The sequence below is a fragment of the Lysinibacillus macroides genome, assembly GCF_001281525.1.
In the GTDB taxonomy this organism is placed as follows: Bacteria; Bacillota; Bacilli; order Bacillales_A; family Planococcaceae; genus Lysinibacillus; species Lysinibacillus macroides.
In genome coordinates this window covers 938,240-1,053,582 of the sequence record NZ_LGCI01000005.1, presented here as the reverse complement: position 1 = coordinate 1,053,582, position 115,343 = coordinate 938,240, and the positions used below count along the sequence as shown (strand labels likewise).

108 protein-coding genes, 8 pseudogenes and 2 riboswitches (2 of these 118 running past the window's edge) are annotated in these 115,343 nt (G+C 37.8%); of the genes and pseudogenes, 24 read left to right on the top strand and 92 right to left on the bottom strand.

Going from position 1 to position 115,343, the window contains the following annotated elements:
• Positions 1 to 271, bottom strand: partial view of a Leu/Phe/Val dehydrogenase gene (locus ADM90_RS08025; protein WP_053994462.1) — the 5' end (the start) only. Its footprint begins 806 nt before the window's first position; 271 of the gene's 1,077 nt are visible here — the first part of the coding sequence; it begins with the start codon at positions 269 to 271; its stop codon lies beyond the left edge, outside the window.
• A 400-nt stretch (positions 272 to 671) separates the two neighbouring features.
• Between ADM90_RS08025 and ADM90_RS08020 the strand changes: the two genes are divergently transcribed.
• Complete coding sequence (locus tag ADM90_RS08020) at positions 672 to 908, top strand: DUF2627 domain-containing protein (protein ID WP_004231186.1); 237 nt, start codon at positions 672 to 674, stop codon at positions 906 to 908.
• A 47-nt stretch (positions 909 to 955) separates the two neighbouring features.
• Here the strand turns inward: ADM90_RS08020 and ADM90_RS08015 are convergent, their stop codons facing one another.
• From ADM90_RS08015 to ADM90_RS08005, 3 genes are all read right to left on the bottom strand, one after another.
• Complete coding sequence (locus tag ADM90_RS08015) at positions 956 to 1,675, bottom strand: glycerophosphodiester phosphodiesterase (protein WP_053994461.1); 720 nt, start codon at positions 1,673 to 1,675, stop codon at positions 956 to 958.
• Positions 1,668 to 3,239 carry a DUF342 domain-containing protein gene (locus tag ADM90_RS08010; protein ID WP_053994460.1) on the bottom strand — a complete coding sequence of 524 codons (1,572 nt, stop codon included), beginning with the start codon at positions 3,237 to 3,239 and terminating at the stop codon, positions 1,668 to 1,670. The genes ADM90_RS08015 and ADM90_RS08010 overlap by 8 nt, the downstream gene beginning before the upstream one ends.
• Positions 3,240 to 3,562: 323 nt before the next feature.
• The gene (locus ADM90_RS08005; RefSeq protein ID WP_053994459.1) at positions 3,563 to 3,754 is read right to left on the bottom strand and encodes a hypothetical protein; all 192 of its coding nucleotides are present in this window, start codon (positions 3,752 to 3,754) and stop codon (positions 3,563 to 3,565) included.
• A gap of 280 nt (positions 3,755 to 4,034) precedes the next feature.
• On the opposite strand from ADM90_RS08005, the gene ADM90_RS08000 reads away from it, so the two are divergent.
• Positions 4,035 to 4,922: a glycine betaine ABC transporter substrate-binding protein gene (locus ADM90_RS08000; RefSeq protein WP_053994458.1), complete on the top strand. Its 888-nt coding sequence runs from the start codon at positions 4,035 to 4,037 to the stop codon at positions 4,920 to 4,922.
• A gap of 411 nt (positions 4,923 to 5,333) precedes the next feature.
• Here the strand turns inward: ADM90_RS08000 and ADM90_RS07995 are convergent, their stop codons facing one another.
• Positions 5,334 to 5,684, bottom strand: a complete 351-nt coding sequence (locus ADM90_RS07995; protein ID WP_053994457.1) for a hypothetical protein — start codon at positions 5,682 to 5,684, stop codon at positions 5,334 to 5,336.
• A 476-nt stretch (positions 5,685 to 6,160) separates the two neighbouring features.
• Positions 6,161 to 6,793, bottom strand: a complete 633-nt coding sequence (locus ADM90_RS07990; RefSeq protein WP_053994456.1) for a hypothetical protein — start codon at positions 6,791 to 6,793, stop codon at positions 6,161 to 6,163.
• A 761-nt stretch (positions 6,794 to 7,554) separates the two neighbouring features.
• Between ADM90_RS07990 and ADM90_RS07975 the strand changes: the two genes are divergently transcribed.
• Positions 7,555 to 8,696 (top strand): IS3 family transposase gene (locus ADM90_RS07975; protein WP_152927953.1). Its coding sequence is split into 2 segments (ribosomal slippage): positions 7,555 to 7,828 and positions 7,828 to 8,696, totalling 1,143 coding nucleotides; the frame shifts between segments, so codons are not numbered across the junction.
• Between the two features lie 199 nt (positions 8,697 to 8,895).
• On the opposite strand, the gene spo0A is transcribed toward ADM90_RS07975, so the two are convergent.
• From spo0A to nusB, 12 genes and pseudogenes are all read right to left on the bottom strand, one after another.
• Complete coding sequence (gene spo0A / locus ADM90_RS07970; RefSeq protein WP_053994454.1) at positions 8,896 to 9,687, bottom strand: sporulation transcription factor Spo0A; 792 nt, start codon at positions 9,685 to 9,687, stop codon at positions 8,896 to 8,898.
• 419 nt (positions 9,688 to 10,106) lie between these two features.
• The gene (locus ADM90_RS07965) at positions 10,107 to 11,054 is read right to left on the bottom strand and encodes a SpoIVB peptidase S55 domain-containing protein (RefSeq protein ID WP_053994453.1); all 948 of its coding nucleotides are present in this window, start codon (positions 11,052 to 11,054) and stop codon (positions 10,107 to 10,109) included.
• A gap of 122 nt (positions 11,055 to 11,176) precedes the next feature.
• Positions 11,177 to 12,868: a DNA repair protein RecN gene (gene recN / locus ADM90_RS07960; RefSeq protein ID WP_053994452.1), complete on the bottom strand. Its 1,692-nt coding sequence runs from the start codon at positions 12,866 to 12,868 to the stop codon at positions 11,177 to 11,179.
• A gap of 34 nt (positions 12,869 to 12,902) precedes the next feature.
• Positions 12,903 to 13,352, bottom strand: coding sequence for a transcriptional regulator AhrC/ArgR (ahrC, locus tag ADM90_RS07955; RefSeq protein ID WP_053994451.1), 450 nt, complete (start codon positions 13,350 to 13,352; stop codon positions 12,903 to 12,905).
• Positions 13,353 to 13,452: 100 nt separating this feature from the next.
• Positions 13,453 to 14,271, bottom strand: a complete 819-nt coding sequence (locus ADM90_RS07950; RefSeq protein ID WP_053994450.1) for a TlyA family RNA methyltransferase — start codon at positions 14,269 to 14,271, stop codon at positions 13,453 to 13,455.
• Positions 14,271 to 16,172 carry a 1-deoxy-D-xylulose-5-phosphate synthase gene (dxs, locus tag ADM90_RS07945; RefSeq protein ID WP_053994449.1) on the bottom strand — a complete coding sequence of 634 codons (1,902 nt, stop codon included), beginning with the start codon at positions 16,170 to 16,172 and terminating at the stop codon, positions 14,271 to 14,273. The genes ADM90_RS07950 and dxs overlap by 1 nt, the downstream gene beginning before the upstream one ends.
• A 164-nt stretch (positions 16,173 to 16,336) precedes the next feature.
• The gene (locus ADM90_RS07940; protein WP_053994448.1) at positions 16,337 to 17,218 is read right to left on the bottom strand and encodes a polyprenyl synthetase family protein; all 882 of its coding nucleotides are present in this window, start codon (positions 17,216 to 17,218) and stop codon (positions 16,337 to 16,339) included.
• A 3-nt stretch (positions 17,219 to 17,221) separates the two neighbouring features.
• Complete coding sequence (locus ADM90_RS07935) at positions 17,222 to 17,455, bottom strand: exodeoxyribonuclease VII small subunit (protein ID WP_053994447.1); 234 nt, start codon at positions 17,453 to 17,455, stop codon at positions 17,222 to 17,224.
• Positions 17,452 to 18,810: an exodeoxyribonuclease VII large subunit gene (gene xseA, locus ADM90_RS07930; RefSeq protein ID WP_053994446.1), complete on the bottom strand. Its 1,359-nt coding sequence runs from the start codon at positions 18,808 to 18,810 to the stop codon at positions 17,452 to 17,454. The genes ADM90_RS07935 and xseA overlap by 4 nt, the downstream gene beginning before the upstream one ends.
• 212 nt (positions 18,811 to 19,022) lie before the next feature.
• A pseudogene (locus tag ADM90_RS07925) lies at positions 19,023 to 19,836 on the bottom strand (undecaprenyl-diphosphate phosphatase).
• A gap of 242 nt (positions 19,837 to 20,078) precedes the next feature.
• Positions 20,079 to 20,933, bottom strand: coding sequence for a bifunctional methylenetetrahydrofolate dehydrogenase/methenyltetrahydrofolate cyclohydrolase FolD (folD, locus tag ADM90_RS07920; protein ID WP_053994445.1), 855 nt, complete (start codon positions 20,931 to 20,933; stop codon positions 20,079 to 20,081).
• A 31-nt stretch (positions 20,934 to 20,964) separates the two neighbouring features.
• The gene (gene nusB / locus ADM90_RS07915; RefSeq protein WP_053994444.1) at positions 20,965 to 21,348 is read right to left on the bottom strand and encodes a transcription antitermination factor NusB; all 384 of its coding nucleotides are present in this window, start codon (positions 21,346 to 21,348) and stop codon (positions 20,965 to 20,967) included.
• Positions 21,349 to 21,850: 502 nt separating this feature from the next.
• On the opposite strand from nusB, the pseudogene ADM90_RS07910 reads away from it, so the two are divergent.
• Positions 21,851 to 23,006 (top strand): annotated as a pseudogene (locus ADM90_RS07910) (MFS transporter).
• Between the two features lie 49 nt (positions 23,007 to 23,055).
• On the opposite strand, the gene ADM90_RS07905 reads toward ADM90_RS07910, so the two are convergent.
• Positions 23,056 to 23,469 carry an Asp23/Gls24 family envelope stress response protein gene (locus ADM90_RS07905; protein WP_053994443.1) on the bottom strand — a complete coding sequence of 138 codons (414 nt, stop codon included), beginning with the start codon at positions 23,467 to 23,469 and terminating at the stop codon, positions 23,056 to 23,058.
• Between the two features lie 278 nt (positions 23,470 to 23,747).
• On the opposite strand from ADM90_RS07905, the gene ADM90_RS07900 reads away from it, so the two are divergent.
• Both ADM90_RS07900 and ADM90_RS07895 read left to right on the top strand, forming a co-directional pair.
• Complete coding sequence (locus ADM90_RS07900; protein WP_053994442.1) at positions 23,748 to 25,952, top strand: hypothetical protein; 2,205 nt, start codon at positions 23,748 to 23,750, stop codon at positions 25,950 to 25,952.
• 11 nt (positions 25,953 to 25,963) lie between these two features.
• Positions 25,964 to 26,578, top strand: a complete 615-nt coding sequence (locus tag ADM90_RS07895; RefSeq protein WP_053994441.1) for a hypothetical protein — start codon at positions 25,964 to 25,966, stop codon at positions 26,576 to 26,578.
• A 166-nt stretch (positions 26,579 to 26,744) separates the two neighbouring features.
• Here ADM90_RS07895 and ADM90_RS25315 read toward each other — a convergent pair whose 3' ends face one another.
• From ADM90_RS25315 to ADM90_RS07825, 16 genes are all read right to left on the bottom strand, one after another.
• The gene (locus tag ADM90_RS25315) at positions 26,745 to 26,876 is read right to left on the bottom strand and encodes a hypothetical protein (protein WP_268766607.1); all 132 of its coding nucleotides are present in this window, start codon (positions 26,874 to 26,876) and stop codon (positions 26,745 to 26,747) included.
• Between the two features lie 588 nt (positions 26,877 to 27,464).
• Entirely contained in the window at positions 27,465 to 28,979 is a 1,515-nt protein-coding gene (locus ADM90_RS07890) for an SH3 domain-containing protein (RefSeq protein ID WP_053994440.1), read from the bottom strand.
• A gap of 157 nt (positions 28,980 to 29,136) precedes the next feature.
• A complete protein-coding gene (locus tag ADM90_RS07885; RefSeq protein ID WP_053994439.1) occupies positions 29,137 to 29,826 on the bottom strand; it encodes a hypothetical protein in 690 nt (229 codons plus the stop codon).
• A 79-nt stretch (positions 29,827 to 29,905) separates the two neighbouring features.
• Entirely contained in the window at positions 29,906 to 31,273 is a 1,368-nt protein-coding gene (accC, locus tag ADM90_RS07880) for an acetyl-CoA carboxylase biotin carboxylase subunit (RefSeq protein WP_053994438.1), read from the bottom strand.
• A gap of 14 nt (positions 31,274 to 31,287) precedes the next feature.
• Positions 31,288 to 31,788 (bottom strand): acetyl-CoA carboxylase biotin carboxyl carrier protein, encoded by a 501-nt coding sequence (gene accB / locus ADM90_RS07875; RefSeq protein WP_053994437.1) that lies wholly within the window; start codon positions 31,786 to 31,788, stop codon positions 31,288 to 31,290.
• 208 nt (positions 31,789 to 31,996) lie between these two features.
• Positions 31,997 to 32,551, bottom strand: a complete 555-nt coding sequence (locus tag ADM90_RS07870; protein WP_053994436.1) for a SpoIIIAH-like family protein — start codon at positions 32,549 to 32,551, stop codon at positions 31,997 to 31,999.
• Positions 32,552 to 32,971: a hypothetical protein gene (locus tag ADM90_RS07865; protein WP_053994435.1), complete on the bottom strand. Its 420-nt coding sequence runs from the start codon at positions 32,969 to 32,971 to the stop codon at positions 32,552 to 32,554.
• A gap of 62 nt (positions 32,972 to 33,033) precedes the next feature.
• Positions 33,034 to 33,177, bottom strand: coding sequence for a hypothetical protein (locus ADM90_RS24675; RefSeq protein ID WP_162838598.1), 144 nt, complete (start codon positions 33,175 to 33,177; stop codon positions 33,034 to 33,036).
• Position 33,178: 1 nt separating this feature from the next.
• Positions 33,179 to 34,090, bottom strand: coding sequence for a stage III sporulation protein AE (locus tag ADM90_RS07860; protein WP_053994434.1), 912 nt, complete (start codon positions 34,088 to 34,090; stop codon positions 33,179 to 33,181).
• 12 nt (positions 34,091 to 34,102) lie between these two features.
• Positions 34,103 to 34,480, bottom strand: coding sequence for a hypothetical protein (locus ADM90_RS07855; protein WP_053994433.1), 378 nt, complete (start codon positions 34,478 to 34,480; stop codon positions 34,103 to 34,105).
• A gap of 5 nt (positions 34,481 to 34,485) precedes the next feature.
• Positions 34,486 to 34,695 carry a hypothetical protein gene (locus tag ADM90_RS07850; protein WP_012295089.1) on the bottom strand — a complete coding sequence of 70 codons (210 nt, stop codon included), beginning with the start codon at positions 34,693 to 34,695 and terminating at the stop codon, positions 34,486 to 34,488.
• Positions 34,696 to 34,931: 236 nt separating this feature from the next.
• The gene (locus ADM90_RS07845) at positions 34,932 to 35,939 is read right to left on the bottom strand and encodes an NAD(P)H-dependent flavin oxidoreductase (RefSeq protein ID WP_053994432.1); all 1,008 of its coding nucleotides are present in this window, start codon (positions 35,937 to 35,939) and stop codon (positions 34,932 to 34,934) included.
• Between the two features lie 207 nt (positions 35,940 to 36,146).
• The gene (gene efp / locus ADM90_RS07840) at positions 36,147 to 36,704 is read right to left on the bottom strand and encodes an elongation factor P (RefSeq protein WP_053994431.1); all 558 of its coding nucleotides are present in this window, start codon (positions 36,702 to 36,704) and stop codon (positions 36,147 to 36,149) included.
• A 17-nt stretch (positions 36,705 to 36,721) separates the two neighbouring features.
• Positions 36,722 to 37,783, bottom strand: coding sequence for a M24 family metallopeptidase (locus ADM90_RS07835; RefSeq protein ID WP_053994430.1), 1,062 nt, complete (start codon positions 37,781 to 37,783; stop codon positions 36,722 to 36,724).
• Between the two features lie 2 nt (positions 37,784 to 37,785).
• Positions 37,786 to 38,220 carry a type II 3-dehydroquinate dehydratase gene (aroQ, locus tag ADM90_RS07830; RefSeq protein WP_053994429.1) on the bottom strand — a complete coding sequence of 145 codons (435 nt, stop codon included), beginning with the start codon at positions 38,218 to 38,220 and terminating at the stop codon, positions 37,786 to 37,788.
• A gap of 64 nt (positions 38,221 to 38,284) precedes the next feature.
• Complete coding sequence (locus ADM90_RS07825) at positions 38,285 to 38,710, bottom strand: hypothetical protein (RefSeq protein ID WP_053994428.1); 426 nt, start codon at positions 38,708 to 38,710, stop codon at positions 38,285 to 38,287.
• Positions 38,711 to 38,822: 112 nt separating this feature from the next.
• Between ADM90_RS07825 and ADM90_RS07820 the strand changes: the two genes are divergently transcribed.
• Positions 38,823 to 39,794 (top strand): DUF1385 domain-containing protein, encoded by a 972-nt coding sequence (locus ADM90_RS07820; protein ID WP_053994427.1) that lies wholly within the window; start codon positions 38,823 to 38,825, stop codon positions 39,792 to 39,794.
• A 59-nt stretch (positions 39,795 to 39,853) separates the two neighbouring features.
• Here the strand turns inward: ADM90_RS07820 and ADM90_RS07815 are convergent, their stop codons facing one another.
• Genes ADM90_RS07815 through ADM90_RS07785 form a run of 7 tightly spaced genes read right to left on the bottom strand, consistent with a single transcriptional unit; the run spans position 39,854 to position 47,243 of the window.
• Entirely contained in the window at positions 39,854 to 40,951 is a 1,098-nt protein-coding gene (locus ADM90_RS07815) for an acyl-CoA dehydrogenase family protein (RefSeq protein WP_053994426.1), read from the bottom strand.
• A gap of 27 nt (positions 40,952 to 40,978) precedes the next feature.
• Positions 40,979 to 41,821, bottom strand: coding sequence for a 3-hydroxyacyl-CoA dehydrogenase family protein (locus ADM90_RS07810; RefSeq protein WP_053994425.1), 843 nt, complete (start codon positions 41,819 to 41,821; stop codon positions 40,979 to 40,981).
• 11 nt (positions 41,822 to 41,832) lie between these two features.
• Positions 41,833 to 43,026: a thiolase family protein gene (locus ADM90_RS07805; RefSeq protein WP_083448486.1), complete on the bottom strand. Its 1,194-nt coding sequence runs from the start codon at positions 43,024 to 43,026 to the stop codon at positions 41,833 to 41,835.
• On the bottom strand, positions 43,023 to 43,433 hold the full coding sequence (locus ADM90_RS07800) for an acyl-CoA thioesterase (RefSeq protein ID WP_053994424.1): 411 nt from the start codon (positions 43,431 to 43,433) through the stop codon (positions 43,023 to 43,025). Before ADM90_RS07800 ends, ADM90_RS07805 begins: the two co-directional genes overlap by 4 nt.
• 45 nt (positions 43,434 to 43,478) lie before the next feature.
• Entirely contained in the window at positions 43,479 to 44,777 is a 1,299-nt protein-coding gene (locus tag ADM90_RS07795) for a GntP family permease (RefSeq protein ID WP_053994423.1), read from the bottom strand.
• A gap of 35 nt (positions 44,778 to 44,812) precedes the next feature.
• Positions 44,813 to 45,625, bottom strand: a complete 813-nt coding sequence (locus tag ADM90_RS07790) for an enoyl-CoA hydratase/isomerase family protein (protein WP_412176977.1) — start codon at positions 45,623 to 45,625, stop codon at positions 44,813 to 44,815.
• On the bottom strand, positions 45,609 to 47,243 hold the full coding sequence (locus ADM90_RS07785) for an AMP-binding protein (protein ID WP_053994422.1): 1,635 nt from the start codon (positions 47,241 to 47,243) through the stop codon (positions 45,609 to 45,611). Before ADM90_RS07785 ends, ADM90_RS07790 begins: the two co-directional genes overlap by 17 nt.
• Positions 47,244 to 47,516: 273 nt before the next feature.
• Here ADM90_RS07785 and ADM90_RS07780 point away from each other — a divergent pair, with 273 nt between their 5' ends.
• From ADM90_RS07780 to ADM90_RS07770, 3 genes are all read left to right on the top strand, one after another.
• Complete coding sequence (locus tag ADM90_RS07780) at positions 47,517 to 48,524, top strand: LacI family DNA-binding transcriptional regulator (protein ID WP_053994421.1); 1,008 nt, start codon at positions 47,517 to 47,519, stop codon at positions 48,522 to 48,524.
• A 123-nt stretch (positions 48,525 to 48,647) separates the two neighbouring features.
• A complete protein-coding gene (locus ADM90_RS07775; RefSeq protein ID WP_053994420.1) occupies positions 48,648 to 50,069 on the top strand; it encodes an aldehyde dehydrogenase family protein in 1,422 nt (473 codons plus the stop codon).
• Between the two features lie 13 nt (positions 50,070 to 50,082).
• Positions 50,083 to 51,261 (top strand): iron-containing alcohol dehydrogenase, encoded by a 1,179-nt coding sequence (locus tag ADM90_RS07770; RefSeq protein ID WP_053994419.1) that lies wholly within the window; start codon positions 50,083 to 50,085, stop codon positions 51,259 to 51,261.
• A 461-nt stretch (positions 51,262 to 51,722) separates the two neighbouring features.
• Here ADM90_RS07770 and ADM90_RS07765 read toward each other — a convergent pair whose 3' ends face one another.
• The 4 genes and pseudogenes from ADM90_RS07765 to ADM90_RS07750 all read right to left on the bottom strand — a co-directional run bounded on the left by ADM90_RS07765 (position 51,723) and on the right by ADM90_RS07750 (position 55,415).
• The gene (locus ADM90_RS07765) at positions 51,723 to 51,986 is read right to left on the bottom strand and encodes a DUF4362 domain-containing protein (protein WP_053994418.1); all 264 of its coding nucleotides are present in this window, start codon (positions 51,984 to 51,986) and stop codon (positions 51,723 to 51,725) included.
• A gap of 537 nt (positions 51,987 to 52,523) precedes the next feature.
• Positions 52,524 to 53,195 carry a serine/threonine protein kinase gene (locus tag ADM90_RS07760; protein ID WP_053994417.1) on the bottom strand — a complete coding sequence of 224 codons (672 nt, stop codon included), beginning with the start codon at positions 53,193 to 53,195 and terminating at the stop codon, positions 52,524 to 52,526.
• A 595-nt stretch (positions 53,196 to 53,790) separates the two neighbouring features.
• The gene (locus ADM90_RS07755; RefSeq protein WP_053994416.1) at positions 53,791 to 54,447 is read right to left on the bottom strand and encodes an MBL fold metallo-hydrolase; all 657 of its coding nucleotides are present in this window, start codon (positions 54,445 to 54,447) and stop codon (positions 53,791 to 53,793) included.
• A 45-nt stretch (positions 54,448 to 54,492) separates the two neighbouring features.
• Positions 54,493 to 55,415: pseudogene (locus ADM90_RS07750) on the bottom strand (DMT family transporter).
• Between the two features lie 113 nt (positions 55,416 to 55,528).
• On the opposite strand from ADM90_RS07750, the gene ADM90_RS07745 reads away from it, so the two are divergent.
• The 3 genes and pseudogenes from ADM90_RS07745 to ADM90_RS07740 all read left to right on the top strand — a co-directional run bounded on the left by ADM90_RS07745 (position 55,529) and on the right by ADM90_RS07740 (position 58,343).
• Positions 55,529 to 56,947, top strand: coding sequence for an aminotransferase-like domain-containing protein (locus ADM90_RS07745; RefSeq protein ID WP_053994415.1), 1,419 nt, complete (start codon positions 55,529 to 55,531; stop codon positions 56,945 to 56,947).
• Between the two features lie 544 nt (positions 56,948 to 57,491).
• Positions 57,492 to 57,602, top strand: a pseudogene (locus tag ADM90_RS25310) (HTH domain-containing protein); the annotation flags it as partial.
• 18 nt (positions 57,603 to 57,620) lie between these two features.
• A complete protein-coding gene (locus ADM90_RS07740) occupies positions 57,621 to 58,343 on the top strand; it encodes a helix-turn-helix transcriptional regulator (RefSeq protein WP_327037014.1) in 723 nt (240 codons plus the stop codon).
• Positions 58,344 to 58,407: 64 nt separating this feature from the next.
• Here the strand turns inward: ADM90_RS07740 and ADM90_RS25435 are convergent.
• From ADM90_RS25435 to ADM90_RS07700, 7 genes and pseudogenes are all read right to left on the bottom strand, one after another.
• Positions 58,408 to 58,838: pseudogene (locus ADM90_RS25435) on the bottom strand (YdeI/OmpD-associated family protein); the annotation flags it as partial.
• Between the two features lie 55 nt (positions 58,839 to 58,893).
• Positions 58,894 to 59,932 (bottom strand): IS630 family transposase gene (locus tag ADM90_RS23755; RefSeq protein WP_152927960.1). Its coding sequence is split into 2 segments (ribosomal slippage): positions 58,894 to 59,433 and positions 59,435 to 59,932, totalling 1,038 coding nucleotides; the frame shifts between segments, so codons are not numbered across the junction.
• A gap of 510 nt (positions 59,933 to 60,442) precedes the next feature.
• Positions 60,443 to 61,570: pseudogene (locus tag ADM90_RS07720) on the bottom strand (vitamin B12-dependent ribonucleotide reductase); the annotation flags it as partial.
• Positions 61,571 to 61,814: 244 nt separating this feature from the next.
• A pseudogene (locus tag ADM90_RS07715) lies at positions 61,815 to 62,459 on the bottom strand (hypothetical protein); the annotation flags it as partial.
• Between the two features lie 238 nt (positions 62,460 to 62,697).
• On the bottom strand, positions 62,698 to 63,579 hold the full coding sequence (locus tag ADM90_RS07710; protein WP_053994414.1) for an endonuclease domain-containing protein: 882 nt from the start codon (positions 63,577 to 63,579) through the stop codon (positions 62,698 to 62,700).
• Positions 63,580 to 63,671: 92 nt separating this feature from the next.
• Positions 63,672 to 64,469, bottom strand: a pseudogene (locus tag ADM90_RS07705) (ribonucleotide reductase N-terminal alpha domain-containing protein); the annotation flags it as partial.
• Between the two features lie 186 nt (positions 64,470 to 64,655).
• Positions 64,656 to 65,486, bottom strand: coding sequence for a lipoate--protein ligase family protein (locus tag ADM90_RS07700; RefSeq protein ID WP_053994413.1), 831 nt, complete (start codon positions 65,484 to 65,486; stop codon positions 64,656 to 64,658).
• Positions 65,487 to 65,656: 170 nt separating this feature from the next.
• Between ADM90_RS07700 and ADM90_RS07695 the strand changes: the two genes are divergently transcribed.
• Positions 65,657 to 66,043 (top strand): rhodanese-like domain-containing protein, encoded by a 387-nt coding sequence (locus tag ADM90_RS07695; RefSeq protein WP_053994412.1) that lies wholly within the window; start codon positions 65,657 to 65,659, stop codon positions 66,041 to 66,043.
• A gap of 96 nt (positions 66,044 to 66,139) precedes the next feature.
• Here ADM90_RS07695 and ADM90_RS07690 read toward each other — a convergent pair whose 3' ends face one another.
• Positions 66,140 to 67,054: a tetratricopeptide repeat protein gene (locus tag ADM90_RS07690; RefSeq protein WP_053994411.1), complete on the bottom strand. Its 915-nt coding sequence runs from the start codon at positions 67,052 to 67,054 to the stop codon at positions 66,140 to 66,142.
• A gap of 273 nt (positions 67,055 to 67,327) precedes the next feature.
• Positions 67,328 to 67,404, top strand: a riboswitch (glycine riboswitch).
• A gap of 153 nt (positions 67,405 to 67,557) precedes the next feature.
• Here ADM90_RS07690 and ADM90_RS07685 point away from each other — a divergent pair.
• Together ADM90_RS07685 and ADM90_RS07680 are read left to right on the top strand one after the other, a co-directional pair.
• The gene (locus ADM90_RS07685) at positions 67,558 to 68,898 is read left to right on the top strand and encodes an amino acid permease (RefSeq protein WP_053994410.1); all 1,341 of its coding nucleotides are present in this window, start codon (positions 67,558 to 67,560) and stop codon (positions 68,896 to 68,898) included.
• A 115-nt stretch (positions 68,899 to 69,013) separates the two neighbouring features.
• Positions 69,014 to 69,739 (top strand): MerR family transcriptional regulator, encoded by a 726-nt coding sequence (locus tag ADM90_RS07680; protein ID WP_053994409.1) that lies wholly within the window; start codon positions 69,014 to 69,016, stop codon positions 69,737 to 69,739.
• Positions 69,740 to 69,801: 62 nt separating this feature from the next.
• Here the strand turns inward: ADM90_RS07680 and ADM90_RS07675 are convergent, their stop codons facing one another.
• From ADM90_RS07675 to ADM90_RS07600, 16 genes are all read right to left on the bottom strand, one after another.
• Positions 69,802 to 72,675 (bottom strand): hypothetical protein, encoded by a 2,874-nt coding sequence (locus ADM90_RS07675; RefSeq protein ID WP_053994408.1) that lies wholly within the window; start codon positions 72,673 to 72,675, stop codon positions 69,802 to 69,804.
• Between the two features lie 253 nt (positions 72,676 to 72,928).
• Positions 72,929 to 75,268: an ATP-binding protein gene (locus ADM90_RS07670; RefSeq protein WP_235473432.1), complete on the bottom strand. Its 2,340-nt coding sequence runs from the start codon at positions 75,266 to 75,268 to the stop codon at positions 72,929 to 72,931.
• Entirely contained in the window at positions 75,255 to 75,413 is a 159-nt protein-coding gene (gene comX / locus ADM90_RS07665) for a competence pheromone ComX (protein WP_053994407.1), read from the bottom strand. Before comX ends, ADM90_RS07670 begins: the two co-directional genes overlap by 14 nt.
• Before the next feature lie 407 nt (positions 75,414 to 75,820).
• A complete protein-coding gene (locus tag ADM90_RS07660; protein WP_053994406.1) occupies positions 75,821 to 76,777 on the bottom strand; it encodes an ADP-ribosylglycohydrolase family protein in 957 nt (318 codons plus the stop codon).
• Between the two features lie 215 nt (positions 76,778 to 76,992).
• Complete coding sequence (gcvPB, locus tag ADM90_RS07655) at positions 76,993 to 78,456, bottom strand: aminomethyl-transferring glycine dehydrogenase subunit GcvPB (RefSeq protein ID WP_053994405.1); 1,464 nt, start codon at positions 78,454 to 78,456, stop codon at positions 76,993 to 76,995.
• Positions 78,449 to 79,795 carry an aminomethyl-transferring glycine dehydrogenase subunit GcvPA gene (gcvPA, locus tag ADM90_RS07650; protein ID WP_053994404.1) on the bottom strand — a complete coding sequence of 449 codons (1,347 nt, stop codon included), beginning with the start codon at positions 79,793 to 79,795 and terminating at the stop codon, positions 78,449 to 78,451. The genes gcvPB and gcvPA overlap by 8 nt, the downstream gene beginning before the upstream one ends.
• A 25-nt stretch (positions 79,796 to 79,820) precedes the next feature.
• Positions 79,821 to 80,924 (bottom strand): glycine cleavage system aminomethyltransferase GcvT, encoded by a 1,104-nt coding sequence (gene gcvT, locus ADM90_RS07645; RefSeq protein WP_053994403.1) that lies wholly within the window; start codon positions 80,922 to 80,924, stop codon positions 79,821 to 79,823.
• A gap of 222 nt (positions 80,925 to 81,146) precedes the next feature.
• Positions 81,147 to 81,239, bottom strand: a riboswitch (glycine riboswitch).
• A 145-nt stretch (positions 81,240 to 81,384) separates the two neighbouring features.
• A complete protein-coding gene (locus ADM90_RS07640) occupies positions 81,385 to 81,900 on the bottom strand; it encodes a shikimate kinase (RefSeq protein WP_053994402.1) in 516 nt (171 codons plus the stop codon).
• Positions 81,901 to 81,920: 20 nt separating this feature from the next.
• Positions 81,921 to 82,121, bottom strand: coding sequence for a hypothetical protein (locus ADM90_RS25015; protein WP_053994401.1), 201 nt, complete (start codon positions 82,119 to 82,121; stop codon positions 81,921 to 81,923).
• Entirely contained in the window at positions 82,099 to 82,524 is a 426-nt protein-coding gene (gene comGF, locus ADM90_RS07630; RefSeq protein ID WP_053994400.1) for a competence type IV pilus minor pilin ComGF, read from the bottom strand. Before comGF ends, ADM90_RS25015 begins: the two co-directional genes overlap by 23 nt.
• Positions 82,517 to 82,837, bottom strand: coding sequence for a hypothetical protein (locus ADM90_RS07625; protein ID WP_053994399.1), 321 nt, complete (start codon positions 82,835 to 82,837; stop codon positions 82,517 to 82,519). The genes comGF and ADM90_RS07625 overlap by 8 nt, the downstream gene beginning before the upstream one ends.
• Positions 82,830 to 83,270 carry a competence type IV pilus minor pilin ComGD gene (gene comGD / locus ADM90_RS07620; RefSeq protein ID WP_053994398.1) on the bottom strand — a complete coding sequence of 147 codons (441 nt, stop codon included), beginning with the start codon at positions 83,268 to 83,270 and terminating at the stop codon, positions 82,830 to 82,832. Before comGD ends, ADM90_RS07625 begins: the two co-directional genes overlap by 8 nt.
• Positions 83,270 to 83,608 (bottom strand): competence type IV pilus major pilin ComGC, encoded by a 339-nt coding sequence (gene comGC / locus ADM90_RS07615; RefSeq protein ID WP_053994397.1) that lies wholly within the window; start codon positions 83,606 to 83,608, stop codon positions 83,270 to 83,272. Before comGC ends, comGD begins: the two co-directional genes overlap by 1 nt.
• A 9-nt stretch (positions 83,609 to 83,617) precedes the next feature.
• Entirely contained in the window at positions 83,618 to 84,691 is a 1,074-nt protein-coding gene (gene comGB / locus ADM90_RS07610; protein ID WP_053994396.1) for a competence type IV pilus assembly protein ComGB, read from the bottom strand.
• Positions 84,669 to 85,688, bottom strand: a complete 1,020-nt coding sequence (comGA, locus tag ADM90_RS07605) for a competence type IV pilus ATPase ComGA (RefSeq protein WP_053994395.1) — start codon at positions 85,686 to 85,688, stop codon at positions 84,669 to 84,671. Before comGA ends, comGB begins: the two co-directional genes overlap by 23 nt.
• A 369-nt stretch (positions 85,689 to 86,057) precedes the next feature.
• A complete protein-coding gene (locus tag ADM90_RS07600; protein ID WP_053994394.1) occupies positions 86,058 to 86,510 on the bottom strand; it encodes a VOC family protein in 453 nt (150 codons plus the stop codon).
• Positions 86,511 to 87,073: 563 nt separating this feature from the next.
• On the opposite strand from ADM90_RS07600, the gene ADM90_RS07595 reads away from it, so the two are divergent.
• Positions 87,074 to 87,544, top strand: coding sequence for a peptide-methionine (S)-S-oxide reductase (locus ADM90_RS07595; protein WP_053994393.1), 471 nt, complete (start codon positions 87,074 to 87,076; stop codon positions 87,542 to 87,544).
• Positions 87,545 to 87,747: 203 nt separating this feature from the next.
• Here ADM90_RS07595 and ADM90_RS07590 read toward each other — a convergent pair whose 3' ends face one another.
• From ADM90_RS07590 to ADM90_RS07575, 4 genes are all read right to left on the bottom strand, one after another.
• Positions 87,748 to 90,087, bottom strand: coding sequence for an ABC transporter permease (locus tag ADM90_RS07590; RefSeq protein WP_235473370.1), 2,340 nt, complete (start codon positions 90,085 to 90,087; stop codon positions 87,748 to 87,750).
• 1 nt (position 90,088) lies between these two features.
• Positions 90,089 to 90,850 (bottom strand): ABC transporter ATP-binding protein, encoded by a 762-nt coding sequence (locus ADM90_RS07585; RefSeq protein ID WP_053994392.1) that lies wholly within the window; start codon positions 90,848 to 90,850, stop codon positions 90,089 to 90,091.
• A gap of 118 nt (positions 90,851 to 90,968) precedes the next feature.
• The gene (locus ADM90_RS07580) at positions 90,969 to 92,234 is read right to left on the bottom strand and encodes a HAMP domain-containing sensor histidine kinase (RefSeq protein WP_053994391.1); all 1,266 of its coding nucleotides are present in this window, start codon (positions 92,232 to 92,234) and stop codon (positions 90,969 to 90,971) included.
• Positions 92,231 to 92,920 carry a response regulator transcription factor gene (locus ADM90_RS07575; RefSeq protein ID WP_053994390.1) on the bottom strand — a complete coding sequence of 230 codons (690 nt, stop codon included), beginning with the start codon at positions 92,918 to 92,920 and terminating at the stop codon, positions 92,231 to 92,233. Before ADM90_RS07575 ends, ADM90_RS07580 begins: the two co-directional genes overlap by 4 nt.
• A gap of 448 nt (positions 92,921 to 93,368) precedes the next feature.
• Here ADM90_RS07575 and ADM90_RS07565 point away from each other — a divergent pair, with 448 nt between their 5' ends.
• Entirely contained in the window at positions 93,369 to 94,079 is a 711-nt protein-coding gene (locus ADM90_RS07565) for a helix-turn-helix transcriptional regulator (protein WP_053994388.1), read from the top strand.
• A 118-nt stretch (positions 94,080 to 94,197) separates the two neighbouring features.
• Entirely contained in the window at positions 94,198 to 94,440 is a 243-nt protein-coding gene (locus ADM90_RS07560; protein WP_024361272.1) for a DUF2626 family protein, read from the top strand.
• Positions 94,441 to 94,543: 103 nt separating this feature from the next.
• Here ADM90_RS07560 and ADM90_RS07555 read toward each other — a convergent pair whose 3' ends face one another.
• From ADM90_RS07555 to ADM90_RS07545, 3 genes are all read right to left on the bottom strand, one after another.
• A complete protein-coding gene (locus ADM90_RS07555; protein WP_053994387.1) occupies positions 94,544 to 95,194 on the bottom strand; it encodes a YidC/Oxa1 family membrane protein insertase in 651 nt (216 codons plus the stop codon).
• A gap of 30 nt (positions 95,195 to 95,224) precedes the next feature.
• On the bottom strand, positions 95,225 to 95,485 hold the full coding sequence (locus ADM90_RS07550; protein ID WP_053994386.1) for a hypothetical protein: 261 nt from the start codon (positions 95,483 to 95,485) through the stop codon (positions 95,225 to 95,227).
• Between the two features lie 65 nt (positions 95,486 to 95,550).
• Positions 95,551 to 96,195: an MBL fold metallo-hydrolase gene (locus ADM90_RS07545; protein ID WP_053994385.1), complete on the bottom strand. Its 645-nt coding sequence runs from the start codon at positions 96,193 to 96,195 to the stop codon at positions 95,551 to 95,553.
• Positions 96,196 to 96,364: 169 nt separating this feature from the next.
• Here ADM90_RS07545 and ADM90_RS07540 point away from each other — a divergent pair, with 169 nt between their 5' ends.
• Entirely contained in the window at positions 96,365 to 96,544 is a 180-nt protein-coding gene (locus ADM90_RS07540) for a DUF2759 domain-containing protein (RefSeq protein WP_053994384.1), read from the top strand.
• A gap of 169 nt (positions 96,545 to 96,713) precedes the next feature.
• Here the strand turns inward: ADM90_RS07540 and ADM90_RS07535 are convergent, their stop codons facing one another.
• The 6 genes from ADM90_RS07535 to ADM90_RS07510 all read right to left on the bottom strand — a co-directional run bounded on the left by ADM90_RS07535 (position 96,714) and on the right by ADM90_RS07510 (position 103,339).
• A complete protein-coding gene (locus tag ADM90_RS07535; protein WP_053994383.1) occupies positions 96,714 to 98,612 on the bottom strand; it encodes an LTA synthase family protein in 1,899 nt (632 codons plus the stop codon).
• A gap of 464 nt (positions 98,613 to 99,076) precedes the next feature.
• Positions 99,077 to 99,286 carry a YqgQ family protein gene (locus tag ADM90_RS07530; RefSeq protein WP_053994382.1) on the bottom strand — a complete coding sequence of 70 codons (210 nt, stop codon included), beginning with the start codon at positions 99,284 to 99,286 and terminating at the stop codon, positions 99,077 to 99,079.
• Entirely contained in the window at positions 99,279 to 99,872 is a 594-nt protein-coding gene (locus tag ADM90_RS07525) for a 5-formyltetrahydrofolate cyclo-ligase (RefSeq protein ID WP_053994381.1), read from the bottom strand. The genes ADM90_RS07530 and ADM90_RS07525 overlap by 8 nt, the downstream gene beginning before the upstream one ends.
• A gap of 109 nt (positions 99,873 to 99,981) precedes the next feature.
• On the bottom strand, positions 99,982 to 100,131 hold the full coding sequence (gene rpmG / locus ADM90_RS07520; RefSeq protein ID WP_008408521.1) for a 50S ribosomal protein L33: 150 nt from the start codon (positions 100,129 to 100,131) through the stop codon (positions 99,982 to 99,984).
• Positions 100,132 to 100,338: 207 nt separating this feature from the next.
• On the bottom strand, positions 100,339 to 101,535 hold the full coding sequence (locus ADM90_RS07515; protein ID WP_053993757.1) for an IS256 family transposase: 1,197 nt from the start codon (positions 101,533 to 101,535) through the stop codon (positions 100,339 to 100,341).
• A 367-nt stretch (positions 101,536 to 101,902) separates the two neighbouring features.
• Positions 101,903 to 103,339, bottom strand: coding sequence for a spore germination protein (locus tag ADM90_RS07510; protein ID WP_053994380.1), 1,437 nt, complete (start codon positions 103,337 to 103,339; stop codon positions 101,903 to 101,905).
• Positions 103,340 to 103,596: 257 nt separating this feature from the next.
• On the opposite strand from ADM90_RS07510, the gene ADM90_RS07505 reads away from it, so the two are divergent.
• The 3 genes from ADM90_RS07505 to ADM90_RS07495 all read left to right on the top strand — a co-directional run bounded on the left by ADM90_RS07505 (position 103,597) and on the right by ADM90_RS07495 (position 106,194).
• Positions 103,597 to 104,730 (top strand): YibE/F family protein, encoded by a 1,134-nt coding sequence (locus ADM90_RS07505; RefSeq protein WP_053994921.1) that lies wholly within the window; start codon positions 103,597 to 103,599, stop codon positions 104,728 to 104,730.
• Positions 104,727 to 105,494 carry a YibE/F family protein gene (locus ADM90_RS07500; RefSeq protein WP_053994379.1) on the top strand — a complete coding sequence of 256 codons (768 nt, stop codon included), beginning with the start codon at positions 104,727 to 104,729 and terminating at the stop codon, positions 105,492 to 105,494. Before ADM90_RS07505 ends, ADM90_RS07500 begins: the two co-directional genes overlap by 4 nt.
• 73 nt (positions 105,495 to 105,567) lie before the next feature.
• On the top strand, positions 105,568 to 106,194 hold the full coding sequence (locus ADM90_RS07495) for an HAD hydrolase-like protein (protein ID WP_053994378.1): 627 nt from the start codon (positions 105,568 to 105,570) through the stop codon (positions 106,192 to 106,194).
• Between the two features lie 50 nt (positions 106,195 to 106,244).
• Here the strand turns inward: ADM90_RS07495 and ADM90_RS07490 are convergent, their stop codons facing one another.
• From ADM90_RS07490 to ADM90_RS07470, 5 genes are all read right to left on the bottom strand, one after another.
• Complete coding sequence (locus ADM90_RS07490; RefSeq protein ID WP_053994377.1) at positions 106,245 to 107,216, bottom strand: VanW family protein; 972 nt, start codon at positions 107,214 to 107,216, stop codon at positions 106,245 to 106,247.
• Between the two features lie 112 nt (positions 107,217 to 107,328).
• A complete protein-coding gene (locus ADM90_RS07485; protein WP_268766620.1) occupies positions 107,329 to 107,724 on the bottom strand; it encodes a TPM domain-containing protein in 396 nt (131 codons plus the stop codon).
• A gap of 581 nt (positions 107,725 to 108,305) precedes the next feature.
• Positions 108,306 to 109,148, bottom strand: coding sequence for a ribonuclease H family protein (locus tag ADM90_RS07480; RefSeq protein ID WP_053994375.1), 843 nt, complete (start codon positions 109,146 to 109,148; stop codon positions 108,306 to 108,308).
• A gap of 166 nt (positions 109,149 to 109,314) precedes the next feature.
• Positions 109,315 to 109,923 carry a CAP domain-containing protein gene (locus ADM90_RS07475; RefSeq protein WP_053994374.1) on the bottom strand — a complete coding sequence of 203 codons (609 nt, stop codon included), beginning with the start codon at positions 109,921 to 109,923 and terminating at the stop codon, positions 109,315 to 109,317.
• Positions 109,924 to 110,154: 231 nt separating this feature from the next.
• Complete coding sequence (locus ADM90_RS07470; protein WP_016995451.1) at positions 110,155 to 110,784, bottom strand: transmembrane-type terpene cyclase; 630 nt, start codon at positions 110,782 to 110,784, stop codon at positions 110,155 to 110,157.
• A gap of 158 nt (positions 110,785 to 110,942) precedes the next feature.
• Between ADM90_RS07470 and pgeF the strand changes: the two genes are divergently transcribed.
• The gene (gene pgeF, locus ADM90_RS07465; RefSeq protein ID WP_053994373.1) at positions 110,943 to 111,704 is read left to right on the top strand and encodes a peptidoglycan editing factor PgeF; all 762 of its coding nucleotides are present in this window, start codon (positions 110,943 to 110,945) and stop codon (positions 111,702 to 111,704) included.
• A 65-nt stretch (positions 111,705 to 111,769) separates the two neighbouring features.
• Here pgeF and ADM90_RS07460 read toward each other — a convergent pair whose 3' ends face one another.
• From ADM90_RS07460 to ADM90_RS07445, 4 genes are all read right to left on the bottom strand, one after another.
• Positions 111,770 to 111,979 carry a hypothetical protein gene (locus ADM90_RS07460; protein WP_053994372.1) on the bottom strand — a complete coding sequence of 70 codons (210 nt, stop codon included), beginning with the start codon at positions 111,977 to 111,979 and terminating at the stop codon, positions 111,770 to 111,772.
• A gap of 35 nt (positions 111,980 to 112,014) precedes the next feature.
• Positions 112,015 to 113,514, bottom strand: a complete 1,500-nt coding sequence (locus tag ADM90_RS07455) for an NCS1 family transporter (protein WP_053994371.1) — start codon at positions 113,512 to 113,514, stop codon at positions 112,015 to 112,017.
• A gap of 245 nt (positions 113,515 to 113,759) precedes the next feature.
• Positions 113,760 to 115,022 (bottom strand): NAD-dependent dihydropyrimidine dehydrogenase subunit PreA, encoded by a 1,263-nt coding sequence (gene preA, locus ADM90_RS07450; RefSeq protein ID WP_053994370.1) that lies wholly within the window; start codon positions 115,020 to 115,022, stop codon positions 113,760 to 113,762.
• Between the two features lie 153 nt (positions 115,023 to 115,175).
• Positions 115,176 to 115,343, bottom strand: partial view of an NAD(P)-dependent oxidoreductase gene (locus tag ADM90_RS07445; RefSeq protein WP_083448482.1) — the end only. It continues 1,200 nt past the right edge of the window; only the last 168 of its 1,368 coding nucleotides appear in the window; its start codon lies beyond the right edge, outside the window — the gene reads right to left on this strand; its stop codon occupies positions 115,176 to 115,178.

Here is a 115,343-nt window from a genome sequence, read left to right as displayed (position 1 = left end):
GAAACATTTCTTCATTTTTATCTTTAAATGGATCACCAATAATCACTGTTTTTCCGCCGCCAAGGTTTAAACCAGCTGCAGCATTTTTGTAAGTCATTCCTCGTGCTAAACGTAATGCATCTTCAATTGCATTTTCTTCTGACGCATACGTCCACATACGTGCTCCACCTAGTGCTGGTCCAAGTGTTGTATCATGGATAGCGATAACCGCTTTTAACCCTGATGCTTCATCTTGGCAAAATACCAATTGTTCGTAATCATACTTTTCCATATACTTGAAGATTTCCGTGAAACTCGCCCCTTTGCTTTGGAAGGTGCATCCCCAAATGCCCAACCTAATCAAGTTTTATTGAACAATTTATTTTCTCCTTAGTACCATGCTCTCCATCTAATAAAAATTATAAGACTGATTTTCCCTTTTTAGTAGCTGTTTAGACCCCGATATAAGCAGAAAAAATTGTTTAGTAATGGATAATATTGCTCCACTTATTTTTACAATACTGACAAATTCACAATTTCGCAACTATTATTACATAATCTTGTTTAAGTAACAATTTTCTAAATATTCAGTTATAAAAACCACCTATGTAGAGGGGTGAAGTTGCTTCTCCCCTTCCTTGACATTCCCCTCTCCACAGGTACAATAATAATAGGAATAAGGAGGGGTATCTATGGCCCGTTTAGCTGCATTTATTGTAATGCTTATTCCAGGTCTTATGGCTGCAGGTGGCATTAAATTTATGCGTGATACATTATTTGGTAAGCTTATCTCGCCTTTCCCGTTTTTATGGCTACAATTTGTAGTAGGAGTCATTTTCTTTGTTATTGGTTTTGGTTTTTTCGCAGGATTTTTATTGCATCGCGACAGAAAAAATGGAAAAGTAGCGCCTCGCTTCCAAAAAAAATAAAAATAGCTATCCAAATAAGTCTGCATTGACTTACTGGATAGCTATTTTTATGCGCGTTGTTGTGCTGCTAAAACTTTATCTGGATAATCTGTAATCCATCCAATCACAGCAGGATGTGGATTGGTTAAGAATTGTTCTGTGCCATCAATCGCATAAAAACGACCGGCTTTGTCATTGAGTACACAAGCTTCTAAGTAGCGTGGCTTATAATATCTTTTATGCATATGCACCGTATCAGCAGCACGATAATCAGCCAATAAATCCCATTTTATTTTTTTCGTGGCAATAAGAGCTGTTTCATATTCTGGTCGCTGTTTTTTGACAATTTCCAACAGCTCATAATGAAAAGATGAAAAATGGCTACCTTCTGGTAATATGAGGCCATCCAGCATACGCACAAGTGCACTTGTTTGATCAAGCCCAGTGGATTTGAGCTCAATATTCAAAGGCATCTGGTGCAATATTGCCCATGCTAACACCGCCTCAAAAGAGGGCATTTTATAGGAGGAAAAAAGACGTCTCCAAGGCTTCCCTAGTTTAAAGCCTAGCAGCTCCTCAAGCGTACAATCACTGACCAGCTTATTCGTGCCTACCAATCTCGATAGCTGTGGATCATGGTACACCACAGGCAGTCCATCCTTTGAAAATTGAATATCTAATTCAATCCCATCAGCCCCTAGCGCCAATGCCTTGTCAAAAGCTTTCAATGTATTTTCTAACGCATAGGCAGAGGCACCACGATGTGCAAAGACAGGTAGACTAGACATTAAGCTCACCAAACTCTACCAGGAATTTACCATTGGTCATTTTACTTAACAAGGATGATTTTCTTCCAATTTGAATATATGTGCCAGGATGTGCTTCCTTCGTCACAATAATCTCCTCTTTTCCCACAAGGCGCAGTTCCTCCATCAGTAATTTAATTTCACGATCTAATGATACTGCTTCGGCCTTTAATGCTGTTAAAGCCTGCTTAGTTACTTCAAAAGTTGCCGTCTGTTCTTTCGACAGTTGGTTGAGAATTGGTAGTATACCTTTTATTTTTCCCTCCTGTGCTAAAATTTCTGACTGCACTTGTTTAAGCTGTGCTGCCTTTTCATGCATCATTAAATGACCTTCCTGCTTATTAACGCTTTCAATAATCAAATCTGTTCGACGCTCTAATCGATTACCTGATATAGCTGTAACAATCGTATTTTTCGCTATTGTACGCCCACCAATAATTTTCCCTTTTCGTTCGTCCACAAAAATAGACTGTGCAGAAAGTTGCGAGCCTAACGCATAAAACCCAATATGAATACTATCAGCCGCAAATAAATTCGCTTCATTCACATGCTTAACAAAAATATTACCACCCGCCTCTACAACCGTCGTACCAAGCCCAAAGATGCCCCCACGAATATAAACATCCCCTTCAATGGATTTAATCAGCTTAGCACCGCTTACACCTTCTGCACCGTCTATAGAAATATCACCAGTGGCAATCACCGTGTAGCCAGTTGTAACCGTTCCTTTAATACTCAGAGAGCCATTAAATTCTAAATTCCCCGTTTCAATGCCGACATCACCGTGAATAGGGAGGTGCCTGTTTACACCAATCATCCCCTTAACGTCATCTAAAACACCCGCAATTTTAGACCGAATCACGATTTTTCCATCCTCTTCCACTTCATAGGCCGATTTTGTATCATAGCGGATAGGAAAATCTCGTCCTGGCACAGCAGCGATCACCCCGCCTAGCACATTTTTTCCTGGAAGACCCAATGTTGCTGGAATCTTTTCACCTAGCCATGAGCCTTCTGAAATTTCTGATATAAAATTCATATCATAATAATCCGCTTTCCCGTCTTCGCGTATCACTGGTTTTCTCTCGGGTTTAGGTAAGTATGTAATTTGCGCATCCGTTCCTGCTACAGGTGGTGTGCCTTGAGCAATTAAAAATGCTTTTCCTGGTTCAGCTTTCGAAATATCGAAATCTAAAATTCCATAAACAACCCCTTTCTCTTCAATATTTTCCAAAATTTGCTGCGTTAATTTTTCTTTGTGATTCTGGATATATTCATACGTTTCATATATAACAACAGAGGCTGACATTTGATCACGTGCAATCTCAGCTTCTATGTTTGGAAGCCAGCGTCCAATTTCAACGGCACTTGTGCTTACTGTAGTTAGAACAGTCTTTAATACTGAAAAATTAGATAACTTTAGCCGCGGATGACTACGTAGAATGCTATCAAATTCTTTTAATGGGAAACCTGCCTTAAAAGTAAGCATAAATACCTTGCCGTTTTCTTCAGAAATTTCGAAGTTTTCATTTCGAACTAGAATCAAGCTACCTCCTCCTTCCCTCTATATGTAAGTATATACAATCTACTTACATTTGTTTAGAGACCATTGTCACTACCAAGAAAGAAAATAGAACTAGTTAATCATTAAATTCTCTATCAATATTTTATTTTTTCAGTATCATTAGGTACATTTAATTATAGGCGAATTTTATTTTTTAATAAAAAAGACTTTAAATTTAAAGTTATTCTATTCAGGTAATGAAAGCCACCTATTCTCCATTAATCCGTTATAATGTCTCTTTTTATTATTTCCCATACAATAAATTAGGTCTTTATCACCAACATAAGCAGTATATTATCTCCACGCTATCTGTCAAAGAATTCAGATAAAGCGGTTTCTATATAAAATGTAGAACCAAGCTGCTTCACTCGCTCATACGACATATAGTAAATAGTGATTTGACCCTCTATTGCTAAACGTACCTCAAATAAATCATTATCCAAATGCGTTAATTCTAAGGAATTCATGCCATCTAATTGAAAATTTACTGTTTTCATCTATTATCACCTGTCTGGTAGTAGTAGTTTGTACTCCCTATTATACGAGTTTTAGCAACGCCCTATCCTCTTACTCACTTAAGATCCAAACAACATCCTAAAACTATATTTAAGATGAAAGCTCTACCTAAAGTAACAACTTGTTTTTATTTACGAGTTGTTACTTAACTTATTCTATGTTACGCTTTATAAATAGTCAGATATGTAAAGCTCTTGATGAAGCACAAACTTTAAAAGAGAGCTTTTATCATAAAAACCATTTTTATTTTAGGAGGATGTTATGTATTTAAAAAAGATTGGTATTTTGTCAACTTTGTCACTTTCCCTATTATTAACAGGATGTGGCAATAAAGAAGAAAAGGTTGTTTATGATGGTGTAGGAGAGGCTGTTAATTATACAGTGACTGGCATTGAACCTGGTGCAGGTATTACAGATGCTACACATAGAGTATTGGATGAATATGAGAATTTAGCAGGCTGGGAAATTGAAGAAAGTTCCACAGCAGGGATGCTTATTCTTTTGGATGAGGCTATCAAGAACGAGGAGCCAATTGTCGTGACAGGCTGGACACCACACTGGATGTTTGAAGAATTCGATTTAAAATTTTTAGATGATCCTAAAAATGTTTATGGTGGCATAGAGAACATTCATACCCTTGCAAGACTTGACCTTGATAAGGATATGCCAAATGCCTATAAAATTTTAGATGCTTTTCAGTGGGATGTAGAAGATATGCAGGCTGTTATGGCAGAGGCAGAAAAATCTTCATTTGAGGAAGCGGCTGAGAATTGGGTCACAAACAATCAGGAGAAGGTCAATGAATGGCTAGCAGGCACAGAAAAAGTCGATGGCGAAACCATTCGCGTCGTTTCTGTCCCGTGGGAATCTGAACAAGCCTCGTCCAATGTCATCAAATATGTCTTAACTGAACAAGGCTATAACGTCGAGCTAACAGAAGTCGATCCAGCTATCATGTTCCAAGCAGTGGCGATGGATTCTGCTGACGTTACCGTTGCCCCATGGCTACCAATGACGCATAAAACCTTCTATGAGCAGCACAAAGACAATGTGGTCGACTTAGGACCAAATATGGAAGGCGCACGCTCTGGCTTAGCTGTACCAACATATGTAGAGATTGATTCCATTGAAGAACTGGAAGCAAAATAAACCACGCTAAAACAGAAAAATCCATATATGCTGACACTTACTCAGCATATATGGATTTTTTGATGTAGGAACAGCAAATAATACATCCTATTTTAGAAATCTATAAAATTGCCTTTCAGCCTTAACCGTACTTTATTACCTATTGCTCTTCATTTCCACGTTGATTTTGCATGTTAATGATCTTCGATTTATATTACTAAACTCATGAACAAAAAATATAAAGAATTCATCTTCTGCTTGAAAATCCTTGCTTTATGTACGTAGCTTACCATCCTAATGATAAAATTAGAATTTATTAGCTTGGATTCTCCAAAAAGATATTGTACTACTAGATAAGCACTAAGTTAGCTTATCCTATAACACACGCTCACTAAATCTAAGTTATTTTCGCAGCTATTTTGATATTTTTCATTAATTATTCAAATAGTTTTTTAATAGCTCAACTTCAAACATTGCTTTTTTTGCCAGTTTCGTTGTTTCTATAAGCTGCGGTTGCATTTCTGTATTTTTTGCTGTTTGTTGCATGATGACCTCAACTTTTGCCTCAAGTCTATCTAATTTTACACCTTGGTTATCAACTTTCGCTTCAAGCTTATCTAACTTCTCGCTTTGACTATCAACTTTCGTTTCAAGCTTGTCAACCTTCGCCTCAAGTTTATCAACTTTCACCTCGAGCTTATCTACTGTAATCTTTAATTCCTTCAAGCCTTCTTGCATCTCGCTCAACATGTTAACTAATGTATGAAACTCACCCTTGTCCACCTTTATCCCTCCTCCACCATAAAATTATGTTGTTAAATTATATCATATAAAGCTGTAGTGGACTATATGTGTATTATGGGCCTAAACTCTCGTTATCTATCAATAAACAACTAGAGCCTTCTCAATAATTTTACGCGCTATGACGATGAAATGAGAGAGTATACTTTTAATTAGCTTTACTTTTAGCTAACTTACTTCGCTCTATGAAGCAGTTATACCGCTATTAGATAACTGATAACGAAACAATTGATCTTAATTACAAGCATATTCTTACAAATGTTTTAAACATTTAAGAATAGGATTGATCTCAATCAAATTAAAACGACTGTATGAATAAAATAGAACTCGATACTGTTATCTACTTTACAGTTTTTAAATAGGAATGTAAAGATTGTTATAGAGCTCGTGTCGAATTTTAGGAGCAATTGAATAAGCGTAATAAAAAGACTTGCATATAGATGACAAGTCCTTTTGCATCAGTTAGTAGGAAGTGTAGGAACCTCAAATAAATATCCATCATAAAAAACAAATTGTATATAGTTATTATTTAATTTGTAAGTAAATGTTGTTAATAAACCATTATTTGGAGAATCCATAAAACCTGTATACTCCCCTTCTCCTAATAGTTCGTTAACTTCTGATAAAGGCATTCCTTCAACAAGTTGGTTATATCCATCTAGTGAAAGCTCAGGTGTATGTGTTAACCCTGCTTGACTAGCCACTCCTAATTTACCGTTAAAAAACGTTAATGAAGGACTAGAGTACCTAACTCCTTTATAATCGTAGGATTCTATTCCTTCAGATATAGATGACATAGTTTGGTCAAGGGTTCCCTCTAAATTTATTAAAGTTGTAACTTCTTCATAAGTCATATTTGGCTGTAGTAACTTAAATAATTCTATAGTCATTTCTGATGAAGGTTCAGCTTCTTGTTCTTCTTGACTATAAGTTATTTCCTGCGTCTCAATAGTATTTTCATTGCTTTGCTCCTTAGGAATCTCTTGTTCATCGCTATAAGAATTATTATAAATATTATAAGCTATGTAAGTCGTACTACAGGCAATTATTGACAGCATAACAACCATGATAAGTAATATTTTTGATTTCATCCCTATACCTCCGTTTATTTCCTTGTAATTAATTTTATCTTATCTAGTAATTTATTGGTAGCCTTATATAAATCTTTATACTCATTAGAATTACGTTTAAGTCTAATATTACTATTACACAAAAGACATCTGAAGAAGGTCATACAATATCCTTTGTAATGGCTAGTATACGAATTTTAAATATGACTTTCTTATGATGAATTTCCTCATTGTCAAATCCACCACTAACTGATTCATCTATTGAATTTGTATCAGTAGAATGAATTATGACATTACCATTTTCAATAATATTTACGTTTATAACACTTTCAAATAGAAAAGCATCCATCATATATCGGGTATTTAGTACTGTATTCCTGTGGATCAATCTACTCTAGTTATTAAATCCAAAGTTTTTCCGTGCTTTCAAAAAACAGCACTATTTAAATCATTAGACATAAAGATATCATCTAATTGGTATTTAAATTTTATTTCATCTTAAATGGTCAGCCTTTACTTGTCGGGGTGAATCAATTTCAAATTTCTCATGTAATCACTTAGCAAAAAGTTTTAAAGACTGCTCGACTTCATCATCTTTTTAGATAATCCTTTTGCCGCACAATCCTTCATAATTAATGGCCAATTTCTATTTCAGACAAAAAACACCTCCAATCCTACAAGCCGAATACCGGCACTGACCTAAAAAAATGAGACAAATAAAAACACCTTTCGTTGAAAAACGGGTATTGTACCTTATCAAATCAATGTGGAGGTGTTTTTCTATGGGGACAAGAGTGAGTTACCCAGTGGAAGTGAAAATGAAAGCAATTGAAATGAGATTAGCAGGCATTCCTGTAAAACAAGTACTAGAGGAGCTAAATATTCGTAACCATTCTCAGTTAAAAACATGGATGAAATGGTACAAGAACGGCGAATTACATCGTCTTGAACAGCCAGTAGGAAAACAATATACATTTGGCAAAGGGCCTGAATATGAAAGTGAAACCGCTAAGTTACAAGCAGAGAATCGTTATTTAAAGCAACAAATTGAAGTGTTAAAAAAGTACGCAGAGTTGGAGAGGAAGTGGTCCCAAAAGTTGTAGTAGAGCTAGTAGAGGAGTTAAAAGAAAGGATGCCGATTGGTGAAATCTGCCGTCATTTAGGTGTAGCTCGTTCGTCGTATTATCGCTGGAAGGTCAATGAAAATAAATTCACTCAAAAGGATCTTCGAGACCAACAAATTGGCGACTTGTGCAAGTTACACAAATTCAGATACGGCTATCGAAAAATCACAGAATTACTTACTGACATTAGTGAGAAAACGGTGCAACGTGTGATGCAAAAATACGGCTGGCAATGTCGTGTAAAGGTAAAGAAACGTAAACGTACGGGACAACCAGCTCACATTGTTCCTAACTTATTAGCACGTGATTTTACGGCATTAAAACCGCTAGAAAGGCTCGTAACAGATATTACTTACTTGCCTTTTGGACAATCTATGATGTACCTTTCAAGTATCTTAGACCTATTTAATGGCGAGGTTATTGCGTTTACAATTGGTTTTACACAAGATACCGACTTTGTCTTAGATACGCTAAATCAATTACCCGATCTACCAGAAGGCTGTATCCTGCATAGCGACCAGGGTTCTGTTTACACATCTTATGCATATCAGAAGGCAGTCAAAGAAAAAGGAATGACCATGAGCATGTCTCGTAAAGGCACGCCCGCTGATAATTCCCCAATTGAAACGTTTCACTCCTCGCTAAAGTCTGAAACGTTCTACCTCGATGATATTTATCGCACAACAAATGCGTGTGTCATAAATATTGTCGAAGAATACATTTACTATTATAACAATATTCGGATTAAAACGAAATTAAACAACCAGTCGCCGGTTCAATACCGTCAACTGGCTGTATAATAAGGTGTTTTCATACTGTCTCAAAAATAGTATTCAGTGCCTACCTGTAGATTGAAGGTGTTTTATAAATAATTCCAATAAATACTTCACTACTTATTGATGAATTAAATAAAATTTATTACATACATTTAGTAATTTATCGGGTAAGTTACACTGTATGAACATTTCACCCACGACATAAACCCTCATATACTAACACTTAACTCGCCATCATATCAATACGAATTTTATCGGCAATCATGGCGATGAACTCGGAATTGGTTGGTTTAGACTTTAGGTGGTGGACCGTGTAGCCAAACATGGATGAGATCGATTCATAGTTTCCACGATTCCAGGCAACCTCGATGGCATGACGAATAGCACGTTCAACTCGTGATGGCGTGGTGTTGAACTTTTTCGCGATTTCTGGATATAAAATTTTTGTGACAGAGCCAAGTAGCTCAATATCCTCAAACACCATTTGAATAGCTTCACGCAAATAGGAGTACCCTTTAATATGTGCGGGTACGCCAATTTCTTTAATAATTGCTGTAATCGTACTGTCTAACTGATGTTGGTTTAATTTTTGAGGTGCTGCTGGCTGTAAGACGCTTGATTTTTTGGGAAGTGTCGCTTTCTGGCCTGCACAGTGTAAAATCTTTTGTACCAATTGATCGAATTCAAATGGCTTTAGCATAAAGTAGGAGGCTCCTAATTCGACTGCCTGCTTCATAACATCTTCCTGACCAAAGGCAGTTAGCATAATGACTTGGATTGCTGCCATTTTGTCATTTTGATACATGGCCTCTAATACAGCTAACCCATCGAGATGGGGCATGATAATGTCGAGAAGCAAAATATCTGGCGTAAATTCCTCCAGCATTTGAAGACAAACTTTTCCATTTGAAGCAGTCGCTATAATTTCTATTTCTGAATGTCCCTGAAAATACTGTTCCATTGTTTTTAATAACTCACGATTATCATCTGCAATCGCTACTTTTATTTTTGTCATCCCAATTCCTCCTTCTGGACTTGCTTTGAACCGTTCAAAGCGATAACCTATCCCCTAATGCCTTTTTGGCACACTGTGAAATTTTCGACATTTTTGCTTGAAAAACCTTTTCTATTTTCGAAAATGAGTATGTAGTCCGATACTTTCTTTTTATATCGACAAGTTACGCTAAAGAATGGCAATTTGTCGCATGTCCTTATCCCTTATTTTAGATAAAAAAATAAAATAAAACTACAGTTTTTTAAATATCCTGTCATCTTGGAAGATATTTGGTAAAAGAATGAATAAAGGCAAAAATCCGCGATGTTTTCTGCGGAAAAAGGGTAGATAGAAATCAAGGGCTTATCATTACTTGCTTTAGCCCTATTATGCGATTTTCTCCACAGAACATAAAGCGGATTTTTGCCATGTATCCTTTCTTATGAGGACTTGCGTAACATTTCTGCTACTGTTAGTGCTGCTCCTTTTTTTGGCTCCTCCACAAACATATGCGTTACAGCACCCACAAAACGTCCATCTTGAATAATAGGACTGCCACTCATCCCCTGTAAAATACCACCTGTTTTTGCAATAAGCTTATCGTCAGATACGATAAATTCAAGGCGTTCATTGTCAAGCTTTGTAATTTCAATGGAAAAGGTTTCTACCTTACTGCCCTCTATGGCTGTGTAGATTTCTGCTTTTCCAAGTTTTATATCTTTTTCATGCATAATTTCAATGGCTTTGGGTAATCTTTGTTGATAACTGTCTTCCCAGCGTCCAAAAATACCATAAACCGTATTTTTATCGATGCTACCTAGCCGTTCTTGTTGTTTTTCAATGGAGGATATTTTATAGCCAGGTTGACCTGGTGTGCTTTTACGAATTTGTTGAATCGAAGCTAAGAAAATGGAACCAGCTTTAAATACCGGGGCTTCTTGTAGGGTTGAATCGATAATTTGATGACCAAGTGCACCATAATTTTTTGTCTCTGGATCAATATACGTCAATGTCCCTACTCCATCTGTTTCATCTTTTAAAAAGGAAATGACATGCTCTGCTTCTTGGTTTTGTAATGCCAGTGTAATTTGTTTGCCTTCACTATTAATCGTCCATTGCTGCTGTCCTTTTTGCGCAACAGCTTGCTTGGCATCAGCCAACGTTTTTACAGGTATATTATTGATTTTTTCAATAACCGCGCCTCCCTTCATCCACTGATTGGAAGCCAGTAGTACATCATGTGCGACAAATACATGTGATAATTGAAGCTGAATGCCAATTGCTTCACCCATCGGAATCAGCTTTTTAGCAGCCAAAGCTTGAATGGGCGTCATAAATAAAAAGATGAGCATAGGCAAAATGACTAATTGACGCCAACGACGATTCATACGACACCTCCTTTTCATTTTTGTCTTTTTACTATGTGTTGTTGTGTCATTCTTATAAGCGGTAAATATTTGTGCAAAATGAAAAAACCCAAAAACAGCTTCCACTGTTTTTGGGATTTGTATTAACGCAATTGCTTTTTGCGTTCTTCTGCCATTTTTAAAAGCTCTGTAGCATGTTGTAGGGTTAAATTGGTAATTTCTGCCCCAGACATCATACGACTTACTTCTACAATTCGTGCATGTTGATCAATTTCCGCTAATGATGTAAATGTTCGATCATGTTCGACTTCTTTTTTAATAAAATAATGATGGTCTGCCATTGCAGCAACTTGTGGTAAATGGGAAATACATAAAACTTGTGAATTAACGGAAATTGCAGCAATTTTTTCAGCAATTGCTTGTGCCACACGACCACTAACACCTGTATCCACTTCATCAAAAATAATAGAGGTAATACCATTAGAAGAAGAAAAAATTGTTTTTAGTGCCAGCATCATTCGTGATAATTCTCCTCCCGATGCAATTTTCGGTAAGGATTTTGGTGGTTCTCCCACATTTGTAGAGATATAGAAAACAATTTGATCCTTCCCATTAGCATCGAAATAGGGCAATTCATCGAAATTCACAATAAATTTTGCTTTTTCCATATGTAATTCACGTAGCTCTGCCATAATTGCCTCACTTAACTGTTGGGCAGCAGCTTTCCGTACTGTTGAAAGCTGTGTGGCTAGTTCATTTAATACAGTTTCCATTTCCACTACCCTACGCTCTTTTACCTGCAAAATTTCATCACGGTTCAGCAGCTTATTTAATTCTGTTTTAATTTTTTCATAATAGGCTAAAATTTCTTCCACCGTTGAACCATACTTGCGCTTTAAATTTTGCAGTAAGGCTAAACGTTGCTCTACGTCATTCAAACGAGCTGGATCAAATTCCAATTCATCTAAAGCATTTTTAACCTGATAAGCGGCATCCTGTAATGCATAAAAGGCAGTGGTCACGGCTTCAGAGGCCTCTTTAAATTGCTCATCAACAGTGGCAGCGTCTTCTAATGCACCCATGGCATTGCCAATCCAATCAAGACCCTTTGACTCCCCTTGGATGGCTTCATAGGCTGCACTAGAGCGTTCAAAAATTTTATTAAAATTCATGAGACGGCGACGCTCATCCAGAAGCTCGTCTTCCTCGCCAAGCTTTAAATTGGCTTCCTCTAGCTCCTTTATTTGAAATTGATACAAATCAATACGCTGTGCCATTAATTGCTCATCGATTGAAATGGAAGCAAGTTCCTTTTTAAGCAGACGGTATTCATCATACTGTGCACTATACGCTGTTTGAATCGATACAAGCTGCTCCTCTGCAAAGTGATCGAGTAAGTGAATATGTTGCTTCTCATCCATTAGCTCCTGATTTTCATGCTGACCATGAATATCAATTAAACTAGCTCCAATATCTCTTAGTACCGATAATGGCACAAGCTTACCATTGACACGGCAAATACTTTTACCTGAATCATTGAGATCACGACGTAAAATAATGGTGTCCTCCTCTATTTCAATACCAGCCTCCTCTAGTTTTTTGAGAACAGGATGATCTGTACTTGAAATTTGAAATAAGCCACCTAATTCTGCTTTTCTTGCGCCATGACGAATAAATTCAGAATTGCCACGTCCACCAGCAAGTAAATGGACAGCATCAATAATAATGGATTTCCCTGCACCTGTTTCACCTGTTAATACAGTTAAACCTTCTGAAAAACTAACGGTCAAATCCTCAATGATGGCAAAGTTTCGAATACTAAGCTCTCTTAACACAAAATGTCACCTCTGAATTAAATTCCCCGCTATTTTACAGCATATCTAATAAACGTTTTTTTGTATTTTCACGTTCATTTTCATCTCGACAAATAATTAAAATGGTATCGTCCCCAGAAATTGTGCCTAAAATTTCCGGCCAATCTAAATGATCAAGTAATGATGCGATAGCATTGGCATTCCCCGGAAGAGCCTTCATCACTAAAAAATGCGATGCCCCATCAATGCTGACAAAGGCATCTGCCAATGCACGATGTAATTTTTGCATAGGATTGAATCGTTGGTCAGCGGGCAAGCTATATTTATAACGTCCATCCTGTAATGGCACTTTCACCAAATGCAGCTCTTTAATATCGCGTGATACGGTTGCCTGTGTCACATTATAGCCTGCTTCCTTTAAAAAATCGACTAAATCATCCTGTGTTTCAATCTCATGATTGGCAATAATATCCCGAATTCGTATATGTCTTTGGCTTTTATTCATGGTCGTCACCTCTTATAAATAATTAAGTATATGTATATTTACACTACCATTTTCAACAAAAAAGCACAAGAAAAAACACGGCTCTTTGTGTGAGCACGTGTTATTTCAAGGTATTATGCGCTTCTTCGACAAGTGCATTAAAAGTTGTATATGCTGGAGTATCCTCTGCATCACTTGGATTCACTAAATGGAATAAAAATTCAATATTTCCTTCCCCACCTGTTATGGGAGAAAAAGAAGCATCTTTCACCACAAAGCCAAGTGCTGTTGCCATAGCAGCCGTCTTTTCAAGCACTTCGAGATGCACCTTTTTATCGCGGACAATCCCTTTTTTACCAACATTCTCTTTGCCCGCTTCAAATTGAGGCTTCACCAATGCCATCACATCGCCCCCTGGCAGCAGCAATGTTTTTAACACTGGTAAAATTAACGATAATGAAATAAAGCTAACATCAATTGTCGCAAAATCAGGCAAACCCTCTGTTAAGTCTGCCGCAGTTGTATAGCGGAAATTCGTTTTCTCCATCACGGTAACACGTTCATCGGAGCGAATTTTCCATGCTAATTGGTTAGAGCCTACATCGAGTGCATAGCAATGTCTTGCACCATGCTGTAAGGCACAATCCGTAAAACCGCCCGTAGAGGAGCCAATATCAAGCATTAGCTTCCCCTCTACAGACATATCAAAAATTTGCAGTGCCTTTTCTAGCTTTAAGCCACCGCGGCTTACATATTTTAAATCAGAGCCCTTTACTTGTAACGGGGCATCAATCGCAATTTTTTCGCCTGCCTTATCGATGCGAATTTCATTTGAAAAAACAAGTCCTGCCATAATGGAGCGCTTTGCTTTCTCTCTCGTTTCACACAATCCGCGCTCTACTAGTAAAAGATCTACTCGTTCTTTTGGTTGTTTTGTCATTATTTATTCAAACCTACTTGCTGTTTTTGTTGAAGTAATACATGCATACGTGCCACTGTATCCTCTGCTGTCATATGAATTTCTGCAAGCAGCTGGTTGACATCGCCATGCTCAATATATTGATCTGGAATACCCATACGATCAATTAATGCATGAAGATAGCCATGGTCGTGAGCAAATTCTAATACTCCACTCCCAAATCCGCCTTGTAAAACAGCTTCCTCAATCGTTAAAATCGGTTTACAGCTGGATAAAATGCGGTGTAGCATCTCCTCATCCATCGGCTTGATAAAACGTGCATTCACGACTTCAATATCAATACCTTGCTGCGCTAACATATCCGCAGCGGCTATTGCCATTGGAATCGTTGTACCAAAGGTTAAAATAGCACCGTCTTTCCCCTCACGTAATACTTCCCAGCTACCGATTGGTAAAGCAACAAGCTCCTCATCCAATGGCACACCAATGCCGTTACCACGTGGATATCTGAGCGCAATTGGACCACCATCGTAATCAATCGCCGTTTTCACCATATGCTGGCCTTCGTTTTCATCCTTTGGCATCATAATGGTCATGTTTGGAATATGGCGTAGAAAAGCAATATCAAAGACACCTTGATGTGTTTCACCATCTGCTCCAACCAAGCCCGCTCGATCAATGCCGATAAATACATTTAAGTTTGGACGAGCAATATCGTGGAGCACTTGGTCATATGCACGTTGTAGGAATGTTGAGTAAATCGCTAAAAATGGCTTCATTTTTTGCGTAGCGAGCCCTGCTGCCATTGTTGCCGCATGTTGTTCAGCAATCCCTACATCAAAGAAACGATTTGGAAAATCTTGTTGAATACCTTGCAATTTCGACCCAACAGGCATAGCAGGCGTAATCGTCACAATTCGTTCATCCTCATGGGCAATTTTACGAACTGTCTCTGCGATTAAGCTACTCCATGCTGGCCCCTTTGTCGTTGATTTTACAAACGCACCATTGTCAATTTTATAAGGTCCTGTCCCATGCCAGTTACCAATTGTATCATCTTCAGCAGGTTTATAGCCCTTACCTTTTTTCGTAATGACATGCACCAGGACTGGTCCTCTCACTTTTTTCGCATGTGATAAAGTCATTTCCAGCGCCTCAAAATCATGCCCATCAATAGGTCCTAAATATTTAAAGCCTAGCTCCTCAAAAAATACACCTGATACCACTAAATATTTAAGACTATCCTTTAAACGCTCCGCTGTTGATGCAAGCTTACCACCAAGCACAGGAATTTTATTAATTAACGATTCCAGCTCTTCCTTCGCTTTGGAGTATTCCTTCGCTGTGCGTAAACGTCCTAACACATTGTGTAATGCACCAACATTTGGCGCAATCGACATTTCATTATCATTCAAAATAACAATCATATTCGTTTTCGCATGGCCAATATGATTTAAAGCCTCCAGCGCCATACCACCTGTTAATGCACCATCTCCAATAATGGGAATAACAAAGTTTTTGTCTTTCTTAATATCACGTGCTGCCGCCATACCCATGGCTGCTGATAAGGACGTCGAGCTATGACCTGTTTCCCACTCATCATGTTCACTCTCCACGCGCTTTGGAAATCCACAAAGCCCTTTGAACTGACGTAGTGTGTCAAATTGACTCGCACGACCTGTTAAAATTTTATGCACGTAAGCTTGGTGGCCCACATCCCACAAAAACTTATCCTTTGGACTGTCAAACATTTTATGCAGCATGATCGTTAACTCCACTACGCCTAAATTCGGCCCGATATGCCCACCTGTGACAGAACATTTTTCGATTAAGAAGGTACGTATATCTTGGGCAAGCTGCTCAAGCTCCTTCTTATCTAAGTTTTTTAAAAAGGATGGACTAGTTATTTTATTTAAATCCACCTTTCTCACACACCTTTTCAATAAAATATTCACCGTAATTGTGTTTCCACCATTATAACAGTGTTATCAATATGCTAAAAGTCCGAGCACTTTATTGTTTAGCTTTTTGCAAACGTTCTCACCTATTCTAGCACATTCTTTTCCCTCAACGCCTTGATTTTCTCTTAGTTTTTACGATGAACAATATAGGATGCAAAATCACGCAATAAGCTGGCATCTAGCGGTAATTGATCAAGCGCTTGAATAGCATGGTGGTAATGCTCCGCCAGCTTTTCTTTTGCTCCCTCCAATGTTAAAAGAGCTGGATATGTGCTTTTATCACTTGCCACATCCTTTCCAGCTGTCTTTCCAAGTTCTTCTGTTGTCCCCTCAATATCTAAAATATCATCTTGAATTTGGAAAGCTAGTCCGATATGATGGGCATATTCTTTTAATGTTGCACGATCTTGTGCTGAAGCATCCGCTAGTACTGCACCTGCCTCAATACTAAATCGCAATAGCGCGCCTGTTTTACTGACATGCACCTGCTCAAGCTCCGCTAAAGTAAGCTGGCGCTGCTCACCATCCATATCAAGCACCTGCCCGCCAACCATGCCTTCTCCTCCTGCTGCAACGCTTAATAGTTCAACAAGTTCAATACGCTTCTCAGCAGAGATATCCATACGTGCTAAAATACCAAATGCCAGTGTATTTAATGCATCTCCAGCAAGCGTGGCAAGCGCATCTCCATACATTTTATGATTCGTTGGCTTCCCTCTTCTAAAATCGTCATTATCCATGCTTGGTAAATCATCATGAATTAAAGAATACGTATGAATAATTTCAATCACCGCGCCTACTATGAAGCCATCCTGCAAATTTTTACGATACAGCTCCAGTACAGCTACTACAAAGAGTGGACGAATTCGCTTACCGCCAGCCTTTAACGAATAGAGCATTGATTCCTTTAAATTAGCTGGAGCCTCTATTTTTTCAACCAGTGCAAACATTGTTTCTTCAATTTGTGGTGTGTTACTTTCAATAAAATACTTTAATGTCTCATTCATTCGCTAGCTCTCTCCCTTTGATGGATCAAATGCTGTTGTCTCACCATTTTCTTGCACAATGGATACTAATTGTTCCTCTGCATGTTGCAGCTTATGATGGCAAAATTTCGATAGTTCCATTCCCTGCTTATATAAATCAATTGCATTTTCCAATGGCACATCACCTTGTTCTAGCTGACGAACAATTTCTTCTAGTGCTGTCATCGCTTCGGCAAACGTTTGTTGTTTTTCTGTCACAACGATTCCCCCTCATTCTTTGGTAAGATATTCGTCACTTTAGCTATGACCTTCCCATCATGGAAGGTCAGTACCAGTTGATCCTGCTTTTGCACCTCAGTAGCGGATTTAATCACCTGTTGATCTTTGGAAGCTACTGTAAAGCCTCGTGTTAAAATAGACAGTGGATTCAAAGCCTCCAGTGTTCTAACCGTTGCCTCAAACTGCTGCTGCTGCTTTGCCACATAATACGTTGTAGCACGTGCTAATTGTTGGATACGCTCCTCAAGCTCCCGCTGATGGAAAGCAAGTGCCTTTTTAGGTGAATGCTGCTCCACCGTACTATGTAATTGTTGAAGCTGTGCGGCTTTCTTCATTAAATCCATCTGCATGGCTGTTTGTAAGCCAGACTCGAGCTGTGCCAATCTTTCCGTGAATGGTCGATAAAGTCTTTCTGGCATTGACAATGGATAAGACTGTCGGAGCTTATTTAGACGCTGTCGTTCAGCCATAAGTTGCGACCTTACTAGTTGATGAAGCTGTGATTTTTGCGCAAGCACACGCTGGTATAGTTCTGCTTGATCTGGTACAGTCATCTCAGCGGCTGCTGTTGGTGTAGGGGCACGTAAATCAGCTACATAATCGGCAATCGTCGTATCTGTTTCATGACCGACTGCGCTAATAATAGGGATTCGGCTGTCAAAAATAGCTCGTGCCACGATCTCCTCATTAAATGCCCATAAGTCCTCAATCGAGCCTCCACCACGGCCTACAATCAACACGTCACAGCTTGCCTCTCGATTAGCTCGTCTAATATTTTGCACAATATTTGGTGCCGCCTGCGCTCCTTGCACAAGTGTCGGATAAATCAACACGTTAGCAAGCGGATAACGTCTTTTTAGCGTTGTACAAATATCTCGAATCGCTGCTCCTGTTGTCGATGTAACTACACCAATTGTTTCAGGAAACGTTGGGATCGGTTGCTTCCACTCAGGCTTAAACAGCCCCTCTTTTTGTAATTGCTCTTTTAATTGATTGAAGGCAACAAATAAGCTCCCAATGCCATCGGGCTGCATTTCCTGCACATAGAGCTGATAGGTTCCATAGCCTTCGTATACGTTTACATCCCCACGAATAAATACTTGCATGCCTTCCTTTGGCTCAAAGGCTAATTTGGCCGCTGCCGTTTTAAACATTGTAGCCGCAATCCGCGCTCCATCATCCTTTAATGTAAAGTAAATATGACCGGATTGATGAAGTTTAACATTTGATAGCTCCCCCTTCACATACACTTCACGTAAATGTGGGTCCGCATCAAATTTTCGTTTAATATATTTTGTTAATGCTTTTACTGTTAAATAAGAAGCAGAGGACATATTTTCGGCTCCTTTACTAAAATCAAGTTTTTCGCAAAACTACACCTATCATACCATTTTTTATGGTTGTTGACGTGTCAAAATACAGTTTTGCTAGAAAAAATAGTGATCTTGTAGGTGAATGAAAATAACTATCACATATTCATACATGTTCTAGCAGTTATGATATACAATAAAGCCTCATAACAACATTGGTTATGAGACTTTATCTGTTAATAAAATAATAAGATAAGTGTACCTACAATAAAACAATAATAGGTAAAGTAGCTAAGCTTGCCACTTTTCATAATCCATAAACCAGCGCATGGCAAAATATGTCATCAGCAGTGTGGCAATAAAGGTAGCTGTATAGGGGAGCGCTAGTGCACCTTTATGAGGCTCCTCTAAAAAATCTGTAATTCCCAGCACGACTCCTCCTAAACTCACAGGAATATAAAGCATAAAGGAAAAACGCAAGGCTGTATCCTGCTTCATCCCTACTCCAATAGCTGAAATAATCGTGGCGCCTGAGCGGCTAATACCTGGTGTCAAAGCAACTGCTTGCCCTAGTCCTACAATTATGGCGTCCTTAACACGTAAATCCGTATCTTTTTTCTTGCCGTGCCTATTACGAATTAACCATAATGCGATCCCTGTGACAAATAACATGAAAGCAATGGTTGTCATACTGACATTATCCGCAATAATATCGCTTAATAACACGCCTAAAACGCCTGCCGGAATGGAGCCAATGATGATATACAAAGCAAAACGAAAATCCGCAAGATAACGCTTTTCATGTGTCTTTAGATAAAGGAAAAAATGCGTAAGAAGGCGAACAATATCCTGACGATAAATATAAATAATAGCGAATAACGATGCTGTATTGGTTAAAATGGCAAAGGTAAAGCCTTGCTCACCAAGTCCAAGTATTTCGCTGGCAATCATCACATGTCCACTAGATGATACAGGGATTGGCTCTGTAAAGCCCTGGACAAGACCAATAATGATATGCTTCACAATTAACACAATATCGATGTTTTCCATAAAAACCTCCTTCTAACTATGTATGTGCCAAACGTTACATTAGACGTCAAGAATAACGTAAAAGTTCTCAATAGCACTTCATAAAAAAAGCCACCTCATACCAATGTGTGGACACTGAAAAACTAAAAAAATTCATTCTTTTATTAGATTTGAAAACTTAAAAAAGCCGATTTGCATCACATTTTTTTGTGGCAAATCGACTTTTTCAGTGCCCTCCACCAATGTGGAGATGACTTTTTCATTTAATTAGCAAGCTTATTTTCAGCAGCTTGCACAGTATTGAATAATAACATGGTAATGGTCATTGGGCCAACACCGCCTGGTACTGGAGTGATAGCAGACGCAATATCCTCTACTTCAGCAAAGCTTACATCACCACAAAGCTTATTATTATCATCACGATTAATGCCCACATCAATGACAACCGCACCTTCTTTAACATGCTCTTTTGTAATAAAGTTAGCACGTCCCACAGCGGCAATTAATATATCCGCTTGCTTTGTAAAGAAAGGTAAATCTGGCGTTTTCGAATGCGTATACGTAACCGTTGCATCTTTTTGTAATAAGAGTTGTCCCATTGGCTTACCAACGATATGACTGCGCCCTACGATCACCGCATGCTTCCCTGCAATTTCAATTCCTGAATACTCGAGAAGCTTCATCACGCCAAATGGTGTACAAGGTAAAAACGTTTCTTGGCCAAGCATCATTTTCCCAACACTAACAGGGGAGAAGCCATCAACATCCTTCTCAACAGCGATCGTTGCAATCACTGTGTCCTCATCAATATGTTTTGGAAGCGGCAATTGTACTAAAATACCATGAATATCTTCACGTTGATTGAGTAATTGAATTTGTGTTAACAATTCTTCTTGTGTTGTTGCCTCTGGCAGCTTCACAAGCTCAGAAAACATGCCAATCGCTTCACAAGATTTCTGTTTATTTCTCACATATGTAGCCGAGGCTTGGTTATCTCCAACTAAGACAACCGCTAAGCCAGGTGTTACCCCTTGCTCCTTTAAACGCTTAACGCGCTCCGCTACAGCATGACGAATTTCTTGACCAATTTCTTTACCATTAATAATTGTACTTGACATAAACCCTCGTTACTCCTTCCAATTCAACACATTATTCTTGTTCTGTAAATTTAGAAAGTACGCCATTGACGAATTTAGATGACCCTTCATCGCCAAATGTTTTACATAACTCAATTGCTTCATTCAGTACTACTCTTTTTGGTGTTTCAGGCATATATAGCAGCTCGTATACAGCTAGGCGTAAAACAGTTCTTTCAATTTTCGGTAAACGGGCAAGTGACCACTTTTCGAGATGCTGCTCTAAAGTAGCATCAATTTCCTCCAATTGTTCAGCTGTTCCAGTAACAATCTTTTCATAGAAGGCATTTGTCGGTTGACCTTTAATATGGGCCATTGCTTCTTCAACTGTTAGATCTGTATTGTCTAGCTGAAACAAAACTTGCAACGCTTTTTCGCGTGCCTCATGTCGTTTCATGTAAAGCTCTCCTTCTTAAGTGGCATTAAGGTTTATAATAGCATAAAATCCTAGGAGAAACACGATTTCAAGCAAGTTTTCAATAATCTGAAACCTTTTTCAAGCAACTTTTTACTTAAGTTAGCGGTTCAATCAATCTTCTTCTAAAATGTTATAATAAAGGCCGTTAAAATAATTTTCCCAAGGTGTCCATTGTGCATTTGTACAAGCTGTAAAGAAACCTTTCAAGCTGCTTACGAGAGAAGAGTAATATAAATAACAGAAGGAGCGCATATCTCACCTATTTTATGGTAAGAACGGCAAACATAAAATTCGCTTTGATGCTATTCAAAATTTCTTTTGTTATTCCTAGCCATTAGAGGCGCTCTGCCGAAAATTTTTTTAAACACAAAATACAAACAAATCTTTTGACCCTATAGTTACTATAGGGTTTATTGTATGGTATGGACCTATTTTAGTAGTTATAGTTCTCATATATTGTAAATGATTAAAGGAGAAAGTTATGAGCAAGCAACAAAATGTAACATTAGCCATTTTATTATCCAATCTATTTATTGCCTTTTTAGGTATCGGTTTAGTCATCCCTGTACTCCCAACACTTATGAATGAGCTGAATATTTCAGGCTCTATTGTTGGCTTTATGGTCGCTGCCTTTGCCATTACGCAACTGATTGTATCACCCATCGCTGGTAAATTGGTTGATCGCATTGGCCGTAAAGTGATGATTGTAGCAGGCCTTTTTATTTTTGGTCTTTCAGAGTTATTATTTGGACTGGGTCGTACAGTTGAGATTTTATTTATCTCCCGTATGCTGGGTGGCGTTAGTGCAGCCTTTATTATGCCCGCTGTTACTGCCTATATTGCAGACATTACCACACTACAGCAACGTCCAAAGGCGCTTGGCTATATGAGTGCTGCCATTAGTACAGGCTTTATTATTGGTCCTGGGCTTGGTGGATTTTTAGCTGAATATGGTACACGTATACCATTTTATGCTGCTGGGATACTAGGCTTTATAGCAGCTCTTCTATCCTTGTCATTATTAAAAGAGCCAACACGTTTAATAAATGAGGGAGAGGCTTCCCCTTCTATGCTTGGTAGTGTAAAGCGTGTTTTTAGCCCGCTTTATTTTATTCCATTTTTTATCCTTTGGCCTTGCAGCCTTTGAGTCCCTTTTTAGCTTATTTGTTGACCACAAATTTGCTTTTACACCAAAAGATATTGCCATTATTATTACAGGAAGCGGCATTATAGGAGCATTAGCACAATTAATGTTATTTGATTGGCTTACAAAGAAAATGGGAGAAATTAATGTTATTCGCTACTCGCTTATTTTATCGGCTGTTTTAACATTCGCAATGACAGCTGTCAGCCATTATTTTGCCATCTTACTGGTGACATTCTTTATTTTTGTAGGCTTCGATTTAATACGCCCTGCCATCACGTCCTACTTATCCAAAATTGCAGGCAATGAGCAAGGCTTTGTGGGAGGTATGAACTCCATGTTTACAAGTCTTGGCAATATATTTGGACCAATTTTAGGCGGTAAATTATTTGACATTGATTTAAACTATCCATACTACTTTGCAACAGTCGTTTTAGTGCTTGGCGTAATACTAGCGATGTTTTGGAGAAAACCCAAACATATTGACATATAACGATTCAATAACAAAGGATTGCCCTTCCCATGAAGGACAATCCTTTTATTTATGATTCATGTGCTGTCGGTTCTTCTTTTTCAAAATGAATGCCTGTAATATGTACATTCACTTCCGCTGTTTCCAGTGCCGTCATATTAAAAATCGCTTGGCGTATTTGCGTTTGTACTTCCTTTGCAACCTTCGGGATGGTATATCCATATTTCACAGAGCAAAATACATCGATTGCAATGTCACCAGTTTCCGTTACCCCTGATTTTATGCCTTTATTGTGTACTTTTTTACCAAAACGTTCAACAACACCTGTAGCAATATTGCCCCGTGTTGCAGCAATACCTTCAATCTCATTTACTGCGATTCCTGCCACAATCTCGATTACCTCAGCCGCTACCTCTATTTTTCCTAGCTCTTCTTTTCCAGAAGGTGTTGGTTGTACGAAAGATTGTCCTACTTTCTCTGCCATGCAAATATCATCCTTTCCCTTGCACATCACAAACAAATGCTATACTTACGTTTATTATACTATAAAAAAGAACGTTTGACTGTCGAAAGCCATTTTATCTGATAAATTTAAAAGGTTGGACGACAAAGTTTAATTTTTATTCAATCATGTTAATAATCTGATCATTAAATTTAACAAACGAAAGTTTTTTATGCTGAACGTTATATCGTAGAGGGTCCCTTCATATAGTGGTTTGGTGAAAAGTTTTGCTATCACAATTATATTTAGGGGGAAGTACAATGGAATACGAACAAAATCAGTTACGAACAGCAAAGAATTTACAAGATAATGCATCTACTCAAAGCTTTGCAGACCAGCTCTATGAACAAATTACTTCAGTTATTGGTGGCAGTAATGCAAATCAATTTTTTTGTATGAGCCTTCCCGGGACGTTAATTGATGCCTCGCAATATGCCTATGACATTGACAATAACGAACCGAAGCCAGCTTATGTACGCGCGAATGAATCAAAGCTTGTCAATAAATTATTCGATGCTTGTCAAATGACAGCCTCTGATAATGGACGACACCTATCCACACAGTATAAAACGGCACTAGATATGCTCACACCTAAATTAAATAGTAAGCTTTTTGAGGCTAAAAACAAGCTGCGCGAAGTATTAATGACGCCATATCCTTATAATTTTGGTGATGGTAAGCAGGATGTACTAACGCTTGAGCAAGTTTTCTACCGACTGTATAGCGATTATGTAGAGGCAAAGCAGCAATGGGCAGAAAAACAAGTAGCCAAGAAAAATGCGCTTGAGAAAAAGTACCCAGAGCATACAGCCGAAGCCTATAAGCAACGTAATAATGAATTTTTAGATTGGTATGAAATAACAGCGGAGGCAGAAGTGCTTGGTGTCGATGAAAAGCTCGGTAAAGTATTGAGCGTGTTTTCGCCAGGTGATATGGAAATTATTAATGGTATTTTAGATAGTGGTGTTGGGCGTGAAATTGCTGAGGCACGTTCTACGATTTCTAATGTTGGAAAAATGAATCCAGATGGTGGCCATGTCTTTCCTGTACAGCTTTATCCTGAAAATTGGTTTACTTTATTGAATACCTCCTTTACACCTGTTGACCTACTTGAAAGTCCAGCGGCATTGGCACAACAGCTTGCCATATTAGTAGCCCAGCGTAGCAATATTACAAGCAATATCAATTCGTTTTTAGCGATTATTCCAGATGAAGAAGACGTACAAGCATTAAAAAAGGCTTACGATGAGAGTGAGACAGCGTTTAAAACTGCCTTTGATGCATTGCAAAAAACATATGTTAATACAACAGTTGATATGTTAAAAACATTGGTTGATGTGATGGCTTCCCAAGCATTAGACGATGTAACAAAAGTCTTACCTTCAACGGTTGCACGCATTTTTGGTGTGGAGGTTGACAAGGTAAAAGATTTGCTTACTACACTAGGTGAAAACGGTAAGAAGTGTTTAGATGCACAAAATAATTTAATTGACAAGGCACAAAAGGCAACAGATGCTGCCATGCGCTATTTTGAAGAAAAAAATAAGCTTCAATTCAAATCCATGCTGTCTCCTTTGCAACAGCAACTTGAAAATACCAATCAGGATATTGAGGCATTAAAAGAAAAAATAAGGCTTGCCACCGTTTTACAAGCTTCAAAAGAAACTGCTGAGAAGGCAGATGAAAATGAGGTGGCACCCAATCATGTACCAGAGAACTTTACACAAATCATCCTTACATCTAGTTTAAAGGAAGCGAATCAAGCCTCCTCCTCCTATACGTCTGCTTCCTCCTCTAACTACGGTGTCTCCTTTTTCTTTGGAGGCTATTCCAGTAGCTCTAGTCATAAGGAAGCCGTCAACCAAGCATTCGCAAGTAGCTCAGAGATGTCCATCCAGATTGGTCTATCCGTGGCAAAGGTACAAATTGGGCGAGAGTGGTTTAACCCTGGTGTCTTTTTACTAACAGAGGATATGTATAATACATCCAGCAAATCCATTGCTCCAGCAAAAGATTATCAGGACTTTTCAAATGAACGCTTTAAAGAAATGAATCAATGTGTTTTCCCATGCTTCCCTACTGCGTTTGTTATTGCGCGAGATGTTACTATAAAATTTACGACAGCAACAGCCATGTCAAATTCATTTGCCCAAAGTATTGAAGAGCATTCATCGAGAGGCGGAGGGTTCTTTATTTTTGGCGGAAGTAGGTCTTCTTCCTCTTCCTCAGCGCAAAATAATTCTAGCGTACAATCCTCAGCGAATAGCGTGACGGTGCGCTTTACAAATCCACAAATTTTAGGCTATTATCTCGAAGCTACAGCCGCAGACAAAAGTGTCAGCATTAACAATGCAGAGGCTAGTGGCAATAAAGATTTCATCTCTATTTTTGAATTTGTTACAAAATTCCAAGAAATGCTAGATGATTACAATAAAAAATATAATAAGCAAACTTTAAACTTATAGGAGGAACGAGAATGTTTGTTAATATGCCAGCTACAGTAGAAGGTGCTAAATTGCAATTAACACAGGAGCAGGAGACGCGCTACCGAGTAGTTTATCGTAAAACAAAGGATGAACAAGGCGCTTATTTTGCTGATTTATGGAACCCAGAGTCAGACTATACAGATGAATTTATCATTGTCCCTTTAAGATCGGTATATGACGGTATAACAGAGTCTTTAGCTATTGGCACAAACTTTGCCAATGTGGAGGGTAGTACTCATGATCCGAAGCATGGTGAGACATCTTGGATTCAATTGATAATAAAATCCATAGGTAAAGGCCCGGCTGGCTCATGCTGTGCAGAACCTAATACAATTTATGTAGGTGGTTCACAGGATGAAGGCGATGAACGAACAGCAGAATTTACTTGTAGTACCTCACTTGTAGGTGGGCATGTAATTTTATATGCAACCAATTCTAGTAAGGTTGAAGCAGGCAAAAATGTCCATTTACTGCCTATTTGCGGTAAACATAATACATTTTACTATGAAGGTACTGGCAAAGGCTATTATATGAAATTAGGACGCCAAATAAGCGCAGTAAAATTAAAAGAGTATTTTCAACTATCGGCAATCGCCGAGGGCTAATCACCATTCATAGATATGACTGAGATAAAATATTTCCACCACCAAAGAATTAAACGATGTTGAAATGTTTATATAGCATTTCAACATCATTCATTTTTTCCCCGTTTATTTCTAGGCATAAAAACCTCCTAACTACTAAAGTTAGAAGGTTTTTAAATGCAAACGCTTACTTTACTGTTTCTGCTACACCTAACACATCATTCTCTTCAAGGAATTTTGTATTGAATTGTGCTGATTTGAAAACACCATTGTTCATTAGTGCTTGGTGGAATGGTTGTTTTAGGGAAAAATAATCCATCAGTTGTACCTAGTATATCGTTATTCACTTGGTAAATAATCAAACAACTATCTCTCATTAGTGTATAAGTAATTACCGAATTAAAGACACTAGTATCCTTTACTCTTAATAAAAAACGCTTTAATGAAATCGAATCCAAGTATACCGTTTGAAATTTGCTAAGTTCTTTAAAAATAACAATCCCTCCCAAGTTATTTATTTGGATTTTCCATAAAAAAATACTAAAGGCATCATATTACCTTACCTAATGATATTTCAGGTGTTGTCTATGTTAAATATGAAAGTAGTGCATGGGAATATGAAATCGCTAAAGAAATAGTAAGTTCAGGATATGAAGTTGATTTCATGAAAATCTAATCCTATGTCAACCTGAGGGTTTGTGTGAATGAGAAGTAGGCACACAAGTCCTTTCCTTATGCTTTCTCAACCTCTCCAGTAGCTTAACACAAAACTTTGTAGCTCCCCTCAAACAATCTGTGTTAATGAATTTAGTTATGAAAGGTTCGAGGAGTGTCAAGAAAGGATCTATTAAACATAAAAAAGAAAAGATGACTTTTATTAGTCACCTTTTCACTTGTAAGTAGCAATTTAGTTATTGAATATTTGTTCGTAACGGTGGAAGAATGCCACTGTATGCGCTCTTGTTAGAGAATCATTTGGTTTAAACTCTTCATTTGTTTTAGTAGTTGTTAAACCATTATCACGAAGGAATTTAATAGCTTCTGACTGAGATACAGTCTTACCATAATGCATTGAAGCTAAGATACGAGCAAAGTTACCCCGTGTGATATCCTTACCTGCAATGGCTTGTTTGGATGCTGTGTTTGCACCTAGAACTGGTAGAGCGTATTTTGTAGCCAGTTGATAGTTTACGTCTCCATACCATGAAGTATTAGCTAGCGTTGAAGCTAGTTCTGATGGTTTGAAGTAACGGAATAGGATAGATAACATTTGGTTTTCCGTTAAGTTCGTGTACGGTTTAAGTAAGTTTTCGTACTTACCTGTTGATGGGTTTTTCACGTTTGGGTATCCACTGATGATCCCGATGTTGACTGCCCACTTAAAATCCTCAGCCCAGTATTGGTTTGCATTGTAATCAGCAAACTTTGATACATCAACATTGCCCGTTGTGGGCGGTGTTACTGGAGGTGTTGGCGTTGATGTTGAAGCTGAGTAGTTTAAATAACTTGATGCTACATACCCCTCTGTCCCATCACTTCTTTTCACAGGATACCAAACAAAATGGTTTTTCTTCGTTGATACTTTTTCATATTCAAAAGGACCCGTAATGGTAACAATTTCACCTTCACGTAAAGTACCCAAAGAAGGACTATCCGTAGTAGGTTTTGTCCTAAATGTTACATTCGTTATTGCACTAACTTTTTGATTTGTTTCAAATAAATACTTAGATTTTGTTAATGGTAAATCAAAATCATAGTTCATCGTTGAAAATTTAATATTTTCCCTGCTGTTAGAGTTATATTGAAAATGTTCACGTGAAAAAGGTAGCTCTGTTAAGTCTATTAATTCCAATTTATTAATAATTCGGATAATTTTCTCTTGATAGGCATTGGTATTTCTTTCACCAGTTGCTTGAACAATTGGACTATTTACTGGCTTAGTACCGTTATAAGCCATGATAGCGAAGTACCAATGTTCCAGTACATCTCTTTCCCCACCGTTGATGCTAGGTAAATCCTTTCGCTTAAACATATCATCTAAAGTCTCTACACCAGCTTGAATATTATAGACAATATCGCTTTTTAGTCTATCTTGATTGTAGCCTGCTTGATTTGTAATTTGCATAATGCCAATTCCATTATCAGCTGTCACAATCGCTTCACCATTCATATCAAAATGACGCCAATTTCCACTTTCACCTTCCGCTATTGCCTTCACAATTTCAGGAGGAACATTATAACTCAGTGCTGTTTCGGTTAACAAACAGTTCATTGTGGAATAATCAGGGTTGACCTTCGATGCCGAATCATACTTACATGTATTTGCAATATCATTAGCTAATACATTTTTATCTATGTTTATAGATAGAGAGAGGGTACCAATGGCAATAACACTAATCAATGGTTTCAATATCTTTTTCATATGTGATTAATACACTTCCTTTCATATTTTTTTAAGTTAAAAGGTTCAGATACATGTTATCATAAACCCAATATTTGAGATAGGGGTAATAGTCAATATTTCTTTTATTTAACAGAATAGAGTTATAAATGATAGCTCTACCATATATTGTTTAATTTTAATTCGGTGAAAAGGTTGTAAATAGTGATTGCTTATACAAATAATTGCCTTCAGCAACAAAAATATCATACGAATGGTTCTCCTCTAATCGCACGAACGTATTCACCCTCAAGCCACATTTATAAATCGTTAAAACTGCTACTGCATCACGAAAATGAATGAAATTACTCATATCAAAAGTAGACAATAAACTAGCTAAATTATTTTCATTAGCAGGGGGCTTGATTCTTCCATCTACCTTTATTTTTACATCCTTCCAAAATCGTTTCTCTATCCATCCATTATCAAATATGCGGTTTAGTATTGCCTTTACAACACGTAGTTTACTTTGCTTTGTAGTATCTTTGACGTCCCCTAAAGAAGCAATAAAACCAAATAATGTTTCCAAAGAAATTTCGTCTACATATTCAACATTCATGGTTTTCAACATGCGATTAAAAATATAATCATATTTGCTAATTGTCCGTTTCCGAATACCTGACAATCGCATTTGCTCTTTGACAACCATTAAAGCTGAATGCGCGCTAATACAATTCCCCTTTAATCGAACAGAATTAACATCTACCACAATGGACGGTGCTATAATAAGTGGCTCGTCATGCTCATTCTTAGGATTTACTTTTTTCAGCTCAATGGGACTCATATGCTCCAAATCAAATATTCCTGTTCTTTGCTTATTTTTGGACATAAAAAAACCTCCAACCTAAATAAATTTAGTTAGAGGTAAAAAATTTCGGATATTCCTATTTGTTTTATTCCCTAAAAGCTTACTTTACTGTTTCAGCCACACCCAACACATCATTCTCTTCCAAGAACTTCGTATTGAACTTCGCTGATTTAAACACGTCATTGTTCATCAATGCTTGGTGGAATGGGATGGTTGTGTTAATACCAGGACCCGCTACTTCGAATTCGCTTAGGGCGCGGTTCATTTTTGCAATCGCCTCTTCACGTGTATCCGCATGAACAATTAGTTTTGCTACCATTGAATCGTAGTATGGTGGGATTGTATAGCCTGCATAAACAGCAGAATCAATACGGACACCATAGCCACCTGGTGTTACATAAGTCTCAACCGTTCCTGCTGATGGCATAAAGTTTTTATAGGCATTTTCTGCGTTAATACGGCATTCAATCGCCCAGCCATTTAATTGAATATCTTCTTGTGCAAATGGCAACTTCTCACCTGATGCAATTTTTAATTGCTGCTGTACAAGGTCAATACCTGTAATCATTTCTGTTACTGGGTGCTCTACTTGGATACGTGTATTCATTTCCATAAAGTAGAAGCGATCTTCTTGATAATCGTAAATAAATTCAATCGTTCCTGCACCTTCATAGTTACATGCTTGTGCCGCTTTTACCGCTGCTTCGCCCATTTCAGCACGACGCTCAGCCGATAATGCTGGGGATGGTGCTTCCTCAACAAGCTTTTGCATACGGCGTTGAACCGTACAATCACGCTCGCCTAAATGCACAACATTGCCATGACCATCTGCTAACACTTGGATTTCACAGTGGCGGAAATATTCGATAAATTTCTCTAAATAAACGCCAGGGTTGCCAAATGCAGCAGCAGCCTCTTTTTGTGTAATTTCAATCCCTTTGACAAGATCTTCTTCTGTACGAGCTACGCGGATTCCTTTACCGCCACCGCCAGCAGTCGCTTTGATAATGACAGGATAGCCAATGTTCGCAGCCCATTCTTTACCTGTTTCAATATCTGGCACGATACCTGTACCTGGTACAAGTGGAACACCCGCTGCTTCCATTGTTGTACGTGCGACGTCCTTAATCCCCATAATTTTAATAGAGTCAGAGGATGGACCGATAAATTTAATGCCAGCGTTTTCACACGCTTCTGCAAAATCAGCATTTTCAGCCACAAAGCCATAGCCCGGGTGGATGCCATCAGCACCTGTTTTTTCAGCTACGCTTAGTAATGCTGGGAAGCTAAGATAAGAATCCTTTGATAGCTTTGGTCCAATACAATACGCTTCATCTGCTAATTTTACATGTAATGCGTCCGCATCTGCCTCTGAGTATACAGCAACCGATTGAATGCCTAACTCTTTACAAGCACGAATGATACGCACAGCGATTTCGCCGCGGTTTGCAATTAAAACTTTTTTCATTTGTTTTGCACTCCTTACTCAGCTTTTACAAGGAATAATGGTTGGCCGTATTCTACTAATTCTCCGTCTTTCACAAGTACCTCAACGATTTCTCCTTGTACTTCTGCTTCGATTTCGTTGAATAACTTCATCGCTTCTACGATACATACGATTGTTTCGTTGCCTACTTTGTCACCGACTTTTACATAAGCTGGTGAATCTGGGCTTGGTGCTTGATAGAAAGTACCAACCATTGGAGATACAACTTTATGTAACGATGGGTCGTTTGTTGCTGGTGCTGCTGAAGCTGGTGCTTCCTCCACTTTAGCTGGTGCAGGTGCTGCTGGCGCTTCCACTGGTGCAGATTGTTGTACAACAGGGACCACTACTTCTTTTTTAGGTGCTACAGCTTCAGTAACAACAACATTATTTTTCTTTAATTTTACTTTTGCGCCATCTACTTCATACACAAACTCATCAATGGAAGATGCATCTACTAACTTAATGATTTCACGAATTTCTTGAACTTTGAACATTTCTAACTCTCCTTCTGAAATAAAAATAAAATCTACTACCAATAACCATTCTATATTTTTTCGAATCAATTTGAAATAGTTAAATGAAAATTTAGTAAATATGGACAAAAAAAAAGGCTTTCCTTTACTAAACGAAAGCCTTTTCATAATCCTGCTATATAACAATAATTTATAAATAGACAAAATATTTGGTTTTTTTCTTTATTTTTTAATAATTATTGGCACTAAACTTTACCTGCACATCACTTGCGCCCTCCATCTCTGTTCTCACAAGGTAAATAATTTCATTGGCTTGTGCTTTGGACAATTCCTCCGCCATTACCGTGACCGAAATCTTTTCACCCTCAGCACGAACAAACGCATCTGAATAGCCTAATGATTTAATAAGCATTTCAAGCATCGCCTCCGCTGATTCACGCTTAATCAGACTATCCATTTCATTGTATGCCTCATTTTTTTCTTCAGCTGAATATTCCTCTGAAGCAATTTTTTGAGTTAATTGCTCACGAAGCTGACTTCTTTCATCACTAACCTGCATACGCATTTCTTCAAATAGGTGACTCGGTGAAGAGACCTCTTGTGTGATATCATTGGTTGCTTCCTGATCTGTTACACCTGTTACGGCTGTTTGTTGTAATGTATCATCCGTAAAAATAGTAAGACCATTAAATTGCTTTGCTGGATCAACCAAATAATACACTGAAATGACTGCTACTAAACTTAATAATGTCATAAACCAAACTGTTCTTCTACGTACGCGCATTTACTTTTCCTCCTTATTTTCCATTGGAACGATAATAATTCGATGAATGGGCAGCTGCATCACCTGACTCACAACTGCTCGAATTTCATTTTTCACAAAAATATCGGATGCACCCTCTGACACAACGAGCATTCCTGTTACGTTTTTTGTGCCTTGCTCAGTCCCCCGAAAATATTGGCTAAATAGTTTATGTTCATCCTGTTCATCTGTTATCTCTCCATAATAAAAGTAGACTTTTACCTCCCCAACACCTGCCATAGCCTTCAATGTTTGTTCCAGCTTTTCTTCATTCGTAAGCGCCGAATGGTTGTCATTTGTTGAGTTTGTTTGATACATCGGTAAAATGATGAAAATTCCCGCGGAGGCAGCTATAAGTATGAAAACCATCAATGACGTTGTTTTTTTGCGTGTCTTTTCCACATCACTTGTACATAGCCTCCTTTCACCTTCTCTTTTTCAAGTGTATGTACGCTTGTTTCTTCCTATGAATTGATAAATGGAATCTTTAATAGCAATTGCAAAAATACTAACGTAATGACCAATTTGGTGAGTGAAATAACGTCCTTATCATCTGTTAGAAACACAAATAGCTGACAGATAAAAAGCAATGCCAATAAAAGAATCAATCTATCTCCCTCCTGCCATCACTTGTACAAACACAATGAGGAAAAAACAAGAAAACATAAATGAAAAAGCAATCAAAAAGGATACAGCACATAGGGTAAAGAGCGATTTACTAACTTGATCCAGCAATCGACAAATATCATCAAAAGCAATGGGTTCTAAAATGGCAGCTAGCATTTTTAATGAATAGGCACTTACAATTAGTTGAACAGTTGGAATAAAGGACACCGTAATAACAGCAATAAAAGCACTGATGCTTGTTAAGGAGGATGTAAATTGTGTCATATGCTGAAACATGGAAAAGCTATCAACAATAAATGAGCCGACAACTGGAATATTTTCTTCAATTAATTTTTTAACAGGCTCCGCTACAGCGGCATTGACACTAAATGCAGCTACACCGCTTGCTGTCATGAGTAGCACATAGCAAATAACCGAGGCAGAAACGATGCTCATAATCGTAAAACGAATTAATTCAGCGATTCGTGTAAAAGATATTTCCTTGACAATGACACTACAGACATCAAAAACAATGGCAAAAAGCACGCCTGGTATAAGCCACTTACTACTGATAATCGTAAGGACTTGTACAAAAAATAGTAAAAAGGGCTGCCAGGAAGCAATCGCTGTAATACTGCTTGATAGTAGAAAGCTTGATGTAAGAATCGGATAAAATGCTGTAAATAGATGGGCTAGTCCTTGTGCAATTTCATCAATTAATGTAAAGGCATTCACAACAACAGGGCCAATCGTGGCTAAAACAATCAGGAAAAAGAGGATCCTTGTCCCTTTTTCAAATGCTGGTAGTATCATATTGACAATTAAAATAATAATGACATAGCTACATAGCATCAGTGTCATCTTGAGCAAAAGAAAGAATGGGTCCACTAAAAATGCTAGTATTTGCTCCTGCAATGGCCTCGCTCCTTAGTTTAGCCTTTGTAAAATAGACGACACCTCCTGTAAAACAGCCAAAAATTCTTTCAACCAATACATGATAATCACAAGCTTCACTGCAGAAAAAACGATGTTCCCGAGCACCTTATAGTTATGCTCTACAAGCAGCAATGACACCCATTGCCCTACATAGAACAAACTTGCACTCATTAAAATGGCTTTCGCATAGGGCAAAAATGCCAATGTTTCTAAAAGCTGCTTAACAAACGGCAATAAAAGGGTCGAGAACAACATGCTAAAAAGTAAAAACGAAAACATAACACTAATTAGCGCATGGAGTGGCTGTATAACTTCTTTTATCAGCAGTAATAAAAGCAGCATGACAACAGCGACAAGTACAATTTCCATCTACACTACCCAGATGATGTTAGCCATTGGAAAAATGTGAGAATTTCATTGAAAAATAGACGTAAAAAACGGAGCAGTTCTGCTGTCATATATAAGTAGGCAATAAAAAATAGGAAAAATGAGAACTCCTTCTTCCCTGTTTGATCAAAGAAAACATGAAGAAGCGCAACGACTAGTCCCACTCCAGCAACTCTTAATACGTCTTGTAATTCCATTCCTACGCCCCCTCGTGTACAGCAATATATGTCGCTCTGCAAAAAAAAAGACCTCCATACGGATGTATAGAGATCTTTCTTGTAAAATTTTTATCCCGTCTTAACAATCTTGTTGTAGCATCTGGTACAGCCTGTAAGACCCTCACTTCAAGTAGCGCTGGCTCCCGTCTGGTGAAACGACCAAATATTTTTTATGCGAAGAAAATTCACGAGTGCTAAAAAAACCACTCACGGATTTATAGGAGCTTGTCAATAATGCTTTTAATCGTACCTGTCTCCTGCACAAGATAGCTATTTTCTCCCATCCACATGGATAAATACTCAGCATTGCCTTGCTCTGCACTTTCTTTGCGAATCGCTGTCGTTAGGTAATGCTGTAATGGATAAGGAGCTACTGTTGCATCTTGCATTCGTTTTGTAAAGTCATTGGCTAAGCCTCTTGCAGGTTTTCCAGTAAATGCACTTGTCACCGTTGTTTGCTGCTCTTTCGATGTTAATACCGCATTTTTATATAACGGTGAAATTTCACATTCATCTGCTACTAATAATACGGTGCCAATTTGAACAGCCTGTGCCCCGCTTGCTAGTGCCTCCTGAATATCTTCTTTTGTCACAAGTCCACCCGCTGCGATAATAGGAATAGCAATTTGGTCTGCTACCTGCTGGAGTAAATCCTTTAACGGAATTAACTGCATAGGCACAGAGAAGGAGCCGCGATGACCACCAGCCTCCCCACCTTGTAGAACAACAGCATCTATTCCTGCCTGCTCCACTCGTTTAGCTTCCTCTACTGTCGTCGCTGTACCAATTGTATAGACACCATTGTCTTTTAACTGTGTGAGGATCTCGGCTGATGGAATCCCAAAGGTAAACGAGCAAATGGCTACCTTTTCCTCAATAATCGCTTGAATTTGTCCTGCAAACACTTCCTTAGATACAACACTTTGGACAGGCGATAGTCCTAGCTCATCATAAAAAGGCTGTAGTGCCATGCGGGCTTGCTGAAGCGTCTCGACATCAATTTTTGGCTCCTCTTGGACAAATAAATTAACGGCAAAAGGCTTAGGTGTTAACTTCTTCACTTCCTGAATAAAATGTTTGGTTTGTTCACCATTTAAGTAACCTGCACCAATTGAGCCTAATAGCCCTGCCTCAGCACAAGCCGCTACAAACTTTGGTGATGTTACACCTGCCATTGGTGCTTGAATAATTGGATATGGAATATCAAATAGTGTATGTATCATTGTTCTCACTCCTTATTACTATTGTAATCCTTTTTTCCAACGATGACCATCTATCTGATGATAGAAACACAGAGGATACAAAGAAAAAAAGTGCTAGCGCCTCCATCTATTCTCCCAACATTCACTTTTTTTCCACATGATATGTATAAGAAACAAATAAAAACCTGCCCTTTTATCAAAAAGAGCAGGCTAAAGCAGGACGATTGATTATGCGCGAGAAACGTAAGAGCCTTCTTCTGTGTTAATAATCAAAACATCGCCTTGGTTCACAAAGAATGGTACTTGTACGATCAGACCTGTTTCAAGTGTCGCAGGCTTTGTACCACCTGAAGCTGTATCACCCTTGATTCCTGGTTCTGTTTCAGTTACTTCTAATTGAACAGTATTTGGTAACTCAACACCTAGCATTTCACCTTGGTATGATTGAATATGCACTTCCATATTTTCTTTTAGGAATTTTAATTCATACTCAATAGCAGATGAAGCTAATTCAGTTTGCTCATAAGATTCTAAGTCCATAAATACATGCTCGTCACCTTGTGCATATAGATATTGCATTTTACGATTATCGATTTGTGCCTTTTCAACTTTTTCACCAGCACGGAATGTTTTTTCATTCACAGAGCCATTACGTAGGTTACGTAATTTCGAACGTACGAATGCAGCACCTTTCCCTGGTTTTACGTGTTGGAAATCTAATACGCGGTATAATTGACCATCTACAATAATTGTTAGACCTGTACGGAAATCGTTTACTGAAATCATTTATGTTCCTCCAAAGTTTATAAAATAATAAGTTCTTTTGACGAATGGGTTAGTCGTTCATTACCTGTTTCTGTAATTAAAATATCATCCTCGATACGAACGCCACCAATTCCTGGTAAGTAAACACCTGGTTCAATCGTCACGGCCATACCTGGCTCTAATACAGTATCAGAACGCATCGACAAGCCAGGGCCTTCATGTACTTCAAGACCAATACCATGCCCTAAAGAATGACCAAATGCTTCGCCATATCCTTGTTCTTTTAAGTAGTCACGTGCAATTGCATCCGCTTGAATGCCTGTTAAGCCAGGGCCCACTTTTTCAAGTGCCAATAGCTGCGAAGCAAGGACTGCATTGTACATATCTACTAATTTTTCGGATGGTTCTCCCACAGCCACAGTACGTGTAATATCCGAAATATAGCCATTGTAGAGCGCACCAAAGTCTAATGTCACAAAGTCGCCTTTTTCAATCACTTTATTCGTTGCCACGCCATGTGGTAATGCTGAACGAAGACCAGACGCAACAATTGTGTCAAACGAAGACTGAGTTGCTCCTTGTTTACGCATGAAAAATTCTAATTCATTCGAAACCTCAAGCTCGGTTTTACCAGGCTTGATGAAGCCTAAAATATGTGTAAATGCGTGATCTGCAATTTCACACGCAGCCTTAATAATATTAATCTCTTGTTCCGTCTTAATCAAGCGAATTTTTTCAATTAGCCCAGAAATCGGCACTAAATCTGCTTGAAGGTTCGATTTATATAGCTCATATGTGCCATAGCTGACAGTATCTTTCTCAAAGCCCAATAATTTGATGCCCATATGGTTTACTTGAGTAGCAATTTCTTCAATAATTGTCGCCTCATGCTTGACAATTCGAAAGTCCTGTACTTGCGTAGTAGCCTGCTCTGTATAACGGAAATCTGTAATAAACACCGCATCATTTTGGGATACAATTGCTACGCCTGCTGTCCCTGTAAAACCAGTCATATAACGACGGTTATAGCCATTTGTAATTAAAATGCCATCGATGTTTTGTTCTTGAAGTGCCTTACGTAGCTTTTGTAATTTCAACATAATTAATTCTCCCTCTCGATAAATGTACGTAGTGCCAGCTCATAGCCTTTCGTACCGAGCCCACAAATTTGCCCAAGGCAGGCTGGAGCAAGATAGGAATGATGACGGAAAGCCTCACGTTTATGGATATTGGAAATATGTACTTCAATTACTGGCACAGTAATCCCTGCAATCGCATCATGCAACGCAATGCTTGTATGGGTATATGCACCAGGATTAAAGATAATACCTTCATATTTTTCATCCTCTGCCTCATGCACCCAATCAACCAGTACTCCTTCGTGATTAGATTGACGAAATTCCACCGTTGCTCCTAAAGAAGCCGCAAGATTTTGAAGATTTTCCCGAACATCCTCTAATGTTTCATAGCCATAAATATGTGGTTCTCTTTTGCCGAGTCGATTTAAGTTAGGTCCATTCAAACATAATAACTTCACGCTTCGATTCCCTCTTTTCTATGTACTTGTCACTATATTTTATCACAGACGGCGCATACAGCAACTAATTTCCTTGTTGTGCTGTATGCTCCTGCTGATGAAAATTGGCAGTTTCCAATAAAAAACGCAATAAACAAATAACCGTCACGATAAATGGAATCGACAGCTTTTTAAAGGACGAAAGCTGTAATGGTAAATCTAATGCAATCCACTCAATGGAGATGGTCACCAAAAGTCCTAGTAAAAACGAAGAAAATACGGCTGGAATCACATAAACATAGCGCATTGTTAAATATAAGCATAAGCCAATAATAAATAGCAGAAAAATAAAAAGGGTCCACTGAAATAATTTAGAGCTTTCTTCAAACCAATTCCACTTTTTATAAAAGCCAATGGGATGCCATTTAATGAGATGAAAATAATGTAGCCCCTTTAAGCATAAAGCCAAAGCAAGAGCGCTAACGAGGGATGTGATCACGGCTACTCTCATCGATCTTTCCTCCTTTTTGCATACAAATGATTTCCTAAAATGTACGATTAGTGTAGCCATATAGAAAATTTACTATGCGTAACCCTAGAGGTTTTTCACTAAATTTAGTACAATGGTACAGTTGAAATATATAAAGAGAGTGGTGTTAGCCTTGAGCAATTCACCTGTATACGGGGGACAAGCACAATTAGAGGGTGTGATGTTCGGAGGAAAGGAACATACTGTTACTGCTATTCGTCGTAACGATGATTCCATTGATTATTATCATTTTAAAAAAGTACAAAAGCCTATGTTACAAAAGCTCAAAAAAATTCCATTTGTGCGAGGAGTTGTTGCACTTATTGAGTCTGCTGGTTTAGGCTCTCGTCATATGCAATTTGCAGGAGATCGTTATGATGTGACGCCTGGTGAGGAAGAAGAGCATAAAGAAGAAGGCTCAAAGCTTCAAATGATACTAGGAGTTGCGGTAGTCGGTATACTATCCTTTTTATTTGGAAAATTTGCCTTTACCTTGATTCCTGTGTTTATCGCTGATTTTTTCTCAAAATGGATTGACAGCAAAACAGGGCAAATTTTACTAGAAAGTGGTTTTAAACTACTGTTACTATTAATCTATTTATACTTTATTTCCTTAACGCCATTAATCAAACGCGTATTCCAATACCATGGCGCTGAGCATAAGGTTATTAATTGCTATGAGGCAGGCTTAGAGATTACAGTAAAAAATGTCCAAGCGCAATCACGTCTACACTATCGTTGCGGTAGTAGCTTTATTCTTTTTACAGTCTTTGTCGGCATGTTTTTATACTTCTTCGTGCCTACTGACCCACTATGGCTACGTATTGTAGACCGTATTTTATTAATTCCTGTTGTACTCGGGGTTTCATTTGAGGTTTTACAAGCAACAAATGCTTGCCGCAATGTGCCCGTGTTACGCTTCCTTGGCTACCCAGGGCTATGGTTACAATTACTAACAACACGCGAGCCAAAAGACGACCAAGTAGAAGTAGCCATCGCCTCCTTTAACATGCTACGTCAAGTAGAACAACAGCCAGAAATTGCTGCAACGTTGCACCATGATTAAAAAAGACCTCGAATAGCGAAGACGTTAATACAACGTTTCCTATTCGAGGTTTTTCTTTCTTATTTTAATAATTGTCTAGCAATAATGACACGTTGAATTTGATTAGTTCCATCATAGATTTGCGTTACCTTTGCATCACGCATCATTCTTTCAAGCGGATACAATGTTGTAAATCCGTTTCCTCCCAAAAGCTGTACGGCATCAGTCGTCACTTGCATTGCCACATCTGTAGCATAGTATTTTGCCATTGATGCATGTTTCTCCATCTCATTCGTCTGCTCATCAATATGCTCAGTAGCCGTTTTTACTAACAGCTCTGCCGCAACAATTTTCGTGCCTAACTCTGCTAGCATACCTTGAATCATCGGCTGTTCACTTAATGGTTTTCCAAATTGGTTTCGTGCTTTTAAATAATCAAGTGCAATTTGAAAGGCACCCTTCGCAATGCCAACCCCTTGTGCGCCTACCAATGTTCTACTTCTATTGAATGTCTTCATTAATAGTTTAAAGCCAGATCCCTCAATCCCAAGCAGATTTTCTTTTGGCACACGCACCTTATTGAAAATAACAGCACCTACACTTGACCCTCTTACCCCAAGTGTCTCTATACATTCACCGAATTCTACGCCTGGAGCAGTGGCTTCTACAATAAAGAAGCTCAACCCTCTAGTAGGATGCTCCCCTGTCCGTGCTAATACTAAATAAGCACCTGCTTCCCCAGCATTTGTAATAAAACGTTTTTCTCCTGTGAGAATATAGCTACCGTCGTCATACACTGCTTGCGTTTGAATATTCGAAACATCTGAGCCAGCCTGTTCCTCCGTTACACAAAACGCTCCCGGATACTTGCCCGCTACTAATGCACGTAAATAATTAGCTTTTTGCTCCTCATTGCCTCCTAAATCTAGTAAACAAGTTGTTAACGCCTGTGTGCATAATAAAACAGAAGTTGAGGCACATACTTTTGCTACTTCTTCCACTGCTTGAGCACTTACATAAAAGGATTGTTCGGAACCACCATATCTTTTGGCAATATGTAAACCAAATAATCCTTCATCCGCTAATAAACGAAAGTTTTCATGAGGAAAGCTTTGCATTTCATCCACTTGCTGTGCATGAGCTTGTATTTTTTCAATAACATGTCCTATTGCTAACATACAGAATAACATCCTCCTTCTTATCCGTTAATACTCATAAAAGCCTTTACCTGATTTACGTCCTAAATGTCCTGCCTCTACCATTCTCTTTAATAGGGGACATGGTCGATATTTCGAATCGCTAAATCCATCGTACAAGCTTTCTAGTGCATATAAAGTCGTATCTAAGCCACACTGATCCGCTAGGCGTAACGGGCCAATTGGATGATTCGCACCAAGCATCAAGCCTCGATCTACCTCCTCTGGGGCAGTTCCTTCCATTACAAGGTATGCAGCTTCATTCATCATTGGCAATAAAATACGATTCACAATAAAGCCTGGATAATCCTGTGCAATAACGGTTTCTTTATGAATTTCCTTGCCATACTGCTGCGCACGCTTCAATGTTTCTTCAGATGTTTCAATGGACGTGACAATTTCCAACAATCTCATAATTGGCACGGGACTAAAGAAATGTAGACCAATTACTTTCTCAGGCCTTTTTGTTACAGAGCCAATAGCTGCGATAGACAGGGAGGAAGTATTACTTGCTAAGATAGCGTTCGGTTGAACAATTTCATCTAGCATTTTAAACACTTCTTGTTTAATAGCTAATTTTTCTGGAACAGCTTCAATGACTAAATCAACATTTTTCCCAAGCTGTATATCTGATGCATAGTGAATATTTGCATGAATTTTCTGCTCATCTTCTAAGGTGTATTTTTCTTTTTTTAGCATGGATTGAATACTTTTCGTAATATAATTCCTTCCTTTATCCAAATCAGCTTCTGTTCGATCCGTTAAAATTACCTGAAAACCAGCTAAAGCAAATACTTGCGCAATCCCACTTCCCATTAAACCCGCACCAACGACCATTACTTGTTGCTCCATCTGTTCATCTCCTATTCTACTAAGTTATCCTGTACATTTTTTATAATAACAGCGGCTCCTTGTCCGCCCCCAATACATAACGTTGCCAGTCCGTATGATAAATTTCGTTTTTGTAATTCATGAACTAAGGACACGATAATACGAGAACCTGAACTACCAACAGGATGCCCTAATGCCACAGCACCACCATTGACATTGACAATATCAGGATTCATGTCTAACTCTTTCATCACAGCTAGAGCCTGTACTGCAAAAGCTTCATTTAATTCAATTAAATCTATTTCCTCTATTGTTAAATTTGCCTTTTCTAAAGCTTTCCGTGTAGCAGGTACAGGACCAATGCCCATCACACTTGGCTCAACACCTGCCGAGGCTACTGAAATAATTTCTGCAAGTGGCTGCAAATTATATTTCTTTAGTGCATGCTCTGAAACGATTAACAAAATAGAAGCTCCATCATTCAAGCCAGAGGAATTTCCAGCCGTTACAGTGCCCCCCTCTTTCAAAAAGGCAGGTTTTAAATTTTTCAAAGCCTCGACTGTCGTTTTACGCGGATGCTCGTCCTCTGTAAACCATTTAGATGAACTCACTTCAATTGGCACAATTTCCTTTTTAAATAAACCTTGCTGAATAGCATGTAATGCTTTATTTTGGCTATTTACGGAAAACTGGTCTTGTTCTTCTCTTGAAATTTTGTATTGCTGTGCTAAATTTTCTGCCGTAATGCCCATATGATAGTCTTCCATTGCACAAATCAAGCCATCATATAATAAACTATCTTCTAGTTGCATAGACCCCATTTTTTTACCATCGCGACCGTTCAATAAAATATGTGGAACATTACTCATGCTTTCTGTACCACCTGCGAGTATCATTTCCGCTTCACCAGCCTTGATTTGTTGATAGGCTAGTGACACCGAACGCATACCTGATGCACATTGTTTATTAATCGTCATGGCAGGGATGGATTTTGGAAGACCTGCCTTTATCGCAGCTTGCCGAGCGGGATTTCCTTTTCCTCCTGCTTGATAGACATTGCCAATAATAACCTCGTCAATTTGCGCCAACGGTATTTCTACATTTGCTATAAGTGCTTTTATCGTAGCAGCCGATAAATCAGAGGAATTGAAATGTTTTAAGCTCCCGCCAAATCTGCCAACTGCTGTTCTTAAAGCTGATACAATATATACCTTATTCAATTTCATCCACCTACTTCCTCATTATTCTTTTTATGCTTTTCTAATTGCTGACGTAGCTCCTCTGGAATAAGCTCTGATTTTTTTGTTTTCTTGTTAAAATTTACATAGGTAGCTGTTCCTTTACTACATAATTGATTGTTTTGATACATTTCTTCCTCAATGATATAGCTAGAGTTTCCAATTTCTTTGATATACGTGTGGATCGTAACATCTTGTCCATAGTGAATTTCATTGAGGTAATCAACGTTTAAATTAACGACAACACACCTCCAATTGTCAAAAGATAGCGTAGGGGTAAAAATTTTAAAAATACCCTTTCGACCAGCTTCAAACCAAATAGGTATAACGGTGTTATTAATATGACCCATTCCATCTGTCTCAGATACTCGCGGTGTAATAACTGTTGTAAACATAAGCACCTTCCTTATTTAAAAAATCTGGATAAAATAGTATAAATATTATGTGAATAGTGTAAATAAAATAATCGCAAGAGCTGTGGCACACATTGTCAGAACTACAGCCATCATCGCAACTGGTAAGTAGGCTCGTTTAAAGGTGTCATGACAAATATTTTTAATCGTTGTGACAATATAGCCATTGTGGGGAAGCGATGCCAAGCCGTCTGACGCCATAACAGAAACACGGTGTAATGCTCCTGGATCAACGCCCATATTTAAGTAAATTGGCGATAAAATTGGGAGAGCAATCCCTAAACCACCCGATGCTGAACCTGTTAAACCTGCAATTAAATTAATACAAATAGCTAGACTTAATAATGGCGGCCCTGGAATTTGTAATACAGCATCTACGATTTGTGTAAATCCAGATGTAACAGCAGCTACCTTTCCAAAGGCAATAACCGCACTCGTATTACATGCTGCCAAAATAGCATCATTTGCTCCACGCTCTAAAACTCGCCAAAAATCTGTAATATATCTAAACATCGTGATACACGCAACAACAATTGCCCCTAATAAAGCAAAAATAGCTGCGGAGGTTGCAGAAAACATTTGTGAATACGTAACCATTCCAGCCACTACGACGACAATGGGAAGTATTGCTAAAAGGATGCTTGGTAATTGTTCTTTCTCTCGTTCATTTAACTCTGCATCACTAGCATGTGCTTCAAACTTTTCACCTCTTTTAACGGAACGACTGATTGCAAAGTGTAACCATAAAGACCCGACTGCAAAATTAAAGATAGAGACAAGCATCCCAATCCAAAAGCCTGAATACGGCGTTGTGCCAAAAAATTCTGTTGGCATAATATTTTGAATTTCAGGTGAACCTGGTAAAAACATCGTAAACGTTACCGAACCAAATACCAAAGCTGCTGGTATAAACCGTCTTGGCAAATCGGCTGTTCTAAATAACGAAACTGCTAGTGGATACACTGCAAAACCAACCACAAATAATGATACGCCACCATAGGTCATAATGGCACAGGCTAACACAACAGCCATCACAGCGCCTTTCGGTCCAATCACTTTCATAACCCAAGTTGCAATGGATTCTGCAGCACCTGTTTCTCCCATCACTTTACCAAAAACGGCGCCTAGTAAGAAAAGTAAGAAATAGGATGCAAAATAGCCTGTAAAACCAGTCATATATGTGCCCGTCATGGCTTCCACGACATCTTGACCAGATGTTATGGCTACAAATACACTTGCTATAATCGCACTAATAATAATGTTGATTCCTCGAACGGTCATATAAATCAAAATGGCTAAGCCAATCATTAACATAATTACGCTCATAGGTTACCTCCCTTTGTTTTTTCCTATTGTATTTTCTATTCTTCTACCTTTTTATGCTGATTAAAGCTCGGCTCTCTTTTTTTGATAAATGCTCCAACCCCCTCAAAGGCATCTGGATGTTGAAAGACATCATAGAATAGTTCTGCCTCACGCTGAATCCCTTCCTCTATAGAATGGTCAGCACCATACATCATAGCCTCCTTTATTTTGCTAAGCGTATAGCTTGACTTTGTCGCCAACTGCTCTGCCCACTCCTTAGCATAAGTAAGACCTTCACTGGAAGCGGTTACTTTATTCACTAAGCCAAGTGTAAGGGCGTCCTGCGCGTCAATACTTCCCCCGAAAAATATAAGCTCCTTTGCTTTTGACATCCCAATCAATCGTGGTAATCGCTGTGTTCCTCCCCCTCCTGGGAAAATACCTAAATTAATTTCAGGCAGCCCTATTTTCACATGCTGCTCAGCAATTCTAAAATCACAGCATAATGCTAATTCACACCCTCCCCCAAGCGTCAAACCATTTAATACAGCGATTGTAGGCTTAGGAAATTGATCAATATAATTATAAAGCTGATGATTTCTATGAATATGTCTATCCATATGTTTGTCCCCTAGCCATGTTGGGAATTCTTTTATATCAGCACCAGCCATAAACGCCTTTTGTCCAGCGCTTGTTAAAATCACAACTCTGATCGTGTCATTTTTTTCAATTTGCTGGAAAGCATGCAATAAACCTTCTACAACTCTTTTACCTAAAACATTTAATGGTGGATGATTGATTTGGACAGTTGCTATATGATGCTCTATCGTGACCTCTACTATATTTGGATAATTAGTCATTTGTTTCATTCACCCCTCTTTGTTGTAATTCTTCATCTACTAGCACCCGACGAAGTAGCTTTCCAGTAGCCGTTTGAGGTAGGCTCTCTCTAAATTCAATGCTCCGAGGATATTTATAACTCGCCATTTTCTCTTTACTCCATGCAATAATATCCTCTTCTTTGATAGTACCAGCATACTCATCTTTCAATACAATAAAGGCCTTTACACTTTCTCCTCGTTTTGCATCGGGAACACCAATTACTGCCGCAGCGTTTACCGCTGGGTGTCTTACGAGCATGACCTCTACATCTTCTGGGAATACACTATAGCCTGAACATTTAATAAGCTCTTTTCTACGCCCTTGGAAAAATAGATGGCCACGTTCATCCATAAAGCCAATATCCCCTGTATGCAACCAATCATTTTGTATCGCTGTTCGTGTCGCCTCAGGCTTATTTAGATAGCCTTTAAATACAGCAGGACTTTTAATAAGGATTTCCCCCAACTGTCCGACTGCCATATCTTCATCCGTATTTTCAGGATTAACAATACGAACCTCTGAACCTGGCAATGGTTTACCATGTCCACCAGCTACAATATCGTCAAGGGGCATAACAGTATCTGCTGTATGTGTTTCACTTGAACCATAGGAGATTTCAAAAATCGTAGCAGCTGTTAATGCCGTCCAAGCACGCATAATATCTTCTGTTAATGGAATACCAAAACTTGTACATTGACAAATTTTTAATGTTGAAAAATCAATATCTTGAGCATTTGGCAGGTTCATCATATCTACATTCATTGGCGTTACAGTATATGTAACAGAAATTTTATATGTTTCAATTGCTTCTACTAAAGCTTCTGCAGAGTACCGTGTTAAAATAACAATCGTACCACCTGTAAAAATAGGTACATTTACGCTAAAGAGCTTGCCCGCAATATGACACATTGGCATTACACTTAAATGAATATCATCATGTTGGTAGCCATAGCACGTTGCTACACCTTTTGTTTTATAGAAAGCGTTACCATAAGAAAGCATAGCTCCTTTTGGCAATCCAGTTGAGCCTGAAGTATAGACAATTAGACAAATATCCTTGTCCATATCAATATCTACAACAGGTATTTTGTCAATTTCTTGCTGTAAAATACTCATTAAATCATAGGTGCCTTCAATTTTTTCCTTTGAAATAATTGGTTCTGGAAAAAAAGGAACTGGCTTTTCTGGTAAAAAATCTGTGTAATTCGTAACAATAATATGGTCTAACTCTGTCTGATCTTTTATATTTCCAACGACACCATATAAATGATCTAGTGTAACAATAGCCTTTGCCCCTAAATCTTTTACCTCATATTCCAGCTCCCACTCTTTAAACATAGGACTACACGGGCCTTCAATTGCTCCAATTTTTTGTATCCCGAGACTACAAATAATATATTGTGGACAGTTCTGCATAAACAAAGCTACTTTATCGCCCTTTTTAATCCCTTGTTTTTGTAGAAATACAGCAAATCGATCCGATAACTCGTCTAACTCTTTGTATGAAATACGCTTCCCATAATAAATAAGGGCGTCTTGATGCGGACGAATTCTTGCATGTTGACGTAATTTTTCATGTAAAGGTTGTTCTTTATATTGATTCATCAAATAAAACTCCTCCTTATGACTACGTATTCATTTTAATTTCTGCTCTGTACAACTATTAATATATGTTTCCGTTCAGAAAAAAGTCAACAGTTTTTTGAAAATTAAATATTTTTCAATATCCTCTTTCTATATATTTTCTAGCTAAAACCCTGCTTTCTATATTGAATATTTTTTTATTCCCCCCTCTAATTCTAGGGCCTATCAGCAGGCAACTGTTGTATATTTACGCTAATTCAACTATATTAAAATTATGAGAAGGAGGAATTTACCATGGTGTCATCTAAAGATGTAGCAAAGAAAGCAGGTGTATCGCAGACAACTGTTTCACGTGTACTCAATACACCGGAACTAGTTAAAAAACCTACAGTAGATAAAGTGATGCGTGCTATTGAGGAATTGAATTATATTCCAAATGCAAATGCTCGCTCTCTTGTACAAAATAAAACGAAAACGATAGCCCTTTTGTCAGGCCCTATCCATAACCCATTTTTTGTCGATACAACAACAGCTATTATCAATTATGCAAATGAGAAGGGCTACCGGGTACATGTCCAATATGTAGATGATGAACGCTTGCAAGAAGCATATACGTCTATTCTTGAAAATAAAGTAGATGGTGTTATCCTCTCATGCATTTTTTGGGAAGACCCAATGTTTTTTAAATTAAAACAACTGGATATCCCTTTTATTACGTACAATCGTAAACATAAAAATAATGAATTTTTTGTAGAGATTGATAATTTTTATGCTGGTTACTTATCTGCTCAACATTTACTTGAGCTTGGTCATACGGCAATTTCTTGGGTTGGTGGTCCACAAAATCGCAGCACATTCAAGGAGCGATATGCAGGTTTTATAAAGGCACTTGAGGATTATAATATCGCCAAAAATGATGATTATATTTTTACAGTCGACACATCGAAACAGTCCATTCAAGACCTCTTTCAACATATCACTTCACTAGATAAGCAGCCGACAGGCATCTGTGCAGCAACAGATTCTATCGCTCTTCATTTACTCGATTGTTTTATCACTAAAAACTTAAAAGTCCCAGATGATATCAGTATCATAGGCATTGATAATGTAGATTTAAGTAAGCATGGAATGATTCAATTAACAACAGTTGGTAGTATATTAGAAGAAAATTTAGGCTTTTTAGCTATTAAAGAATTGTTTGAAATGATTGAAAATAAAAAAAATAGTTGCGTTCGTATTACAAAGCCTGTTAAAGTATTTAATAGGCGCACAACTAGTGCTCCAAAACAAACTATTAAATAGTTTGTTTCTTTTTACAACAAAATGAATACGTAACCATTTTTATTTTCTCTCTTGTACAGTTTTTTAACGTTCCTAAAAATGAATACGTAACCATTAATGAAAAATTCTAGGAGGTTTATAAAGATGAAAAAACATTTATATATAAACGGGCAATGGGAATCTACTGCTAACTATGCTTCTTTATATGCTCCCTATTCCCAACAGAAAATTGCTGAAATTCCTCAGGCTAGCCAGGAGGTTGTGCAAAAAGCCATTCACGCTGCTTATAAAGCCAAGGAGGCAGCTGCAAATACAACAGCCTATGAACGGGCACAGGTCTTAGAGCAGTTAGTGCAACTTTTTGTACAACATAAAGAAAAAGCAGCCAGAATCATTGCCTTAGAAGCAGGGAAACCACTCAAATATGCCCTACTAGAAATAGAGCGCACAATTGAAACCTATAAATTTGCCGCAGAGGAAGCCAAGCGTTTAGTCGGCGAAATAGTCCCAATGGATGCTGCCAAAAATGGGCATAATCGATTTGGCTATACACTTGAACAGCCTATTGGTGTTGTCGCTGCCATTACACCATTTAACTTTCCTCAAAACTTGGTTGCTCATAAAGTAGGGCCGGCAATTGCTGCTGGAAACACGATTATTCTTAAGCCAGCATCACAAACCCCTTTATCTGCTTTATTTTTAGCAGAGCTAATGGAACAAACCTCTTTACCAAAGGGGGCTTTCAATGTCATTACAGGCGGTGGCAAACTGGTAGGTGACGTGCTTGTTGAAAGTGACCAAATCAATATGATTACCTTTACTGGGAGCCCTGCGGTAGGTATGGATATTCGAAACCGAGCAGGCTTGAAAAAAGTTACTTTGGAGCTTGGTTCCAATGCAGGCTTACTTATTGATAAGCAAGTAAATCTTGATGAAATTGTTTCAAAATGTGTCGTGGGCGCTTTTTCTAACCAGGGGCAGGTATGTATTTCACTTCAACGTATCTACGTAATGGATACACTGTATGATGAATTTCTTGCTAAATTCGTTGCCCAAACTGAGAGGCTTGTACTAGGCGATCCTTTAGAAATGACTACAGATATTTCTGCATTAATTCATGCAAATGAAGAACTTCGTGCGCTTGATTGGATTAATGAAGCATTGGCAAACGGAGCCGAATTAGCTACAGGCGGAAAGCTGCAAAATCGTATATTGCTACCTACTATTTTAACGAATGTTGCAGATCATCTAAAAGTATCCTGTCAGGAAGTATTTGCCCCTATCGTTATTGTTAATCGAATAACGAGCATACAAGAGGGAATTGAAGCCATCAATCAATCACAATATGGCTTACAGGCTGGAATCTTTACCAATGATATTCAAACTGCTTTTATGACCTCGAAGGCATTAGAAGTGGGTGGTGTCATCATTAACGATATTCCAACTTATCGTGTTGATCAAATGCCTTATGGAGGGGTAAAAGAAAGTGGCACAGGAAAAGAAGGTATTAAATACGCTATCCATGAAATGACAGAAACAAAACTGATTGTTTGGAATCAATCGTAAGGAGAATTGGTATATGGTATATAAAATTACTTTCACACCTCTTAACTATACAGGCTGGAATTCATTATCTCACTTATCGGCAGAGGTAAAACGATTACAGGCAAAGAAAATACTCGTTGTCACTGATCCAACTTTAATAAAAATTGGCTTAACTACTCAAGCCATTCAACCATTACTCGATGCGAATTATAGCATTGAACTATATAGTGAAGTAGCAGCCGAGCCTTCACTAGCACTTGCAGAAAAATTAGTGGCCTACACTCGACAACATAAATTTGACATGATTATTGGTATTGGAGGAGGTAGTGCATTAGATTTATCTAAGCTAGCAGGCGTACTTGCTGTGCATGAAGGATTTGTTGCAGATTATTTAAATTTAACTGGCACAAAAAAAATCTTACACAAAGGGATTCCGACTATTCTCATCCCAACAACGTCTGGTACAGGCTCTGAAGTAACAAATATCGCTGTACTGACATTAGAGAATACAAAAGATGTGGTAACGCATGACTATTTATTACCAGATGTTGCTATTATAGACCCAGCACTAACTGTTTCACTTCCGCCTAATATTACTGCTGCAACAGGAATTGATGCACTTACCCATGCCATTGAAGCTTATATTTCCAGAAATGCAAGCCCTATTTCGGATGCATTAGCAATACAGGCTATTCGTTTAATTACACAATCCATTCGTACCGCAGTTGCAGATGGCAGCAATCAAGAAGCTCGAACGAATATGAGTTATGGCAGCTATCTTGCTGGGCTTGCCTTCTTTAATGCTGGCGTTGCTGGCGTTCATGCCCTTGCCTATCCACTTGGAGGGCAATTCCATGTGCCGCATGGAGAATCAAATGCTGTACTTCTGCCTTATGTGATGGGCTATATTCGCCAAAGCTGTGAAAAACGCATGAAGGATATTTATGAAATAATGGGCTTTCATACAGCCTATTTATCGCAGGAGGAAGCCTCTTACCGTTGCGTGGAGGAATTACAAAAAATCGTCAAAGACGTTAATATTCCGTCTACCTTAAGGGAATTTAATATTCCTGAAGAAGCATTAAAGCATCTAACAGCAGCAGCATTGGAGCAAAAACGGATTTTAGCACGTAGCCCTATGGCCTTATTAACAAAGGATATCTTTGCCATCTATCAATCCGCCTTCAACGGTATCATTACAGAAAATAAATAGTTATTTTATAATGTATTACTTTTTCCTAGACACCACCCCAATGATGATTGGAGCAGTCCTATTGAAATCTCTTTCTTAAAAGTACTTTGCCCATATGTCAAAGGTAAAAGAATAATAAATGTTTGCTAAAAATTAACCTCCCCCTTTAGACAAAAGTAATCTAAAGGGGGCAAAATGCACTAATTTTATAGATTTATCATAAAGTTCACTTAAATCTCCTTAAGCCACTATAGCTATAAGTGCACTATTTCATAAAGCGTCTACTTTTTCCTATTCGAAATATCGAAAGTAAAAGGAATTTCCAACTTCTGAAGAGCACTCATCTAAATAGTATTCAATGTCTTCATTATCATTTCTTGATTCTATAGTAGAACAAGTTGTACTTTGGCTTCCTTTTCCAGAACCCGCATATTCATCTTGTGAATTATCATAAGTATATTGAACTTTGTTACCATCATAATCTAAATGATAAAAAATGGGGCCCCTTCAATGGTATAGGTTGTGATACGAATAGCATCCTTAACACCCTTTTCAACATTTTCTATAAAATTCACAAATTTATCTAAGTTACTAATTTTTCCGTGAAGGTTGACTACATCTCCGCTTTCCAATGCTTTTTCTAAAGAATGCGATTGTTTCAGATCGTTCATTTCAGCTTCCTGTTGGCAACCAAGTAAAACTATTGATAAAAATATTAAGAACAGTATTAAACTAAACTTTTTCAAATATATCCCTCCCTATAAAGTTAGTCGTATTTCTACTGTCTTCGTTTCAAACATTATACTTTAATTTTTCCGCTAGTAGTTCACTATAAAAAATTCCAAAAAAAAAACATCCCACCCCTATAAAATTTTAGAGCTGAGATGGTTTTAATCAAACTTTTATACAACTATCAATTTTTATTATAAGTGAATATACTTTATGATAAATAATCAATCTTTGGTGCTTTGGAATAAGGTTCAATCAAGAATATCTGGCAACCCATATTTTACGATAAAGTGAACCTTCCATCAATAGGAGCTTTCGCATATCTCCCATTGAATGGACGTTTCACTAATCAGGCTTTTACAGGCTGTAGTTCCCTTTATTTAAATTTTTAGGGTTTATCTTACATCTTGAAGTGGGTCTTGGAGCTGTCACCTCGCACCAAAAACAACTATTAATAATAAGGATAAAATTTGATTATCAATACCCTATAAAAAGCTGTCAGTTTGATAACGGATTTTGTATAAAAAAGTTTATCTCCTTATTTCACTAATCAATTATTTTTTATACAAAAGTTTTAACATATTTTTTGTAAACTCTTCATATGAAGAGTTTTTTCCCCGCTGATTATACCACTTTCGAATCGTTTCTACTAACCAAAACGGCACAGAATTTCCATCTATTAAATGATAGTATTGCTCATAGCCCTTTTTTAAATGCTCCCATCGAAAATCATTACCCTGTAATGTGTATTCAGAGACATCAATTATTTTTGCTCTGCCATTTTGTAGTAAAATATTTTTCAAATGGATATCGCGGGGGTTAAGGCCCTTATTCCGTATATATTCTCTTGCATCCTCTACTTCCTGGACAACCTGTTCTGGAATATGAATGCCTTGTAGAATGCAGTCAAAGAGCGTTTTTCCTTCTTCGTAACTTAAAACAAGGTATTCGTCGTATGAAGCAAAACAGGTTGGGAAGAAAGGTGAATCCTCTAATATTTGATAAACTCTTGCTTCCACCTTTACTTTGTGTACTTTATCCTTGGCATATACTTTAAATGCATAAGCTGGAGCGAAAAGACACTGAAAAACAGCTGCATCTGTCCCAACGCCAATACACTTCAGATCATCAGCTTCACCACTTATGGTTACTGGCTCATTATTGGGATTTGAAAAAACGTTAATTTTAGAAAGAGAACCTATCGCTTTGTCCCAGTCGTTTTCCATATAATCTCACCCTTCATTAGCGTAGAAGAAAACTACACTATCCAATTACTTTAATAGGGATTCTATATTAACTCTAACAAAACTTAGATTATAAACTAACACACTCATAGAAGTATTATTTTAAATACCTCTTGCGCATCGAATTTTGATCATTCTTATAAAAGAAAGGCCTAAAATGAAAAAATAATAGTTTAACTTAAAAACTAAGACCACATGGATTTAAGTCTACGTACTCCATTATCCATCATCTTTTCATTCTAATAATAGCTCATTATTTTAATGAACGAGAGGAAAGTTTAAGGATTTTTTGTGTAACCTTATTCAACGAACCTGCTCCATTATTTTAAGGGCATTTTCCTCTATCTTTACAGTAATGTTACTCTAAAAAATAGTAGCCTCCTATTTTACGGTAAATTAAAAGAACCCGTTTTAAAAAATTGATCAAAACGGATTCTTTTTTGAAAAAAATATACAATTTTCAAAAAAATTCAATCATTTTCTAACTGGATTGTTCAACAATTACGCCCAAGTATTGAAGAGTGACAATTTTCTATTAGTATTCTTCAACCTTCCCATCCCGTTTAGCAATAGTGCCTCAATATAATTTTTGAATCTGCTCCTTCAAATTTACCTTACTTAATCCTCCGTGGTAGCAAACCACGAATTTAATGTCTAGGTCTAAATATTTCTTTAAAGATTGCCGAGCAACCTCTATATCCAAAGTGGTTGGAACATGAATTCCCCCGAGTATACCGTTTACGCTATACATCGAATCTCCAGCAACAAGTGTTTTACTTTGCTTCAAATATAAGCTGATATGACCAAGCGTATGCCCTGGTGTATGGATAACACGGATTCCACCACAATACGGTAGTTCCTGACCATCTTTCAAGGTATCATTCACTTTTCCCTTTGGTGGATTCGCTATGTGTCCGTCTTTCAAAAGTGGTAAATCTCCTTGGATATAAGGCTTATCCAGTTCATGTGCATAAACGTTAATATTCCTTCCACACACTTGTAGTATCTCAGGAAGAGTGCCTATATGATCTATATCCTGATGTGTCAAAATCACAACTTTTAGTTGATCAAACGACACACCTACCTTATCCATTGCTACGCGCAAATCTTCCAGTTGTCCGGGGAATCCAGTATCAATTAAAACAGCCATCTCCTGATCCCATAAAAGAATTGGATGAATAATGCTTCCATTAAATTCAAGCTCCAGCATCTCTACTCCCTTAGAAACCTTCATAACTTCATTCTCCTTTATGATTAGATTTTATTATTCGAGAGCAGGTTAATTTTTAACATCCTGAAGAACAGTCTCCTTCTTCCAAAGCAGCTCCCGTAATGTTTCGAAATTGACTAGAACCGTTCCCACAACAATCGTTAAAGTACCTATGCCTGTTAGCCAAGAAATATACTCATGATAGAAGGTAACACCTAATATAACGGCAATTAAAGGTGAGATATACAGCCATGTAGAAGGAAAAACAGGATTTGTCTGGGAGACAAGCCAATAATAAATGCTATGGCCGATCATTGAGCCAAAAATAATTAAATAAAGAAGAGAGCCAATTGAAGCTGGGCTCAAAAGATCATCAAGCTGAATGTGCTCGGTAAAAAATGATAAAATGATTAATAAAATCCCACCATGCATCATTTGCGCTGCATTTAAAGCAATTGGAGATGTCGTTTCAAATTTTCGGATGACATGCTTTGTATAAATCGTTCCAGATGCGTAAAAAACTTCTCCTAAAATAATGGCAAAGCATCCAATCATCCAGAGGGAGCTAATGTCAATCGAAAAGCTAGGTATGATCAAGAACGTGACACCAATGACGCGACGACACAGCCAATGAATGATTTCCGATTTCCTTTTTGCTTCAATAGGAATGTCTGAATAACGATGATCATCATCGGCCCTGTAGCAGATAAGACAGCTGCAATCCCTGACGTCACATACTGCTCTGCCCAGTATAAGGCAGCAAACGTCCCAAAGGTTAAGCCCACGCCTGTAAAAAACATCTCTTTCCGAAAAAATAACCGTATGGTCGTTTTTTCTCTCCAAATCATAAAGCTAAATAGCAGTAAACCAGCAATGAAAAAACGGAGACCAGCTGACAAAAACGGAGGCACTCCTGCATCCACACCAATTTTAATCGCTAAAAATGTCGTGCCAAAAATCAAACACATAAAGAAATAATTAATAATCACCATAGTAATCTCCTCCTCTTGTTCTATCATATAAGAGAGGTAATAGAACAGATAGAAAAGGATAGAACAGATTAGATCGGATCGTGGTACAATCGTTTTGAAAAGGAGGAATCGATGTGGGCAAAGCAATTCAAAATGAAGATTACCTTTTTAAGAAAATATATGATTATGTACTGCACCAAATAGAACGTAAAGAATGGAAAGAACATGACAAGCTTCCATCTGTTCGGCAATTAGCATCTGAAATGAAGGTGCATCGATTAACTGTCTTAAAGGCTTATCAATTACTGAAACAGCATGACAAAGTTTATGTAAAAGATAAAGCAGGCTATTTTGTTCAATCAAATGTGACGAATAATCTTGAATATCTACATCAGAACAATCCTATTGTTTCTGCATATGTACAAAAAAATCATTTATCCGAAATCCATCAACCATCTGTTTCCTATCATTTTTCTCAGGCATTAATTGATCCAAATCTTTTGCCTAATCATTATTTTTCAGATTACGTGAAGAAGGTGTTTGACCTTTATCCAAAAGTACTTGCAACCTACTCAACGGTGCAAGGTGATTTAGAGCTACGCGAAACACTCGCTCAATATTTTATCAACCAGTATAAAACTCATCTGGGTGCAGATGATGTGTTCATCACGTCTGGCTCACAGCAAGCGATTCACTTAATCGCTCAAGCTTTTATTAAACCAAGAGATGTCGTTTTATTCGAACGTCCAAGTTATAGTGCGGCGATTGATATTTTTAGAGCACAAGGAGCACAGATTGTAACGGTTGATATCCATCCAGAGGGGTACGATTTAGAACAGGTTGAATACTATATTAAACAATACAAGCCACGCCTATTTTATCTCAACCCTACATTCCATAATCCAACTGGTTATACGATTTCCATTGAGCAGCGCAAAAAATTAGTAGAATTAGCTGAACAATATCGATTTCTATTAATTGAGGACGATGCCTATCACGACATCTATTTTGATCAAGCCCCGCCACCACCCATCTACACCTATGATAGTGCTGGGACAGTCATTTATATCCGAAGCTTTTGTAAATATATCTCACCTGGTTTGAGAATTGCGGCTGTTATTTGTCCATCATCCTTAAGGAATGCATTACTAACAGTAAAATCATTAGCTGATAATGGCTCACCGCTTCTCAATCAAAAAATTTTCCTCCATTACTTTTCATCACTAAGATTGCAGCAGCACTTAGAGAAAATTCGGATCGCCCTACATATCCGAAAGGAAATCATGGAGGAAGAGCTAGCAGTAACAGGTTGGCGATGGACCAGTCCAAAAGGCGGTTTGAATTTATGGGTGGAGCTCCCAGATAAACTTCCACCTGAATTATTATTAGCCAAAAGTATCGAACAATCGATATCCTTTGTACCAGGTCAAATTTGTGATCCATTAAAACAACTATCATCCTGGATACGTTTAAGCTATTCTTATGCAAATGAAAAACAATTACGTGAAGGGGTAAAAAGGTTGGTAGCAGTGGCACAATCTCTTTCTAAGTGAAGGGTGAAGAAACAGACTACTGACAGAAGGAAGCGTACAAACATAACATGACAACGTCGAACGTACACAGTTAAATTTAAACTGCAAATGATGAAGCTTTATGAAAATGAAAAGCTCGTACAGAAATTGTCCGTGAATATGATTTAACGGCCTCCACGCTAAATTGCCGGCTTAAAAAACACTAGACGACGCTTCCTTCACTGCTAAAGACAATCGTACTGAAGAAGAAAATAAACTAGTACACTGGTTTAGTGTAGCTTTGAAATAAAGTTTGATCAAAAATACCATACAAACTCACGTCTTACGTTTAATTAAAGAACTGGTTTTGAAAAAAATTGATCAAAACGGGTTCTTTCTTTGTGAAAAGATGAATTATTTTCTGCGATTCGCACCTCCACAAATGTGCCCAATTGCGATAGAACAAACAATAGTTACATAGCCTAATCTTTAATCCGCTGTATTTCCCTATTTGTGATGGGTAACAAATACTTGCCCCTGTTAAATGCCTTCTTGTATTGTGTAGTGTTTCTTACAAAAGGAAGTAGTTTCAGCCTCAGCATTCAGCCGACTTTTTCATGTCACGAAACGAACGATTCAACGTGATATGGAGACACTAAGTTATGCAAATATCCCTATTTATGCGGTCGATGGAGCTGAAGGGGGCTACGCACTCATGGAGGCGTATAAATTCGATAAGGGATTACTCAATCATCAGGATATCGAAAATATACTTGTCGCTTTAGGAGGCTTTGAGGGACTGATTACCAATCAAGAGATTCAAACGACTATCCAAAAAATCAAAGGAATGACCACCGCAGATATTTCTCCAATCCTTGATGTAACATTCTATGATTGGCTAGGAAGAAGCCAAATCAACGAAGAAAATTTATTTATCAGACAAGCAATTGAGAACAATTGGTTATTAAAATCTGAATATGTCGATCAAACAGGAAATAAAACGTACAGAATCGTAGAACCCTATAAGCTACATTTTAGGGAGATGCATTGGTATCTTTTTGGTTATTGTTTAGAGCGGAAAGATTATCGAACATTTAAGTTGACGCGAATATTAAATAGCCAAAAAGATGGTTTTTTTGTGCCAAGGACGGATCAGGCACTTCAACATGAAAAACAATACAATGAACAAGAAAAGTTGGTTATCGTCCATCTATCGGTCGATATTACTGTAAGGCATCAATTTATCGAAAGATACGGGAAAGATGCTGTAAAAAAAGAAACGGCAAGCAGTTACCTTGCAACAATTGAATTGCCTGAGAATCAATATGCCTATCGATTTTTAGCCGGATTTGGCCATAAAGTTAGGATTATAAAGCCAAAGCGTTTTATTGCGAAATATGTAAACTTTTTAGAGGGAGCATTGAAACTTTATAAATAAAGTATTCATAGATGGTGCTAGAGAATAAATTAAGAACTTTTTCAATTCAATATCTCTGCTATCCTTAATAATTGATTAGGCGACCATTGTCATTCCACTGACCGTACATGTTATGTTCCTTTGTATTTTTAATAAATTTGTCTAATCTCTTATTAAAAGTATCAGCGTCATTTCTATAACTTTGTATTGTATTAATTCTAATCCTTCTATATAGTTCAGGAAAATAAATGTAGTTGCGATATTGATATTCATCCTCTTTCAGACGCATATCAATATCTTTGGATGCAGGTCGCATATCTGGAAGAATTTTTAATTCCCCCTCTTTCATCAAACCTAGTTTATCTAATCTTCTCATCCTTTCTTTATTTAATTCAGTCCAATTGCTTATTTTATTGCTTGGAGAAAGTCTTCGTGCTCATTCAATAGCGATATTTTCTTCTTTATACCAAAAGATAATGCCTCTTCAACTGCATCTAAATACGGGATAACTTCTGATTACACAGACATACTTACTATATCCCCACCAAAATCTTTCTATATAGATTGAACTTTAGAACCTAACACAAAGTCGGTCGATTATACCTTGTGTATCTTCACTTTGACAACGGATAAATTCACGAACAGCGAGTTTGATTTGCGATGTACTTGAAAAAAAGACATTATGAATGACGCTGTCTTTCAACCATTTCCATAGCCCCTCAATTAAATTCAATTGCGGGCTGTAAGGTGGTAAAAACACCAGTTGTAATCGATTTTGATGCAGCTTTAAAAAAGGCTGAATGAGCTTCGCATGATGAATGCGAGCGTTATCGAGGATCATGACAATTTTTCCATTTGGGTAATGAGCAATGACTTTTTCTAAGAAACGCAGGAAGACTTCTGCATCGTATTTCTCTTCTTCGACGCAGAAGATTTCACCTGTTTCATAATTTAACGTACCGATTAATTTCACGCCTTGATGCTTACCGTATGTGGGGATTTGACGCTGTTTCCCTTTTGGAAACCATGACTTTTGAATGGCTTGGTAGTCACGAATCATGGACTCATCTTGAAAGAGAAGGTGATCGATTTCCTCATACAATAGCTTTTTTTAAAGCAGGAAATGTTTCTTCTTTAAATGTTTTTTGCTTTTCTGGGTCCGCATTCGCCAACGTATAGGTAGGGCGCGTATGACTAAATTGCATGCGTTCTAATAATTTAGACATGCCACGTAAAGAATAGGACACAGCCCATTCACGTTTCACGAGTGAAACGAGTAACGCGAGCGTCCAATTCGTATACGGTGCAAATCCCACATCAGCAGGCGTTTTCGTTGTGACAATCTCAGCCAACTCAGCACGTTGTTCGATGGTCAAACGATGTGGTTTACCTGTAGAAATCCCCATGCGTAAACCTGTTATGCCTTCTTTTTTATAGGCTTTAATATATTCACCAACAGTTGCTCGATTGCGTTGAATGATCATCGCAATTTCAACGTTATTTTTTCCTTCAAGGTGTAGAAATACAGTCTGATACCGCTCAAATAGTCGCTTATCCTTTGTTTGTCGCATCGCCGTTTGAAGTTCTTCTCGTTGTTCATTGCGTAACATGTGGGATCATCCTTTCGACAATAAGTTTGTATACTTTACCCATTTTGAAGGAGATAGAAGCTTTAGTTCAATTTATATATATTTGAATTTTCCTCAAGCCAACTCCTTAATTTCTGATAAATTCTTAATCATTAAGAGTGGTTTTACCCTAAAATTTTTACATTCATGCTTGATGTTTTACTCCATAAACTGGATCGATTGCGGAACAAAGATACATGCAAGTAGAGCTGAGTAGGTCGATTCAACGAAGAGACATCTGAAATATTCAACCCCAGTGTATAATCCAATCTATTTCTAAATGAGACAAAAGGATTTCAAGCCAACAAAAAAACCGAACTATCCACTGAAACGCTCATGAAGTGTTTTGGAATAGTTCGGTTTTGCTAGTTATCGTGTTTTGCTAATTCAGCGATTATTCGGCTTTATGAAGGAACCGGTGAGCTATGTTCCAGCCTCCTAACGGTACGACTTTATTTCAAATCTACAATCTAATAGATATTCTTCATTATTTTACAAGCCACATTTTAACTGTGCACCACAGTTTGTACATGTATTACAGCCGCCCATTTCTTCAACCGTTCCTTTACGACATACTGGACATGTATTTCCTACATCTGAGCCAATAACTGTCGTAGATGCTAAGGCTTGAATCGTATCGACTAATACAACTGGACGTTTTGTATGCTCCTCCACTAATTCCTCTTCAAACGATAGCTGATCCATATCATTTTCTTCTGCCTTTAGGGTAAGGACTTGTGAATCACGGCTACCATCTACATAAACCGTGCCCCCTTTAGCGCCACCTTTATAGAGTCGCTCATAAACCTTTTCAACCTGTTGTACGGTATAACCTTTTGGCGCGTTCACCGTTTTCGAAATAGAGGAATCAATCCATTTTTGAATAATACATTGTACATCCGCATGTGCCTCTGGTTTTAGGTCCATCGCCGTTACAAACCATTCAGGAAGCTCCTGTTCGTTTGCTTCTGAATGACGGTCTAAATATTCTTGGACAATTTCAGCTTTTACTTCAATAAATTTCCCTAGACGACCAGAACGGTAGTACGTGAAGGAGAAGTATGGCTCAAGTCCTGTTGCTACACCTACCATAGTGCCTGTTGAACCGGTTGGCGCAACCGTTAAAAGATGGGAATTCCGAATACCTGTTGCTAAAATTTGCTCTTTGATATGTGCAGGCATTTTTTGCATAAAGCCTGTTTCTGTAAAGGCTTTGCGTAAACGAGCCGTTTCTTCGTCTGTCGCACCAACTAGGAATGGGAAGCTGCCGCGTTCCTTGGCAAGCTCTGTAGACGCCTCGTACGCTGTTTCAGCAATGGTTTTAAAGATTTCATCCACTAACGCATTGCCTTCCTCTGAGCCATATTCTTGTTCACAGTAAATAAGTAAGTCAGCTAAGCCCATTACCCCTAAGCCAACACGACGCTCACCAAGTGCTTGTACACGATTTTCTTCTAAGAAATAAGGTGTTGCATCAATTACATTGTCTTGCATACGAACACCCACGCGAACGGTTTCACGTAACGCTTCATAATCAACGGTTTGATTGTCTTTATTGGCAAACTGTGCAAGATTGACTGCCGCTAAATTACACACGGAATATGGTGCAAGTGGTTGTTCCAAATATTGTTATCCTAAAGGCTTTTTATCCTTCAGTTCTTACAGTTCAGTTCCTGTAAGTTCAGCATACATTTTCATTACCTATTTTTGTAATGTTGCGGTCTCGTGCCCAGATTATAGTCTACATTGTAGGATCACTGGGTATGCGTTGCCCCTGACTAACATTTTACCATTAGCCTTCGGTTCGGATTAGCATCACAGCCTTCCCGCTTTATCCCGCAATTTTTAACGTGAGGCGAAGTCCACCACACGGATTTGTCGCTACTACACTTTGGCCATAGGCTTTCGCATTGGTCATCTCATTTGCGTTGTCGACAAAGAAAATACCTGGCTCTGCCGAATAGGTTGCACAAATATTAATTAAATTCCACAACTCTTTCGCTTTAATAGTACGATATGTGCGAACTTTATAGCCCATTTTCTCCCATTCACGCACATCGCCAATTTTATGCCATTCTGTATTATAACGATCCATTTCTTCTTTTGTATATTCTTCAACTGCTGGGAAACGGAGTTCAAAGTCAGCATCATTCTCAATAGCCTCCATAAACTCTTTTGTTAACGTTACAGAGATATTTGCGCCTGTTAAAAACTCTGGATTATGAACCGTATATGTTCCGCCATCACGCAATTTATTTTCAGCTTCGCGAATAATGGCTGTATCAAATCCACCTAAGCCTTCAATATTTTTATAGTTCACAATGCCTTGATACATCGCTTCCTCTTGCGTTGTTAATGGCTTAAAGTTTAATTTTTCTTTTGCTAGACGAATAATCGTTTCGTCTGTTGTATTTTCAATCAGGTATCGCAGAATACGTGGATTTTGCATTTTTGAAATAATAAATTCCACTATATCAGGATGCCAATCTGCCAGCATTATCATTTGTGCCAATTTCTTACGCGGGTTCGCTACACCCACTCTCTATGTCACCATAGAAGCTGAGACCATATCTTACACCTTTATAGGTGCCCTCGCACTTCGGAGTGGCTTCACCCCTACTCTACTCACTTCCGCTTATATGGCGTGTTTTCGATGGTCGTTGAACCTTCCTCTATAAAAAGAGGCTTGGCTGCTGATTGTCTTTATCCCACTGCTATTTTCAAGCATTCACGCTTACCGTTTCCAGTTACGTTGTAGCTAGCAGTGCATTTATAATGCGTTGTTTAACATTTTCAAAATTATTTTTTATCTCATCTTCCCAGAAACGGAGTAATATAAAACCATGTCTTTCCGCAATTTGATTTTTCTCAATATCCCTTGCCATAATCCTCTTTTGAACATCATAGAAAGTGGAATAAAACTTGGGATTCCCATGCCAAAAATCTCCATCACATTCAATTAAAATATTTGTTCCCACTAATCGAAAATCAAATTGGGCGCCTGCCAATATAAATGAATATTGATAAGGAATTACTTCTCCAACTAAGAAATCTTCGACAATTTTTTCAATGCTCGTCTTCCTAAATGTTTCTCTTTCCAATTGTTTTAAAGCCGCTTGTCGAATTTTCTCAATTGTTTCTTTACTATAAATCCCTGTCTTACCACTATTCCATGAAGGTGTTCTATTTAATTTTCGAGTTTTCGCTGTTTTTGAAATGATTTTTTCAAAATGGAACTTTTTCAATTCATTAGGCATTTCTTGATGCCACTTACTTGTATTGTTAGATCTAAGCTTGCTTGCACATTTTTTACTACAAGTTTTTGTTTGGCGATGTTTTGCATCAAATAGCTTACCGCAAATTGCACATTTCAATGGGTCTCCCTTTCCTCCACAACTTTTACTACAAAATTGATTAGGAATCCCACGTCTTAGCTTCACTACTTTATTGCATAGGGGATATTGGCATGTAATCATTTCTATTGGATAAAAATAAGATAATAAATAATTGTCTAATGTTAAATTATGTTCTTTTTTCAAATGAATCGTAAACCAACCTTGTTTATTATGAACAATTGTAAATCCACATAGTAAACAAGTTTGCGGTTGTTTTGCATTATAAACTTCCATATTTCCCACCTCATTCAAAGTGACAATATTTCCGTTAAAGAGTTTCCAGCAATTCACGAGGTTTGTTTACGCAGAAGCACTCAGATAATGATACCTCTGCGCGAACCTCCTTGTTCGACAAGATGTGTTAGTTTAGCAATATCATCCAGCCATGAAACAGAGCCAGAGGATTTGCCGTTGACACCGCGTGCTAATGTGTTGCGTGGGCGCAATGTTGAACCATTTGTGCCAACACCACCACCACGGCTCATAATTTCCATTACTTGCTTGCGGTGATCGCTAATGCCTTCGCGTGAGTCAGCCACAAATGGCATTACATAACAGTTGAAGAATGTTACTTCTGTCTCAGAGCCCGCTCCATAAATAACACGTCCTGCGGGAACAAATTTTAAGGATACTAATTGCTTATAAAATTTTTCAAACCATTCTTGGCGTTTTTCTGGTGTTTTTTCAACAGCAGCAAGTCCTGTTGCATTTCGTTTAGCAATTTGTTCATAAAAAATTTCAAGAGGCTTTTCTATCACGTCAATTGAACGCGTAATCATACCCGTTTCTTGCTCTTTTGGATCATCTAAAGCACTACGATAATCTTCCTCGATCAAAATTTCTGCCGTCTTTGTAGACATGTCCAGCTTTTGAATTGTCCCTAAACCACGTGCAGGGAATTTTGGATCAGCTTTGACCGTTAAAACAACAAAATCACCAGCTTTGAGTGTTTTCTTTTCCGTGTCTTTAAATGAGTAGCGATCAATCATCACAAGTCTCGATACACCTTTATGCGTAATCTGCATGTCAGGCGTTACGGGGTGAACCTGCGGGAATTGTTCAATATCTTTGTTTAACTGTTCAAATGGATTGTTTACTTCGGGGTGATGATTTATGAGTACCATCGTTTTGCCTCCCTTGTTTTCTTTGTTACAAAATAAATACACAATATTGTGTGTTTCTAAACACTACATATTGTGTATTTGTTCTTAAAAAAGATACTATATATAGTTTTTTAATTCAACTCTTGCTTTTTTTCATAGACTTAGAACTACTTGTTACAACTAGACTTACATGCGAAAAAATATTTTTTACTTCTTAAAATTCCACTCATCACATGCATATTTTTTTTCTTCTAATGCACGCACATAGGCTAATTGCTCCTCAGAAAGTGTATATGGTTTTAAGTCAATTTGCAACGATTTTGCAAAGCCATCACGAAAAGCTGTGACACATTGTTCAATCGTTACAGGCTCTTTGACAAGACTATTAATCGCCACTGCCTTTTCAGGTAGCTTTCTACGCATACGATCCTTAGCCTGCTCACTTGAAAAATTAAAGACCGATAATAATTTCTCTTGATCGAGATCTAATAAAATAGCCCCATGCTGCAAAATAACACCTTTTTGACGTGTTTGTGCACTTCCTGCTACTTTTTTCCCTTCAACCACTAATTCATACCAGCTTGGCGCATCAAAACATACTGCGCTTTTTGGGCTCTTTAAGTCCGCTCTTTGTTCCTCTGTATCGGGTACACTAAAATAGGCATCCATCCCTAAGTTATGAAATCCTTGTAAGATCCCCTCACTTAACACACGATATGCCTCTGTGACAGACTCTGGCATATTCGGATAGCTTTCCGTCACAATCACGCTATATGTAAGCTCGTGTTCATGTAAAACAGCTCGTCCACCCGTTGGACGTCGTACAAAGCCTAAGCCTTGTTCACGAACAGCCTCTAAATTAATATCTCTTTTGGCTTGCTGAAAATAACCAATCGACAATGTTGCAGGCTCCCACTCATAGAAACGAATCACTGGTGGAATTAATCCCTCACTATGCCAATCAAGCAAAGCCTCATCTAGTGCCATATTAAAAGAAGGACTACATTTTCCTGAATTTAAAAAATACCAAGTTGTCATCTTTTCATCTCCTACAAATATCAAATAATACTTTAGGCATTTATCTTACGTGTATACTTTTTGTAGCGCTACTAAATCTGCTACAACCTAGTTAATTTTATCAAACTCATTGGACTATCGCCAGCGCATCTTTTATAATAATAAAGAAGATAGAAAGGGGTAAGAAAATCTTGGACATACTGATCACAGTTGGTGTCGTTTTAGTAGTCTTAATTGCATATATCGGTATTAATGCACTACGACTCAAAAAAGCCGTAACCAACCTCACACAAGAACAATTTATAGAAGGCTATCGGAAAGCACAGCTTATCGATGTGCGTGAACAAAAAGAATTTGATGCTGGTCATATTCTTGGTGCGCGCAATGTTCCTTCCACAACACTACGTCAACGTTATAAAGAAATTCGCCCAGATTTACCAGTATATCTATACTGTCAAAATACAGGCCGTAGCTCACGTGCTGCACTATTTCTTAAAAAACGTGGGTACAACCAAATTTACCAACTTCAAGGTGGCTTCAAAACTTGGACAGGTAAAATAAAAGCAAAAAAATATTAATGCTCTCATGAAAAAAAGTCGTCTCAAAGAACTATGAGACGGCTTCTTTTATAAAATTTTTTAGTGTTTCTACTATATTATATCGATTGCAAATTCCTACACATCTACTTCCTGTTCACCAAAACCCTGATCATGCATGGGGCAGAAAAAGGTAAAGCAACGCGAGGCAATATATAGTCTACTCTCACTCACAATTCCCAGCTGCAAATGAGCCGCTTTCACCCGCTCGATACTTGCCTTTAGTCTGCATTCCTCTTGTTGAATCTCCTCTGCTGTCCATTCATATGCCTGCGCTTCTTCAGAAAGGTTGGCTAATTCAGCATTCATCTCCTCTATAAAAGCCGTGCGAACCGCATTTATTTGTTCTTTATCCTCAAGCTGATGCAGAACCCAAACATAATCCTCTATCCATTCCCCATTATGGGCATAAGAGTCATAGCCTTCTCGATACCATTTTGCAGCCTCGGCATATTGACCTAGCCGTGCGTATAATTCCGCCAGCTCAACTGCACCGATAAACCGCTCCTTATCACGCCTGATCACCTCCACCCATTGCTGAGCATCGGCAAGATCATCCGCTAAAATAAAGCATTCCACAGCATACTGGAGTCCATAATCTTCCGTTTCATAAGAATGAATAAAATAGGAGGCGGCTTCACTAAATCTTCGCTGCCTCTTATAAATATAGGCTAAATTATGCGCTACCACTGGGGACTCATATAACGTATAGGCATATTCTAACCATTGCTGTGCCTCTTCAATTTGTCCTGTTTGCATATATAATTCACCAAGTAGTGCATAAGGATAATAGGTCTGAGGCTGCATAGCCACCGCCTTCCTCGCATAATAGAGCGCCTCGTTAAATCGCTCATCTTCTTTCAATAAATCAGCCAAATTATGATAGGCTATAATCGTTTTTTCTTGAGACAAACTCGCCAATAGTATGGACTGGACTTGCTCATGCTGCCCATCTATTGCTAATCGCTTTGCTGCTTCCCTGATTTTCTTCAACTCGTCACCCCATTACATATTATACCGATTTTAAAAGAAGCTTTAGTATGCATGCAAGATTATTTACATTCTATCCTAGCATTGATCATCGTATGGGTAATTTTTTGTATGTCTAAAAATACTATTTTTCGTTAGAGATTTACCAGCATGACGCATATTTTTCTTATTTCCTGCACGTAGCCAAAATTGAGTCTTGAATAAAATTCATCACACTGCTAGGATGTATAATATCTTAAAATAATAAGCGATGAATGCTATGGATCAAACTATAGCAGGAGCAGTTCTGGAGAGAGCGCAGTTTGCGTCGCCGAAGGGTTCACTATCTCAGGCAAAAGGACAGAGGAGTAATATCAACTTTTTATAGGGATGTCATACAAATATAAAGCAATTTTTTGATGGAATATCCAAGAAAAAATGGTATTTATAATTCTAATGTTTTTTTCGAGACTAGTGTCATACTAGTCTCTTTTTATTTTTCAGCTATAGTTTTGAGGAGGATTTATGTGGAACAACAACAATTAAAACGGGATTTAAAAAATCGCCATGTACAGCTTATTGCTATCGGTGGAACCATTGGCACAGGCTTATTTTTAGGCGCTGGAAAGGCTATTGCTCTCGCAGGCCCATCAATCATCCTTGCCTATTTAATCGTCGGCACAGCATTATTTTTTGTTATGCGAGCATTAGGAGAACTGCTATTATCCAATACAGGCTATACATCCTTTACAGATTTTGCAACTGAATACATAGGACCCTGGGCGGGATATATCACAGGCTGGACATACTGGTTCTGCTGGATTATGACAGCTATGGCAGATATTATAGCGGTGGGCGTTTACACAAGGTATTGGTTTGCTATTCCACAGTGGGTGCCAGCTATTGGGTGTTTAGTATTATTATTAGCCCTGAATTTATTAACGGTAAAGCTTTTTGGGGAGCTGGAATTTTGGTTTGCCCTTATTAAGGTAATAACTATTGTTGCCCTCATTATTATTGGACTTATCATGCTCGTAGCAGGCTTTCAAACAAGTGCTGGACCTGTTTCCATCGAAAATCTTTGGGTACATAACGGCATGTTCCCAAATGGTGTATATGGTTTTTTTATGGCCTTTCAAATGGTCGTTTTTGCCTTTGTGGGTGTGGAATTAGTGGGGATTTCAGCTGCGGAAACAGCCAATCCTCAAAAAAATATTCCATCTGCCATTAATAAAATTCCATTTCGTATTTTGCTCTTTTATGTAGGAGCACTCTTTGTCATTTTATGTATTAATCCATGGTATGAAATGTCTGCCGCAAGCAGTCCCTTTGTCCAAGTATTTACGTTAGCGGGTATTCCAATTGCTGCCGGCATTATTAATTTTGTTGTGCTAACATCTGCCGCTTCAGCAGGAAATAGCGGTTTATTTTCTACCAGTCGTATGCTTTACAACCTGGGTCGCCATCAACAAGCCGCTCCAGCATTTGCAAAGCTCAATAAAAATAGTGTGCCAAGCCATGCACTGGTTGTTTCGGCCATTGTTGTCTCAGTCGGTGCGCTCTTAAGTAAGCTGATGCCCGAAAATGCTTTTAACCTTGTCACAACCATTAGTGCCATCTGCTTTATCTGGGTGTGGAGCATCATTATTATTTGTCATCTTATTTATCAACGAAAAAATCGTGCCCTCCATAAAGCATCCAGCTTTAAAGCACCATTCACACCCATTATCAACTATGTCATTCTTGCATTCTTTGCATTTCTATTAATAATAATGTTGATTTCTGAAGCAACACGTACAGCCTTATTATTAACACCTATATGGTTTCTCATCCTATTTATTGTTTATCGAACAAAAAGAGGACTTTAACGTAACACAGACTTGCACTTACTCAAAATCGAAAAAACCGGCTTGCACCTGACGTTACGTTATGAATTACACTAAGGATGTCGACAAAAACTTCGTACGAAATAAGGGGAGGATTATGGAAGAACAAACATGGAAAATAGGAGAATTAGCTAAGCTCACGAGCCTTACCGTAAGAACATTGCATCATTACGATCAAATAGGGCTCTTATCGCCATCGCAGCTTTCCGCTAAAGATCATAGATTGTATTCAGCAAAAGATATCGCAAGACTTCAACAAATTATCTCACTGAAACAGCTAGGATTTTCGTTAGAGGAAATTAAGGAGCTGCTTGAAAATAAGAGCCTGAACCATTTGCAAATTATCAATATGCAATTAGCGAGTGTAAAAAAGCAAATGGTGCTACAAGAGGAATTGTTTCTAAAGCTAGAAACAATTCAGGAATTACTTCAGGCGCAAAAAGATGTCTGTGCAAATCAATTTATGAAAATCATTGAGGTGACGAATATGATTGAAAAATATTTTACAAAAGAGCAGTTAGAAAAGATGAAGCAGCAAACACAGCAATTTAGTGACGAGGAAAAGCAGCAAATCGATCGGGAGTGGCTACAGTTAATTGCGAATATACGAGCAGAATTAGCCAAAAATACACCGACAAATAATCAAAAGGTCCTACAATTAGCGAGGCAATGGCAAGCGTTAACGAATCAATTTGTGGCGGGGGATCAAGTCATTATCGAATCTGCTGAGCGTTTCTATGCAGAAAATCCAAACAGTCCATTGCAACACGACGTAGATAAAGAGCTTTATTTGTATATTCAAGCAGCCATGTCACATATCTAACTAACACAAGAATGCCATGTGCATAATCCAACACATGGCATTCTTTTTTCATCCAAAACTATTTAGACATCCGTTGCATACATACTATTATAAAGAAGCTCTAATTTTTTAGACAGCTTCCCATAGGCAGTTTGCCAAGCCTTGCGCGCCTTGTCATTGTCCTCGGTTGCTGGTACATATAAGGCGTGTACTTCTGCTACCTTTTTTAAATCACTTTCTGCCTGTGTGAGCTTTGTATAATTTTTAATTACCTTTTTCTCTGTATCGCTTAGGGCATCATAGGCTGTACGAATTTTTTGTACTTCCTCCTGTAAATGAGCAATATATTCCCCTTTGATAAGCAGCCCATTAATAGCTTCAATTAATGACAGAGCAGTGTCATTGGTTTGCTGTAGACTCTTTCGCTTGTCAATAATCGCCTGTCTCATGCTTGGCTCAATCAAGCTTATTTGTTTAGATGTTAACTTTTCAAAGGCCTTGATCACGGTGCTTGGATTATTTTGAAAAGATTTATCATATTGCTTGATAAAGGATTCCACTTTTTTTACATCAGCAAGCGCTGTCTTTAAAATTGCGTAATGTGTAATTAGCTTTTTATCACTTGCACTCAGGCTATTATATTGCGTAGAAAGCTGCTTAATTCGGTCCATTGTTACTAGATATTGCTCACCGACCACCATTTGAGCAATATTATTATTAAGCTGTGAGATACTTGGAGCATTTTCATCAATAATTTGATTATTTAATAAAGCCTCATAGTGCGCTTTTGCTAAATACTGTTGATTGGCAGGTAATTTAGCATATACTTGTATGACTGTTTGAATTTTTTTTGCCTGTTTCGCTGCATCTGTTTCTTCTCTAGCAGCCTGTACTTTCTTATGGAATGATTGCACGCCTGAAATATCCTTCTTTGCTGCTGTCAATAAGTGATAATTCGTGACATATTTTCGTGCCACAGAGGATAAATTTTTATAAGATGCTGAGGCTGCATCAACAGCCAACTCTAATTGTGGAAAGGTATAGCTTGTAACATCTGCAAATTTAGCAATCTCTGTCTTTAATGCCTCTGCAGCCGCTAGATCAGCAGGGACTTTCCCATTGCCATCAACAGAAATCTTTGGCGTATTAAGTAAAAAGTCATCTGCATTATAGACAAGTGATTGCTGCAAAGTAGTTAGTTTTTGATAAGCCTTCAATGTACTTGTATAGCTTGATTGAAGCTTACTTTCTGTCACACCTGCTACTTCAGCTAGCTTTTGATAAGCATCTATACTCTTAATCACCTTTTCGGCTACCTTTAAATCCTTTTGTAGGGTTACTAGACTAGTATAGTCTGTAATTTGAGCAGCTGAGGTTTTCGTTAAGCCTTTATACTCCTTGACCATGCGACCTACATTATTGACATGACTTTGCCATGAACTAACAGATGGTTGAATAGGATAGGCATCTTCTCCAATATAGCTTTCTATATCACGATTTAATGCATCGATTTGGCTTTCTTCTGCGCCCTCTGCCACAACGAGCTGCTGGATATATGTATCTGCGACTAATTGCACCTGCTTATAGGTTAATTTTTCATAGGCAGAACGAATGGATTTTGCCGCCGTTACCTGCTTATTGGGCGCACTGTTTGAAGATAATTTATCAAATGATTTGATAAATTGCTCTACCTTTTTAATATCTGCTTGGACTTCCTTTAAAATTGCCTGATTTTGCACAGCCGCACGGTAATTTGGCGATAACTTAGCAATATCCGCTTCAATGGCTGTCACAAGCTTGGACAGGGCATCTTTATCCGCAGGTACATACTGCACACGTGCATTTTCATAGGCTAGCAATTGCACAATTGCCTGATTAAGCCTTCTGACCTCCTTCACTTCTGCTAAATCATTGGGCTCATTTTGTAGGTTTTTAAGGCTGTTATAAAACGCATCATTGACATCTAAGCTACGCTGCAATAAATCTAACTGCCCATAAGCCTCTTCCATTTCTTTGATATATTTAGGCAGATTCTTCTCTTGCACCTCTCCTAGCTTGTCCATCTTTTCATTTAACTTACCTACAAGCTCCACATCAGCAAGCGCCCGCTTCAGTACATCATAATTGAGCACATTTCCTTTCGCAGCGGGTGATAAGGCTTGATATTTACCCTCTAATGCAGCCACCTGCGCTTTAAATGCCTCTAAGTTTGACACATTGTATTGATGATCATTTGCAAACAGTGCCTTAATAGCATTTGTTAACGTATCAATCGGCTCTTTTGATACTGTAATTTCAGCTGAAAAATCGGATTCCACAAACGATGCGCCAACCTTTGCCTTCACTCTAACAATAATATCTTTGATGCCTTGATCAATGGCATTCTTTGGTATTGTATAGGTGCTGCCAGTGGCTCCCTCAATAATGGTAAAGGCATCATCACCAAGCTTGTAAAACCATTGATAGCTGTATGTAATTTGACTACTTTGTAATTTTGCGCCTGCTATATCCGTTACATTTGCACCCGTTACTTTTATCGTTTCCCCAGGTGCTACAAAATCAGACGTGGCATAGCCCTCCAATGTTAGTGGAGAGATTGTAAGATTTAACTGCTGAATTGTTCGTGGAGCACTTTGATATTTTTTACCTTCTGTTGTAGTAGCTTCAACAAAAATCGTTTTGCCAGCAGCCTCTACAGGTACTGTTAGGGCTGCCGATGTTGCCCCAGCAATAGGCTTATTCGTTGTCGTATCCGTGCCATCTTCGCTATCAATTTGCTCAACATAATACCATTGATAGCCATTGACAACCGCATTTGCTGGCAATTGATCCACCTTTACTATTTCATTGACAATATTTTGCCCCGTGACCGAAACCGTTTCTGTTGCGCCTGCTACAGTTGGTGCAACGAGTGCTATAGGAATAGCAGCTGCCGTTAAAAATAATTTCTTATTCATTTTTACATGACCTCCTCTATCTACTGAATTGTATCGGTCATATTTCCATAATTTCCTTTGTTTAGAGAAAAAATTTTAAAAAGGTGTAATTCCTCCTAAATTACCGCTGGAAATATAGTAATATTTTGCTTTATCAAACGTATACTAACGTTGACGAATGTGATAACTTAATAAAAAATAAAAGCCTTCTAATCTACATTCATAGAAATTATGAAGTGATTAAAAGGTTAAAAAATAGACCTGATTGATTTCATTAGCCTCGGATGGTATAAGTGGGGCGATGCAGTATGCGATACGCAGAAGATTGACTATAATGGGTTTCACTTACTTGAATGCGAATCGTCATCCCTTCCCCTACCTTCGTCTCTATGACAAACTTTCCATTAAAGGACTGCACTCGCTCATGCATACCACGAATGCCCATAGAATCAGCCAGTATAATGTCATCAATATTACAGCCTACACCATCATCTGTATATATCATTTCAAAACCTTCTTCCGTACCCAGCAAATGGATTTCAACGGTAGTGGCCTTGGAATGCTTTAAGGCATTGTTTAAAAGCTCTTGGAAAAGTCGATAAACCATTAAATTTAAACGCTCGTCCTCCAAATAAAGACGATCAACAGTATAAATCAACAGAAAATCAGCACGTTTATGAATTTTTTGAAGAAGCTTCTCAAGGGCTGCATTTAATCCCAAGGTGTCGAGGAGTGGTGGCTTTAAACTTTCACAGTAGCCCCTTAAATCACTTAAGGAGGCGACCATTTGCTCATGCACCTTTACAAGCTGGAAAGGTATGGCTTTGATATCCTTCGTATGCATCAGCATATCCATTTCTCTCGCAATATGAAGCTGCTCTTGTAAAATCGTATCATGTAACTCCTGTGCCAATTGATATTTCTCCTCCTCAAAACGGAGCCATAGCAATTTATTGAGCCAAGGTAATGGCTGATTATCAGCCTCTTTCATATGCTTTAGCTGATCTAATAGCTCCTTTACCATTTTAGTGTTTTCAATAAAATTATTTAAGTATAGCAGCAATAATTCAAGCCATAGCAATTCCTCATCCTTGAGATAAATGGATTGTTTATGATCGATAACAAGAATGCGTTTATACTGGGCATCTTGATGAATAAAGGCGATATAAAAATGCTCGGTTTTCTTAATATCCCCTAAGCTTAAGCGCTCAAGCAATACCTCATCAATTTGATGCTGTGTATAGTCCTTTGATTTATTGATGAAGGTAACGCAATGTGTCTGAAAATCGTAGGTAAGCGCAGAAACATTTTCCATTTCAAGCTGAAGCCCTACTTCCTGCACAAATCGCCCCAATAAGTCCTCAATTTTGCCAACGCGCCCAATGCTATCAACAGTTGTATACAGACGGTGAATATAGTCACCTTTTGTAGAAAAAAGAATCTTTCGCTTGCGGTAATCGACCCGTTCCTTTATGTAAAACAACGCCATTAATGAAAGAAAAGCAAAAAAGAAAATCTCTGTTAGGCGAGTCATTGATAAATCCGTTAAAAAATAAAGTCCTAGTAATAGCCAAAGGGCAAAGACAAAGGAAAAATTAAAGTAATAACGCAACCTAGAAATAAAATACTCCATATCAAAAATACGCTCAGTCAGCTGTGTGAAAATAAAGCTAAAAGGAATAAGCATTAAAAATAAGGAGCAAATTTCAGCAGAAAGAATAGACCTATGAAAGAAAACTTCTGGCACTGCAAATAAAAAAAGAAATGGTAGAAACGGAATAATAATACTTAATAAAAAAATCTTTAATTGAGGCGTTTTATATTTAGTATAGCCAATGCCTAAAATCCCAAGAATAACAACCAGTAAAATTAAAAATAAGCCTAGAGTAATTTGTGAAAATAAAGGATTTGTAAACGGATAAACAATACTTAATATACTAAGAACAAATATAATGAAAGGTAGTATATATAAGATTTTAATATTTTTAGTAAATAGCCATTTTATATTTAAAAATAAAAAGTAATCTCTTAGAAAATGAATCAATATTACAAGACAAATAAGCATGCTACTTCGATTAACAATAGTTCCTATATTATCCAATCTGCTAGATGCACCAATACTGACATATGCTAGAGCTACTGTCAGTATAAACAAAATAAGTAAATTTATTAAGGTAGACTCTCTTTTTTTTCTGTATAGAAAAAATGAGATAATTAAACTTAGTAAATAGTAACATCCTGGTAGAATTAATATATACAATAGTTGTCCAGGGATATCAAAGGGCGTAATATGTATATGAATAATCTCTCCATTATCTTTTAACAATGTTAATTCATTAGCTGCTCTAATAACAGGGTCATACGTGATATTGATTAATTCATTAACATTTTTGCCATCGATATCTAGTACAATATCACCAGAAGCAATTCTTTGTTTTTCTGCCCATTCCTTATAATATGGATCAATGATTATCCACTGTTTGTGCTCCTCTTGTAACTTAATCCTTAAAAAAGGCGTACTATAAGTAACATAAAGTAAATAAATCCCTACTGTTAAATAGATACTTATAGCAAGCCAAATCCTTTTATTTTCAAAAAAATTAATACCAAACACCAAATTCTAATTTTACCTCTTCATCAAACGAATCCAAGATTGCCCTTTGCTCTAGTTCTGTCATACCAATTAGAGAAGCTTTTTTTTCTTTTAACAATGTCACTAATGCAGGATTTTGTTCTAAATATTGAATTGTGTTCATCATAAAATCTCCCCATCTCCCTAATTTTTTATTATAGTTACATCTATTTAATTAACTACTCTCTTTTCAAATAAAGGGATTATTAACCATATTTGCAACTATAACCTTATTATACTACCGGTTCCCAATAATTCAACATAATTTTCTAAAAAATGAAAAAATTATATAAAAAATGACATGTTATTCCTTGTTTATTCAATATTTCTGCCCGAATAATTTACATAAACCTCTAAATTTATAAGCCTATTTGCTGAGTATAAGCATTTATGGATAGCATCTTATAGTATGTTGTAGATTTATATCACCGCTTTGCCTTACTAGACATGCACCTCTTTTTTCTATAGGGGAAGAGGAGCTGTAAAATTATTATGTAAAGGACGAATTGGTCACATCCCTTCTGTTATTGTTAATTATTGTTCACGCTCTGGCTCTACACAAGCTTGATAAAATGTTGTGATTAATTGATCAATCTCTTGCTTTTTCATCATTTTATTTAGCCAGTCAGTGGGAATTTCCTCTAGTGGATAATGCATTCCTGCCAAGGTTCCGGCAAGTGTTGCTACCGTGTCTGTATCCTCACCTAAATTAACAGCCTTTAAAATGGCTTCCTTAAATGTTGTCGTTGTGCCCACACACCATAAAGCTGCCTCCAGTGAATGGACAATATAGCCAGTTGATTGGATATCACCCTCAGCAATACTTAAAAAGCTTTCTTGAAAAATTCTATCGTATGAGGCAAGCTCTGCCTTTAAGTTCTCCTGTAAATGATAGTGTAGCAATACATATACTTCCTGCAATGCTGCTTTTAATGAATTATTTCGATATAAGCTTAATAATACCTCACTATAAACCATAGATCCGACAATGGAACGTGGGTGGGCATGTGTAATCTCGGTATATTGTTGAATAAGCGCTGCTCGTTTAGAAAAATCCAACTCCTCCCTCATCACAAATACGAGGGGAGCGATCCTCATCAACGCCCCATTGCCATTATCAAACTCTCCTGTTTTTCCACAGCTCTCTGGCAAAATCCCCTTTTTATAGTTGGAAACCGCTTCAGCCGTTGTAATTCCTATATCAAACATTTCTCCAAAGGGTGTCCAATAGCCCTGCTCCATATATTGCACAAACTTGTCCATTAAGCTTGCTGTATCGCCCTGCTCGATTAAATTTTCTACTAAACATAACGTTAACGAGGTATCATCCGACCAAGTACCAGGCGGCTGATTATACGTACCATAGCCCATTACATCCTCTACATAAAATGTGCCTCTTGCCTTAAATTCAACGGGTACGCCCATCATATCCCCAATGACGCCCCCATATAACGTTGACAGCATGCGTTCCTTTAGACTGCTATTTCTCATAGAATTTCACTCCCCCTTCTATATAGCATTTTACTGGGCTGATTACTGTCTTCTACTGTTCTATTATGTAAGAAACATCTACATACAATCCTTTCTATACTAGTACCTCGTTATCTTCTTACAAAAACATATTTTCTTTTATAAAAACCTATCTTTAGCCATATGAAAAACCATCCAATAAGCAAAATGCTACTTATTGGATGGTTTCACTATTTTTATGCTTGTTGATAACGTAGCACTGGTGTACGAGCAGCGCGTGTTTCGTCTAAACGAGAGACAACTGTTGTATGTGGTGCTTCTTGTACGATGGATGGATTTTCTTCCGCTTCCTTCGCAATTTGGATCATCACATCACAGAATGCATCCAATGTTTCTTTGGATTCCGTTTCTGTTGGCTCAATCATTAATGCCTCTTCCACATTTAATGGGAAGTATGTTGTTGGTGGATGGTAGCCAAAGTCTAATAGACGTTTAGCAATATCTAATGTACGAACGCCCAGTTTCTTCTGACGGCGACCAGATAAGACAAATTCATGCTTACAATGACGGTTATATGGTAGATCAAAGAATGGCTCTAAGCGGCGCATCATATAGTTAGCATTTAATACAGCATACTCTGTAACAGCTTTTAAGCCATCTGGACCCATTGTACGAATATATGTGTAAGCACGTACATTGATACCAAAGTTGCCGTAGTACGGTTTAACACGACCAATTGATTGTGGACGCTCATAGTCAAAGTGGTATGTGCCCTCTTCTGTTTTTACTAATACTGGCTTTGGTAGGAATGGAATTAAATCTGCTTTTACGCCTACTGGACCAGAACCTGGACCACCTCCACCGTGTGGACCTGTAAATGTTTTATGCAGATTTAAATGCACACAGTCGAAGCCCATATCGCCAGGACGTGCTTTACTCATAACAGCATTTAGGTTCGCCCCATCATAGTAGACCTTCCCGCCAACCTCATGAATAAGCTCTGCCATTTCGATAATGTTTTCTTCAAATAAGCCTAATGTATTCGGATTTGTGAGCATCAATGCAGCCGTATCAGGCCCTACCACTTTGCGTAGATCTTCAATATCCACTAAGCCATTTTCATCCGATTTAACTGTAACTGTTTCAAAGCCTGCAACTGTTGCGGATGCTGGGTTTGTACCGTGAGCTGAGTCAGGCACGATAACCTTGTTACGGTGACCTTCGCCATTTGCTTCATGGAATGCACGAATCATCATTAATGCTGTCCACTCACCATGAGCCCCTGCTGCTGGCTGTAATGTGACCTCATCCATGCCTGTAATTTCTACTAAAGAAGTTTGCAAATCATAGAGAAGCTCCATTGCACCCTGTACTGTCGATTCATCCTGTAATGGGTGAACATTAGCAAAGCCTGAAAGACGTGCAACGGCTTCGTTAATTTTTGGATTATATTTCATTGTACAAGAGCCAAGCGGATAGAAGCCAGAGTCTACCCCATGGTTTCGACGAGAAAGTGCTGTATAATGACGCATAATATCAAGCTCAGACACTTCAGGTAATTCTGCCGCTTCAGCACGTACTAGGTTTGTAGGTAATAACTCTGCTAGGTCTACTTCAGGTACATCAAGTGCCTCTAAGCTATAGCCAACGCGACCTTCTTTTGAAATTTCAAAAATGAGTGATTGATTTTCGTTATGCATGAAGAGCCCCCATTTCTGCAACAAGTGCATCAATTTCTTCTTTTGTGCGTAATTCAGTAACTGCGATTAGCACATGATTTTTAAGAGAGTCATAATTTTGACCTAAAGGATAACCACCGATAATACCCTTTTCGATTAAGCCTTTATTGATTTCCTTGACACATTTATTCGTTTTCACAACGATTTCGTTAAAGTGTGCGCCTTGGAATGCTACTGTAAAGCCTGCTGCTTCAAAGGCATTTTTCGCATAACGTGTTTTCGCAATATTTTGCGTAGCCATTTCGCGAATGCCCTGTTTACCTAGAGCAGTCATTGCCACAGAAGCTGCAAGTGCAAGAAGTGCTTGGTTCGAACAAATATTTGAAGTTGCTTTATCACGACGGATATGCTGTTCACGCGCTTGTAGTGTTAATACATAGCCACGACGACCTTCACCATCCACTGTTTCACCAACAAGACGACCTGGCACCTTACGCATTAATTTCGTTGTCACCGCAAAGAAACCACAGTGCGGACCACCAAATGCTTCAGAAATGCCGAATACTTGCGCATCCCCTACACAGATATCAGCGCCTAGCTGACCAGGAGGCGTTAAAATGCCTAATGCCAGTGGGTTAGAAGAGACAACGAATAAGCTTTTCGCTGCATGGGCAATATCCCCGAGCACTTGAATATCCTCCACTTGGCCAAAGAAATTTGGATATTGGGCAATAACTGCTGCCGTATTGTCGTCGATAAGCTCTTTTAATGCATCTACATCTGTCACACCATCTTTTTGTGGAATTGTTACCACTTCAATAGATTGACCATAGGCATATGTAGCCACAACATCACGATATTCTGGATGTACTGCTTCTGATACTAAAATTTTCTTACGGCGCGTATGACCAGCCGCTAGCATACCCGCTTCTGCTAAAGCTGTACCACCGTCATACATAGAGGAGTTAGCAAGATCCATACCCGTTAGCTCGGCAATCATTGTTTGGAACTCAAAGATAGCTTGTAGCTCACCTTGTGAAATCTCTGGTTGATAAGGTGTGTAAGCTGTATAAAATTCTGAACGAGAAATGACATGGTCTACAATTACTGGTTTATAGTGGTTATAAACGCCTGCACCTAAAAATGATACATTGGCATTTGTGTCCTTATTTTTTGCAGCAAGTGCCGTTAATTCTTTTAATAAAGCAGATTCTGATTTTGCTTCTTTAATCTCATAAAGACCTTTAAAACGGACTTTCTCAGGAATATCCTCGAATAATTCATCAACTGAGGATACACCGATTACGTCTAACATGTCTTTTTGATCTTGCTCCGTCATTGGTAAATAACGATGTTTCATAAATGTAGGTCCCTCTTTTCAACTATTATTTTGAACGCTTATAAAACGGTGTTTCTACTGTTACTACCTTTAAGTGCTTACCACGAATTTCGATTTCTAGCTCAGTTCCGATTGTTGCGAATTGACTGTCAATTAATGCGTGACCAACATTACGTTTTGAGGAAGGAAGCTGTGTACCCGTTGTCACTTCACCGATTTCTTGACCATCCTTAAACACTTTGTAGCCATGACGTGGAATGCCTTTATCAATCATTTCAATGCCTACAAGTTTGCGTGGTAGACCATTTTCCTTTTGTGCTACTAATGCTTCATGACCAATAAAGTCTTCTTTATTTAATTTCACAGCAAAGCCAATACCAGCCTCTAATGGAGAAATTGTTGCTGATAGCTCTTGACCATATAGTGGTAGCCCAGCTTCAAAACGAAGTGTATCACGACATCCTAGTCCAGCTGGAACAACACCTTTTTCTTGACCTGCCTCTAAAATTTTACCCCAAAGCGCTTTGATGTCTTCTGGAGCGCCATATAATTCAAAGCCATCTTCACCTGTGTAGCCACTGCGAGACACTAATACTTTATGTCCTGCAACCTCAACATCCCTTTGGAAGCGGAAAAATTTAATGGCACTTACATCCGTCGAAGTAAGGGATTGAAGAACTTCTTCTGCTAATGGTCCTTGAAGAGCAATTTGTGCATAGGCATCAGATTGATTATCAATCATCACATCATATTGGTGTTGATTTTCCATCATCCAATCATAGTCTTTTTCAATGTTGGCTGCATTAACACATAATAAATAGTGATTGTCAGCTAATTTATATGTTAATAAATCATCCACAACGCCACCATCTTCATAGCACATTGCCGTATACTGCGCTTGGCCATCAACAATTTTTGATACATCATTGGATAAAAGATTTTGTAAAAAGTTGAGTGCATCAGGACCCGTTACTAAAATTTCACCCATATGGGATACATCAAATAAGCCTGCACGATGTCGCACCGCATCATGCTCATCTTTAATAGAAGAGAATTGAACAGGTAGCTCCCATCCACCGAAGTCAACTGTCTTTGCACCATATTTTGCGTATTCTTCAAATAGAGGTGTACGTTTTAATTCATTTGTCATTCATTTTTGCCCCCTTATTGTTTGTTACATGTTTACTGGTAGTAGTTCGTCTGTATTTTGACTTAAAAGACATAAAAAAAGACAGACGAACCCCTTTTCGGGATTCTCTGTCCTTGCACCTGAAAGTTACACCAAACTGACTCGCACGCTTTAACATTGCCAATTAGTCGGCTTTCCCCTTTGGTGGCTGTGCTTGTTATACTACAGCTCTCTCCAGAGTTGCGTCTTGTACGAGTCCTTTTACCTGAGAGATTCATAGCCCATTGCTACTTGCTCCTTCGGTGACGTCTACACGCGCTCTCCCCGCACAATCATCCGCCCAAGATAAATCTTGGTACTATTTAGTATTCAATGAACATTTCGTTACTTATTTGTCTATATCCTAACATTAAATGCATTGGAAAGGCAATCATTTTTTAAAAAGATAGCAAAACACGAACGATAATAAAATAATAAGTAATTATCGTTCGCCTTTCAACCTTTTCACTTGAAATACTAAATACTCTAAAATTTGGCGAATGGTTCTGCCTTCTGTTAGCACCTGAATATGCCCTGCATCACGATAAAATTTTCTTCTGTAATGATACAGTTTTTCGAGCTCCTCCTTTGTAGAACTTTGAACAATTGGTCTATTTAGGTCATGCTGAATACGTTTATAAATATCTTCAAACGACGCATCCAGAAAAAATACCAATCCACTGCGTCTCATAATTTTTCGATTCTCAGCGTTCATGGCAACCCCACCACCTGTAGAAATAATACAAGCCTCGTCTCGAAAATTTTTCAAAAAGGCTGTTTCTATTTCTCGAAAGCGTGCCTCCCCGTATTTTTCAAAGATTTCTGGAATGGTCATCCCCTGCTGTCGCACAATCTCATGATCCATATCATAATATGGCATCTTTAACAAATAGCTTAAACGTCTTCCTAACGCACTTTTTCCGCTGCCCATAAAGCCAACTAAATATATTTTTCGCAATTCGGATCACCTTCTTATAACTACGATTCTACACTGTCTGACAAAATTTGTCCTAATAAATTTATCGTAGCTCGAACATTCAATTTTTCTAGCCTATCATAAGTTCGAAACTGCATTTCATAAGACATACAATACGCAAGAACAAAAGTAGTTACAAAAAATAATAATGCAATTGCGATTAAAAAAATAGCCCCTCTGTCATTTTTCAATAATTGCCACATAGAAGGTTCGCTCCTTTTGCATACCGCTAGGAAATTTGACAGCAACTGTCAGCCTATTGTCTATATAGCGAAATTGACAGGCATCAACACCATTTAACAGTGGCACATGTCCACCGTTTACTTGTTCTCGAATAAGATTGCGATAACAATCAATATGATAAACAATTTCTCCTCGTTGAAAGGTGATTCTTTTATGATCATCACGAATGGAAAACGTCGAAACTTCATGTAGATATCTATTTAAGTCATACACAAAAAGCTCCCATTCTGACTGTTCATCTGTTAGCATGGTTGAGGTCATGTCAGCAAACCATACCATTATTAGTACAAAAAGATGAGAGACCAAGACAAATACCACTAACTGAAACAAAGCTTCTAATAATGTATAGCCCTTCTCATTCATAAACTTCACCTGTTAGCTGAATACATTTTTGACGAGGCTCACGCATATTATGAAAGCTTACGCAAATGCCTTGTCCATCGTTATATTGCCATTGATAAGTAGCCTGTTCAACTGTTCTGGAGCCTGCTGTTTGTTCGTAGGCTTGATATTGCTTTAGCCCCTCATAAGCCGTTTCAGCCGCTATCACCTCCATCTTTTTATTGGTAAGATTGGTTTTCATGGTATAGCTAATTGGCAATAAAGATGTGCAAAGCAACATGAAAATAACTATGGCTGCAATTGTTTCTACAAATGAATATCCTAACTCATTCAACTCTAGCTCTCCCTCGTCCTAGTGTAATAATCACTCTTTTATACCCTTGTGGCGTTTTAAATGTCAGTGTGCCAGCTGTCATCACATTGCCACTGTAATTATAAATAAGCCTATATATAGAACTTTCATCAGGTAAAAATTTAACTCCTTTTGGAAAGGGGCGTACATATAAATTCGCAAAAACACCTTTTTGAATGACATAGCGATTGGCTCCACTTTCAAATGTCATCGCTATATATTGGCGTTGATCCATGCTGTAGGTTTGAATATAGTGAATATCTAATTCAATTTGTGTAAAAAAACGCTCTAATTCCTTTGCTTCAGCTATTTTCCAGGAAAATTTAAGAACAATTGCCGTGAGGCTCATCGCAATTACGAGAACAATTAGTATTTCAAGCAGCGTAAAGCCTGCTTCATGTTGACGTTGCCTCATTAGCCACCTGAACCCGCCTCTGAGTCAGCATTCGCTAAACGTACCTCACCTTCGTTGGTAATCACAATTTCTTCTTTGTTTGGACATGACGTTTCATTTTCTTTCAGATAGCCCTCCTTTACCAAATCATCCAATGTTGGATACGTCATCAAATCCACGCGGTAAGCCTCAACCTGACCTTGCACCATGCTAATATAAGCAGTACATCCCTTCTCATCAATCGTGGCAAAGTGTTTGGTAACATTTGGGATAGTAATTAGAATTAAAATAGATATAATTAACAATACGATTAACATTTCAATTAAAGTAAAACCTTTTTGTTGTTTTGTATACTTCATTATTTCCTCCTATACGATTTCAATCATCTGATAGATTGGCAGTAATAAACTCATATAAGCTGCTATGATGCATATGGCAATTAAAATAAAGAAGGTAGGCTGTACAAGTGCGAGCACTTTCTGGAAAAGCTGCTCCTGCTTGTCCATTAATAAATCACCGTACAATACTAGCTCTTTTCCTAAATAACCACTTTGCTCACCATGCGCTATAAAAACGGGAAAGTCCTGCTGAAACACAGCGAGCATCTTGACTGCCTGTGCTAAGGATTCTCCGAAAATAACCCTTTCTTTTAGACGCTGTGAAAGATTTTGCAGAAAAGGCTGAAGCTGCTGTTCCTCTAAAATTTGAAGGCTCGCCTGTAATGAAAAACCACTTTGAAGCAAGCTTCCTAAATAGGCAGCAAATTGTCTTGTTAGCGTTAGCCTAAAATAGCTTTGTAGGAATGGAATCTTTAAGAGGATGGTAAGCTGCGTAGTAATAGCTTGTCGTTTAAGTAAGAAGCGACAAAGCCATGCTAGACAAAGTGTCACAAATGCAACGACAATTACCGCATCTGGTATATGCAGTAACATATTCGATAAAGCTATGGTTGCTGCTTCTGTTTCGGCTGTACGACTTGTTGTTATTCTTTCAATATTTGGTAGGAATACGGTGCGGAAGACGAAGAATAATACTAATAAAAAGAAAATCAATATAATCGGATAGGCAAGCAGCTTAATCAACTTTTTCTTGGTTTGCTCACTTATCGCTAGCTGCCTAGCAACACCCTGTAATGCTTCCATCATATGGCCATTATTTTCGGCTACCGTAATTGCCACTAAATGCTGCTTGCTTAGCTGCAATGTTTCAAGTATGCCTGTTACCCCTACTCCCTGCCTCAGCTTGTCATCAATTTGCTGTTGTATATCCTGATATGACTCAATATGATGAGGTAACAGCATCGCAATCGCCTGTGGAAATAAATAGCCCTCTTGCATTAGCACATATAAGCGGTTGAAAAATTGAGCCTGCTCCCTTACCCGCCATTTTGTTGCCTTTTTATACTGAAGAAGTAGCCGATCAATATATGTTTGTAACCGCATATTGCTGATTCTCCAATAATTCTTTTTGCCCCATTAATGTTCGTTCATAAGGAAGCTCATAAGGCGTCTTTGCTGCTATAGCAGCAATGGCCTTACTTAAATAGCCATCATCTAAAATTTCATAAATGGCACGACGTTCTTCGTGTATAGTTGGTGCTTGGAAAAGTAGCTGAGCAACAATGCCAATCACTGTTTGCCGAAGCTCCTCAATGGATACACCTAAGTCCATTAAACGATAAAGACAGTTAATGGAATCTTTTGCATGAATCGTTGCAAGGACTAGGTGACCAGTTAAGCTTGCCTCGATTGCAATTTTCGCCGTTTCCCTATCCCGAATTTCACCAATCATAATGACATCGGGAGAGTGCCGTAAAATCGCTTTTAGCCCTGTGGCATATGTAACGCCTGCTCGCTCATTTACTTGAATTTGCAGTAAATTTGCTTGGCTATTTTCTACAGGGTCTTCTAAGGAAATAACATGTCGCTGTAATTCTGTAGAACAATATTGAATTAAAGAATACAGCGAGGTAGATTTGCCAGAGCCTGTTGCACCTGTAAAAAACAAAATGCCCTGCTTACTTTGCACAAGTGTCATTAATTGCTGTGCTGCACTTTCGGAAAAACAAAGGGAAGTTAGTGGGAAGGTATGATTTTGAAGAAGTAATCGGATAATTAAGCTTTCTTTTAAGAATACCGAGGGGAGTGTTGATACGCGAAAGGCGTAAGGATTTTGCTCCATCGCTTTTTGAAAGGAGCCGCTTTGGGGTTTACGGCGCTCACTAATATCTAACTCTGCAAGAAATTTATAATACGATATCATTCGTTCAGCTAGGTCATGAGGTAGATCACCTGCTTGCAGGAGCTTATCATATTTTCGAAAATAGAGCTGGTATTTTATACTTCCTGGCACCAGCAATACATCGGATGCACCAAAATGATAGGCTTTTAGTAAAAGCTGCTCGCATTTTTGTTCAACAACCGTTTCAAAACTTTGCATTACATGCACCTCTCTTCTAGTTCATGCGAATATGACCGCCCTATTCGTTATCCCTAGTATAAATAGAAAGTTGGCAGTAGAAAAGCCCTTTGCTGAAAATAAAAATTTGCGCTAAAAATACGTGAGAAAGTAGAGTTTTCAGCCTTTTCATCAAAATTCTTGTATTTCCTTCAGCAGACATTTGGACATCTGCTGAAGCAAGATCAAAGCAGCCAGCATAAACAATTATCAGCTGACTGTTTTCATCCTCTCTTGTTTAAAATAATAGCAATTCATGTAGGTTGGTATGCATAGATAAAAAAGTTGTTTAAGTTGCTTTATCAATATCTAAATCAAAAAAATAAGGAGTGATACGTACTAGCCGCTTACTTATTTGTTACCGAGCTGTTCCGCCAAACCGATTAGCAGTCCTTCGACTCCACGAATGTAGCAGAGTCGATACGAGTCCTTGTACTGAACCACTTCGCCAACGAGCTGAGCACCATGCTTAGTGAGTCTCGATACCATTTCATCAATGTCTTCAACGGTGAACATAACGCGTAGATAACCGAGAGCGTTTACAGGAGCAGTCCGGTGATCTGCTATAGTAGGCGGGCTGAGAAATCGCGAAAGTTCAAGTCGACTATGGCCATCCGGGGTAACCATCATAGCAATCTCTACGCACTGAGAACCAAATCCAGTTACACGGCCAGCCCATTCACCTTCGACAGTGGCTCGCCCTTCGAGGTTCAAGCCAATCTCCTCAAAGAAAGAGATTGCGTCATCAAGGGATTCTACAACGATGCTGACATTATCCATTCTTAGTAATTTATTTTTTGTCATCGTCTTATCTCCTTATGTGTAAAAATTTATTATCTCTATAAATTATTCTATTAAAAAGTTACAAATTCCTTCCAAATAACAAACACCTTGTCATAGGATAGGAAAATGTGAAATTCGGTTTTCAGGAAGAACTGGAAAACCTTCACCATCCACTAACATGTATCTCCTACTGTTATCCTCTAAAATTCCTTCTTGCACCTTCATTACTGCATCTACAAGATCCATTCTTTTTGACGCTTAGGCTACGTCCCCCAACAATAACAATGTTTAATTTTTTGATAATTATTATACATCCTTTTTAATATATCAACTATGTACAAAAAAGAGGATATATGCTCATATATTGAACATAGTGTCCTCTCATGATTATAGTATAGTTAATTTACAATAAAACCAATTTAAAAATAATATAGTTGTTTGACTAGTGTTCAACAATCGGGTCATAATGGGGAATAATCAAATTTGTCATTATTCGAATATGTAGCAAACTTAGTAATTACATCTTTCTCGTCCCATTTACTTGGAATGAAATTTTTATTTTTTAAACAAGAAGGAGAGTCAATATGGAAGTAGTATATTTTGCAGGTGGATGTTTATGGGGCGTACAAGCTTTTATAAAAACTTTACCTGGCGTTACGTTTACGGAGGCAGGTAGAGCGAATGGAACAAGTCATACGCTTGAGGAGGATTATGATGGGTATGCTGAATGTGTAAAAACAGAATTTGATCCGACAGTTGTCACAATCAGGGAATTAATGGGGTATTTTTTTGAAATCATTGATCCCTACAGCTTGAATAAGCAAGGACAGGATGTTGGTGAGAAATACAGAACAGGCGTCTATAGTGAAAAGCCCGAACATTTACAAGAGGCGAAGGCGTTTATTGGTGAGAGAAATGATTCCGACCTTATCGTTGTTGAAGTATTACCACTTACAAACTACATAAGAAGTGCAGAAGAACATCAAGATAGGTTAGCTAGATGTCCAAATGATTACTGTCATATTCCCGAAGAACTATTAAATAAGTATACGTAAGAGAGATGATGAAAAGATGATTGAGGGGATCTATAGTTTTCAGACATGCTTAAGCATACAATAAAGGGAATTGAACTGTTTTTAACAAGAATTAAACAATTTTTAAGAGCCTTATTACATATCTCATGTAGTAAGGCTCTTGTAAATGAAACCACTTTATTATTGCTCTACAGCAGGCTCCTGTCAGAGATGAGCGATTGCTATTATTCTGTCATTAAACTGTGAACCGTAATTTTTTTGATTTTTAAAGATACCAGCATGGAAACCAGATAGCCTAATAGAAGGATTCCAATGCAAAGTAGTAGAACGGTCGGTAAATGGATGGTAAAATCCAAACGTTTTACGCCTGCACTTGATAGTAATACAGCAAGCACTGGATTAGTGAAAAAGTAACCAAGCGCACCCCCAATTGTAACGCCCGTAATGATAACTGGTAGAAAGCTGATGGCGATTTGATGCATTAGTTGCATTGTTGAATAGCCGATAGCTTTCATCACACCAAATTCCTTTTTACGCTTAATAATCATTGTTTTAATGACCAGATATAGAATCATGACAACAACTAGCACGGTGATGGCTAGAACCGTCAGTAGCACAGCAAACACTGCATCTGTATACATACTTGTTTCGCTCTCTATATTTTCATCGATATCTACTGTTCCAACTAGATAATCCCCATATTGCTCTTGGACATTTTTGATAAAATCTTTGTTCGATATACCATCTAAATAAACATTAAGGGTAAATCCTTTATAGTTTGTTTGTAATTGTTGAATTCCTTCTAATGTTAATGCGGCTACCTGGCCTGAATGATGAATTAATTGACTGATTCCAGTTACTAGAAAACTAGCTGTTTCATTCTCAAACTCTACTTCAACTGTATCCCCAATTCCTTTATTAATTTGGTTTGATACAACCCAAGAGATGGATATTTCATTTTCATATTTTGGCTGGCGACCTTCGTAGACGATATTGTTTTCTAACCGGTCATAATGATTCGTAACATTTGTATACACGATTTGACCATCAATTTTCGTTTGAATTTTATCCAATAGATTCACTTTCCGTACATATTCCATTTGTTCAATATGACTCAAAAGTTCTCTTATATCTACATCTGGTTTGATAATTACATACACATTTGCAGGTTCTACACCGAATAAGTCCACAAATGCCGTCTTATCTGACGCAATGTTATAATAGGACACTGCTGAAAAGACAGAGGCAAAAGTTAGTGCAATAATGATGAAAAGAATCATCATATTTTGTTTTGCATTTGCAAGTGTTGATTTAATCGCAAGTAAGAAATGAAGTCCACCTCTCGCTTTTTCCAATGGAACACGATTTTTTCTAAAGTTATGCGTTTGAATGCCGCCACGAAGTGCTGCAACAGGCAGAATTTTCTTAACACGAAAGGCGGATAGTAGTGTAACGATTAAAACAGCAAGTGTAACAAAGAAAATACTGATCAAATTAGCCATAAGACCAAATGTTTGCGTCCATATTAAACCAGATAACGTTGAAATAATACTTCCGAAGAAAGACATAAGAACATATGACAGCGCAATTCCTATCACACTTCCACAAAGAGCAATGAAGATAAATTGTAGAATCATCGATGAAAGAATTTGCCTACTTGTGTAACCAATCGCTTTAAGTACCCCAATATTTTCCACACCATCTTCAATACTATTTGCAACTCGGAATTTAATGACAATGAGTGAAACAAGTACAATTATTATTGCAAATGCTACCAGTATTGTCGCTAGAAGATTAATCGTTAATGTAGTTACACTTTTCACTTGTTCAATATCTAATCCCCAAATATTAGCATTCACTTCTATTGATTGGTGGAATTCTTTAAAAAAATTGTTTTTTAACGTTGATGATTGTGTTTGATCGTCCAATATTGCAGATATAACCAAGCCTTCTGATTGGGTACTTAATTCGTCTGCCAATTTTAAATAGGAAGGTTCCGGCAACATAAATTTCATAACGCCCATGTTATTCGTACCCATCATCGTTGTTTCAAAAAATCCTCCAATTCGATACTCATATTCCTTGTCTTGATAGGTGATGGTAAAGTGATCACCTAATTGATAGCCACCATTTGTTTTAAAACTATACGGCACAAAAATATCATGAGAACTATATGTATTCAGTTTTTCTATCAAATTTAACGGGCCAATACTACGTTTTGTATCCGCATTAAAAATAATGACATTAGTCGATAATTCACTATTGCCAAAGTTAAATTTAGCCATGTTCATTCTGATCATTTCTTCTGTTTCTGACTCTGTCACCCCAGGATATTTCGTTATAAATTCTCCATAACTTGAATGATAATTTGCATAATCCATCATTATTATTGCGTGAGGATCTTTTAATTGTTCAGCTTTACTTTCAAAAAATGTATTGATTTGTGTAATAACCATTAAACCGATATTCAAAAGTAAAGCAGCGACCAAAATAAAGATAAATAAAGAAAAGGTCGCAGATTTGCTTTTTCGAATATTCGCCATCGCTAGGTTGATGATCTTCACCTTACCACCCCATTTCTGCAAGGAAATTTTTGAGCTTTTTATGGCGCTCGACATTGTCTTTCTCGCTGTATGTACCTAACTGCAAGTCACCGCAAATAACACCATCCCGCAAATAGAGAATCCGATTTCCGCGCAACGCAGTTTTCATATCATGCGTGACCATCACGATACTTTGCCCGTTACGATTGACATCGGTAAATACATCCAGAACACTAGTACTAGCTGCTGAATTTAACGCACCGGTTGGTTCATCCGCAAACAATAATTTCGGGCTGTTTATTAATGCTCTAACAATTCCAACTCGTTGCGCCTCCCCGCCAGAAAGCTGTGTTGGGAACTTAGACCATGCATTTTCGCCGATTCCTACTTGATTTAATAATTCTTTCGCTTTTTCTTCAACTTCACGCTTATTTTTATTCACTAACAGACCGCTTGCCAGTACATTATCAAGCACACTCATATTGTCTAATAAATAAATTTGCTGAAAGACAAAACCACAATGATTTCGTCTAAATACCGCCAGCTGGTCGTTGTTTAATTTCGCTAAATTTTCGCCTGCAAAATCAATTGTGCCTAATGTGGGCTTATCCATACCACTCATAGCATAAAGCAGCGTCGATTTCCCAGAGCCTGAACTCCCCATAATGATGGTAAAATCCTCTTCTAGCAAACAAATATCCAAATTTTTCAATACATGCTGTTGAATTCCGGCGCTTGAGAAGGTTTTACATAGCTTCTCTGTTTTAATAATTGCCTTTGTCATATTTTTTGTACGCTCCTTTATATTCAATTCAAAAAAGACTGTAATGAAGATTACAGCCTTATCATACAAAATAAATTCTTAGCCAATCTTTAGGCAATTCTTAACTAATCCTTAATTCTTATGCCAGTTTAATTTTTAAGACAACTGTAAAACCATCTTGGCGGTTGTAACAGTGAATATGGCCCTGCATATTTTCCATAAAATATTTTGAGATATAGAGACCAAGCCCTGAACCATTCTTCCCTTCAACATTTTTTCCGCGATAATATTTATTAAACAATAGGGGCAATTCTTCTTCACTAATGCCACATCCGAAATCTATCATATGGAGTTCGAGATAACCGTTATTAATTTGCGACTTAACGATGACCTTTGTGCCTGCATATTTATAGGAATTACTAATAATATTGTCTATTACCTGCTGCATACGTAAGGGGTCTGTTAAAATAATGCATGGTGGAATAGCATCATAGACGATTTGATGATCATAATTAACATTTTCAATCATCTCTACAAGGATTTCGCTCGATTGCTCAGTTACCGTTAACTTTAATTGTTGTAGTTCTTCCAACGTAGCGTGGAACATATCCGTCACAAGCAAATTAATTTGCTCTGCCTTTGAGGAGATCGTCTGCACCTGCTTTATGACCTTGTCCTCCTTTGCCTGCATCAGCATCAATTCACTAACTGCCTTGATGGAGGCAACAGGTGTCTTAATATCATGACTTAATGTGGCAACTAACTCCTTCTTACTGCGATTGGATTCATACTCTCTTTGACGAGCAGCATCAAGCTCTTCCCGTAATAGATCAAAGCTTTCCGTAAATGCGCCAAAGTAATTGTTCTTGCCCATATTTAAAGGTATATCGAAATGACCCCTCGCCACATTTGCGGCAAAAGCCTGAAGCTGCTGAAACGGTTTTAATAAGGCCCTGTAAATATAGGTAATATAAAGAATGCTAATGATCATTAATAAAGTAAAAATCACACAAATGGATTTGACTAGTTCACTTTTCATTTGTTCCACTATTTCTTGTTCGTTATTATGGATAATGATTTTTCCTACTATTTCGTTATCTTTTTTTACATCTATCACTATATCCCTATTTTTTATGGCATCGTATATATGATGAAAAGAAGTATCTAATGTTTGGTAAATCACGTTTTCAGAGGCATCTATAATTGAATATGGCTGGAGTATGCTACTGCTGTGAAAAGTTTCTTCCTGAATTTGTCCCCAATTTTTTTCAACTGTTTTGACCAGATCATTTATGGCGATAAGATCCACTTCTTCAGTATTCTTATTGTTAATAATGATGGTTGAGCAAGTAATGCCGACAGCAAAAACCACTACAATCATTATAATGAGCCATTTTATTTTCATCCGCTTGTATCCTCTAAAATATAGCCTGTCCCCCATACAGTTTTAATCAATTGCGGGTTCTTGGGATCCTCTTCAATTTTCTCACGTAAATGCCGAATATGTACATTAAGCGTGCCATCGCCTACAAAGGAATCGCCCCAAACATTTTGAAACAACTCATCTTTTGTGATGATACGATTTTTATTTTTTGCCAAATAATGCAGCAGTTTATATTCCATCATTTTTAGTTGAATATCAACACCCTTTACCCGCATACGATGAAGTTTTGTATCCATTTGAATTTGTCCAAATGTCAAAACCTCTTGTTGGTTGCTAGAACCACTACCATATCTTTTAAGTACAGCTTTGACCTTTGCTAGTAAAATACTTAAAGTATAGGGCTTTTGTATGTAATCATCCCCGCCTATGTTCAGCGCAATTAAAACATCATCATCGCTGGAACGGGCACTAATAAATAGAATTGGAATTTGCGTTGTTTTACGCAATTTTTTACATAAATCAAACCCCGACTCATGCCCAAGATTGATATCGAGAAGAATTAATGATGATTCGTGTTCCTCCAAAAAACGCTCACATTCCGCCGCACTTGTCACAAATGCTGTTTTGACCTCAAACATATTAAAATATTCACAGGTCGTTTCAGCTAAAGCCATTTCATCATCCACAACTAAACAATCTACTTTCATCATAAGCCTCCTTTGTACACTTTCAAAAACCATTTAATGGATCATTTGAACTAGACACTTTCCTCTCTTCGATAAAGTTATAGCATACTTTAATGGTATTGCACCATACTTATCTAAAGTATTTTAGTGATGATCAATCAGCGTTGCTTCACCATTAGATTTTCCATTTTTGATCGCTAAACCATTCATGAAAGATTGTACCTTATGTAATTTTTTATTATTTCTTACACATACAAAATTAAGCGCCTTCGCTTGTGTTTTACTATTTTTCAGTGCATCTTCATCACAAATGGTTACTATAATAAAAAATAAATACATGAAAAAATTATTATTTATACAGAAATGAACTGTATCTTTTTCAATAATACAATATAATAGAAATATCATGATTATTTTCCTAGCACCTGGTAGACGAATAACAATCAAAAAATTTAAAGAGGTGAAGCATATGATCCATCCATTAAAAATTACTAGTACACTCGCTGATGAAACAAGATACTCGATTTATGAGTATATTCTAAAAGAAAAGAAAACGGTTACAGTCCAAGATATTGCAGATAAATTTGGCATTCATCCAAATGTTGCTAGGCTTCATTTAACAAAGCTTGCCGAAATTAATATTATCTCTGCTGATTTTGTGAAAACAGGCAAAGGCGGTAGACCAGGACGTGTTTATAAAGCCTCCGAAAAAGGTGTATCCCTCTCGTTTCCAAGACGTGATGAGGATCGTTTATTAAAATGGACAATTCAATTAGTGCAGGACATTGGTCCATCAGCATTAACAAAATGTCAGGAAATTAGCTACCAAGACGGCTATCAGCAAATGAAGAACTATATAAATGCTGAATTAACATTAAGTAATTCCCTTTCCTTCGATGATAAGCTTCAGCTATTAACAGATAATGCTGCATTAATTGGCTATATTCCGCAAGTTCAGCAAACTGAGCAAGGAAAAAAAGTAATATTCTCCATTTTTAATTGTCCATTCCAGGAGCAGTTGTCTGCTCATTCCGAAATTGTTTGTTCATTACATGAATCCTATTTAAAGGGGCAACTAGATGCATTATTTTCAAACAATGAATTTGTGCAAATGGAAAGTATGATACATAATTGTGATTTATGTAAATATGAAATAAACGTGACAGAAATCGATCGCTAGTTAAAAAATCCATTTGTTTGTCACAAAGAAGCAGAAGTTCCAGTTTACAGACACCTTTCATATCATTTATAATGAGTAAGAGATTATTGTGTCGTGGGCAAAAGGAGGGGAAATCTTCATGGATAATATGTATAAAGTTATGGCTTTCTGGACAGGTATTTTTGCCGTTATGTTCTACCTTGGTGGTATGAACGAGGTATCGCTATTATTCGTAGGTAATACAGGTTTATTCTTATTATTAGGCTTCTTAAACCTTTCAGAACGTATGTACATGTACATTTTCGGAGCATATTTAACTGTATTCTTCGCTGGCTTCACATACTATACAACATTCATTCACGTACCTGGTGGCGGTCATTAATCAAAAAATTGCGTGTCTCATGTTCAATATGAGGCACGCTTTTTTGTTGCTCACTTTTCAGAAGCATAATAAAATCCCCCTTCAGGCGAGGGGGATTGATAATTTAAGAAGTTAGCTTAGGTTTATATTGATGAAAGACAATGGTTTGGACAATCATCCATATAGAGGATACCGTCCAGTAAAACGAGATGGCTGATGGCATAAATAATGATGAAAATACAATCATCACCGGCATGATCCACATCATCATTGCCATTTGTGGTTGACTATTTTCTGCTAGTTTAAACGATAAATACATGTGAACCATCATCGCTAAACCTGCAATAATGGCCATAAAGATATCTGTAGAGCCGAGGTTAAACCATAATAAGCTCTCATGCATAATCGCATTGTTTTTAGAAATGGTCAAATACAAGCCCGTTAGAATCGGAATTTGTATAAGCGCTGTTAGACAGCCCGTTTTCATCCCTGAAAAGTTCTCCATCATTATTTGCGATATTTGCAGTTGATACGCTTTCCGTTCTTCGTCTGTTGTCGCTTGGTTTAACTTTGATTGTAATGCAGCTAATTGCTCCTTATTCCCTTGAGTAGTTTGCGTAACCACTTGTTGAGATTTATAAGACTTGAAATTTGGATACATGAGAATTAAACGGATAAGCACTGTAAGCAGTACAATTGCCAAAATATAGCTTCCTGTAAAATGAAAAAATACCTCTAATAAATTTGTCAATGGTTGTGTTAATTGTTCAAGCATGAATGCGTATCTCCCTTTTTATAATTAATCTTATAAAAGGGCCGCTAATTCCTCATCATTATCGGATTTACTGTAAATTACTTTTCTCAGCCATTTATTTAGTGCGATATGCGATAAATAAATCTTTGTTTCAAAATTTATATTGACTGTTAAATCCATCGTTACATCAAAATTCGTGTCAAAAACAGAAATTTTATCAAATATAGTATAAATGTATACTTTAATAAATGGACTATGTTGAATTAAATAATTCACATCAGTAATCAGCGATAATAGTAAAATTAATTCCATTTACATCACCTATTTATATTCTAGCATAAATAAATGAAATTGTTTAATTTTTCTACCAATACTCACTAAAAACCATTTAAAAATGGGTTGCTTTCCATTTCTACGCCAACCGTTGTATAGCTGCCATGCCCAGGATAAACAATAGTATCCTCTGGTAGCGTTAGTAATTTCTCATGAATAGAGGTTAATAATACTTTAGTGGAGCCACCTAATAAATCTGTACGCCCTATTCCCTGCTCAAATAATGTATCTCCTACAATCGCAAAGCCATCGTTCTCAAAGATATAGGAAATACTGCCCGGCGAATGGCCTGGCGTAAAAATCGCTTTAAAACTAAAATTGCTTATTTCAAATGATTGTTCCTCTTTAATGATATTTTCTTCGGCTGGTGGAGCAACAATATAATCGGGTAATGCCACATATTTACTGGAGCCATTTTTGGCGGGATCCCCAAGCCAGCTTACTTCCTTCTCATGAATCCATACAGGCACCTGAAAAGCCTCACGTACCGCTTCCACAGCACCTATATGGTCAAAGTGTGCATGTGTTAAAAAGATCGATAATGGCTTTAAACCATTGCTACGAATCATTTTCATCAAACGTTCTGCTTCCTCACCTGGATCAAATATAAGACATTCCTTCTCTTTATTCGATACGATATAGCAATTTGTTTGGACTGGCCCAAGCGCATAGCTTCGTACATTCATCATCGTGATCACCTCAATATTTTATTATACAGGCTTTGCCACAATTTGACGATAAATGTTCATAGTTTACGCTATTTTAGTTCTCGACAAAAACAAATAGAACGTTTACAATTAAGGAGGAATATTGTTTGCGACATTCATTTTCTGATGTCGAAAGGAGTGTCTATTTTTTATGAACTTATTAATGGTTATTTTTGGTCTAGTAGCGATTTTAGCTGTAGTTGGTACATTCCAAGCAATTAAAGAAAAGAACCTATTAAGCGTTGTTTTCAACTTATTAAGTGCTGCCGTATTCGGTTGGTTTGTCATCATGACAATCATTCATAGCGGTTACCCACCAAAATTACACTAAAATTTAGACAGAAAAAGAGCGATCTCTTAATTTAGAGATGGCTCTTTTTTCTTGGGCTTTCACCCAAAGAAAAAACCAAACGATTGTGTGAAACGCCCATTAAAAGTGTTTCCCAATTGTTTGGTTTTTCTTGATGATTCGGCCTCTTGGAGTGGACGAATCGCTTTAATTATTTAACGGAATCTTGCTTTAAATTACCTGTCTTTTCATCATAGAAGCGCAGCAGGTCACCATTAATAATGGCATCCGAGTTTTCTAGCTCTGTTGTAGCACGATCAGCATATGGCTGACATGCCTCGCCGTCTTCTATTTCTTCCCCAGTCGCTTTGTCATAGCAAACTTCACCCGCATAGACGTATTTATCAGTGATAAAGCGTCCATCACGGAATACAACAAAGTCCTCATGTTCTGGAGAGAACAAGTCTGCGCCCATTTGCATATCCTTTGATGTTTCAATACCAAGAAGATGTAAAATCGTTGGGCGTAAGTCCATTTGTCCAGATACCTCTGTCATTTCCTGACCATCACCAGCTCCTGGAATATGGATAAATAAAGGTACTTCTTGTAGCTCTGCATTATCAAATGGTGTGATTTGATCTTTCTCTAAATATTGTGCCATCGCTTTATTATGGTTTTCAGAAATACCATAATGGTCGCCATACATCACAATAATCGAATTCTCATAAACACCTTGATCCTTTAACGCTTGGAAGAAATCTTTTAATGCTTCATCCATATAACGTACTGTTTGGAAATAACGATTTAATGTACCTGAGTTTGAATCATATTCAGGAATCATAATATCCTCAGGGTCCAGTGTAAATGGATAATGGTTCGTTAATGTAATCAATCTCGAATAGAATGGCTGTGGCATCTCCTTCATTAAAGCCGCTGATTGCTCTAAGAATGGAGTATCTTTCATACCCCAGTTAACAGCTTGCCCTTCTTCCACTGTATATGAATCTATATCATAAAACTTATTAATCTTTAGTGATTGATACATCATGTCACGGTTCCAGAATGATTTATTATTTGGGTGCATGACATTTGTAAAGTAACCATTTTCTCCAAGGCGTTCAGCCATTGAATTATACGTATTACCGCCATGTGTAAAGAATACTGCACCACGACCTAAACCAAACAATGAGTTTTCTACAATAAACTCTGAGTCAGATGTTTTTCCTAAGCCTGTTTGGTGATAGAAATTACTAAAATAATACGTATCTTTATCTTTTGTTAAAGAATTTAAGAATGGTGTAACTTCTTGACCATTCATATCATTATTAATGACAAAATTTTGTAATGATTCCATTGAAACAACGATTAAATTACGATCTTTATATTTCCCAAACATCTCTGGGTTGACAGCCGCTTGGTTTGAGCGAATATAGTTATTCACTTCTACAAGCTCACTACCATCCGCTAATGCGCGTTGTGCAGATGATTTCGATTGAATATAAATATCATACAAATGATAGTTGTACGTCCCAATGTTTTTTACTAATAATTCGCGGTCAAAACTACGTGTTAAAAGTTGTGGACGCTCTGTTTCTGCTAATCCTAAGTTTAAGAATGACATCGCAACCGCTAATACAAAGAATGCACGACGGAATTCAACATTGATTTTGAATGTTTCTTTCATTCTTGGTAAAAACTTATTCGCTAAAATTAAAATAAGTACATCCACGAAATATAATACATCCCAAGGCTCCACAATCGCTGCTACTGACGTTCCTAAGTCACTAAAGTTACTTGTTTGGAACAATACTGGTAGCGTAATAAAGTCATTGTAGAATCGGTAGAACGCAACATTTCCGTATAATACAATGGACAAAATAATGCTGACCGTAATTAAGTAACGATTTCTGGCTTTTACTGATTTAAAGAATAATGACAAACCATACGTAAATAGCAAGAAGCTTAATGGATTAATAAATAAAATAAATTGCTGCATGGCATTTTCAATTTTCATCTCAAAGCTTGTGTGATACACAATGACCGTTTTAATCCATGTTGTTATAATTGCTAGTATCATAAATGAATGTTTAGGCCACTTTATTGATTTCATTCCTAACATCCTCCCTATTTCCTTACTCATAATGAGCAAATTCTAAAATAATTATTTCTATTTTGGTTACACTAAACGAACTTTTCACTTTCTACAGACTTAGCTCTAACTCAAGCTTTTCTTATCGGAGTCTGACATCACTGTTACAAGCTCTTGTTTATCACAACGAAATATTTGTAATCATTTTTACTCATTGAGAGTTCCTTACAAAAAATAATTTTACATTTTGTTACTGAAACAAAATATATCTTAATCCTTTTTTTACAGATTCGCAACATATATCTTTTGGAATTTATTTCTCCACGCTCTGCTATGCGCCAGATATCTATATATACGTTTTACAATGTAAAAAGTTTCTTAAAAACATAAAAACAGCGGAAATCCACTGTCTTTAGAATATTACATACATATTACATCTATATTACTTCCTCTTTACACTACCCAATTTTATTTTCTTTCAAACATTACTTTTGTTGCGCTTCTATATGAAGTCTTGTCGCTTCCTGTCGAATGAGCAATAATGCCATTTGGTAATCTTTGATATCTAGGACATTCGCTTTATAGAGCTCACGTATTTCGTCCTCCATTAACACCAAATCGCCAATCGGATCGCGTGTATAAATATAAGTGCCATATGTTTTCAAAAGTTCATAAATATCTAACATTTTATCCATTTTCTTTCGCTCCTCGTTGTAGTTGACAATCAATGCGCTTTGTTGGTGTGACAATGATATCTACTGGGCAATCATGTGCTTCAGTAGGAACATGATGAACAATCTGCTCGTCAAATAGCAAAGAGATCAATTTTCCTTTTTTATAGTTTAATACATAGCGATCATAATAACCACCACCATAGCCAATTCGATAACCAGCCTCGTCAAAAACAACACCTGGTACAAGGATGACATCCATGTCATTTGCGTCAACAAATTCACATCTTTCAGGAATAGGCTCACGCAAATGCATATATACAGTTTCAAGCTGGGCAAACGATTCAATGGCATAAAATGACATTTCTCTTGTTTTCGGGTTACATTTTGGCACAGCAACCTTTTTGCCAAGCTGCCAAAGTTCTTCAATAAAAGAGATTGTGTCGACTTCTGGTTTATGTGAAATGGTTATACCGATTGTCTTTGCTTCTATTATATATGGCTCCTGTAGCACTTTTTTTACTATAGCTAATGATTGATGACAGTAGGCTTCCTCACTCATGGCTGCAAGCGCTTGTCGTACCTTGTTTCGTAATGTTGTTTTATCCATGTGGGCCAACCTCCCTTAAAGGCGAATTGTCTACAAACGAGCGCCTTTAAACATTATACGATAAAATGTAGAAAGCCAAAACCACTTGTGGTTTTGGCTTAATGAGCAATTACTTTGTTTCACGGTGAAGAGTATATTTCTTCTCACGAGAGCAATATTTTTTAAGTTCAAGACGCTCCGGATTGTTGCGTTTGTTCTTTTTAGAAATGTAGTTACGTTCGCCACAATCTGTGCAAGCTAAAGTAATGTTTACGCGCATCATTAACCCTCCCACTCTATATCAAGAATTAAAATTTGAGCATGATTTATGGTACTGTCAATATTTTTGTGTAAATGACGATTCACCCGTTCAAGGGAACTCATCACCTGTGTATTCAATTGTACTTGTTCGAAGTGTTGATTTGAGTGTGTAGGAAAGGGCTAGCCCTTTCCTACACACTCAAATTTCGCGCTGGCGCGTCCCGGTCTAGTTTGCCGGTTCGTGCAGCTGCTCAAACATTTCTTCTAGCTTTGCACGGGCCTGATTGAAGCCGATGTGGCAGCGTGTGGCGAAACGTTGATTATAGTCTTCGAACTGCGTCACTAAAAAGCGCTCCAACGATTCTTCGTTCGGGAACTGTTCCTTGCGCTTTGTATATTTTTTGATTTGCTTATTGAACGACTCGATTAAATTCGTCGAGTAGATGCTTCGCCAAATCGCCTTGGGAAAGCCGTAAAACGTCAGTAAATACGGGTTTTCGAGTAAGCCTTGTGCGACTTTTTTATACGATTTGCCCCATTTTTCGCAGAACGTCTCGAGCGCTTTTTTCGCTGCTTCAGCGTTCTTTGCCTGGTGAATCGTTTTAAAATCCTCGCACACTTCCTTGCGATCTTCTACTCGGACTTTATGCATGATATTGCGTGCCACATGGACAAGGCACACCTGATATTTTGCCTTTGGAAACACATTAAACACAGCGTCTGCCATGCCTTTTAAGCCGTCTGATACGAATAAAAGTACGTCTTCTACACCACGGTCTTTGAGCTCTTGTAGTAGCTCCTGCCAGTTGTAGGCCGATTCTGTTGGGGCAATCGTATAGCCAAGCACTTCTTTAGAGCCGTCTTCACGAATACCAACTGCAATATAGACGGCCTCTTTTGACACCGTATCACGACGCACGGCAATATACGTCGCGTCTAAATACACGCATACGTAACGATTGTGCAAAGGACGGTTATTAAAGGCTTCTACCGTTTCTGAAACAGCCTTTGTCATATTCGAAATCGTTTGCGGCGTATAGTGATGCCCATACATTTTCTCAATTAATTGCGCAATTTCCGCCATCGTAATGCCTTTTTTGAACAAGTGAATGACCGTTTCTTCCAGCGTATCGTTCGAGCGCTTATATGGTACCACTGTCTGTTGTTTAAACTCACCGTTGCGATCCCGCGGGATTTGAAGCGTTAAATCGCCGTACTCCGTGTGAAGTGTACGCGAATAAGACCCATTGCGAGAATTGCCTGAGTTGAACCCGATACGATCGTATTTTTCGTAATCCAAAAATTCCGTCAGCTCTGTCGCCAGTAGCGAGTTGATCGCCATTTCCAAGTGCGAACGAAAAACCTCGGTAATATCTTGTTTTTTGACTAGTGCATCGACAATTTCTGTTGTAAACTGATTCATAGGGAAGACCTCTTTTCTAGGATTGGTTGTGGTGACTTAATTCTACCAAGAAAGGGTCTTCCTTTTTCTATGGAATTTTCTATTTACACAAAATATTTTATACTCTCCTTGTCGTCTAGCCTACCTAAATTAAATGATAAAATCAATTTTTATTTTATAAAATACTAAAATTATCGTTGTAATCTAGCTTAATTGCCACGTATATGGATAAAAGTAAATATTCAAATAATTTTTTATCCCATTCAAGTAGAATAGCTTTTTCTGTAGGGAGCCTATATGAAAAAACTAGCAATATAGATGTTTTATAATAAAAATAATTTATCATCATAATCGTTATAAAAGGATCAGGTTGAATGCTACCTAATCCTTATTTTTTGTTAGCCGTGCGTGTTCTATCGTGTGGTTTTAGAAAGGCTGGTCGTCTGCCATAGCCTTTTGGTGTTAAACGTAATAATGTCTTTTTAATATTGCCTTTTTCAAAATTTGCACCAAAGTTAATATAAGGCATACCTAGAACATGTATATTGACTGTGTACAATAAGATGAAAAATATGGAGACAAAAAACCCAAATAACCCAAAAAAAGCAGCGGCAATAATAATAATTAATCGGAAAATACTCATCGCTGTTACAAAGGATTGATTGACAAGTGTAAAAGCGGCAATGCTTGAGATCGCAATAACTACAATCATGGAAGGACTTGTAACCCCAGCTTTAATAGCAGCATCCCCAATAATTAATCCTCCCACTACGCTGATAGAGTCGCTCACTGCGCTTGGTAGGCGTAAGTTGGCTTCTCGAAATAACTCAAACATAAAGAGCATCATTAAGATTTCAAGTATTGTTGGGAAGGGGAGTCCTGTTCGCGATTCTACAATGGTTGCCAGCAGTATGAATGGGAGCTGTTCTTGGTGGTATGTTGTCAGTGCGAGCCAAAAGCCTGGTAATAGCATACTAATTAATATCCCTACAATTCGCAGCAAGCGTTCCATAGAGCTGACGAGAATCGGATATTCATTATCCTCTCCTGATTTAAAAAGTAGCATAATATTTGCAGGAATAATAATAGCATAGGAAACACCATCAATCATGATGAGTATTCTTCCCCTAATTATAGCCTGCAGAGCAAAATCAGGTCTTCCCGTGTAATCATGCTTAGGTAAGATTTTTGCACCCTTCTCCACCGTTTCCATCAGCAAATCACCATTAATGACAATATCTGTATCTACCTTTTGTAATTGTAATTTTATGCGCTCCAACATATTTACATTCACAATATCATCCATATAAAGGATTGCTACAGTTGTTTTTGAACGTTTCCCAATTTCTAAAGTGTCCACACTAAATGAATTCGTTGGTAATCGTTTTCTTAATAAAGCAATATTAATAAAAACATCCTCAATAAAGTCATCTCGCGGTCCTTTCACCACAAGCTCAAGGGTTGTTTCTCCAGGCTCACGATTGGGTCTTTGAGAAATATCGCTGGCATAAAGCAAGTCAGCTTCCTCAATATACAATAGGACATAGCCTTTATAAACTTTTGTAATAGCATCCTCTTTTGTTAAAACTCTTTGTAAGTAAGGGATGTGTAAATACTGTTCAATTTGTTCCTGTAATACCTTATCAGTGCTATTATTTAATAAGGATTGCACCCGTTGAACAACAACTGCCTGAAGTAGGTGCTCATTGATCATTGCATCACAAGTTATAAAATGTACGGTATATTGCTGAAATTGATACTGTTGGAATTGTACATCAGCAGAGCGTTGAAATAGTGATTTCAATATTTTTAAATTAAGTTCCATGGATGAAATACTTCTCATCTCCTACTGAGCCAGCTCAAGATTAGTACATTTATAAAATTTATAAATACACTTACGCATATTTTCTCCATGACGATGAAAAATATTCAGGAAAACAGAGGTTGCTCCTGTTCAACTTTTTGGAAAATACTATTCACCCGTTTAACTAGGCTATCCATCGCTTTCACGTTTTTATCAATCAATTGAAGGAACCTCCGCTTTACTCAATCGTTTCTTTACAAGTAACTTGTCCTATGGAGATGATCTATTTGCGATTTTTCAAAAAAGCAACATATAAACAAGGGATTTTTTATTTCTTATTAGCACTTTGCTGTATTATTTCAATTGTTGTCGTGCATCACAATGAACAATTTTATGATCGGCCAATTGCTGAAATTATCAAAGCTGAAGTGGCAGAATCAGAGCCTCTCACAGATATGTATGAGAATGAGGATTATTTATTTACACAGAAGATTATAGCTGTGCTAAAAAATGGTCAGGCTCAGGGTCAACGCATTCACTTGACCAATGAATATTCTTTATCAGGTGCTTTTGACCAACAATACCATGTGGGCAATAAAATTTTTGTTGCCATCAATGAACAAACAATACAAAGTGATGTAACAGGCACAATTATCGATGTAAAACGAGATCAAACCATTGTCATTATCGCTTGGATTTTTATTTTTGCATTACTGATTATCGGTAGAAGACAAGGCTTATTTGCCATTATTAGTTTAGGGATCAATGTACTGGTTTTATCATTTGCTTTGGACCTTTACGTCAAGCATGGTAACATCAGTTTATTACTGATTAGTGGGGCTTGTGCGATTTTATTTACCATTATTTCATTGCTGCTTATTAGTGGATTGAAGACAAAAACATATGCGGCTATCGTTTCCACACTGCTTGGCACAATCATTGCTCTTCTTATTAGCTCACTAGTAATGTGGTTAACAGGGGAAAATGATCTTCGGTATGAGGAAATGCAATTTTTAACACGTCCTTATCGTACAATTTTTATGGCGGGATTATTTATTGGCTCACTTGGCGCAGTGATGGATGTATCCATTACAATGGCATCCTCCATTTTTGCTTTATATGAGCAGGACCCTTCAATTTCCATACAAGCGCTAAAAGCCTCAGGTCAGGAAATCGGAAAAGATATCATGGGTACAATTACAAGTATTTTATTTTTTGCTTATCTTTGTGGCTCCATCCCAATGGTCATTCTCTATTTAAAAAACTCTTATACATTAGGACTGACACTTTCCTTAAATCTTTCATTAGAATTAGCTCGTGCTTTAGCTGGTGGTATTGGAGTTGTTTTAACGATTCCGATTAGCCAGTATATTGCTCTATTTTTCATTACTCGAAAGAAGGTTGAAGGATGAATGTTATCGTTTTATTAGCAATTATTTTATGTCTATTAATGGTAGTCGTTGGTGGTAGGCAAGGATTCCGCTCCTTCTTATCATTATTTTTAAATTTTGGGGTCCTCTTTATCACCATCTTTTTAATGACAAACCCAAAGAATAGCCCTATCATCCTAACATTTATTGCCTGCACCATTATTAGCTGGATTAGCTTATTTTATATTAATCAAACAAACAGTAAAACCATTACAGCATTTATGGCCACAATGGTTACAATAGTCGTTTTACTGCTTTTTATTACCTTTGTTACGAAAAAAACAATGATTCAAGGCTTTAGCGAGGAATCTACGGAAGAAATCAGTATTTTTTCCCTGTATATCGGGGTCAATTTTGCTCAAATTGGTGCATCCGTTATTATTATGAGCACAATTGGGGCGATTATGGATGTGGCCATTTCTATTGCTTCTTCTATGCATGAAATTTTTTATCGCAATCCTTCAATTAGCAGAAAAGCCCTATTTACATCTGGGCTGGGCATTGGAAGAGATATTTTAGGGACGGATACCAATACGCTATTTTTTGCTTTCTTTGGTGGCTATTTAAGCTTATTAATCTGGTTTAAGGACCTTTCCTATTCGCTTGGTGAAATCGTTAATTCCAAAGTATTTAGTGCAGAAATTATGACAATTTTCTGCGCAGGTATTGGAATTGCATTGATCATCCCTATTGCTTCCTTTATCAATGCCTATTATTTAGTAAGAACACGTGAAAAAACCTTATAAAACCGCCTATATCATGTAGCCTTTACGTGCATAAACCATTCATACAACTAGATGAAAAAGGGGTATGCTTGCTATGAAGCCTATTATTGTTGATTTTGATGGAACACTGGTAGATTCCACAGCTGCTCTTGTAGCAGCGTGGAATACTATTGCACAAAAACACCAATGGAAAGACATTAGCTTAAAGGATATCGAGGCATTGAAAAAATTATCACTTATGGAGCGCAGCAAATTATTGAATTTACCCATCTACAAAGTGCCGCTCGTTTTACCGCAATTTTATCAATTATATCGTCAAGCATTACAGGATATTCGCCCTTTTAAAGGCATGAAGAAAGTGCTGCTGGAGCTGCATAAAAGAGGCTTTAAAATCATGATTATTTCTTCTCATGCAAAGGATACCATTTTAGCCTTTCTGAAACTGAATGACATTCATTGTGTAGCAGAGGTTTTATGTTCAAACCCTATTGCAGGGAAGGATAAAGCGATAGAAAAATTTATAAAAAAATCTACTATTCCAGCAGATGAGATGCTATATATTGGCGATGAATACAGGGATAGTATTGCCTGCAAAAAGGTGAGTGTGCCAATTATTTGGGTGGGATGGGGATATGAGGCTAATGAAGCGATACAACACTCGAAACCTGACTACCAAGCGGCAGCACCACAGGACATTATAAAAATTATAGATAGCCTGTAGGGACCTAAGTGTGGCTGTAACGAATGAATTTTTTTATTCTTTAGCTATCTTTAAAATGTCTCGTCCTTCATGATGCCCAAATATTTTTCTGCCGTTCTTATTTCAATTGTTAGAGAATCTTCTTCATAAATGGCTTTTATTAAAAAAGGTGCACCACTAGTATTTTGGAATCGAAAATCCAAACTATCGTAGGAAACTGTTGCATCTCTGCCTTGAGGCACATAGCCAATATCTAATGAATGATGATGACGCTCTACAAATTTGACTGGAATTTGATCTACTGCATTAAACAAAGTGGAGGACGTTTGGCAAATCCCCCCACCAATACCCATCACTATTTTTTTATTGATAATTTCGGGTGCAGGTTGATAACCATTCGCCTCATCTCTTGGCCCCACAATATGATTAAAGGAAAAATAATCACCACTACCAACGATCACATTGTCAATCGCCTTGGCAGAAAGCTCAATGTTTTTATTTCTCCCTACATCTGCATGATTAAAATAAGTCGTATAAGTCGCCACAACAACATCCTCTAAATAAGGAATATCTTCAAGCGAGTAACTGCTTTTGGTAATCAAAATTGGCATTTCCACTTGTCCACCTGTTGCAGAAACCGCTAGTATGCTTTCCACTAATTCACGCTCTTTTAAAATTATGTGGGATCTACCCTTGATAATTTTCCCCTGATCATCCAATTTATCAAGCACCATATGCTGATCATAGCCAGCTATGGTGGTCGTTCCCCTCGCTAAGTCTCTCGCTATTTGTTCAAGCAGCTTTTGATAGGCTTGCCTATCTGTATCATAGCCAAATGCTTGTGGTGAAATAGTATCAATGATTGTATTTGTAGTCGGATCAACGACTTCTACAACAGGATTGGTCGGTTGTGTGGGCTCATAGCTAACAGGCTCTTCTAGGTGTTGACGCTCAGGCGTTTTAGGATTTGCTGATTTTTCCTGACACCCTAGTAATCCAACTGTACAAATCATACAAGCGATAGCCATCCACTTCTTTTTCAAATGATCGCACCTACCTTTATCGTTTTACTAAAGAAACATCTTATTCGACTATTGCTAATAGTGTGTTACTTTTTATGTATTTTTATTTAAACACTCGCCAAGGAGATAGTAGTTAATTTATGATCCTCCTCGCTTGAATAGTAGCAGGCGTTGTGTCACGCTTTGATTTTCTCCCTTCGTCAACAAGTCCATAATAAAGAGTAAAAGAACTGACGGATGGCAAAAGTAAAAATCCTAGCCAATCTGTCCTATCCCAATTTTTTGCCTTGGATGTATCAGAGAGGATGTATTCACTTTTTATCGTTTGAAGTAATACCTCAAATGTATTCATTCTAGTCTGATTTGCCTTTCCTTCTTGTAGCACTGGAATTGTATAGTCATCGAGAATCTGCCCTGCTTGTTCATCTGCTATGGCTTCTTGCAGACCATCACTAACTTTAATAGGGGCTTTTCTGTCTTCCATTGCTAAAACTAATAGCATGCCCGTATTCTTTCCTCTGCTGCCTATACCATATTACTGAAAAGCCTTATGCGCAAATTCCGCAATGGTTGGAATGGTTCATACAGCGATTTAAGCCGATGTTTCTTCTTCCAAATTTATGGCTACTTGATAAGTTGTCTCACCCCTTTATTCGTAGGAATATTCTAAAAATTTAGCGCATAACTATCACCAATCAAGGTTGAGGTAATGGTCGCATAGAGTCTTATTTACCCAGTAGACAATAGGATGATGCAAAAAATAAAATGAAGGAAAGTTTTGATATCCTCTCCTATATTTATATCTATAGTAGGTGCCTACATATATTAAAAAGTCAATTAACCCTTGATTTTTTGTTTCTAACGTTTCACTTTCCTATAAAGAAACGATGCGTCCAAACTTTTTCGAACGCATCAGGGGAGCCTACTCCTTTTTTCCATATATTAGAGACTTTCTTAGTGGGAGACGTTTAAATACCCAGTGAACAGGGTGTTTAACAAGCATTTATTCCATCATCTATAGCAGTGGGCATTCTCTTTTACTTTCGATATAAAACCATTTGCTGAAGTAAGATAGCGCTATCTCTAACGCATATTAAGTTTAGGATACTTTTAGAGGATTAATTGTGTTAATTGATGTGCTTCTGCATGAAGTGCTTTATTACCATGCCGTACATGTAGAAAATAAATATCCATTACAGCTTTGAAACGGTGGACCATTTCTTGGTAAATTTTCAATGCAGTATGTGAGGAATCTTTATAGCAATGATGCAAAATACCTTCAAAGTCATACACAATACACACTTGTTGTAGTCTATTCGCAAACGCCCATTCCAATGCACGCAAGCATGCCATTAATTCGGCACCCACATTTTGTAAATCATTAAAATGCTCATCGTAAACATAACCAAAATCTCGATAAATAGGCTCACTATTATGCGTAGAATAGACAATAATGCCATATGTACCTTTATCTTTTTTAAAGCTACCGTCAATATAAATAACCATTTGTTCCGCTCTATTCTGGTGCTCTTGTTCTACAGTTGTTATCTTTGCAGGAGCTATGACTGCTTTTTGTGTCTTTTTCTTCTTTTGCTGTTTGGCAAATGCCTCCAGCCACTTTTGGGCCTGCTGCTCATTCACACATTTTTTTCCACGCATTCCCTTCTTACCAAACACCTTGTCTATAAATTCCTCTTTCGTATAAACAATACCCGTAAAAACTGGACCATATATCGCATATGCACAAGCATTATTTGACGCTGAAGGTTGTTGCTGTTCCTTTGGTGAAACAAAGTTCTCTACCCAATCAAGTGCCTCCTGCTCTAATGTAAACTTCTTACCGTACATCCCTTTCTTCCCAGTAACATAGGCTTTAAATTCTTTGTGAGAGTCGACAACTCCCTTGAACGCTGGACCCCAAATACCATAATAAACACTTTTCTTCTTTGCCACTCCAACACCGCTTTCTGTCTTGTTACTATAAGGTTTATTATAGCATCATATAATCCTACTAGGACGCGTTTGCTAACAAGAAATTCCCCCTTCACTGAATTTTGATCCAAACAAAAAGAACTGTCCCTCTCTTAGTCATCACTAAGTTCAGGACAGTTCTGTGTGGTTATTTTTTCATAAACATTTGTGTCCAGTAGTTGCCATCTTCTACATGCCCTACACCGATATGTGTGTAGCTTTTGTTAAGGATATTGGCGCGATGTCCCTCACTATTCATCCAAGCCGTTACTACTTCCTGTGCTGAACGTTGACCTTTTGCGATATTTTCACCAGCAGATTTATACGTAATACCGAAGCTTTTCATCATTGTAAAAGGTGTACCATATGTTGGGCTTGTATGGTCAAAGTAATTTTTATCGTGCATATCTTGGGATTTGTATTTGGCTACTCTCGATAGCTCCCAATCCTCTTGTAATGCTGAAAGACCTGCCTTTGCGCGCTCCACATTCACAAGTTTAATAACCTCCTGCTCAACACTTGCCTGTTCCTTTACAGGGATATGAATGTTTTGCCCTGGTTCGATTTGATTTGGGTTAGCAAGCTGAGGATTCGCCTCAATAAGCTCTTGAACACCCGTTTCTGTTTTCAAAGCTATTTTCCAAAGCGTGTCACCCGATGTCACTGTATAGGATTCGGCTGCCATTGCCGCAACGGGTACTAATAATGAAGTTGCTACTACTGAAGCTAGTGCTGCTTTTTTTATTTTTTTAAACATATTCATCATCCTTCCTATTTGCTCTACCATTATCGTAAATAGTTTCAGAGCCATAATCATCACAAAATATTTGGAAGGATTTTTACAATTGTATGACAAGCTCGCCATATGTTTGGTTCAAGCCCTTTATCTCGCTATTCTTTACCATTCGGCTTGTCATCAAGTTGCAATATGTTTGTAATTGGCATACATTACTAATAGATTCAGTGATCAATAGCTGCACAATATATCTTATTTTGCTAATTGCTTACGCTGTAATCGATAAATTAAGAGAATATAGAGCCAATCATAAAAGAGCGTTGCTACAGAAATAATGGTAATTAATGGTGTGCGGAAGTATAGATAAAAGCCAACTGCTGCAAATAATGTACCCACCATCTTACAAACTGCTATCCCCATGGATTGACCAGCTAAATTCCCTCTTTGCAAGAGTAAAGCAATAAATAGTCCTGACATCATAAGATTTTGAAAGAATGCTACGTACTTTCCTTCGAAATCTTGAAATTCATAGACTATACCTAAAATGATCAGCATGCTAAAGATTAACGTGATTAAAAAAGAGAAATACAATAGCTTTTTTGATAGCATCTTTCGATATTCATTTGGAGCATAACGTAAAAATTGCATCAAAATAAAGACATCCAATACAAACCAAATCAGCGTAATATAACGTTGGAGATCATTTTGCGGGTAGAAAAAGGCAAAGATAAATTCCCATGAAATATTGGCACAAATAGCGACCATAGGCATGCCATAGGTTTTATCTTGCCATCCTTTGTAAATAACAAGTATATATGTAAAAATCCAAAAAAGACCCATTCCTACTTGGCAAATTAATAATATGTCTTGTTCACTCAACATTCACGCTCTCCCCCTCTCTAGCATTCCTTCTACTATATGAGGAAATCGATTCTTTATGTCTAAAAGTTTGATAGACGGGTAAAGGAGTAGCTAAATAGTAAAAAACGGCAACCTATACATTCCACAAGCAATCCTATATAGTAAAACGAGGTGATTAAATGAAAATAAAAATGTATATAGATAATGAGCAATTTATCGCAGGAACTACCTTAAAAGATGAGATGGAGATTGAACACAATAATATGGCTTTGCATAGTTGCCATGATGTTCAAGCTATCATTAACAATCGTCAGCATTTAGCTGCGACATTGAACTGTGATTTACAAAATTTTATTTGTACAGAGCAAACACATAGTGCGAACTTTCATAAAGTCACATTAGCTGATAAAGGACGTGGGGCTGCACATTTGGATACAGCGGTGAAGAATACCGATGCACTTTATACAGTAGAGTCTAATTTACTATTATGTAGCTTTACGGCTGATTGCGTTCCAGTTATTTTTTATAATGCTGCGAATGGACTCGTTGGCGTTATTCATTCAGGTTGGCAAGGAACTGTCAAAGAAATAACACCCAAATTGTTTCAGCATCTGATGAATGAAGAACAGTGTCGTCCAGAAGATTTTCATGTTCAAATTGGTATGGCGCTGAGTCAGCAAAAGTTTGAGGTGGATGCTGATGTCTACGAAAAGTTTCACAGCCTTGGCTATGCAGAGGACTTTATGTATTACAACGCAGCAACCAATAAGTATCATATTGATAATCAACAAACCGTCAAAAAGCAATGTAAGCTTGCTGGCATTCCAGATGAGCACATTCAAATCGATGCAACCTGTACTTTTCTTAGCCCAGATGGCTTCTCCTATCGTCAAGACAAACAGGCAGGTAGACATTTAAGCTTTATTATGCGAAAAGCTTAAAACGTGTTCCATATTAAAACCGCTATTCCAATGTTGTACGCAACAAAAGGAATAGCGGTTTTTCGTTATTGTAATGATGTTTGCTCCTGTAATTTGGCAGCGAAATATTTGCGTGCATCTGCTGTTAAAATTTGCAGCACTGCAACCTCTTCTTGTTGTGCAAATTCCACAAACATTCCGCTTAAATTTTCGTAAACATCGTTAATTTTATAGCCCTTATCTAAATACTGATCTATTTTTTGGATCTCCTCCATGCTTTGCTGGAATTCAGACATATACCATCACCTTTCTTACGTTTAAAATGTCTTGACTAGTCAACGCCTTTCACTTCTAACAGAGGGTCTTGCGGCTCTAACAGTTCATCTTCTGCTGGTAGTTGCTGACCAAATAATTCATCCAAATTATGCCCCGCAGTAATGCCTAAATACTTGGCATCATTTAGCTCCTCTAGCTCAGCCTGCGGATACTTTTTAAACCACCAATACTTTGCTAATAGATAATAAACAAATGCCCCTACAAAGAACCCTACTAATGAAGAATAGGTGGAAAAGATATTAGCGACAGCTCCTCCAATTACCCAGGCGAGTAAGCCAGCGAAATTAAAGCCTTTATAATACTTAAATTGTCCATCTAGTTCATAAAGATCTTTGACATGTACACGGCGTTTACGAATTAAATAATAATCAGCAAATAAAATTCCAACAATCGCTGTTAAAATCCCACCAATAATTAATAACACATTGACCATTACATCAAATAAGCTCCATGGCTGTGCTAAAATACCAATAAGTCCAGCAATAACAACTCCTACCCAAAAAGGTACTTTCGGCCCGCCAATATTTGAGAAGATCGTCGCTGCTGGTACAACATTCGCTGAGGTGTTTGTTGACCACTGCGCCAGCACAATCATTAACAATAAAATTCCTAAAATAAAGCCGCTTGCACTTTGCTGTAAAGCATTGATAGGATCAGCCGATGCAACAGCCATATAGCAAATAGCACCAATTGTTACAATAAAGGTGTTGGTAATGGGCATCACAATTAATGAGCCTACAAGCTGTGTTTTATTACGCTTAAACCAATTGCGCTCATTTTTAGGTGCTTTAAAGAAGCGGGATAATGATGGCATATCTGCTGCCAATGTTGCCCAGAACCCCATATTTGCCATGATCACTATCATAAATGCCGTAAAAGCAGCTAAGCCTGTTGCCGGTGCTTCCATCCATGTCCAAATATTTTTACCTTGTGCTGTTGCTGTGTCAGCAAGCGTGTAATACATCCAGCAAGAAATCAGAATAATAATAGGTGCCGCTAAATCAGCAAAGCGTTCAATCGATTTAATGCCCAGCGATGTATTAAAAAGCTGTAGTGCTGCAAAGACAAGGAAACAGATAAACCAATTATCAAAGTTAAACAATAAATTTAAAATACCATTAATGGCTAATGCGCCAAAATATGTGTTAAGCCCAAACCAACAGGCAGCTGTAACGCCACGCACAAGTGAAGGGATATGCGTACCAAATATACCAAATGGTGCACGCATATAGACAGGGAAAGACAGCCCATGCTCAATCCCTATATCCCCAATTAACGTCATAAAAACACCAATTAAACAAGAGCCTATTAACGTCGCTAATATCACCATTGGCAACGGTAAATGAATAATTGCTGAGCCACCGATAGCAAAAGCAGCTAACACAATCGCCATTCCTATCCAAATCACTGCAAAACCAAATGTTCCAATATTTCTTTGTTGATGTGTCACTGGAAGTAAATCCGGGGATTTTAAATAATTCCCTTCACGTTCCATAAAGTTTCTCTCCTTTTATGCCAATTTCCGTGACAACTTACCTTGAAGCTACGTCTTCCCTCACCCAAAAAGTAAAGGGAAGGTGGAATTTCGATTTTATCCTGCTTTAACAGGCAGCAATTTATCTATATCATTTTCAAGCTTTAGGTGGAGGAATAGCTGCCTGTAAATATCCGATTAGTGAAAATTTTTGCGCAAAAGCAAAGTGACAGCGGCAGGTAAAGGTGCTCTTTATAAAAGAGTCCTTATTTTGATAGACTACTAATTAATGTTTGGCGTTCATTCCATGTCATTGGCGGAATTGTAGATGGGCGTTCAACCATTGAAATGGCTCCATCGACAGGACAAACAATTGAGCATAAATTACAGCCTACGCAGTCTTCCTCACGAACCTTTAGCATTGGGCGACCATCCTCCGTATAAAGGTCAATACATTGATGGGATGTATCCTCGCAAGCAATATGACACTTATTGCAATTAATACAAACATCATTATTAATTTCTGCGACAATTTTATAATTTAAATCTAAATCACCCCAGTTTGAATACCTTTGTACAGAGCGACCAACTAAATCCATGACTGAAGCTAGACCTTTATCATCTAAGTAGTTATTCAGCCCATCAATCATATCCTCCACAATACTAAAGCCATGATGCATTGCTGCTGTACATACCTGTACGCCTGTCGCACCCATTAAAATAAATTCCGCGGCATCTTGCCAATTGGAGATCCCCCCAATGCCCGAAATCGGTACATTGACTAATGGATTACGAGCACATTCTGCAACCATGTTCAGTGCAATTGGTTTAACTGCCGGACCACAATAGCCACCATGAGCTCCTTTTCCAGCCACATGCGGTACTGTATTCCAAGAATCTAAATCAACACCAGCTAAACTGTTAATCGTATTAATCATACTCACAGCATCTGCTCCACCTCGTGTTGCCGCTTCCGCCGTCACGGTAATATCCGTAATGTTTGGCGTTAGTTTAACAATGACAGGTGTACGTGCCGCTTCCTTTACCCAGTACGTTTGTTTTTCCACCAATTCAGGGACTTGACCAGAGGCAGAACCCATGCCTCGTTCTGCCATCCCATGTGGACAACCAAAGTTAAGCTCAAGACCATCAACCCCCACATCTTCTACACGTTTCACAATTTCATGCCATTTTTCCTGCTTTGGTTCCACCATTAATGAGGCAATAATTGCGTGATTAGGAAATTTCTTTTTCGTCTCATAAATTTCTTGTAAGTTTACTTCTAATGGTCGGTCCGTAATTAATTCAATATTGTTAAAGCCTGCCACACGTTGGCCATTATAGCTAACGGCTGCAAAACGGGAAGACACATTTAAAATCGGTTCTCCTAACGTTTTCCAAACTGCTCCACCCCAGCCCGCTTCAAATGCACGCTGTACTTGATAGCCTGAATTCGTTGGTGGAGCAGATGCTAGCCAAAATGGATTCGGCGATTTGATACCCGCTAAATTAATGTGTAAGTCTGCCATGTAAGTTCCCCCTCTATCCCTTACTAACAATCTTTTTCGTACCGAAAGCATAGCGTCATATACAGGCGACCACCAGGTTCATTAGCCTGCAAAAACCTAATGGTGAAACTAACAATCAGTGGAGAAAGAGCCTCCACTGATTGAAGGTTCACTTTATGCAATCTCACTTGGTTTTCTTAAACATTCATGAATCTTATATGCTGCATCTTTTCCTTGCTGTACAGCGGTCACTACCATCGCTTCACCCTGTCCATTACCAAAGACAACATCTCCACATGCAAATACTTTGTCATTGGACGTTTGCATTGTTGTCTCATCAAT

Coding starts and splice junctions, on each gene's coding strand:
- ADM90_RS07815 (WP_053994426.1), bottom strand. CDS start 40,951: ATGTTAGCAATAGGACATGTTATTGAAAAAATACAAGCTCATGCACAG.
- ADM90_RS07505 (WP_053994921.1), top strand. CDS start 103,597: ATGATCTATTTGCGATTTTTCAAAAAAGCAACATATAAACAAGGGATT.
- comGB (WP_053994396.1), bottom strand. CDS start 84,691: ATGCGGTTACAAACATATATTGATCGGCTACTTCTTCAGTATAAAAAG.
- ADM90_RS07460 (WP_053994372.1), bottom strand. CDS start 111,979: ATGTCTGAATTCCAGCAAAGCATGGAGGAGATCCAAAAAATAGATCAG.
- ADM90_RS07895 (WP_053994441.1), top strand. CDS start 25,964: ATGTTTGTTAATATGCCAGCTACAGTAGAAGGTGCTAAATTGCAATTA.
- ADM90_RS07740 (WP_327037014.1), top strand. CDS start 57,621: ATGGAGGCGTATAAATTCGATAAGGGATTACTCAATCATCAGGATATC.
- ADM90_RS08005 (WP_053994459.1), bottom strand. CDS start 3,754: ATGAAAACAGTAAATTTTCAATTAGATGGCATGAATTCCTTAGAATTA.
- ADM90_RS07825 (WP_053994428.1), bottom strand. CDS start 38,710: ATGAGAGTAGCCGTGATCACATCCCTCGTTAGCGCTCTTGCTTTGGCT.
- ADM90_RS07455 (WP_053994371.1), bottom strand. CDS start 113,514: ATGGAACGTGAAGGGAATTATTTAAAATCCCCGGATTTACTTCCAGTG.
- ADM90_RS07805 (WP_083448486.1), bottom strand. CDS start 43,026: ATGAAATTGAATAAGGTATATATTGTATCAGCTTTAAGAACAGCAGTT.
- ADM90_RS07515 (WP_053993757.1), bottom strand. CDS start 101,535: ATGAATCAGTTTACAACAGAAATTGTCGATGCACTAGTCAAAAAACAA.
- ADM90_RS07550 (WP_053994386.1), bottom strand. CDS start 95,485: ATGGAATTAATTTTACTATTATCGCTGATTACTGATGTGAATTATTTA.
- ADM90_RS07555 (WP_053994387.1), bottom strand. CDS start 95,194: ATGCTTGAACAATTAACACAACCATTGACAAATTTATTAGAGGTATTT.
- ADM90_RS07890 (WP_053994440.1), bottom strand. CDS start 28,979: ATGAAAAAGATATTGAAACCATTGATTAGTGTTATTGCCATTGGTACC.
- ADM90_RS07580 (WP_053994391.1), bottom strand. CDS start 92,234: ATGAAAATAAAATGGCTCATTATAATGATTGTAGTGGTTTTTGCTGTC.
- spo0A (WP_053994454.1), bottom strand. CDS start 9,687: ATGACAAAAATAAAAGTAGCGATTGCAGATGATAATCGTGAGTTATTA.
- ADM90_RS07680 (WP_053994409.1), top strand. CDS start 69,014: ATGGAAGAACAAACATGGAAAATAGGAGAATTAGCTAAGCTCACGAGC.
- ADM90_RS07575 (WP_053994390.1), bottom strand. CDS start 92,920: ATGAAAGTAGATTGTTTAGTTGTGGATGATGAAATGGCTTTAGCTGAA.
- pgeF (WP_053994373.1), top strand. CDS start 110,943: ATGAAAATAAAAATGTATATAGATAATGAGCAATTTATCGCAGGAACT.
- comGD (WP_053994398.1), bottom strand. CDS start 83,270: ATGAGGCAACGTCAACATGAAGCAGGCTTTACGCTGCTTGAAATACTA.
- ADM90_RS07900 (WP_053994442.1), top strand. CDS start 23,748: ATGGAATACGAACAAAATCAGTTACGAACAGCAAAGAATTTACAAGAT.
- ADM90_RS07850 (WP_012295089.1), bottom strand. CDS start 34,695: ATGGAATTACAAGACGTATTAAGAGTTGCTGGAGTGGGACTAGTCGTT.
- preA (WP_053994370.1), bottom strand. CDS start 115,022: ATGGCAGACTTACACATTAATTTAGCGGGTATCAAATCGCCGAATCCA.
- ADM90_RS07585 (WP_053994392.1), bottom strand. CDS start 90,850: ATGACAAAGGCAATTATTAAAACAGAGAAGCTATGTAAAACCTTCTCA.
- ADM90_RS07470 (WP_016995451.1), bottom strand. CDS start 110,784: ATGTTGAGTGAACAAGACATATTATTAATTTGCCAAGTAGGAATGGGT.
- ADM90_RS07795 (WP_053994423.1), bottom strand. CDS start 44,777: ATGAGCGTAATTATGTTAATGATTGGCTTAGCCATTTTGATTTATATG.
- efp (WP_053994431.1), bottom strand. CDS start 36,704: ATGATTTCAGTAAACGATTTCCGTACAGGTCTAACAATTATTGTAGAT.
- ADM90_RS07810 (WP_053994425.1), bottom strand. CDS start 41,821: ATGGAGCAACAAGTAATGGTCGTTGGTGCGGGTTTAATGGGAAGTGGG.
- ADM90_RS07905 (WP_053994443.1), bottom strand. CDS start 23,469: ATGGCAGAGAAAGTAGGACAATCTTTCGTACAACCAACACCTTCTGGA.
- ADM90_RS07760 (WP_053994417.1), bottom strand. CDS start 53,195: ATGGAAAACGACTGGGACAAAGCGATAGGTTCTCTTTCTAAAATTAAC.
- ADM90_RS07595 (WP_053994393.1), top strand. CDS start 87,074: ATGGAAGTAGTATATTTTGCAGGTGGATGTTTATGGGGCGTACAAGCT.
- ADM90_RS07560 (WP_024361272.1), top strand. CDS start 94,198: ATGGATAATATGTATAAAGTTATGGCTTTCTGGACAGGTATTTTTGCC.
- ADM90_RS07700 (WP_053994413.1), bottom strand. CDS start 65,486: ATGACAACTTGGTATTTTTTAAATTCAGGAAAATGTAGTCCTTCTTTT.
- ADM90_RS07600 (WP_053994394.1), bottom strand. CDS start 86,510: ATGACAAAAAATAAATTACTAAGAATGGATAATGTCAGCATCGTTGTA.
- ADM90_RS25015 (WP_053994401.1), bottom strand. CDS start 82,121: ATGTGGCAATTATTGAAAAATGACAGAGGGGCTATTTTTTTAATCGCA.
- accB (WP_053994437.1), bottom strand. CDS start 31,788: ATGTTCAAAGTTCAAGAAATTCGTGAAATCATTAAGTTAGTAGATGCA.
- ADM90_RS07545 (WP_053994385.1), bottom strand. CDS start 96,195: ATGATGAATGTACGAAGCTATGCGCTTGGGCCAGTCCAAACAAATTGC.
- ADM90_RS07780 (WP_053994421.1), top strand. CDS start 47,517: ATGGTGTCATCTAAAGATGTAGCAAAGAAAGCAGGTGTATCGCAGACA.
- comGC (WP_053994397.1), bottom strand. CDS start 83,608: ATGAAGTATACAAAACAACAAAAAGGTTTTACTTTAATTGAAATGTTA.
- ADM90_RS07675 (WP_053994408.1), bottom strand. CDS start 72,675: ATGAATAAGAAATTATTTTTAACGGCAGCTGCTATTCCTATAGCACTC.
- ADM90_RS07940 (WP_053994448.1), bottom strand. CDS start 17,218: ATGAATGAGACATTAAAGTATTTTATTGAAAGTAACACACCACAAATT.
- ADM90_RS07845 (WP_053994432.1), bottom strand. CDS start 35,939: ATGATACATACACTATTTGATATTCCATATCCAATTATTCAAGCACCA.
- ADM90_RS07855 (WP_053994433.1), bottom strand. CDS start 34,480: ATGGAAATTGTACTTGTCGCTGTTGTCATGCTGCTTTTATTACTGCTG.
- ADM90_RS07800 (WP_053994424.1), bottom strand. CDS start 43,433: ATGTTTACAACAGTTATTACACCGCGAGTATCTGAGACAGATGGAATG.
- ADM90_RS07495 (WP_053994378.1), top strand. CDS start 105,568: ATGAAGCCTATTATTGTTGATTTTGATGGAACACTGGTAGATTCCACA.
- ADM90_RS07755 (WP_053994416.1), bottom strand. CDS start 54,447: ATGAAGGTTTCTAAGGGAGTAGAGATGCTGGAGCTTGAATTTAATGGA.
- comX (WP_053994407.1), bottom strand. CDS start 75,413: ATGATGAACACAATTCAATATTTAGAACAAAATCCTGCATTAGTGACA.
- xseA (WP_053994446.1), bottom strand. CDS start 18,810: ATGTCCTCTGCTTCTTATTTAACAGTAAAAGCATTAACAAAATATATT.
- ahrC (WP_053994451.1), bottom strand. CDS start 13,352: ATGAATAAAAGCCAAAGACATATACGAATTCGGGATATTATTGCCAAT.
- ADM90_RS07950 (WP_053994450.1), bottom strand. CDS start 14,271: ATGACAAAACAACCAAAAGAACGAGTAGATCTTTTACTAGTAGAGCGC.
- ADM90_RS07500 (WP_053994379.1), top strand. CDS start 104,727: ATGAATGTTATCGTTTTATTAGCAATTATTTTATGTCTATTAATGGTA.
- comGA (WP_053994395.1), bottom strand. CDS start 85,688: ATGCAAAGTTTTGAAACGGTTGTTGAACAAAAATGCGAGCAGCTTTTA.
- ADM90_RS07540 (WP_053994384.1), top strand. CDS start 96,365: ATGAACTTATTAATGGTTATTTTTGGTCTAGTAGCGATTTTAGCTGTA.
- ADM90_RS07870 (WP_053994436.1), bottom strand. CDS start 32,551: ATGCGCGTACGTAGAAGAACAGTTTGGTTTATGACATTATTAAGTTTA.
- ADM90_RS07775 (WP_053994420.1), top strand. CDS start 48,648: ATGAAAAAACATTTATATATAAACGGGCAATGGGAATCTACTGCTAAC.
- ADM90_RS07565 (WP_053994388.1), top strand. CDS start 93,369: ATGATCCATCCATTAAAAATTACTAGTACACTCGCTGATGAAACAAGA.
- ADM90_RS07820 (WP_053994427.1), top strand. CDS start 38,823: ATGGTACAGTTGAAATATATAAAGAGAGTGGTGTTAGCCTTGAGCAAT.
- ADM90_RS08020 (WP_004231186.1), top strand. CDS start 672: ATGGCCCGTTTAGCTGCATTTATTGTAATGCTTATTCCAGGTCTTATG.
- ADM90_RS07530 (WP_053994382.1), bottom strand. CDS start 99,286: ATGGATAAAATGTTAGATATTTATGAACTTTTGAAAACATATGGCACT.
- ADM90_RS07475 (WP_053994374.1), bottom strand. CDS start 109,923: ATGTTTAAAAAAATAAAAAAAGCAGCACTAGCTTCAGTAGTAGCAACT.
- nusB (WP_053994444.1), bottom strand. CDS start 21,348: ATGAAACGACATGAGGCACGCGAAAAAGCGTTGCAAGTTTTGTTTCAG.
- accC (WP_053994438.1), bottom strand. CDS start 31,273: ATGAAAAAAGTTTTAATTGCAAACCGCGGCGAAATCGCTGTGCGTATC.
- ADM90_RS07785 (WP_053994422.1), bottom strand. CDS start 47,243: ATGAATCAATATAAAGAACAACCTTTACATGAAAAATTACGTCAACAT.
- gcvPB (WP_053994405.1), bottom strand. CDS start 78,456: ATGCATAACGAAAATCAATCACTCATTTTTGAAATTTCAAAAGAAGGT.
- ADM90_RS07535 (WP_053994383.1), bottom strand. CDS start 98,612: ATGAAATCAATAAAGTGGCCTAAACATTCATTTATGATACTAGCAATT.
- gcvPA (WP_053994404.1), bottom strand. CDS start 79,795: ATGAAACATCGTTATTTACCAATGACGGAGCAAGATCAAAAAGACATG.
- ADM90_RS07965 (WP_053994453.1), bottom strand. CDS start 11,054: ATGAATCGTCGTTGGCGTCAATTAGTCATTTTGCCTATGCTCATCTTT.
- ADM90_RS08015 (WP_053994461.1), bottom strand. CDS start 1,675: ATGTCTAGTCTACCTGTCTTTGCACATCGTGGTGCCTCTGCCTATGCG.
- ADM90_RS08000 (WP_053994458.1), top strand. CDS start 4,035: ATGTATTTAAAAAAGATTGGTATTTTGTCAACTTTGTCACTTTCCCTA.
- folD (WP_053994445.1), bottom strand. CDS start 20,933: ATGTCAAGTACAATTATTAATGGTAAAGAAATTGGTCAAGAAATTCGT.
- gcvT (WP_053994403.1), bottom strand. CDS start 80,924: ATGACAAATGAATTAAAACGTACACCTCTATTTGAAGAATACGCAAAA.
- ADM90_RS07885 (WP_053994439.1), bottom strand. CDS start 29,826: ATGTCCAAAAATAAGCAAAGAACAGGAATATTTGATTTGGAGCATATG.
- ADM90_RS07835 (WP_053994430.1), bottom strand. CDS start 37,783: ATGTTGAAATTACAAAAGCTACGTAAGGCACTTCAAGAACAAAACATC.
- ADM90_RS07660 (WP_053994406.1), bottom strand. CDS start 76,777: ATGAGAAATAGCAGTCTAAAGGAACGCATGCTGTCAACGTTATATGGG.
- ADM90_RS07510 (WP_053994380.1), bottom strand. CDS start 103,339: ATGGAACTTAATTTAAAAATATTGAAATCACTATTTCAACGCTCTGCT.
- ADM90_RS07525 (WP_053994381.1), bottom strand. CDS start 99,872: ATGGATAAAACAACATTACGAAACAAGGTACGACAAGCGCTTGCAGCC.
- rpmG (WP_008408521.1), bottom strand. CDS start 100,131: ATGCGCGTAAACATTACTTTAGCTTGCACAGATTGTGGCGAACGTAAC.
- comGF (WP_053994400.1), bottom strand. CDS start 82,524: ATGAATGAGAAGGGCTATACATTATTAGAAGCTTTGTTTCAGTTAGTG.
- ADM90_RS07790 (WP_412176977.1), bottom strand. CDS start 45,625: ATGAAACAAATGACTAATTATCCAAATATAGTAGAGGTCACGATAGAG.
- ADM90_RS25315 (WP_268766607.1), bottom strand. CDS start 26,876: ATGGATTATTTTTCCCTAAAACAACCATTCCACCAAGCACTAATGAAC.
- ADM90_RS07770 (WP_053994419.1), top strand. CDS start 50,083: ATGGTATATAAAATTACTTTCACACCTCTTAACTATACAGGCTGGAAT.
- ADM90_RS07990 (WP_053994456.1), bottom strand. CDS start 6,793: ATGAAATCAAAAATATTACTTATCATGGTTGTTATGCTGTCAATAATT.
- ADM90_RS07710 (WP_053994414.1), bottom strand. CDS start 63,579: ATGGAAGTTTATAATGCAAAACAACCGCAAACTTGTTTACTATGTGGA.